The 115343-nt window shown below is 47.8% G+C and carries 93 protein-coding genes, 12 tRNA genes, 1 rRNA gene and 1 pseudogene (1 of these 107 running past the window's edge); 74 read left to right on the top strand and 33 right to left on the bottom strand.

Going from position 1 to position 115343, the window contains the following annotated elements:
* On the bottom strand, positions 1 to 20 hold the start of the coding sequence (locus AN477_RS09785; protein WP_054968972.1) for a hypothetical protein. The gene continues 226 nt to the left of window position 1, outside the view; only the first 20 of its 246 coding nucleotides appear in the window; its start codon is at positions 18 to 20; its stop codon lies off the left edge, out of view.
* A gap of 65 nt (positions 21 to 85) precedes the next feature.
* Here AN477_RS09785 and AN477_RS24420 point away from each other — a divergent pair, with 65 nt between their 5' ends.
* Entirely contained in the window at positions 86 to 295 is a 210-nt protein-coding gene (locus tag AN477_RS24420; RefSeq protein WP_169787873.1) for a hypothetical protein, read from the top strand.
* A gap of 306 nt (positions 296 to 601) precedes the next feature.
* Here the strand turns inward: AN477_RS24420 and AN477_RS09780 are convergent, their stop codons facing one another.
* A complete protein-coding gene (locus AN477_RS09780) occupies positions 602 to 1507 on the bottom strand; it encodes an LppP/LprE family lipoprotein (RefSeq protein ID WP_054968971.1) in 906 nt (301 codons plus the stop codon).
* A 327-nt stretch (positions 1508 to 1834) separates the two neighbouring features.
* Between AN477_RS09780 and AN477_RS09775 the strand changes: the two genes are divergently transcribed.
* The 3 genes from AN477_RS09775 to AN477_RS24415 all read left to right on the top strand — a co-directional run bounded on the left by AN477_RS09775 (position 1835) and on the right by AN477_RS24415 (position 5057).
* On the top strand, positions 1835 to 2128 hold the full coding sequence (locus AN477_RS09775) for a hypothetical protein (protein ID WP_054968970.1): 294 nt from the start codon (positions 1835 to 1837) through the stop codon (positions 2126 to 2128).
* Between the two features lie 347 nt (positions 2129 to 2475).
* Positions 2476 to 3303 (top strand): mechanosensitive ion channel family protein, encoded by an 828-nt coding sequence (locus AN477_RS09770; protein ID WP_054968969.1) that lies wholly within the window; start codon positions 2476 to 2478, stop codon positions 3301 to 3303.
* Between the two features lie 113 nt (positions 3304 to 3416).
* Complete coding sequence (locus AN477_RS24415; RefSeq protein ID WP_054968968.1) at positions 3417 to 5057, top strand: hypothetical protein; 1641 nt, start codon at positions 3417 to 3419, stop codon at positions 5055 to 5057.
* A 44-nt stretch (positions 5058 to 5101) separates the two neighbouring features.
* On the opposite strand, the gene AN477_RS09760 is transcribed toward AN477_RS24415, so the two are convergent.
* The 10 genes from AN477_RS09760 to AN477_RS09715 form a co-directional block, all read right to left on the bottom strand.
* Positions 5102 to 6115 carry a tyrosine-type recombinase/integrase gene (locus AN477_RS09760; RefSeq protein WP_157061892.1) on the bottom strand — a complete coding sequence of 338 codons (1014 nt, stop codon included), beginning with the start codon at positions 6113 to 6115 and terminating at the stop codon, positions 5102 to 5104.
* A 5-nt stretch (positions 6116 to 6120) separates the two neighbouring features.
* Positions 6121 to 7023, bottom strand: coding sequence for a hypothetical protein (locus AN477_RS09755; protein WP_054968966.1), 903 nt, complete (start codon positions 7021 to 7023; stop codon positions 6121 to 6123).
* A gap of 71 nt (positions 7024 to 7094) precedes the next feature.
* On the bottom strand, positions 7095 to 8402 hold the full coding sequence (gene tnpC, locus AN477_RS09750; RefSeq protein WP_245631779.1) for an IS66 family transposase: 1308 nt from the start codon (positions 8400 to 8402) through the stop codon (positions 7095 to 7097).
* A gap of 183 nt (positions 8403 to 8585) precedes the next feature.
* On the bottom strand, positions 8586 to 8945 hold the full coding sequence (gene tnpB / locus AN477_RS09745) for an IS66 family insertion sequence element accessory protein TnpB (RefSeq protein WP_054968964.1): 360 nt from the start codon (positions 8943 to 8945) through the stop codon (positions 8586 to 8588).
* Positions 8945 to 9268 (bottom strand): IS66 family insertion sequence element accessory protein TnpA, encoded by a 324-nt coding sequence (tnpA, locus tag AN477_RS24410; RefSeq protein ID WP_054968963.1) that lies wholly within the window; start codon positions 9266 to 9268, stop codon positions 8945 to 8947. The genes tnpB and tnpA overlap by 1 nt, the downstream gene beginning before the upstream one ends.
* 149 nt (positions 9269 to 9417) lie before the next feature.
* Entirely contained in the window at positions 9418 to 10026 is a 609-nt protein-coding gene (locus AN477_RS09735; protein ID WP_054968962.1) for a hypothetical protein, read from the bottom strand.
* The gene (locus AN477_RS09730; RefSeq protein ID WP_054968961.1) at positions 10019 to 11008 is read right to left on the bottom strand and encodes a tetratricopeptide repeat protein; all 990 of its coding nucleotides are present in this window, start codon (positions 11006 to 11008) and stop codon (positions 10019 to 10021) included. The genes AN477_RS09735 and AN477_RS09730 overlap by 8 nt, the downstream gene beginning before the upstream one ends.
* A gap of 1155 nt (positions 11009 to 12163) precedes the next feature.
* Positions 12164 to 12913, bottom strand: coding sequence for a YitT family protein (locus AN477_RS09725; RefSeq protein WP_054968960.1), 750 nt, complete (start codon positions 12911 to 12913; stop codon positions 12164 to 12166).
* Positions 12910 to 14040: an aminotransferase class V-fold PLP-dependent enzyme gene (locus AN477_RS09720; protein WP_054968959.1), complete on the bottom strand. Its 1131-nt coding sequence runs from the start codon at positions 14038 to 14040 to the stop codon at positions 12910 to 12912. The genes AN477_RS09725 and AN477_RS09720 overlap by 4 nt, the downstream gene beginning before the upstream one ends.
* Before the next feature lie 11 nt (positions 14041 to 14051).
* The gene (locus tag AN477_RS09715) at positions 14052 to 15455 is read right to left on the bottom strand and encodes an amino acid permease (RefSeq protein WP_169787872.1); all 1404 of its coding nucleotides are present in this window, start codon (positions 15453 to 15455) and stop codon (positions 14052 to 14054) included.
* 94 nt (positions 15456 to 15549) lie between these two features.
* On the opposite strand from AN477_RS09715, the gene AN477_RS09710 reads away from it, so the two are divergent.
* The 8 genes from AN477_RS09710 (at position 15550) to AN477_RS09675 (ending at position 22537) form a co-directional block, all read left to right on the top strand.
* Positions 15550 to 16359: a Crp/Fnr family transcriptional regulator gene (locus AN477_RS09710; RefSeq protein WP_054968958.1), complete on the top strand. Its 810-nt coding sequence runs from the start codon at positions 15550 to 15552 to the stop codon at positions 16357 to 16359.
* A 634-nt stretch (positions 16360 to 16993) separates the two neighbouring features.
* Positions 16994 to 18364, top strand: a complete 1371-nt coding sequence (locus AN477_RS09705) for an AAA family ATPase (RefSeq protein WP_245631778.1) — start codon at positions 16994 to 16996, stop codon at positions 18362 to 18364.
* On the top strand, positions 18358 to 19368 hold the full coding sequence (locus AN477_RS09700) for a hypothetical protein (protein WP_054968956.1): 1011 nt from the start codon (positions 18358 to 18360) through the stop codon (positions 19366 to 19368). The genes AN477_RS09705 and AN477_RS09700 overlap by 7 nt, the downstream gene beginning before the upstream one ends.
* 374 nt (positions 19369 to 19742) lie before the next feature.
* Positions 19743 to 20315, top strand: a complete 573-nt coding sequence (locus AN477_RS09695; protein ID WP_054968955.1) for a site-specific integrase — start codon at positions 19743 to 19745, stop codon at positions 20313 to 20315.
* 165 nt (positions 20316 to 20480) lie between these two features.
* Positions 20481 to 20738 (top strand): hypothetical protein, encoded by a 258-nt coding sequence (locus AN477_RS09690; RefSeq protein WP_054968954.1) that lies wholly within the window; start codon positions 20481 to 20483, stop codon positions 20736 to 20738.
* A complete protein-coding gene (locus AN477_RS09685) occupies positions 20735 to 21013 on the top strand; it encodes a hypothetical protein (RefSeq protein ID WP_054968953.1) in 279 nt (92 codons plus the stop codon). The genes AN477_RS09690 and AN477_RS09685 overlap by 4 nt, the downstream gene beginning before the upstream one ends.
* 166 nt (positions 21014 to 21179) lie before the next feature.
* Entirely contained in the window at positions 21180 to 21752 is a 573-nt protein-coding gene (locus AN477_RS09680; RefSeq protein ID WP_054968952.1) for a tyrosine-type recombinase/integrase, read from the top strand.
* A 206-nt stretch (positions 21753 to 21958) separates the two neighbouring features.
* Positions 21959 to 22537, top strand: a complete 579-nt coding sequence (locus AN477_RS09675) for a site-specific integrase (protein ID WP_054968995.1) — start codon at positions 21959 to 21961, stop codon at positions 22535 to 22537.
* Between the two features lie 809 nt (positions 22538 to 23346).
* Here the strand turns inward: AN477_RS09675 and AN477_RS09660 are convergent.
* The 3 genes from AN477_RS09660 to AN477_RS09650 form a co-directional block, all read right to left on the bottom strand.
* Positions 23347 to 24723 carry a hypothetical protein gene (locus AN477_RS09660; protein ID WP_054968949.1) on the bottom strand — a complete coding sequence of 459 codons (1377 nt, stop codon included), beginning with the start codon at positions 24721 to 24723 and terminating at the stop codon, positions 23347 to 23349.
* Positions 24724 to 25331: 608 nt separating this feature from the next.
* On the bottom strand, positions 25332 to 25604 hold the full coding sequence (locus tag AN477_RS09655) for a late competence development ComFB family protein (RefSeq protein WP_054968948.1): 273 nt from the start codon (positions 25602 to 25604) through the stop codon (positions 25332 to 25334).
* 361 nt (positions 25605 to 25965) lie between these two features.
* Complete coding sequence (locus AN477_RS09650; protein WP_054968947.1) at positions 25966 to 27177, bottom strand: mannosyltransferase family protein; 1212 nt, start codon at positions 27175 to 27177, stop codon at positions 25966 to 25968.
* A 349-nt stretch (positions 27178 to 27526) separates the two neighbouring features.
* Here AN477_RS09650 and AN477_RS09645 point away from each other — a divergent pair, with 349 nt between their 5' ends.
* The gene (locus AN477_RS09645; protein WP_054968946.1) at positions 27527 to 28831 is read left to right on the top strand and encodes a polysaccharide deacetylase family protein; all 1305 of its coding nucleotides are present in this window, start codon (positions 27527 to 27529) and stop codon (positions 28829 to 28831) included.
* A gap of 67 nt (positions 28832 to 28898) precedes the next feature.
* Here the strand turns inward: AN477_RS09645 and AN477_RS09640 are convergent, their stop codons facing one another.
* Positions 28899 to 30023 (bottom strand): GntR family transcriptional regulator, encoded by a 1125-nt coding sequence (locus AN477_RS09640; RefSeq protein WP_054968945.1) that lies wholly within the window; start codon positions 30021 to 30023, stop codon positions 28899 to 28901.
* Positions 30024 to 30398: 375 nt separating this feature from the next.
* On the opposite strand from AN477_RS09640, the gene AN477_RS09635 reads away from it, so the two are divergent.
* The 5 genes from AN477_RS09635 (at position 30399) to AN477_RS09615 (ending at position 37283) form a co-directional block, all read left to right on the top strand.
* The gene (locus AN477_RS09635) at positions 30399 to 31883 is read left to right on the top strand and encodes an ABC transporter substrate-binding protein (protein ID WP_054968944.1); all 1485 of its coding nucleotides are present in this window, start codon (positions 30399 to 30401) and stop codon (positions 31881 to 31883) included.
* 79 nt (positions 31884 to 31962) lie between these two features.
* A complete protein-coding gene (locus AN477_RS09630) occupies positions 31963 to 32883 on the top strand; it encodes a carbohydrate ABC transporter permease (protein ID WP_083486125.1) in 921 nt (306 codons plus the stop codon).
* On the top strand, positions 32883 to 33776 hold the full coding sequence (locus tag AN477_RS09625) for a carbohydrate ABC transporter permease (RefSeq protein ID WP_054968942.1): 894 nt from the start codon (positions 32883 to 32885) through the stop codon (positions 33774 to 33776). The genes AN477_RS09630 and AN477_RS09625 overlap by 1 nt, the downstream gene beginning before the upstream one ends.
* A gap of 38 nt (positions 33777 to 33814) precedes the next feature.
* The gene (locus tag AN477_RS09620) at positions 33815 to 35896 is read left to right on the top strand and encodes a beta-galactosidase (protein ID WP_054968941.1); all 2082 of its coding nucleotides are present in this window, start codon (positions 33815 to 33817) and stop codon (positions 35894 to 35896) included.
* Positions 35897 to 36197: 301 nt separating this feature from the next.
* Positions 36198 to 37283, top strand: coding sequence for a Gfo/Idh/MocA family protein (locus AN477_RS09615; protein WP_054968940.1), 1086 nt, complete (start codon positions 36198 to 36200; stop codon positions 37281 to 37283).
* A gap of 202 nt (positions 37284 to 37485) precedes the next feature.
* Here the strand turns inward: AN477_RS09615 and AN477_RS09610 are convergent, their stop codons facing one another.
* Complete coding sequence (locus AN477_RS09610; RefSeq protein ID WP_054968939.1) at positions 37486 to 38772, bottom strand: FAD-binding protein; 1287 nt, start codon at positions 38770 to 38772, stop codon at positions 37486 to 37488.
* Positions 38773 to 39299: 527 nt separating this feature from the next.
* Here AN477_RS09610 and AN477_RS09605 point away from each other — a divergent pair.
* The 10 genes from AN477_RS09605 to AN477_RS09555 all read left to right on the top strand — a co-directional run bounded on the left by AN477_RS09605 (position 39300) and on the right by AN477_RS09555 (position 51533).
* Complete coding sequence (locus AN477_RS09605; RefSeq protein WP_054968938.1) at positions 39300 to 40079, top strand: ParA family protein; 780 nt, start codon at positions 39300 to 39302, stop codon at positions 40077 to 40079.
* Positions 40054 to 40365, top strand: coding sequence for a hypothetical protein (locus AN477_RS09600; RefSeq protein ID WP_054968937.1), 312 nt, complete (start codon positions 40054 to 40056; stop codon positions 40363 to 40365). The genes AN477_RS09605 and AN477_RS09600 overlap by 26 nt, the downstream gene beginning before the upstream one ends.
* Positions 40366 to 41201: 836 nt before the next feature.
* Entirely contained in the window at positions 41202 to 42506 is a 1305-nt protein-coding gene (locus tag AN477_RS09590; RefSeq protein ID WP_054968935.1) for an extracellular solute-binding protein, read from the top strand.
* 66 nt (positions 42507 to 42572) lie between these two features.
* Positions 42573 to 43505, top strand: a complete 933-nt coding sequence (locus tag AN477_RS09585; RefSeq protein ID WP_054968934.1) for a carbohydrate ABC transporter permease — start codon at positions 42573 to 42575, stop codon at positions 43503 to 43505.
* A gap of 4 nt (positions 43506 to 43509) precedes the next feature.
* Complete coding sequence (locus AN477_RS09580) at positions 43510 to 44325, top strand: carbohydrate ABC transporter permease (RefSeq protein ID WP_054968933.1); 816 nt, start codon at positions 43510 to 43512, stop codon at positions 44323 to 44325.
* Positions 44326 to 44340: 15 nt separating this feature from the next.
* The gene (locus AN477_RS09575) at positions 44341 to 45288 is read left to right on the top strand and encodes an ArsR/SmtB family transcription factor (RefSeq protein ID WP_054968932.1); all 948 of its coding nucleotides are present in this window, start codon (positions 44341 to 44343) and stop codon (positions 45286 to 45288) included.
* A gap of 64 nt (positions 45289 to 45352) precedes the next feature.
* A complete protein-coding gene (locus tag AN477_RS09570; RefSeq protein WP_054968931.1) occupies positions 45353 to 47158 on the top strand; it encodes a glycoside hydrolase family 2 protein in 1806 nt (601 codons plus the stop codon).
* Between the two features lie 163 nt (positions 47159 to 47321).
* The gene (locus AN477_RS09565; RefSeq protein ID WP_245631775.1) at positions 47322 to 49202 is read left to right on the top strand and encodes a beta-L-arabinofuranosidase domain-containing protein; all 1881 of its coding nucleotides are present in this window, start codon (positions 47322 to 47324) and stop codon (positions 49200 to 49202) included.
* A gap of 10 nt (positions 49203 to 49212) precedes the next feature.
* Positions 49213 to 50322, top strand: a complete 1110-nt coding sequence (locus tag AN477_RS09560) for a family 43 glycosylhydrolase (RefSeq protein WP_054968929.1) — start codon at positions 49213 to 49215, stop codon at positions 50320 to 50322.
* 209 nt (positions 50323 to 50531) lie between these two features.
* Positions 50532 to 51533, top strand: coding sequence for an aldose 1-epimerase (locus tag AN477_RS09555; protein ID WP_157061890.1), 1002 nt, complete (start codon positions 50532 to 50534; stop codon positions 51531 to 51533).
* 3 nt (positions 51534 to 51536) lie between these two features.
* Here AN477_RS09555 and AN477_RS09550 read toward each other — a convergent pair whose 3' ends face one another.
* The gene (locus AN477_RS09550; protein ID WP_054968928.1) at positions 51537 to 52349 is read right to left on the bottom strand and encodes a carboxypeptidase-like regulatory domain-containing protein; all 813 of its coding nucleotides are present in this window, start codon (positions 52347 to 52349) and stop codon (positions 51537 to 51539) included.
* Positions 52350 to 52657: 308 nt separating this feature from the next.
* Between AN477_RS09550 and AN477_RS09545 the strand changes: the two genes are divergently transcribed.
* Positions 52658 to 56578 (top strand): glycoside hydrolase family 13 protein, encoded by a 3921-nt coding sequence (locus tag AN477_RS09545; protein ID WP_054968927.1) that lies wholly within the window; start codon positions 52658 to 52660, stop codon positions 56576 to 56578.
* Between the two features lie 112 nt (positions 56579 to 56690).
* Positions 56691 to 59570 carry a type I pullulanase gene (gene pulA, locus AN477_RS09540; RefSeq protein WP_083486123.1) on the top strand — a complete coding sequence of 960 codons (2880 nt, stop codon included), beginning with the start codon at positions 56691 to 56693 and terminating at the stop codon, positions 59568 to 59570.
* A 135-nt stretch (positions 59571 to 59705) separates the two neighbouring features.
* Here pulA and AN477_RS24400 read toward each other — a convergent pair whose 3' ends face one another.
* From AN477_RS24400 to AN477_RS09520, 4 genes are all read right to left on the bottom strand, one after another.
* Positions 59706 to 60530, bottom strand: coding sequence for an NEL-type E3 ubiquitin ligase domain-containing protein (locus AN477_RS24400; protein WP_169787871.1), 825 nt, complete (start codon positions 60528 to 60530; stop codon positions 59706 to 59708).
* Positions 60531 to 60585: 55 nt separating this feature from the next.
* The gene (locus tag AN477_RS09530) at positions 60586 to 61692 is read right to left on the bottom strand and encodes a GntR family transcriptional regulator (protein WP_054968925.1); all 1107 of its coding nucleotides are present in this window, start codon (positions 61690 to 61692) and stop codon (positions 60586 to 60588) included.
* Between the two features lie 121 nt (positions 61693 to 61813).
* Positions 61814 to 63412 (bottom strand): xylulokinase, encoded by a 1599-nt coding sequence (locus AN477_RS09525; protein WP_054968924.1) that lies wholly within the window; start codon positions 63410 to 63412, stop codon positions 61814 to 61816.
* A 5-nt stretch (positions 63413 to 63417) separates the two neighbouring features.
* Entirely contained in the window at positions 63418 to 64818 is a 1401-nt protein-coding gene (locus AN477_RS09520; RefSeq protein WP_054968923.1) for a sugar porter family MFS transporter, read from the bottom strand.
* 595 nt (positions 64819 to 65413) lie between these two features.
* Here AN477_RS09520 and AN477_RS09515 point away from each other — a divergent pair.
* The 3 genes from AN477_RS09515 (at position 65414) to AN477_RS09505 (ending at position 69026) form a co-directional block, all read left to right on the top strand.
* Positions 65414 to 66118, top strand: coding sequence for an L-ribulose-5-phosphate 4-epimerase (locus tag AN477_RS09515; protein WP_054968922.1), 705 nt, complete (start codon positions 65414 to 65416; stop codon positions 66116 to 66118).
* Between the two features lie 30 nt (positions 66119 to 66148).
* Positions 66149 to 67573: an L-arabinose isomerase gene (araA, locus tag AN477_RS09510; protein ID WP_054968921.1), complete on the top strand. Its 1425-nt coding sequence runs from the start codon at positions 66149 to 66151 to the stop codon at positions 67571 to 67573.
* Between the two features lie 262 nt (positions 67574 to 67835).
* Positions 67836 to 69026 (top strand): MFS transporter, encoded by a 1191-nt coding sequence (locus AN477_RS09505; protein WP_054968920.1) that lies wholly within the window; start codon positions 67836 to 67838, stop codon positions 69024 to 69026.
* Between the two features lie 101 nt (positions 69027 to 69127).
* Here the strand turns inward: AN477_RS09505 and AN477_RS09500 are convergent, their stop codons facing one another.
* Positions 69128 to 69925, bottom strand: coding sequence for an enoyl-CoA hydratase/isomerase family protein (locus tag AN477_RS09500; protein WP_054968919.1), 798 nt, complete (start codon positions 69923 to 69925; stop codon positions 69128 to 69130).
* Between the two features lie 298 nt (positions 69926 to 70223).
* On the opposite strand from AN477_RS09500, the gene AN477_RS09495 reads away from it, so the two are divergent.
* Together AN477_RS09495 and AN477_RS09490 are read left to right on the top strand one after the other, a co-directional pair.
* Positions 70224 to 70829 (top strand): DedA family protein, encoded by a 606-nt coding sequence (locus AN477_RS09495; RefSeq protein ID WP_054968918.1) that lies wholly within the window; start codon positions 70224 to 70226, stop codon positions 70827 to 70829.
* A 131-nt stretch (positions 70830 to 70960) separates the two neighbouring features.
* A complete protein-coding gene (locus AN477_RS09490) occupies positions 70961 to 71389 on the top strand; it encodes a GtrA family protein (RefSeq protein ID WP_083486121.1) in 429 nt (142 codons plus the stop codon).
* A 142-nt stretch (positions 71390 to 71531) separates the two neighbouring features.
* On the opposite strand, the gene AN477_RS09485 is transcribed toward AN477_RS09490, so the two are convergent.
* Both AN477_RS09485 and AN477_RS09480 read right to left on the bottom strand, forming a co-directional pair.
* Positions 71532 to 71843, bottom strand: coding sequence for a hypothetical protein (locus tag AN477_RS09485; protein WP_054968916.1), 312 nt, complete (start codon positions 71841 to 71843; stop codon positions 71532 to 71534).
* A gap of 51 nt (positions 71844 to 71894) precedes the next feature.
* Entirely contained in the window at positions 71895 to 72470 is a 576-nt protein-coding gene (locus tag AN477_RS09480; protein WP_054968915.1) for a helix-turn-helix domain-containing protein, read from the bottom strand.
* A gap of 372 nt (positions 72471 to 72842) precedes the next feature.
* Between AN477_RS09480 and AN477_RS09475 the strand changes: the two genes are divergently transcribed.
* Positions 72843 to 74264, top strand: a complete 1422-nt coding sequence (locus AN477_RS09475) for a PAS domain-containing sensor histidine kinase (protein WP_054968914.1) — start codon at positions 72843 to 72845, stop codon at positions 74262 to 74264.
* 87 nt (positions 74265 to 74351) lie between these two features.
* Entirely contained in the window at positions 74352 to 74690 is a 339-nt protein-coding gene (locus AN477_RS24995) for a nitrilase-related carbon-nitrogen hydrolase (RefSeq protein ID WP_054968913.1), read from the top strand.
* Here the strand turns inward: AN477_RS24995 and AN477_RS25435 are convergent.
* Positions 74654 to 74872 (bottom strand): hypothetical protein, encoded by a 219-nt coding sequence (locus AN477_RS25435; protein WP_245631774.1) that lies wholly within the window; start codon positions 74870 to 74872, stop codon positions 74654 to 74656. The two genes, AN477_RS24995 and AN477_RS25435, sit on opposite strands and share 37 nt — an antisense overlap.
* A 149-nt stretch (positions 74873 to 75021) precedes the next feature.
* Here AN477_RS25435 and AN477_RS09465 point away from each other — a divergent pair, with 149 nt between their 5' ends.
* From AN477_RS09465 to nagA, 21 genes are all read left to right on the top strand, one after another.
* A complete protein-coding gene (locus AN477_RS09465; protein ID WP_054968912.1) occupies positions 75022 to 76290 on the top strand; it encodes a LysM peptidoglycan-binding domain-containing protein in 1269 nt (422 codons plus the stop codon).
* A gap of 752 nt (positions 76291 to 77042) precedes the next feature.
* On the top strand, positions 77043 to 78422 hold the full coding sequence (locus AN477_RS09460; protein ID WP_054968911.1) for an ABC transporter substrate-binding protein: 1380 nt from the start codon (positions 77043 to 77045) through the stop codon (positions 78420 to 78422).
* Positions 78423 to 78481: 59 nt separating this feature from the next.
* Positions 78482 to 79447 carry a carbohydrate ABC transporter permease gene (locus AN477_RS09455; protein WP_054968910.1) on the top strand — a complete coding sequence of 322 codons (966 nt, stop codon included), beginning with the start codon at positions 78482 to 78484 and terminating at the stop codon, positions 79445 to 79447.
* Between the two features lie 9 nt (positions 79448 to 79456).
* Positions 79457 to 80362, top strand: a complete 906-nt coding sequence (locus AN477_RS09450; RefSeq protein WP_054968909.1) for a carbohydrate ABC transporter permease — start codon at positions 79457 to 79459, stop codon at positions 80360 to 80362.
* Positions 80363 to 80828: 466 nt separating this feature from the next.
* Complete coding sequence (locus AN477_RS09445) at positions 80829 to 82136, top strand: 6-phospho-beta-glucosidase (RefSeq protein WP_054968908.1); 1308 nt, start codon at positions 80829 to 80831, stop codon at positions 82134 to 82136.
* A 46-nt stretch (positions 82137 to 82182) separates the two neighbouring features.
* Positions 82183 to 83373 carry a GNAT family N-acetyltransferase gene (locus AN477_RS09440; protein WP_054968907.1) on the top strand — a complete coding sequence of 397 codons (1191 nt, stop codon included), beginning with the start codon at positions 82183 to 82185 and terminating at the stop codon, positions 83371 to 83373.
* Positions 83374 to 83496: 123 nt separating this feature from the next.
* Positions 83497 to 84501, top strand: coding sequence for an N-acetylglucosamine kinase (locus AN477_RS09435; protein ID WP_054968906.1), 1005 nt, complete (start codon positions 83497 to 83499; stop codon positions 84499 to 84501).
* 114 nt (positions 84502 to 84615) lie between these two features.
* Positions 84616 to 85596, top strand: coding sequence for an N-acetylglucosamine kinase (locus tag AN477_RS09430; RefSeq protein ID WP_054968905.1), 981 nt, complete (start codon positions 84616 to 84618; stop codon positions 85594 to 85596).
* Between the two features lie 142 nt (positions 85597 to 85738).
* Entirely contained in the window at positions 85739 to 87034 is a 1296-nt protein-coding gene (locus AN477_RS09425; protein ID WP_054968904.1) for a family 4 glycosyl hydrolase, read from the top strand.
* A gap of 32 nt (positions 87035 to 87066) precedes the next feature.
* On the top strand, positions 87067 to 87780 hold the full coding sequence (locus AN477_RS09420) for a glucosamine-6-phosphate deaminase (RefSeq protein ID WP_054968903.1): 714 nt from the start codon (positions 87067 to 87069) through the stop codon (positions 87778 to 87780).
* Between the two features lie 21 nt (positions 87781 to 87801).
* Positions 87802 to 89316 carry an argininosuccinate lyase gene (gene argH, locus AN477_RS09415; RefSeq protein WP_245631773.1) on the top strand — a complete coding sequence of 505 codons (1515 nt, stop codon included), beginning with the start codon at positions 87802 to 87804 and terminating at the stop codon, positions 89314 to 89316.
* Positions 89317 to 89671: 355 nt separating this feature from the next.
* On the top strand, positions 89672 to 90877 hold the full coding sequence (locus AN477_RS09410) for an MFS transporter (protein WP_083486115.1): 1206 nt from the start codon (positions 89672 to 89674) through the stop codon (positions 90875 to 90877).
* A 389-nt stretch (positions 90878 to 91266) separates the two neighbouring features.
* The gene (locus AN477_RS09405; RefSeq protein WP_054968900.1) at positions 91267 to 92088 is read left to right on the top strand and encodes a sugar phosphate isomerase/epimerase family protein; all 822 of its coding nucleotides are present in this window, start codon (positions 91267 to 91269) and stop codon (positions 92086 to 92088) included.
* 102 nt (positions 92089 to 92190) lie between these two features.
* Positions 92191 to 93387 (top strand): ROK family transcriptional regulator, encoded by a 1197-nt coding sequence (locus tag AN477_RS09400; RefSeq protein ID WP_083486114.1) that lies wholly within the window; start codon positions 92191 to 92193, stop codon positions 93385 to 93387.
* 40 nt (positions 93388 to 93427) lie between these two features.
* Positions 93428 to 94429, top strand: coding sequence for a Gfo/Idh/MocA family protein (locus tag AN477_RS09395; RefSeq protein ID WP_245631772.1), 1002 nt, complete (start codon positions 93428 to 93430; stop codon positions 94427 to 94429).
* A 3-nt stretch (positions 94430 to 94432) separates the two neighbouring features.
* Positions 94433 to 95419 (top strand): Gfo/Idh/MocA family protein, encoded by a 987-nt coding sequence (locus tag AN477_RS09390; RefSeq protein WP_054968898.1) that lies wholly within the window; start codon positions 94433 to 94435, stop codon positions 95417 to 95419.
* 26 nt (positions 95420 to 95445) lie between these two features.
* A complete protein-coding gene (locus tag AN477_RS09385) occupies positions 95446 to 96615 on the top strand; it encodes an MFS transporter (RefSeq protein ID WP_245631777.1) in 1170 nt (389 codons plus the stop codon).
* Positions 96616 to 96679: 64 nt separating this feature from the next.
* A complete protein-coding gene (locus tag AN477_RS09380) occupies positions 96680 to 97750 on the top strand; it encodes a Gfo/Idh/MocA family protein (protein WP_054968896.1) in 1071 nt (356 codons plus the stop codon).
* A 65-nt stretch (positions 97751 to 97815) separates the two neighbouring features.
* Positions 97816 to 98568 carry a glucosamine-6-phosphate deaminase gene (gene nagB / locus AN477_RS09375; RefSeq protein ID WP_054968895.1) on the top strand — a complete coding sequence of 251 codons (753 nt, stop codon included), beginning with the start codon at positions 97816 to 97818 and terminating at the stop codon, positions 98566 to 98568.
* A complete protein-coding gene (locus tag AN477_RS09370) occupies positions 98565 to 99428 on the top strand; it encodes a sugar phosphate isomerase/epimerase family protein (protein ID WP_054968894.1) in 864 nt (287 codons plus the stop codon). The genes nagB (AN477_RS09375) and AN477_RS09370 overlap by 4 nt, the downstream gene beginning before the upstream one ends.
* A 444-nt stretch (positions 99429 to 99872) precedes the next feature.
* Positions 99873 to 101000, top strand: coding sequence for an N-acetylglucosamine-6-phosphate deacetylase (gene nagA / locus AN477_RS09365; protein ID WP_054968893.1), 1128 nt, complete (start codon positions 99873 to 99875; stop codon positions 100998 to 101000).
* Here nagA and AN477_RS09360 read toward each other — a convergent pair.
* A complete protein-coding gene (locus tag AN477_RS09360) occupies positions 100988 to 102130 on the bottom strand; it encodes an MFS transporter (protein ID WP_054968892.1) in 1143 nt (380 codons plus the stop codon). The two genes, nagA and AN477_RS09360, sit on opposite strands and share 13 nt — an antisense overlap.
* 178 nt (positions 102131 to 102308) lie before the next feature.
* Between AN477_RS09360 and nagB (AN477_RS09355) the strand changes: the two genes are divergently transcribed.
* Entirely contained in the window at positions 102309 to 103046 is a 738-nt protein-coding gene (nagB, locus tag AN477_RS09355) for a glucosamine-6-phosphate deaminase (RefSeq protein WP_054968891.1), read from the top strand.
* A gap of 94 nt (positions 103047 to 103140) precedes the next feature.
* Here nagB (AN477_RS09355) and AN477_RS09350 read toward each other — a convergent pair whose 3' ends face one another.
* Positions 103141 to 103530: a DUF5684 domain-containing protein gene (locus AN477_RS09350; RefSeq protein ID WP_054968890.1), complete on the bottom strand. Its 390-nt coding sequence runs from the start codon at positions 103528 to 103530 to the stop codon at positions 103141 to 103143.
* Between the two features lie 716 nt (positions 103531 to 104246).
* On the opposite strand from AN477_RS09350, the gene AN477_RS09345 reads away from it, so the two are divergent.
* Positions 104247 to 104543, top strand: a complete 297-nt coding sequence (locus tag AN477_RS09345) for a class II aldolase/adducin family protein (protein WP_054968889.1) — start codon at positions 104247 to 104249, stop codon at positions 104541 to 104543.
* A 192-nt stretch (positions 104544 to 104735) separates the two neighbouring features.
* On the opposite strand, the gene AN477_RS09340 is transcribed toward AN477_RS09345, so the two are convergent.
* The 3 genes from AN477_RS09340 to AN477_RS09330 form a co-directional block, all read right to left on the bottom strand.
* Complete coding sequence (locus AN477_RS09340) at positions 104736 to 105986, bottom strand: glycosyltransferase family 2 protein (protein ID WP_054968888.1); 1251 nt, start codon at positions 105984 to 105986, stop codon at positions 104736 to 104738.
* 223 nt (positions 105987 to 106209) lie between these two features.
* Complete coding sequence (locus tag AN477_RS09335) at positions 106210 to 107997, bottom strand: O-antigen ligase family protein (RefSeq protein ID WP_054968887.1); 1788 nt, start codon at positions 107995 to 107997, stop codon at positions 106210 to 106212.
* Positions 107998 to 108025: 28 nt separating this feature from the next.
* Complete coding sequence (locus tag AN477_RS09330; protein WP_054968886.1) at positions 108026 to 108988, bottom strand: D-2-hydroxyacid dehydrogenase family protein; 963 nt, start codon at positions 108986 to 108988, stop codon at positions 108026 to 108028.
* A gap of 479 nt (positions 108989 to 109467) precedes the next feature.
* Here AN477_RS09330 and AN477_RS09325 point away from each other — a divergent pair.
* The 10 genes from AN477_RS09325 (at position 109468) to AN477_RS09275 (ending at position 112060) form a co-directional block, all read left to right on the top strand.
* Positions 109468 to 109543 (top strand) — tRNA-Ala (locus AN477_RS09325).
* A 33-nt stretch (positions 109544 to 109576) separates the two neighbouring features.
* Positions 109577 to 109651 (top strand) — tRNA-Glu (locus AN477_RS09320).
* A gap of 3 nt (positions 109652 to 109654) precedes the next feature.
* A tRNA-Val gene (locus AN477_RS09315) sits at positions 109655 to 109730 on the top strand.
* Between the two features lie 5 nt (positions 109731 to 109735).
* Positions 109736 to 109811 (top strand) — tRNA-Phe (locus AN477_RS09310).
* 105 nt (positions 109812 to 109916) lie between these two features.
* Positions 109917 to 109991: transfer RNA gene (locus tag AN477_RS09305), tRNA-Gly, on the top strand.
* 16 nt (positions 109992 to 110007) lie between these two features.
* Positions 110008 to 110082, top strand: a tRNA-Val gene (locus AN477_RS09300).
* 18 nt (positions 110083 to 110100) lie between these two features.
* A tRNA-Ser gene (locus AN477_RS09295) sits at positions 110101 to 110192 on the top strand.
* A gap of 3 nt (positions 110193 to 110195) precedes the next feature.
* A tRNA-Thr gene (locus tag AN477_RS09290) sits at positions 110196 to 110268 on the top strand.
* Positions 110269 to 110412: 144 nt separating this feature from the next.
* Positions 110413 to 110486, top strand: a tRNA-Gly gene (locus tag AN477_RS09280).
* A 347-nt stretch (positions 110487 to 110833) separates the two neighbouring features.
* A complete protein-coding gene (locus AN477_RS09275; RefSeq protein ID WP_054968885.1) occupies positions 110834 to 112060 on the top strand; it encodes a diguanylate cyclase in 1227 nt (408 codons plus the stop codon).
* A 576-nt stretch (positions 112061 to 112636) separates the two neighbouring features.
* Here the strand turns inward: AN477_RS09275 and AN477_RS25865 are convergent.
* Both AN477_RS25865 and AN477_RS25860 read right to left on the bottom strand, forming a co-directional pair.
* The gene (locus AN477_RS25865) at positions 112637 to 113020 is read right to left on the bottom strand and encodes a methyl-accepting chemotaxis protein (protein ID WP_425388153.1); all 384 of its coding nucleotides are present in this window, start codon (positions 113018 to 113020) and stop codon (positions 112637 to 112639) included.
* A gap of 111 nt (positions 113021 to 113131) precedes the next feature.
* A pseudogene (locus AN477_RS25860) lies at positions 113132 to 113536 on the bottom strand (PAS domain-containing protein); the annotation flags it as partial.
* Positions 113537 to 114243: 707 nt separating this feature from the next.
* On the opposite strand from AN477_RS25860, the gene AN477_RS09265 reads away from it, so the two are divergent.
* The 4 genes from AN477_RS09265 to AN477_RS09250 all read left to right on the top strand — a co-directional run.
* Positions 114244 to 114337, top strand: a tRNA-Ser gene (locus AN477_RS09265).
* Between the two features lie 17 nt (positions 114338 to 114354).
* Positions 114355 to 114441, top strand: a tRNA-Leu gene (locus AN477_RS09260).
* A gap of 8 nt (positions 114442 to 114449) precedes the next feature.
* Positions 114450 to 114526, top strand: a tRNA-Ile gene (locus AN477_RS09255).
* A 688-nt stretch (positions 114527 to 115214) separates the two neighbouring features.
* Positions 115215 to 115343, top strand: a 16S ribosomal RNA gene (locus AN477_RS09250); the annotation flags it as partial.

The following is a 115343-nucleotide window of genomic DNA, read 5'->3' as shown; positions in this document are numbered from 1 at the left end:
TCAATCTCGGTCCGAACCATAATCAACCTTCTCAGTACGCATTCCCCTATCTAAAACCGGGCGCAAGGTGCTGGTGCTGGACAACGTGAGAGAGGAACTGAGTTCCTCTAAAACCGGCGGCAAGCTGCTGGACAACGTGAGAGAGGAACTGAGTTCCTCTAAAACCGGGGACAAGCTGTTGGACAATGTGAGAGAGGAACTGAGTTCCTCTAAAGTCGGCTGCAAGCTGCTGGACAACGTGACAGAGGAACTGAGTTCCTCTAAAACCTGCGGACGATGGATCCGCAGGTTTTAATCGCTTCCTTCTGGCGTTCAGGACATGGGTTCGCGGACATGGAAGGGGACAGTACGCAAACTGCATTTAGAAAGTTTCGACAAGAACCCGAAAGTCGTCTGATCTCTTTGGTGTGTGTCGCATTGAGTCACATTCCCTCGGCATGTGTCGAAAGTTCATCGACAAAAACCTAAAAGCGATCAGACAAATTCTGATTTTTATGACGATTAGACAAGATGACAGATGTCAACTGAGTCAACTGAGTCAACTGAGTCAACTGAGTCAACTGAGTCAACTGAGTCAACTGAGTCAACTGAGTCAACTGAGTCAACTAAATTGTTGCGGATAAGGTTTGTTAGGAAACAGCTTCGATCCATTCCATGTGTACGTAATTGTTACAGGCGTGCCGGTTGGGTCCGCATAGGAATCGGATTTCTTGTAGACCGCATAGGTCACCGCAATGCTGTTTCCAACAGCCTTAGCACTTATAATATTTAGGCTGGGATTCGCGGTATCGGTCCCCAAATACTTTCCGTTGAGGAAGAAGAAAACGAACTGATTGTATCCATCCGATGACATCCTCACACCAATCCACGCTGACAACGTTTCCCCAGACGCGGTCTGAACTGATGCATTCGGTGCGGATCCGGTCACGTCATATCCTTTACCATTGACTACAGCGATCTCGTTCGAATAGTGATTGAGTTGAGATGTCATGTTCCAGTTGGTGCCTGTCCATGTTACGTTCATCTGAAGACGCTGTTTTAAGAACAGATTTGCGTAGTAGATCGGAACATACGACGTTGGAGCCTTTGATGCGGGATCATTTGCGACAAGCTTTGGTGACCTGATAAATTCATCTTGATTGCCGCCGATAGAAAACTGCATTTGACCCGCGGGCGGTGTCCCAGTTTGAGGTGCACTACTTACGTTGACATTCCAGCCGCTTGGCGTAGAGGTCACATTCAGTGTGTTACCGTTCCAGGTTGTTTGAACACCGATGGACTTTAATGCTTCTTGCAAATAGTAGACAGGAACCCAACTGGTTGATTTTCCAGACCAAGGGTCGTTCGATACAACGTGTTGTGGACGCAGAGTTTGTTGCCCAGTCACTTCCATCACAGTTGGGGCGTAGGTCACAGACGTGCTTGCATGAGCCACCACGGGAACCAACATCTGTGCAGCCATCGCACCTGTCGCAATAATTCCTATCAAACCTACTTTATTGTTCAATTCATCGTCTCCTTTTGTGGTTCTTCGGTGTCAAACCCAAAGTCACATCTAGCTGTTGCAAGGGGGTAGACGAAACTGAAGCATAAAAAGTTACACATGATGATCAGGAAGATCAATGTGTAGAGATGGAGGCAATTTCAATCCTCTTTTCATATTCTGATCTACAATAATTACATCTCTAGAATGATTACGCGTCTCGGATAATTTTTTCTGTAGAATGAGTCTGTCTGTAGAATGAGTCTGTCTCTTAAATGATTACGTCTTACAAGGCATTGGCTCCATCAGCAGACACGAAGTTCAACTGTGAAATTTGAGGAGGTTTACGTCATGGGATTCTTTGATTCACTACGTCGAGCGGCAGAAGGCCTCAGCCAGGATGGGCAGTACAATAATGATCACGTTTGCCCTCGATGCCAAGACATGATGCAGTACCATGGTGCACACGCCATTCGCACCGGAGGCTTGAGTCGGGGCGCCGGGTTCGTGACTGACCTGGTATTTGGCGGACGAGACGAGGAATTTCTGAATACGGCGATGGAGCGAAACGTTGCTGTTCACGTGTTTGTGTGCCCCCAATGTGGATCCATTGATTTCGTGAATGATCCCCGCCACGGATTCTGAACAAAGTGAAATGTCTCTTGACTGGCTGATGGCGCGCGTGGAGAATAGATTCGTCTGCGGGTGCCATCGGCACAGAGCCTGACTAGATGACAAAAGATGAAATGCTCCCTAAAGGAGTCTCCCTCGGATATTCCGGACGAACAGGAAGAACAACACAAAACTTGCAAGACACGCCCTGTGTGTACCCCGCTAGCACTTCTATCACTCCGACTGCCTCTACCGGACATTTTGCGCATCTCTGAAGCCCCGCTGCACTGTTCAACGCTGACTCCATTCACGTGCTAAGATACGCTTCGAGTCAATTTTGATATGATAGAGCCTATCAACACGACAAAGGAGACAGCATGATGATTGAGAGACTACAAGAATTGAATCCGTGGCGTCGTGTGGTTGTGGTGGCTGTTGTTCTCGTTCTTTTGGCCGTCATTTTTAATTTGGCTCACGATACACTGGTTATGACGTTCATACCAGTTGCGTATCATCGTCTTGTTGAGTGGGGATTTGTGATTGCATGGTGTTTAATAGGCATGTGGCTTGTGAAATACGTCAACCACATCCTTGTCACTAGGGTATTTGTAAAAGGCTTGGATCAGCAAACGCCAAGGATTTTGAGTCGATTGTTCACTGTGGTTGGGTTTGTATTCATCGTCCTTGTGGCCCTGAACATCTTACAAATTCGACTGAGCAGCTTACTCGTCGGCGGTGCTGTAACAGGCGTTATTGTAGGTATTGGAGCTCAGTCGACATTATCCAATTTGTTTGCGGGCCTTATCCTGCTTACACTTCGCCCATTTCACGTTGGGCAGTACGTAAGCATTCGGACGTCCTTGTTTAGCGGTATTGAGTACGGCGGCACAGTCTTTGATGTGAACTGGTACTACACGACCTTGATGGACGGAGATCAGAAGCGGGTCCTTCCGAATTCGTCAGTCATCGTGTCAGCGATAACCATCAACGCGAAGGAAAAGAAGGGAATTCAGGTTTTCATCGTGCCTATTCCGTACAGTGTGTCAGACCAAGAGCTAAGCAAGAATCTACACGAACGTACGAACGGAAGCGCAACGATGAAAATCAGGGAGTTTGCAAAGGACACCTATAGCGTTGAAATCCATCTTCCCCCGGGTTATGAGCCGAGTCTGCTCCGAGAAATTTTGTCTGAATATCAAACGGTCTAGCATAGCACGTCTGTGTCGGAAACTGTCCGCGGCATCAACCGCGGACAGGCTGTCCTGACAAACGTGGTCATGCTGTTCTATAGACCGAAATAGATATAGCAGGTGGGTTTGACATGATTCCTATCAGTGAGTTTCTGGGCGAACTAGAGTGTTCCGCTGAGCAACTCGCCGGTCAGAAGCAGATCGACAGTCTGGCGAGAGATGTAGTTCTCCTCAACCACCAAGACCAAATCTGGCTTACGCGCGAAAAGACGGATGAGTTTGATGGTGCATTGGTGTTTGTTCAGTCACGGATGTTTCCTGGATATCTGTCGACATTCGACCTGCTCCTGCGTTTTTTGAAGCAAGCTGGGGCAGTCGGTGTCCTGTTTCAAGGAGGGAAGCGGACGGATTTTTCCAAGGCGACGGTCATGCTCGCAGAAAACTTGGGACTGCCGCTGATTTGGATTCGCGATCCGGTGAAATACTCTACGATGGCCCGACAATTCTACGGGTTGTTACTCGCGCAACAACAGCAGAAGCAGGCTGACATCCACCGCGCGCGAAGGGGTCTTGAAGCAATCCTGTCTGATGCGCACACGCTTCATACCTGGTTGACACACGTGGCCGATGTGCTCGACTCGAAGGTGACGTTGCGCCCATCCGACTCGGCTGTGTTCCATCCGATATGGCGCAGCAAGCGAAAGTTTGCACCCAGTCATGGATATCTGAGTCCACCCGGCGAACGGACCTATCCCAGCTCCCGTGGGGATAGGGGTGACGATACCCTTGTTGTTCCGATGAAAATTCTTGAAAAGCGCTATGAACTGTGCATCATGCCTTCATCTACGTGCAGGTTTTACGAGCCAGATATCCGGCAAGTGTGGATTGACGAGTTAGCCGGCATCCTTGTCGCTCAAGCCTCCTATCTGTTCCTGCTTGAAACCCCGGGCATCGCCTTGGAACACCAGTGGGTAACGTCTTTTGAGAGTCTCGTTTACTATTCCATGGCAAACATGCCGATTTTCAAGGCGGCCAATGGCACGGGCGGAAACCAGTCACTAAGTGGTGATGTCTTTTTGCCTGACGTTGTAGGTTCCATCTCGCTGCGGCGACACCTCGATTTCATCTCACTATCGCAAGTCTCCTCCATTTCCGTCTTATGGCTTGCGTCAGCCCGATCGTCGGGGCGTCAGTCACCGTCCGGGCAAGCAGAACTGGGGATGGATATCTCTCTGACTCTAACGAGACCGTACACCTATCGCCTGTTTCGAGATGAAACGCTTGCCTTACGCCATCATGCTCTCGAACTCCTTCGCCATGCCCGGTTTTCGAGTGGGATGCAGTATGATTTGCTGTCCTGTGTACCTTGGAGAAACTGGAAGGCGAAAGAGGGTGTTGTTGTGGTATGGATTCCGTTTGCCAAGTCCGCATCCTATCTATCTGAACGTGTCGTTCACGATTTTGTTCGCCAGTTGTCAGCACGCCTTCCATTTCCGCTCCGCGCTTTCTTTCATCGAGGTGATGTGACGGAGAGTGTTTCTGGGGCAGAGGAACTGCTTCGGCATGTGACGAATGTCCTCGAAACGTCATATCCGGAGTTCTTGAGTCAACAAGATCTGTCGCAAGGCTTGCAGTTCTCCCAAACAGGCCGTGACATTCCTGGTCAGGCTTCCATCATCACATCCAGTTTCAGTACAGAATCGATCAAAGCGCTCCAACATATACGCTTCGAATTCGTAGCTATAGCCGTCAGTGCGTTTTTGCCGGATTAGACCTGAGATATACGGAGCCAATTGGCTGTGAAACTCCCGTTTTTTCATAGGTGAAATCCTCCAGCGTATTCAAGACCCCTGAGGTTAATGGCACATAAACGCATTTGTTCTTCATTGGTAGCAAGATACTCATCAACAGTCTCTACACCAGCATGCCCCAGCGCTGCAGCAATAGTCGTAACCGGGTTGCCAGTCGCGAGAAGCCTTGAAGCGAACGTTTTTCTGGTTACGTGAAAGCCATGAACCGCCTCACTCTCACCCTGGGCCGCTATCACTGCCTGCAATATTCTTCCGAAGGTACACCGTCCCAATCTGCAATATGGAGCCCGGTGATGAACAAAGACATGGTGAGATTCGCTTTGAGGTCTACCTTCACGTATATAACGATATAGGCTGTTACCCACATCAACTGGGAATGGAAGTTTTAAGTGCACACCTGTTTTCTGCTGAATAATGGAAATTGAACTCTCCCTCCATGAGACATCGGTCAATTTGAGGTTCGAAATATCGGATGCTCTGAGACCCATTCTGAGCCCCAACATAATAATCGCGGCATTTCTCAATTCAGTCGGGCGGTTAACGTTTTGTCGAAAGGTATAGATAGCGGCGATTTGGTTATCTGACAAGGTAGTCACGATAGAGGTGTGCGAGGCCATTTTGGTGGAGACCGCAAGTTCTAGTGTCTCAGGTACCAGCCCTTTTCTGGCAAGGAACCTGAGAAAACCTCGGATTTTAATCGCGTACGCATTCCTTCCCTTCACCGTTTTGTGGGCATCTTGGGCCTGAAAACTCTTAATTGATTCCGGTGTAATCTCTTTTTCGCTGGCAATGCCGTGCTTATCTAAGAAAACAATAAAACGGCCGCAAGAACGGCGTATCATGCCCAGGGTGGAACTGGCGCACCCTTCACGTTCCCGCTCTCGTAGATACTGAGCTAATAATCCTTCGCCCCATTCAGGAAGTGGATACCTCGGTTTATGGTGGACAAAGCAACTGGTTGTCAAAGTCCCGGTACACAAAATCTCGTTGATGCTGAAGAGAACCCTTCGATAAACCAAGTACTTTATCCGAATACTGCTTTTTTAAATTCAAGCCATTCGAGGGCCAAATCATGGGAGTATGCAAGCGAGCTCGCATCCATAAAAACTCTAAAATCCCGTGTGGCCTGTGCAACCGACTTGCGAATGAAAGCCGAGTATTTCTGGCTTTTATGCAGGTCAGCAAGCTGTTTTGCAGCCGTGTCATATTCCAGTTTCGATTGAGTGAGATTCCCTTCCGGCGAATCGAAAAACCTCACGAATCTATTGCGGTCCGGTGCCGCCAGTTCTGAAACAATAATCAAGTCGGGAATGACAAATTTGTTGAGCACAAGCCCTACAGTTTTTGGAATTAATCCCTGGTCAGCCATGTACGAAAGACAGTGGCCAATTACATTGTCGCACCGATCCTTGGCTTTCGATGAAATATGGGTGTCCTTTGTGAAAAACAATTTCACAATAGCATGGGTTATTTCAGAAGGTTGGCCTATGCCTCTAAGCTCCAGGAACAAAAAGAAACGTGAGCAGGCGTTTCTAATCTGGTTCACGTATGCCGTGTTATAGGCACAAGCTAGAGCAACAAGATAGTTGTCCAGGATTGTTTTGCTCCAATTTGGAAGTTGAGTGTAGGCGGGAGTACGTGCAGTTTTCGTTTGCAGGCTAGTGGTTACACGGCCATTCTCCATGATATCTGCTAGCACGCTCATCGCTTTACTTGAGTCTTTGAGCTTGTGGGTTTTCCAATGGTCCTTGTTGTCATTAAGCCAACATTGCGCAAGATTGCGGGAATACGGAAGACCTGCATCTTCTGTATATTGTTTGAACTCCTTATAGGCAATTCGGAAAGCTGAAAGGCAACTGTCTGAGTATTGAAGCGTGCGATATGCGGTGATTGCCGCTTGAAACGCTTCATCACAACTTAGATGCATGATAAAACCTCCTCGTGGTTTTATCACCAGTATCGTTTGCCGTTGACGGAGTATAACGTAATCCTCAGGATTCAGGCAGAAAGACCGCTCGTAGCAAAGGTTTTTTGTAGATCTTGAGGATTATATTTTCCTATGGATAAAGCTCGGTTGTTGTTTATTTCTAAATGCCCATCTTCTAAAAATGTCACGAGTGTAGGCCACTGATTTACGCAGTATTTGACCGCTTTACCCAGAGTGCCTTTCGGGAGGACCTCGTCTTTCATGGTATTAAGCCATACCGAAAAAGCGTCGAGGACCGGACGACTTTCCTCCAGTCGCCGCTTGTAACGTTCCTGTGGCGTCACATCTTTTAGAGCACGCTCAATTTTGAATAACTTGTTGCAGTAGTTCAGCCCCTCTCGAGCTGCAATCGGGGCATTTCGTTTATTGGCCGGAAGTGACTTGAGAGACTCGTCGAAGCCCCTTCGCACGTGGCTCCAGCAACCAACCCTTGTCACATTCGGTAGGTTGTTGTACCCAGCATATCCGTCTACGTGGAGGTAGCCCTCAAATCCCTTTAGAAATTCAATCGGATGTTGTTGGCTACGCGTTTGCTGGTACTCATACAGGACAATTGGTGGACCGTCTCGCCCGCTTCGATAGAGCCACATGTATGAATTGGTTTCTGCAGCTCTCCCTGGTTCGTGCAAGACCTGTACAGGAGTTTCATCTGCATGAAGGTACTTGCGGTTGAGCAGTTCTTGGTGCATCCGTTGATAGATTTTACTCAACCATACCTTGGCTCCAGTAACGACCCAGTTGGCCATGGTTTGCCGGGACAAAGGCACACTCTGTCGTTCGAATTGTTGCTCCAGCCGATAGAGTGGCATCCCTTGTTCGTACTTCTTCTCCATGATATATGCCACGGCCGAGGCAGAGGCTAAACTACCTGGAAAAGCTGGGCGGGGCATTGGGGCCTTTACAATGGGGGTCTCAATTTCATTCTTGTCGCAGGGACGACAACTGTAGATGAATTGTACGTGCTCCACCAGCACTCTTTTCTCTGGGATGATCTTAATCTCTCTGCGAATTTCTGAGCTCATTTCGTGCATGACCTCACCGCAGCAGGGGCATGCACGTTTATCTTCGTCAAGACGGTACTCGATGCGCTCTACTGGTAGATTCCTCAGCATCTCTTCCCGATGACCCGGTTGCTTCTTCCGACGCTCATACGTGATTTTTTCGAGGATGGATTCTTCCGACTCGGACTGTGCCTCAGTCTCTTCAGCTGTCTCTTCGACTTCGTTGAACAGCCTCAATTGGTCGGCGTCAGAGCGTTCGCTGGATGCCCCAAAACGTTTATGTTGAGCAAGGCGTAGCTGTTCCTCGTACCAAGTCAGTTGTCGAGTCAGATACTCTACCTTTTGCTCTAATTTTTCATTTTTCTCTTGAAGAGAATCATATGATTCCGTAGTTGGATCTGGTGTATGTCATGATACATGAATTCGACAAAAAACCTAAAACCCCTTGTCACAAAAGGGATTTTCGGATGTTTTTATTGGTGGTTATACGTTCTCGAGATGTCAGATCACAGTCCGTGCAGCCACCTTCGGATGCGCCTTACGTTGATTCAGTGATAACCCATCTAGAAGCCAGCGGAGCTCTCGATAGTGAATGGCAATCGGTCCGGAGTATGAAGCGTCAGGCCACTCAAACCGGCCTTTTTCTAAACGTCGGTAATGGAGCCAAAACCCGTTGTGCTCCCACTGTAAAATCTTTAGCTTGTCACGCCCTCGGTTGCAAAAGACGAACAAACAGGGCGAGAAAGGGTCAAGTTCAAAAACTTCCTTGACTAACACTGCAAGTCCGTCAATGGACTTTCGCAAATCCGTGCTGCCTGGTGCCAAGTACACTGGCTGTTCGAGGTTGATTGCACTCAGCATTATTCTGCCAAGGCATGAACGACTTGTTTCAACAGGGTGGGATTGAACCCGTCTTGCACCTCGATGGATGCTGAACCAACATGGATGGTAATTGCCGGACCGGTAGCAATTGTGGTCGTGGGGTCTTCCGTTGTCACGGACAGCCATCTGATTGTCGGCGAAGGTGATTCTGCAGTGCCCTGCTTAGGGAACTTATGAATCCAGCGACGAAACTGGTTTACATTAAGGCTGTGGACTCTACACCATTCCGCCGCTGTCTGGCCACTCTCTCGAAATTCGTCAACACGGGCTTTCCACTGAAGCTGCACTTCTTCTCTGGACATGAAAAAACACCCCTCGGGATTTGTTTGAGGTCATTATCTCCCCCAAAAAATCTCTGCGCGAGGTGTGCTGCATTTGACGCTTACCTCTATATCAACACAAGGAGGTAAACACTAGCAGCAGGCGCTCCGTTGGACTGAGATAATCATCACTATCTAAAAGGATTTGGAAAGCTCGTGTTAGTAATAATCTGGAATACTACATTAGACGGGATGTCCGCAATGTTTGTATCGAAGAACCCGTCATGACTGTTAGAACGGGATAAGCCAAGTTGATCCATATAGGATGACACGTCTGTTGGATTGTGGTGAATTGAGCTGACAGTTTGACCTAGGGAGTCCAAAACTGTATCGGTATTTCCGTGATGAACCACGGAACCTACAGTCATTCCCAAAGAGTCGGTATAGGTATCATGGGTCTGGCCGTGCTCCACTTGGCCAACATTCATGCCAAGATTATTTTCAATAATGTCATGATTACTGTTATGTAGGACAGAGCCAATTGACTGGTCGAGATTGCTTGTGACATCATCTTTATTAGAAATGTGATGGATGTCGGCGACGGTTTGACCTAGCGGGTCTTGAATCACGTCGTGCTCTCCAGTGTGCTGGACATCTCCCATCGCATGGCCTAGGGGATCGAGTATAGCGTCGTGTCCGAAGTCCATGTTTACACCATGATCAAAATCAACGTTTGTAGAATCTGATATGTCGTGATGGTCAAAATCCGGCAAACCTAAATCAAAACCCCAATCAAACATAAACGGAAACTCCTAACTTGTTTTTGATGTTAATGGCCTTTTCCCATTGTTCCCTGCCAACCATTTCGAGAGCATTGAAGCTGTTAACGGCTGGTCCGAGGTAAGCTTCTCTATCCTGTTGAGACACTTTTTTGCGAAATTGTTCCGTATCCTGTAACTTTTTTGTCCAACCTATATCGTCGAGGGACTCTGTAATCTCCGCAAGTATTTCGTAGCCATAACTGTGGCCTTTCTGTATAGCAAGCCATGCCGCCTTTTCCGCATATTCTGTTTGAGGCAACGCAAGATATGCGCGTGCTAAAGAAATGGCGGCTTGTGCGTACGAGGGGTCAATCAATAGTGCAATCTTGGCGCATTCGACTGCTTTAGCTGGGTTACTCATCGAGATGTAGAGGCGACACAATGCGTCGTACAGTAATGCGTTTTCTGGGTTGCGTTTTAATCCTCTCAAACAGAGGAGATAAGAATTTTTGAGCAGTTTTAATTCTGCGGGGTCGATTGGTTCCTGCCCGAGGCTTACTAAGGTTTGTACGCCTTTCCTAACAACCACGTATGATGGATCCATGACTGTTCTCATTCGGGTATATAGCTTTCTGTCACGTTGGACACGTCTCATGGCCTCTGCTAGCCATATGTGCCTGATTGGGTCTTCTGGTGATTCCAACAGGTGTTTGTAGAGCATATCTACACCGTTTCTCGCTTTGATAACGTCTGTCGTGAGAGAGAAGACTGGGAGTTTAGCAAGCCCTCCGGTGATGGTTCGAGCAGTTTGACCGAGTTGCTTACCGAAATCTGAATTTGAAAAATAATTCAGTTGCTCTTGCGCTATGCTTGAAGAGGTGTTGAATATGCCTTTTGTTTGCTTGTACCAATCTTCGTGACCGTACTCGCTCTCAATACCACTCACAACTTCTTCTGACACTTCTCTGGCGACTTTCAAAGCTTCCTTTGAAGCCAGTTTGACTTTATCCACCCATCCCAAAGAATCCAAGTCCCCTTTCAAATCCCAGGTTTCGACACATAGAATTTGAGTCGTTTGCTTTCTTTAAATTCCTATGGATACCCACATTACGTTGTCCACAACGTTGAATGACCGTATAGAACCCACGGGTATTTTAGATACCACATCAAAACTATCTAAATTGAGACAAGCAGTCTGATTGTCATATGACAGATATGGTGGGACATTTAATACTTTGTGCCTAACCCACTCAGCATTTATAGGTTTTAACTTGGTGATAGTAAAGAACATTTTCCTTCCCTCTGTAGTCGCTGGACGCAATTCTAAGCTAAATGGAAATGAGACAAGCTTTTTTGCAGTACCCCTGAGTAGAAGATTATCCTCGATAAACTCAACCTGTAAGTCTTTGACTCCTTCAAAGTCGGCGGTTTGAAGGAACTTCTGAGCATAGTGGGTTTGATTGGAACAGGAACACTTACTTGGTTCAATGTTTGTTTGGCAGTATCTTTGATCCGGTCAAGTAACGACAAGTATTTTGCCTCCTTAACAACTTCCGCTGATTGAACATAGAACACACATCCATGGAATATTTAATCATAGATTCTATTAAGAATGTGTACATCAAGAGGACAATTAAAGCTCATTCAAGAGAGCCCGCCTACAAATGTGAATTGTGGTTCCACCCAGATGTAGGCCGAGGTAAAATATTTCTAGGAAATGTGGCCTGACCATCTGAGTTCGTGGGAGGGCAGGGCCGTACGTAAAGCAAAGAGAATCGGCTTAAAGCTAGTTCTCCCGACAAGTAAGACTATATGGACACGGAGGTATATTGAATAGGGTGCAGCATGAGTTGTATAGTGCCTGGATTTAATAGCATCTGTGAGTCGAGAACATCAAGTCTCAGACGGGTGCTGGAGGACAGTAGCTTAGGCCATTGATTATGGTACCAGGAAGACCCCGGATACTAAATAAGCAGTTGCCGGACAAGCCTAATATCGAGTACAGGAGTAGAATGGCCACGATTGTAAGATAACACCCCTTTGCCAACTGATGTGACCGATGCACAGTCATACCACGGTGCGATGGGCATGTGCACCAACGGTCACCCTCTCCCGCATGTTTCCCGCTTGTTGAGAAGGATCCTTACTCTGGCTTGTGTTTGCGTTTGTATCATCATTATTGGTCTGGTCCGGGTGGGGTGGAGGAACGATGCGTTTCAATGTTGACTCGGGAACTTTTGCGTTTCTCCCATCCTCCTAGTTTCAATACACCATTAACCGCAAGTACGGTGATAAGGAGCGATTCGATAGTGAGAAGCGCATTCTCAATCCCAAAGAGGAAGGCACCACCGATAACGATGAGTGTGTTTATGACAAACATAATGTGGCCGACAGACCATCGCGATCTTCGGTTGACGATGACGGAGATAATATCTGTTCCGCCCGTTGTTCCTCCTGCGAGCAGCACGACTCCAATAGCAATCCCGCTAAGAAAACCTCCGAGGAAAGCAGCTTCAATCGGATGGTGAAAGGCCGGGAAACGGCCTGTGAAGACGAGAAACAGCGACAGCGACACTGTTCCCACAATGCTCCTCAGAAAGAATGGGAATCCTACGTACCGCCAGCCTCCAAGAAACAGAGGAATGTTAATCAGTAAGTAGATCGGGCCAAGTGAGAGTTTAAATAAATAAGAGATCAAAATCGCCACACCGCCGATGCCTGACACAAGCACGTGGTTCGGATTGAGAAACATATTGAATGCAACTGACACTAAAAAGGTACCTAATAGGATCATCAGGTATGAGAGGACAGTTAGGAAATACTTACTCGCTCGGTTTACGGGATGTTTCTGGACAAACCCAAGGCCGCGCTGTTGATCTTCCGCGCGGCTTGAGTTCGCATGCTGTGACAATGTTTTATGGTTCAATGCTTCGCCCACTCCAGAATAGCGTCCAAGGCCTGGTCGATCTCGGATTCGAGTGAGAAGAAATGTGGCGCCAAGCGGATGACATCTCCACGAGCCGACGCAATGATGTTTCTCGCCATCAGATAGACTTCGACTGCATGGGAGTCGCCAACTCGAATGGCAGTGTTCGCACCCTTTTGGGATACGTCCTCTGGACTGGCCAGATTGAGTCCGCGGGATTTCACACCTTCAACGGCGTATTCCGAGAGCTCGTTAATACGGGCCCCAATGGCATCTAGTCCGATTTCATTTAATAGATCCATACCACCCCGAGCGGCGAATGCAGCCAACACTGGCGGAGTGCCGGTATTGAATCGCCTTGCTCCACTCCCAAAGTCCAGGTGTGTACTGTCGAAATAAAATGGGTTTTGCCGACCAAACCACCCTGTCATTGCAGGGGACAGTTGCTCTGCTAACTCCTTTTTGACGTAGAGGAATGCGACGCCTGGGAGTCCAAGAAGGTACTTCAAGTTACCGGACGCTAGGAAGTCGATACCTTGTTCTTTGACGTTGAGGTTGCAGGTACCAAGTGATTGGTAGGCATCCACAAACAGGTATGCTCCGTTGCTGTGCGCAAATTCAGCCAACTGCTTTAAATTCTGTTTGGCTCCGTTGTAGTAACCGACATGGTGCACCGACAACAGTGCGGTAGTCGGACGCATCAGCGGTTCAAACACTGCGGGTGTGTACATCTTGTCATCTGCACTGGCAAAGTCGAGTTCAATGTGACCTCGGTGTTGGTGCGCGTGCCAGACATGACCCACCGTTGGAAATTCATCAACAGTTGTGATGACATGATTGCGTTCTCCAAACGGCAGTGTACTTGCTACCATGGAGGTCACATCGGATACGGACGAGAGCATTGCAATTTCATCCTCGTCTGCATGGATGAGACGGGCAAACGAAGCTTTTGCTCTTTCTACACCTGTCATCCAGAAGTCCCAGTCCATGCCGACTATTCTCCAATTCTCAAGATATTCGTTCATGGCCCGCATCACAGGTACTGACTGTGGTGACTGGGAGCAGTTCCCGAGATGGACTTTTTCGCTGAGTATTGGAAACATTTCTCGGTATTTCTGCAGTGACATGGTTCTCCCCCTCAGTTCATGTTGGTCGAAGCGGCTTCGGATACAGGCGTTTTCTTTCTTCCCCAGACAAAGTAGTACACAATGCCGCAGATGACAATGAAGGGCGCGCCGTAATACCAAGCGGATACCCAGTCCGGAGACGTTGCCATGGTAATGAGGATGGCTGCGAGCAATAAGGCTCCGACGATGGGCACAACAGGGAACAAGGGGGCCCGGAACGACAGTGACCAATTTTTCGACTGCGGCCTAAAGCGCATGAAGGTGATGAAAATCATGAGCCATACGAAGATACCGCCAAAAATTGCGATGCCAAACAGGTCGTTGAACGCGGTAGGCGTGAACACGTTCAAGATGATAGCAATCAGCAGTCCCGCACTCGACACGAGTAACGCTCGGACGGGGACACCTGTCTTGCTGATATATCCCAGTGATTTTGGGGCGTATCCCCCGCGTGAAAGTGAAAAAATCATTCGGGTACAGAGGTAAAGATTCGTGTTCATGCTGGAAAGTGCAGCAGTCAGCACAACGAAGTTCATGATACCGGCAGCAGCTGGGATACCAAGCTTTGCAAAGACCAGGACAAATGGACTTTCGCTGACCACCTTCGCACCGGTTTGCGTCCAGGGAATGACGCTGAGCATAATGAACAGAGAGAGCAGGTAGAACAGAATTAACCGAACAACCATGGCTCGCATGGAGCGGGGGATGGCCTTATTAGGATCCTTCGCCTCCCCAGATGTGACAGCAACTACCTCGACACCATAAAAGCTGAAAATTGCCATCAGTACGGCCATCCATACCCCGTGGAACCCATTTGGCATGAACCCGTGGTGGCTGGTCAGATTTGAAAAGCCACTTGCAGGAGCCCCTATGCCAAAAACTACTGCAAGGCCAAGGATGATGAAGAGGACGATAGCGACGACCTTAATCATTGCAAACCAGTATTCAAACCTGCCGAAGTTCCCAACACTTCTTGCATTGACGTAGACGAGGGCAATGGCAAACGCCGCAATCCAAATCCACTTTGGGATTCCGTGGAACCAGTAGTGCATGTAAATAGCAACTGCAGTGGCTTCACCCCCGATGGCAATCACTTGAGCTGCCCAGTAGGTGTAGCGAACGACAAACCCCGCCCAACTTCCTAAATATTTCTCAGCGTACACACCAAATGATCCAGCGGTTGGATGCGCCACGGCCATTTCTGACAGACTCAGCATCATCAAAAACGCTATCAGCGCTGCAATTGCAAAGCTAATCAGGACTGCGGGGCCGGCGTACCCGATGGCGATGCCGGATCCCATAAAAAGACCGGTGCCAATCGCGCCGCCAATCGCGATCATCGTTAACTGACCTGTCGAAAGTTGCCGTTGTAGGCCGCTTTCGCGTTCAAAGACAGCATCATCGTTCATGGCCATATTTTTGTCCCTCCCGTTTCGTGAATTTCTAGAAGGTTCGGTATAATAATGACGTAAAGCAGACGTTGGTGACACAACCAAAGAGGTGGGTTTGATGTCCGTTCAACCATTTTCGCGCGTGTCGACTTGGGTCGAATCTGTGACGTTTGACTGGGCTCCCTATCGGAAGTACGGAGTGCCTCTTCAGGTGAGAAAAGACCAACATATCCTGCATGAAGGCACTGAGCTTGAATCCATCTACGTGGTAGAAACAGGGCGTGTCCGTCTTTCTCAATTGAGCCCCACCGGAGAAGAAAAGACCGTACTAGTTGTTGGATCCAACAGTATCTTCGATGAGTTTGGTGCCCTACAGGCAGATCGGTGTTCTGTGACAAACGCGATTGCATCGAGTGACGCACGACTCATGCGTATTACTATGGATGTGTTTCATCACCTCTTTCGAACGGAGCCTTCGTTTACACAATTCGTCTGCCAAAGTATGAGTCATAAATACCAACTGCTGCTCTCCCAATTAACATCTCTGTCATATACCTCGGCTCAATACCGGATTGCGAACTATCTCCTGGAGCTCGCTGAAACCTATGGTGCGCCACATGCTGGACGCAGTCAGGATGACGTTGCCCCAGGTAACCGCTTTCACGAAACAGTGATACTTGATACCAGTCTTCAGGATGAGGCCTCTGGTAATAAATCAAACGCAGCAGATGGGGTCCGTATTTCGCTTTCGTTTACTCACCAAGAAATGGCTAACTTAGCTGGCACCACACGAGTCACTGTCGCTCAAGTGTTTCGCCGACTTGAGACGCTTGGCGTTCTGCGGAAAGAGGGAGCCTACTTTTACATTTCGTCTGTTTCAGAGTTTCGGCGCCTCTTGGAAGATCCAAAAGCCTCGCATACATCATAACCGGATGAGCGAACAGTCCGCAGTAAAGTACTTTACACGGGGACATCATTAGTTGCGATATCCAATGAATATAGGAACGAGGATCCGGGCGCGGGGGGCCACGACTAAGGGAACGCACAACTTTAATGTTACTATCCGTTCCATTACTGAGGTTTCGGACGAGAAGTGCGAAGCAAACTTAAAAACGGTTCGCGAAGGTGCTAGAAACCAAGTATGACAAGGAATCGGTGAAAATATGGACTTTCAAGAGATGTGGGAAGGGATTAGGGTCACCTTCACGGAACACTTATATTCGACGTTTACAAACAGCGAGATTTTATGTGAATCGTGTTGTCTTATTCCTCTTCCGGAATAAATGATTATCTTACCCAGAAGATCGTCCTTAAATTAGGGGGTCTTTTTGATTTGCATGGCATGTTGTTCCCTACGATTCGTAATCGAATAGCACAATCGATTTACTTGACATTGAACGTTATCTAGTGAACCACGGTCTGCTGTTAAATGATGCGACTAGCGCCCACTACAACCACATCCGTCTACTCGAGTGGCAGTTTATTGACTCCTAGTTTTAGATTATTATCATAATATGGTAATATCGATGAAAGCCAATGTAGGGGGTTCAGAAGTGATCTCTATGATGAGATTGAAAAACGTAAAAGGGTACCTTGATACCGACAACATAGAGCTTAAACCTATTACAATACTAATCGGGCAAAATAGTTCTGGTAAGAGCAGTGTCATGAGATTCCCTCTAGTACTTAAGCAAACCATCTTAGATGACTCTATGGCTCCGTTGTTGTTTTTTGGGAGATCCATCGACTATGGAAGCTATGACGATGTTGTTTTTGGTCACGACCCGAATCGTGAGATCGAATTTGAGATCAAGTTTGACCCCTCACTACTTAACCACCGTCGCCACTATTTCGGTGACAGTTTGTTATCTAGCAATAAGGAATCACTTGTACTCAATCTTATTGTAAAAAAGTATTCCACAACTATTAAGGTTGAAAGATTCATAATCCGTCAACAAAGTGGAAAAGAATTTTTACGAGCCGAGCGAACGCAAGATGGGACCTACGACATTTTTGGGCACATCGCTTCAGATGCTACTTTTCGTCATAGGAATTTGCCTTTAGGATTTGACAAATTTCTGCCGGACGTAAGGACAATCTTCGAAGCACTACAAGTTCAAAGGGAAAAGAGACGTGAAAAAGTTCGAACGCTTGATGATTTCGAGATAACTCTATTCGAATTATACAGATTTCTTGGGGATTACTGGTCGGAATTTGCTAATAAGATTAATTATATAGGGCCGTTCCGTCGGACGCCAGAACGTGCTTATCGCTACCGTGAAAATGCGGTACACCATTTGGGTGGGGACGGGGAGTTTGCTCCACTAATCCTGTCTCAGGACATGCGGACTAAGGGTCCAGTTGTGTCTAATGTGTCCCAATGGTTGGAGGAGAATTTAGGGTTTCGCCTGCACGTAGACGATTTGCGCGGGGACATGTTTAGCATAATGATTGAGGACGTCACGACCCGTGTGAAGAACAATATTATCGATGTGGGGCACGGACTTTCGCAACTTATTCCGGTTGTGCTCCAGACATTTTTAGCTACTGACTCCTCTTTAACTGTTATTGAGCAACCTGAGCTGCATTTACATCCTGCAGCCCAGGCAAGTTTAGCTGACCTATTTATTAATGCTATTAAGCCGAGGAATAAAACGGGACCTTCATTCCTTATTGAAACACACAGTGAGTATCTCTTGTTGCGTTTGCGAAGATATATAGCCGAAGGAAAACTAAGACCCAGCGACCTTGCTCTGTATTACTCGTCAAAGAATGGCGTTACGGGAAGTAACTCAATCAAGAAACTCGACATAGATCGAGATGGATTTATACCCGACTGGCCGGAAGGATTTTTTTCTCAGGATTATCAAGAAACCCTTCTGTTGCAAAAGGCAGTCATGAGGCAGCACGGGGAGGACAAGTACCAATGGTAATACAAATAGATGAAAGAGTCTTGAATGCGTCGACGGATGTAAACGTTCTATCCACACTGGATAGTTTGATTGCAAAGGTCATCCGAGGACATCACGAGTTGCATTTGTCGGATATTACACATTTCCGAGGTGAGCCCTTTAAACGTTACGCGCAGTTTTTTGAAAAGCATTTCAAGAAAACCTGGCAAGGTCCTCGTCTCTCGGTTCCCGCTAGATTAGTCAGGATTGTCTTGTCGGAAGACTTTGTGGATCATATAAAAAATTCGAGTAGCGAGACTGATGTGGTTAGGATACACGTAGAAAACCAGAGAGTATCGGTATCCAAGGCGGATCGACGTCTTGACATCATCACACTTGAACTCGTCCCTAGATATCTTATTGAACGACTAGTGATTGTTGTAGAAAATAATCGTTCCGATAAGACATTTTTGAATACTGTTTTTAGATTTTTTGAAGGAGACCCCATTTCGGATGATCGTGCTAAGTTTGATAATGGTGGTGGATCATCAATTTGTGCTTGCTTAGAAGAACTAGGGGGCCGCAACCGAGCGATTTGTATTATAGATGGGGACGTTGAGATTGATGGTACGGTATTGATATCAAAACAACGGGAACACGCGAAAGTGGCAGAGGTATGTGAGAAACTTGGATATGACCTACATATTCTAAGTAAGCGAGAGATCGAGAATTACCTACCCGACGAAGCACTGCAAAGATGGCTAGAAGCGTCTGGATTCCGGGGTCAACATCCATTTTTTCAGCTAGATGAACCGCATAAGGATCGTGTTGATATGAAGAAGAAAGCCTCATCTTTGGTCCCTCAAGGAGCAGTACCTATCTCATCTAGTTCATCAGTAGTAACAAGTACCCCAACTGCTACTTATGGATTCTGTAAGGATATCTGGGAAGCATTTATTCACGTGAGGTCGAAGGAGGAGTTAGAGCGGAGAGACGGATTGGAGGAACTACCAGAGCTAATCGAGTTAGTAAAATCATCACTATAGATTGAGTCCGGTGAGCTGCGTTTGAAGGAAAGTTCGTTAATTTCGTAGTGTGATGGCCCCCTCATCCATGTTACGGGTGTACGCTCGCCTCCAATCAGTGCAACATCTGCCGATCTGTCTCGATGTGATTATAGTTCTGGAACTCTGGTTCGGATTCTAAAATGAATGCAACACAAGTACATTTTCCCCAGCTTCGAAATTCTTCTGTGATCAACAAGGAGAAGGAGTCGGGGCTCGCGTTTGTGTAATCTGCAAGGAAAAAATCCCTCATATTTTACAATGCCGGCCGCATTGATACCATCGGAGTGGCTCATCTGCTGCGTGTGATCTATCATCGGATTGCCACGAAAAATTCCATGGTGGTGGCGATAAAGATGGAGCCAGTTCAACCAATTCGTGAGCGTGAGGACATTGAGGCCATTAAGCAGGTTTTGAAGCATAAGAGTCTGCGAAACTACTGCTTATTTGTGCTCGGAATAAATAGTGGCCTGAGAATCAGCGATCTTCTCTCCTTAACTGTTCGGGACGTCGCGGATGAATGCGGTATTGTGAGAGATCGTGTTCGATTGAGAGAGCGGAAGACCGGCAAGATGAAGGATTTCCCCTTGTGTGAAAACGCGAAGCTGGCCATAACGGAGTATCTAGCAGTGTATCCATATTTACGACCTACATCTATTTTGTTTCGCAGTCGGACAAGACAAAATGGTCCAATTACTGCATCTTACGCGGCAACTATTTTAAAGGAGGCTGCGAAGGAAGCAGGGGTCGAAATGCATATTGCAACTCACACACTTAGAAAGACATTCGGCTATCAAGCGTACAAATCAGGTGTCGATATTACGCGAATCCAAAAGTTGCTCAACCACTCCACGCCATATAACACACTTGCGTACATCGGAATTACCCAAGAGGAACTGGATAACATTTACCTGAATCTCGATCTGTGAACAACTCGCTTATCTATCGGGAAGAGTGTAGGACCGCCCAGGTGTCGAAAAACGTAGTTCCTTTCGTGACAACTTCCCTAAAGACAGCAGATCTCAGGTAGATCCATGACACCGCTACTCAAGTGCTGAGTCAGGTGCTACAATTGCGGAAAAGGAGGCTTCCCTATGCTGAAACGACTTGAGGGTGCGGATGCTGAGCAATTTCAGCGTTTCATCGGAGATGATAATACAATTGTTATTGTAGACGGAACTCCATATCTCGTGGCGAGGTTGCCGTTTATGAATGAGGTCGGACTGGAAATTGAAGTCGACGCTGAGTTGAAGGCATCCATTGCTCGAGCTAAGCAAGACATTAAGGCTGGGCGAGTATACTCGACCGAGGAAGCACTTGAAATGTTGGAACGTGGAGAAGCCGAGCCATGATCGAACAAGTTTTGTGGTCACTGGAATCGCTTCGTTTTTTGCAGAGTATAACGAGTTCACATTTTACCCCAGACGAAACTTCAATTTATCGCCGTAACCTTATGAATGAAATTGAACAGAAGATCATTGTGCTTGGAACAAGTATGCCTTCCAAAGAGGAACAATATCTGGGTACATATCGTGTAGTCGTTGACCGCCACAAGGTTTATTATTCTTTGGATCCCCTCGGAACAGTTGCCTACATAGAGTCAATTAAACACATGCGCATGCAATGATCACCCTCAGCCAGACCCGCTTATTGCAGATTTAACATTTTGAAACACTGGATCACATATCCGGGCTTGGCAATACCGGCCGCATTGATACCATCGGAGTAGCTTATCTGCTGCGTGGATCTATCATCGGATCGCCACAAAAATTCTAATAGTAGTGGCGGTAAAGATGGAACCAGTTCGACTGATTCGTGAACGTGAGGATATTGAGGCCATTAAACAGGTTCTAAAGCATAACAATCTTCGAGGTTACTGTTTATTCGTTCTTGGGATAAATAGTGGTCTGCGAATCAGCAATCTTCTGTCCTTAACTTTCCAGGACGTCGCGGACGAATGCGGCATTGTGTGGGATCGTGTTCAATTGAGAGAGCGGAAGACCGGCAAGACAAAGGATTTTCCTCTTTGTGAAAACGCAAAGTTGGCCGTAACCGAGTATCTTGCAGTGCATCCACACCTTCGACCTTCATCTATATTGTTTCACAGTCAAAGAAAGGGGAACCGGCCCATGACTTCGGGGTACATCGGAACTATCTTAAAGGGGGCTGCGAAGGAAGCAGGGGTCGACATGCATATTGCAACTCACACACTTAGAAAGACATTCGGCTATCAAGCGTACAAATCAGGTGTTGATATTACGAGAATCCAAAGATTGCTTAACCATACCACACCATATAACACAGTCTCCTACATCGGCATTACCCAGGAGGAACTGGATAACATTTACCTGAATCTCGAGCTGTGAACGACTCGCTTGTCTGTCGGGAAGAGTGTATGACCTCCTAGGTGTCGAAAAAAGTCGCTGCTTTCACGACAACCTCCCTAAAGTGATCAGACGAATTGTCCGTTGATATACATATGCGCAACACACTCATACGATAGCATTCGCGCCAATGTTGCTAGAGGGTTATGATTTCTTAGGAAGCAAGCACGGATATGGTGGCGATCCGCATGGAATCCGTTCAACCCATTCGCGAACGTGAAGACATTGAAGTCATGAAGCAATATCTGCGGGGGACAAACCTGAGAGATTATTGTCTCTTTATCCTCGGGTTGAACAGTGGCCTTCGGATCAGCGATCTGTTGCACCTGACCATCAAAGACGTCGTCGATGAGACTGGAGCCATTAAGGACCGTGTCTCACTGAAAGAGCAGAAGACCGGCAAAAGCAAACACTTCCCCCTTAGCAGGAAAACCAAAGATGCCATCTCGGAGTACCTATCTTATCGATCCGGTCGATCCGGTTGGAATCTCGACGACCCGCTGTTTAAGAGCCGCAAGGGCAACGGTGCCATCACCAGGCAGCAGGCTTGGAGAGCTCTCAACGCAGCTGCGCGGTACGCTGGAATTATGGAGCGGATCGGCACGCACACGCTGCGAAAGACGTTTGGATACCAGGCCTACAAGTCGGGTGTCGACATCACGCGTATTCAGAAGCTCCTCAATCACTCAACCCCATTTGTGACCCTCGCGTATATTGGCATCACCCAAGATGAACTGGACAAGGTGTATCTGGAGTTGAACCTGTGAACAGCGGTGTGCGTTAATAGATTTGATAGTTTCATTGAAGCTCATCTTTGACAGCCCCCTAGGCCCAGCAAGGGATTGTAGGGGGTATTTTGCCCTACAACGCAAAGAGCCCCAATCTAGTTGGGGCCTTCAAGTCTGAATTCGGACTAAACGAGGGTGCCGGATGAGGTCTGACGCAGGTGGATGGCCTTCGCAGGAAGCGGAACGTTCAGTGCCTTGAGTACCTGCACCAGGTTCTGTGGCGGAGGTGGTACGCTAAGGAACTCTTTCCCGAGAAACTCAGCCTTCATGACGCGCCAGCGTCGTCAACTGTCCAAACACTTTTTGACCTACATTTTCAGCATCAAAACAGCACTTATCAACAGAAAAACCGCGCAGCAGCGCGGTTTCGAGACCTAGATGACTGAGTTTTCAACAACTAAACTGTCAAAGATGTGCTACAGCGTTGAAATCCATCTTCCCCCGGGTCATGAGCCGAGTCTGCTCCGAGAAATTTTGTCTGAATATCAAACGGTCTATCATAGCACATCTGTGTCGGAAACTGTCCGCGCTTTCGAAATACACCGTACACTCAGTGTAGAGGAAATTGCGATTGAGAACACTCGTTGTTCCCGTGAACTTGCGGGATCCGGTTTTGTGCTCAGCAAGAGCAGAAAGCAGGCATAACCTGACCGAGGTTATCGGAATCGTGACACAGGATTTTGGAGGCTTGATACTCTGGGAGGCGGCGTTTTAGGCGCACGCCTCCGCGTAGAGATTGGCATGTTCACGTTTCAACCACGAGTGTCCGTTCGCGGATTCACTAAATGTCAGTTGGACGTAAATTGCGTCTTCCACTGATTATTCTTCAGCCATGCGTATAGTCCAGGGGAGTTTAAATACGTTGTCTGGTTACCCGAGACATAAGCGATAACATTCGGCTCATAATTCACTTGGTACGTACCTTGGTTACCACTTGCTGTAACGGTATATGCCGGGTAAATACTGATTGTCGACTGATCTGCTGTGGTGATAGTCAAGCGAGAGGGTCCAATGTTGCCTTGGAAGTGCAATCCTGGAGTTGAAGGCGGTAAATTCATTGTTGTTGTTGTGGCGCTCTTCAGCCATGAGAGAACCTCTTGGTTAACGGCTGATGTTTGAGACTTTTGTGGCGTGTACTGGATTGCCGCGGGACCGGTTTCATTTACGGCCAACGATTGAATAGAAGTGGGTGGTGTGTAGGTTTCCTCGGATGTGAATTCCGTCTTCCACTGGTTATTTTTAAGCCATGCGTATAGTCCAGGGGAGTTTAAATACGTCGTCTGGTTACCCGAGACATAAGCGATAACATTTGGCTCATAATTCACATGGTACGTACCTTGGTTACCACTTGCTGTAACGGTGTACGCCGGGTAGATACTGATTGTCGACTTATCTGCCGTGGTGATAGTCAAGCGAGAGGGTCCAATGTTGCCTTCGAAGTGCAATCCCGGAGTTGAAGGCGGTAAGTTCATTGTTGTTGTTGTGGCACTCTTCAGCCATGAGAGAACCTGTTGGTTAACGGCTGATGTTTGAGACTTTTGTGGCGTGTACTGAATTGCTGCGGGACCGGTTGCATTTACCGCCAAAGATTGAATGGAAGTGGGCGGTGTGTAGCTTGTTTGAGGGGATAACCTCCACGCGTCTGCTCCCCATATGGCTTTCATATTTAATCGATTCTTTAGAAATAAATCTACGTAATAGACAGGCACATACGTGGTGTATACACCACTTGCCGGATCTTTGGCAACGAGCTTCGGACAAGCCATAAACGTGTATTTATCGCCATTGATCGAAAACTGCATTTCATTTGCCTGTAAGGTTTTTACTACTGTGGCATCATTCGTATTTATGGTCCAGCTAGTGGGGGTCGACGAAATGTTTAACGTATCTCCACTGTTCCATTCAGAATGGACTCCGAAAGAGTGAAGAACTTCTTGCAAATAATACACCGGAACCCAATCTGTTGCCTTTTCTGACCATGGGTCATTCGCAACAATGTGTTCAGGATGCAAAGTAGGCTTCCCAGCAATGATGAATGTCGTTTTCGCGTACTGAACCTTGGAGCTGCTCATGTTGGAAGCTGCATGAGCGACAATAGGCATGAAAGTCTGTGTTGCCATCACGCCTGCTGCAATAGTGCCAAATACGACTGGTCGAAATTTCAATGTAGTATCACCTCTAAATGTTTTTTAACTCCATCAAGATAGACGAGTGGGACCCGGCGTTGGTTGCAGTCATATTTGACCGGAAGTGATGGAGCGCAGCGGGCCAACTTGATTACAAGAGATTAGCATTGCTGAGTGATCCTAGATGATTTTTTTGCTTACCATCAACCCGAGTCTTAGCCCCTTCCTCTGAGCTACATTCAACCGGCTACCATAGAGTCTACTAATGGGATGAAGTATCACATGCACCAAGCAAAAATCATTTTCGAGTTAGGTCGCATATTCTCCGGCATTGAGGTCTGTTAGGGTAACCAGACTTACCGATCTGTTTTGTGTGCGTGCTTGACATTGTGTCACGGGGTAGAGCGAACGCGTCTAGTATTGTGAGGTCCTATAGGATTCGCGCCAATGCGGCTAGGGCGTTATGACTTATGAGGAAGTAAGCGCGGACAGGTGACGACCCGAATGAAATCCGTTCAACCTTTTCGTGAACGCGACAAGGTTTTCCTGGAGCCGAATCTGTGGCGAGGCGTGAGTTCATTCGCTCAACGTTAACTAACTGAAAGTTGACTCAGGAAAACTTCGCTGGTATGCCGCGCGTGTGTCACTCAGTCATGGCGTGGATTGTTTTCAACCGTAACCACAGCCATCATCAGTTCCCTCACTACATCGAGTTTTAACTGTATGTCCATGACCATTGTCTCTACGAAGGCTTCGCCCACTGACGTAGATACGTATCTAGGGGGCAAATGATTCAGTGCAAGAGCAAAGACATCCGAGACACACTGATCGCAGTTGCACTTCATCTTGTGTAAACGGGTTATTTCCGATTCGTAAATATATTCAACAATTGATTCCATTGCGTTTCGAACGTGTCTCATGCGTCATGCCCCTCGCCATTTTTTGTGGACAAAGTTTGGAACTGTTTGCGTCATTATGGATAATCCGTTGTCTACTGATTTTACTTTAACAATATCAGAATAACGAATATTCCGTTGTCTATCTATTTTACTCTAACAATAGCCAAACAACGAAGCAGGCATTATGGGGCGTGGTAATGACCGGAGCCACGGATAGAGACATGCGGTGAGCCTGAGACACTCAGTTTGTGTCAGAGTGATTCGATACCAGCGCTTTGTCGCTGGTATCGATTTGGATATGAGGATTCGCATGAGATTAGACACGACATATGTCATTGGAATCAAGACTGTAGCACCTGGACAAACGCCTTTAGAGCGCGCATCAGGCAATCCACATCCCCGAATAAAACATCGCGTTTTCAAGAAAGAGGACACATGCAAAAACGGCAATCACCGCGCTGGTGCGGAATGACGACTGTGTGAACCGGGCAAGAAATATAAAGCACGGAAAAAGCATCAAGACAAAACGCGGGACACTCATCAGATAGTCCGGATTTCTGCCCAGAGCAGGTGCGGCCAAGAACACCCATACAACCGCAGCCGTGTACACCCACCATGCCCATTTGTGCAAGGAGCGCCGAACAACCAAGAGTCCCAAAGCAAGGGTCCCCAGTGCAAACAGGAGGGACGCAATCTCGAACAGGTGGTACCCTGGTGTACTCATGTGGGCATTGGGGGACAAGTCGAACTCAAAAGCCTTGGCTATCGTATCCCACGGCTGCATGTGTGTCCGGTTCCAAATCTTCTCAGCCTGAACGAAGGCCAAAAAGCTCCCGAACCGATACTTGAGCCATACGCAATACCCAACAAGCGTTGCCGGTGCAAAGGCCAGGGACCACGTTGAAGAGCCGGCTTTTTTCCACCATTCTAGTGTCCAGAACTTCCAGCCGGGTTGTCGCAATCTGATGATTTCAGCAGCGAGTATAATGCACACCAGGATACCCGTATTTCGTGTCAGTGTCGCCAGAGCGGACATGGCACCAGCAGTAAGCAAGTGACCTCGATGGGCAAAGTAGACAGAGCCAATAAGGAGCGCCATAAACAACGCTTCCGTGTACGTTGCGTCGAAATAATACGATGTCGGAAAGAATGCGTAGAGTACCATAGCGATGCCGGCGGTACGCATGTCAAAAGACGCGTAGACAAGCTGCCCGAGGAAAAAAAGAGCTACGGCAAAGCAAACCAAAGAGATGGAGACACCGACGTCCAAATACGAATATCCAGTCACCATGTGTACAATGCGCATGACGATGGGATAGAACGGCCAGAATGCGGATTCCTTAAAGTCGGTGTATCCGTGCATACTGATACTGATGTAATACCATGAATCCCACCGATTATATCCAGTGACCAGGAGTCGGTTGAGTGTTGGCGTTTGGTGATAATATGCAGACGCAGTCGAAGCAGACAGTATTAAGAACAAGCGTTGTACAACCACAATCAAGATTGCCAAAGCTCCAATTACAATCGGTGAGCTTGAAATCTGTTGTGATGGCTGACGCGGATGTGAGTGATTGATGGTGCCTATGGCCATGGGTTCGTCCTCCTTGTGGGAGTTTCATTTCAGTACCATTCGATAAAATATGACACCAAAATTGCTATGAGGAGCCCTTGGCGTCTGTAATCCCGCAAAACTAGCTGCGGGTCGGGGGAATGCACAATATGGTTCCCTGTCACTGACACTTTATAAAGATGGCTAAAGTACAGATAAAGTTCAGATGGGGGGCTTCTCATGCGCGGTGTCTTAACGAAATCTAATCGAAACCTATAGTGACGAAACACGAATTCAGATGCTACTCTTGCGTCAGGACAGGGGAACAAAAACATCCCTGAAACAGGCTGGAACTATGGGATGTTCCAGGATGCGGAGGAGCACGAAACGCATGAAGAGATTGAGTCGAGGTGTTATGCTCGCTCTTGTCGCCGGCTTAGCTGCTGCAATCATTCCTGGTTTCGTGGATATCAACCCGATGAAGGATAAATGGGTCGTACAAACAGGGAGTAACGATATTCGACCGTTGGCAAACCACCCCATCGGTTCTCAAAACACGTTTAATAAACAGAACAGAGGAAATGTTCGTTCTGTTCTGGTTCGGTCAATTAAGGTTCAACCCCTCGATCTGCACCACATGAACGTCGACACCAGCAATCGGATCTATTACACAAATAAAGTTGTCGTGGTAACCTTCCACGATATTTCACCCGATGTGTATTCAAAATTCGTGATTACTCCACAGGTCTTTTCAGCTGATCTCGATGCGTTCCACCAACATTTCAACGTGATCACCAATCAGCAGTTTATCTCCTTTTTAAATGGACAGGGCTCCGTACCTCCAAATGCGGTGCTGATTACCCTTGATGATGGATACAGAGATATGTACACGTACGCCTTGCCCATCCTCGTTCAACACGAAATGCAGGGCACGTTCTTCGACATTGTGGGAACTGCGGATCATCCGCTGCGAAACGAGTTTCTCACGTGGGGCCAGATCAAGACTATGGTTCATGACGGAATGTGTTTCGAAAGTCACACCTACCATGAGCACTACGAAGTCATCGGGCAAAATGGGATGTTAACGCCCGTGTTTAACACACTGATGACGGTTAATGGGATTACCGAAACCCCGCAACATTACTACAACCGTGTTTATGGGGACTTTACAAAGGCGCGGGTCGAACTCAGTCAGCAGATCGGCCAGCCAGTCAGGGAATTTGCCTGGCCATATGGGTATGGAGACTGGTTGTCTACATCGATTGCGCGGGCCGCTGGATATGACTATCTGTTTACGACAGCGCCTGGATACGTGACGGCGGGTTCGAATCCAATCTTCATCCATCGCATAGACACAGGCACCACTGGCATCACGCCCAGTCAGGCCGTACAGGATATCATCAATACTGCCCAGGCCTACGTGCCGCAGGTTATCCACTATGCGGGAGTGGGCAGTCATCCTGGGGTCAAGAGTCATCAGGGCTCGGTTGATAGTGGCCGTTCGGGAATTCCAGGATCGAAACTGAACCATGGAGTGACGGGGAAATCGGGATCGTCAGGAGTGGCCGGGTCGCAGAATGGGTCGGTGGGGTCTCAGCAGCAAGGGGGCGGAGCATCAGGGGCTAGCAAGAACAGCACAAATCAGAGCCCGTCGCCGGGACAGACCAACAACACGGCAACGGGAAACACGGCATGAGGATGGGATCACACTATTGTCCAACCCTCGTATTTCTTCGTACGTCAGCAAGGAGACCTAAAGATGATCAGAGCTGCAGGGATGATGTAGACTCGCCAGGTAACAGGTCTGACTTGAACACAAAGTCAGGTATGTCGATAATGCTGCCGCCTGACCGAAGGGATTTTAAGATGTCTATGATGAATTCTGCGGCTTTTTCACCCATACTGAATTTCGGGTGATTAATCGTTGTAAGGGAACCCCAGTCGGTTGCTTCGGATGCAGGTTGCATGTTATCAAAGCCAACGATAGATACATCCCTTGGAGTTAAAATATTGTATTTTTTTAAATGTCTAATTAGGGAATTAGCAATTTCGTCATTGTAACAGACAATTGCTGTGGGCCGACTAGACGTGGGCATGGTGGCGATCATGTCCGCGTAAGTCTGAGCAACCGACTGTTTTTCAGCCGTTTGGTACATATAAAGGAGACTAGCACTTGGGGCAATTCTATTTTTGATCAACGTTTTAAGAAAACCTCGAAGGCGATAGAGTCCCTGTTTATCATCACTCTTAAAAACTCCGCCGATGCGGCAGTGCCCCAGCTCAATCAGATGGTTAGCTGCCAAGCCACCGCTGATGGAGTCGTCCAAACGTAACGAAGGGACTGGAAGTTCGCTGTATGTTGAGTTTAGCGTTACTACAGGTACATTCCGGCTGAGAAGCGTAAAATAGTTTCCCAGATTAGGATTCGGCAGAGCACTACAGGTAGGTTCGACGATAACACCTTCAACTTGCAGTTCGAGCATTTTGCTGAGTGCGCGTTTCTCTTCAGAAAAACGATTTCCGGTACTGAAGAGTAGTATAGAATACCCATGCTGACTCAGAACCGATTCAATGCCGCGGATAATGGATGGGAATATATAATCCGATATGTAGGTTGTGATAACGCCAATTAATTTATTTCCCTCACCCATCATATGGTTTGCATCGTCTACCAACGATACGAACGTACCGCTCCCCTGAACACGGTATACCAGGCCCTCTCGAACAAGTTCAGTCACTGCGTGCCTGATGGTCTGCCGACTAACGCTGAGTTGTTCAGCTAACTGATGTTCCGTAGGCAATTGTTGATCAGGTTTAAAGTGACCCGATGTAATCCATTCACGAATCTCATCTTTTATTAGCGTGTATTTCGGTATGTTTCCTTTCATTCCAGATCACACCCTGTTATTAAGATCATTTCCAGTTGTACTGATTACTGCATTATGGACGCCATTGTCTGAGGTACAAATTACAGTAATAACATTATCAGCATGTATGATTTGTACGTACATATTATCATGGGGTCGGACAAATATCCATTCTTTTATTTTGCACTATTCGGCGTAAATGCATGATTTTCGATGTTTTGACCAATGTCTGTAACCAGAAACATGAAATTGTTTATTCTTGCTTGCGCTATTTGTTCTTCAATTAAGAATTGACAGCGCATACATTTATACATACAATTGTCGATGTGGAAATTGGATGGTAGTACAAATCAGTGTTTGCCAATAGTGTGTTTTGCTCAGAAAGGTGGGGGAAGTGTGAAATCATCTGCTCGTTTGGCGCTGGTGTCTGGATTGACCCTAGCCAGTATGTCATTTTCTCAAGTGGTAGCTCACGCAGCAACAATTCCGCAACCGCAATATCCTTCTTACAGCAAAAACGTAACAATTACGTGGTGGACGTGGACTGCAAATCCAAACAATGTTATCAAGGCATTCAACCAAGTTTATCCGAATATTCACGTGGTTCCCCAGGATATTGGCTCGGGTTCGAAAGAGTATACCAAACTCGCTACTGTTCTTAAATCTGGCAGTGGTGCACCTGATGTTGCTCAAATTGAATATCAGATGCTGCCTAAATTTATTAGCAGTGGCGGTCTCCAAGACATTTCGAAGTACGTCAACTTTACTCAGTCTTATTTCCCAAGTTGGACTTGGAACCAAGTGAGTCAAAATGGTAAAGTCTACGCCGTTCCGGAAGACATCGGACAAATGGCGCTATTTTACCGGACTGATGTGTTTAAGAAGTACGGCATTACGGTACCGACGACATGGCAACAGTTTGCGGATGATGCCAATAAACTGCATACCGCAAACCCGAATATGTACTTCTCCTATCTACCCATCAATGACCCGGGCGAAATCACGGGGCTCCTGTGGCAAGGTGGCGCTAAACTCTTCCAACAAACAGGACCAAATTCTTGGAATATCACCATTAATAGTCCCCAAGCGAAGAAAGTCATGAATTTCTGGGGTTCTCTGATTAAAAAAGGCGATGTGCAGGCGGTTAGTGACTATACGCCGGCATGGGAAACAGCTCTTGCTAAAGGAGAGTATGCAGCGACGCCAGGTGCTTCATGGTCTCCTGCATATGTTATCAGCCCCTATGTTAAACCAGGTACGAATAATTGGAATGCATCAGACATTCCTCAATGGCAACAAAACGGAACATTTGTTGACGGCGACTGGGGTGGAGCGACCAATGCCGTAACTACGCAGAGTAAACATCCACAAGCGGCCGCATTGTTCGCTGCGTTCATTAACACTGCATCGTCCACAGTCTCCTTGTCGGGTACTCCATACACAGCTGGAGGCCGCGGACTGTACCCTGCGGACAAATATGCCTCTCAATTACCGCAACTAAACTCGGCTCAATCTGATTTGGCAGGGCAGAACCCTCAGTCAGTATATTCAAAGGGAGCTGCGTCGGTTAACACGTCGTTTCAATGGAGTCCATGGACCGACTATGTATACAACCAAATGACAGTCGAGTTCGCAAACGCGGCTAGTGGCAAGGAAACGTGGGATCAAGCTTTAGACAATATTCAAAAGAACACAGTTGCCTTTGCTAAAACAGAAGGATACCAAGTAGTAGATGGATCAGCTGCATCTTCCTCTGCCTCTAGCGCAACTGGTCAGGCTGCCTCGAGTTCCTCACATGTCGGCGAAATTGTAGCGATTGTTGTTATCGTCCTAATCGTCGGCGGAGCGCTGGTGATTTGGCGTCGCAGAAGAACCTCCTAAGTAATCAATTCAAAGGGGTCTCGTGGGAACCGAGTACCCCTTTGAAGTGACTTGATTTAAAGAAAGTATGGTGATTTGAATGAGGACTGGTCGGGGGCAGGTGCCAATTCTACTTTTGGCTCCGTTTGTCGTGTTGTTTGCCGTGTTTTTCATCTTTCCAGTCTTGTATGCGCTTTATCTAAGCCTTTTCGTGAGTCATGGCGGCCAAAATATTTTTGTTGGTCTTCAGAACTACGTTCAGGTTTTCCAAGATACGGCCTACTGGTCCGGGCTGCTGAGGGTCATTCTTTACGGCGTAATTCAAGTCACCATCATGTTGATTGTTGCATTGGTGTTGGCGCTTCTGTTGGATAGTGATTATGTGAAGGGCAAGGCGATGTTTCGGTTGATATATTTCCTTCCGTATGCTGTCCCGGGAGTCATTGCCGCAATTATGTGGGGGTTTCTATACGCTCCGCAACTGGACCCGCTGATGAGCCTTTTTAGTGCGAAACACCCTCTTAATTTACTAGCCCAAGGTCATGTGCTGGCGGGGATTATTAATATGGCTACATGGGAATGGGCTGGTTACAACATGACGATTTATTTCGCCAGCCTCACATCGATACCCGTTGAACTGTATGAAGCTGCAAGACTTGATGGCTGTTCGGAGGTACAGACGGCGATCCATGTGAAAGTGCCGATGATTCGCCAAACGATTATTCTGACTGTCGTTTTATCTATCATTGGTTCGCTTCAACTATTCAATGAACCGTTTGTACTGGCTAGTCTGACAACTATTTCAGCTTCGTACACGCCGAATATGTATATATACAATACGGCATTTAGCTACGGAAACTTTAACTACTCGGCAGCCATGTCAGTGGTCCTTGCTGTCATCACTTTTGTTGCCTCCTTGTTTTTCCTGTACATGACATCTGAACCGGCTCCTTCAAATAAGAAGAAGGTTAACCGGGCGGAGCATCCGAATATGAATGGGGTTCCGGGGGAGGTGCGGTAATGATATCAACAACAAATCTGCAACGTGAGAATCATCGCCGTTCCGCTGACCCAGTTAAGAAAACGGCTACGACAATTTTGTTGACTCTGATAGCTGCCTATTTTCTGCTTCCTTTGTATTGGCTGCTTGTATCCACCACCAAAACAACGCAACAGTTGTTTAATACACCTATGTTGCTGTTTCCGTCCCATTGGAATCTGCTCTCCAACTGGCACTGGCTAAATTCCTATCAACATGGGGTATTTTGGAGATGGGCAATTAACTCGGTAACATACTCATTAGCTGCAGCTGTGTTAGGGACGCTGATATCAGCCATGGCTGGATACGTGCTCAGTATGTATAAGTTTAAAGGTAACAAGGCTATTTCTACCAGTATTCTTGGTGCGTTGATGGTGCCTGCTGCGGCGTTGGCCATACCTACGTTTCTTCTAGTGAAGTCGATAGGGCTAATTAATACCTATCCTGGGGTTATTCTACCCATGCTTTTAAATCCATTTGGCGTGTATTTCATGACTGTCTATATTCGTGAAGCTATGCCTGCTGAGTTACTCGACTCAGGTCGAGTTGATGGGGCCAACGACTACTGGATATTCTTTCGAATTGGATTACCGATAATAAATCCTGGCTTGGTCACTCTGTTCCTCATTAGCTTCATAGGCACCTGGAATAACTTCTTCTTGCCCTTGGTGCTATTGAGCAAGTCGCAACTATACCCACTCACGGTTGGGCTTTCTATATGGGTTGGGAATTTGAATACCGCTGGCACAGGTATGCCTTTGTATCCACTTATCATGATTGCTTCTTTCTTGTCTGTGATACCGATGCTGATTCTCTTTGGTGTCCTACGGAAGTATATTACGTCCGGTATCACCATGGGGAGTGTTAAGAGCTAAAGAAACAAAACAAATAACGATGCTAGGAGGAGTTTTCGTTGACAAAGACTCTTCACGCAAAGAGTTTAAAAGTTGGCGTCTGCTACTATCCCGAACATTGGTCTTCCGACATGTGGGATAGCGACTTGGAAATGATGCGTCATATGGGCATAACCATGGTACGCGTTGGTGAGTTTGCTTGGTCGATTTTCGAGCCGAAGGATGGGGAATTTTCATTTCAATTATTTGACGAATTTATTGAGCGAGCTGGACAGTTTGGAATTGGTGTGATTCTGGGTACGCCAACTGCAACGCCGCCCGCTTGGCTGACTTACAAATATCCGGAAGTGCTCAATGTTTCGCTGGATGGTATTCAATTTCAACACGGTTTGCGCAGACACTATAACTACAACTCCCCGGTCTATCAACAATACTGCCGAAGGATTGTTGAAAAGATGGCCAAACATTATGGCGAGAACACACATGTAATTGGCTGGCAAATCGATAACGAGTTGAATTGTGAGATTGATGTATTCTACTCCGAACGCGATCATGAGGCGTTCCGCCAATGGTTGACAGTAAAGTATGGAACGCTAGATAGGCTCAACCATGCCTGGGGTACCGTTGTATGGTCTCAGACGTACACGGCATGGGAACAGGTACATCTAACGCGTCCAAATCCGAGTCACTCCGTAAACCCCCATCAAGCACTAGATGAAAAACGCTTTATATCGAATAGCGTAATGCGATTCGTTGAAAATCAAACCGAGGTCATTCGACAGTACGCACCACATCAATTTATTACGACGAACGGCATCTTTGGACATTTAGACACGCATGAGTTAACTGAGCGTTATCTAGACTTTATTTCGTATGATTCTTATCCGAATTTTGGAATGCTCGCTGACGATGAGTCGCTGAGAGATCGTGAATGGAGTTTTAATCTGTCAGTGGCAAGAAGTGTCTCACCAAATTTCTGTGTGATGGAACAACAGGCAGGGCCGGGTGGCTGGGTTAACAGAATTGAGCAGCCGACTCCCCTTCCGGGACAGTTGCGGCTGTGGGCGTTCCAGTCACTAGCGCACGGGGCCGATGCGATTGTGTTCTTCCGCTGGAGAACAGCGCCATTCGGAACAGAAATTTATTGGCATGGAATTTTTGACTATGACAATCAACCTAATCGGCGAGTTGCGGAGATTGGACAAACGATTAACGAGGTAAGCCTTCTGGCCGACAAACTAGCAGGAAGTCTAGTGCAAGCAGACGTTGCTTTGCTGCGCGATTATAACAACGACTGGGACGGCGAAGTAGATACATGGCATGGTCCGTACACCAAGAAGAGTGTAAAAGAGTGGTTTCGTGGTCTTCAAACGAGTCACGTTCCGTGCGATGTCCTAAACCTCTCAGAGACAACGCAACTAGCTGACCTCAGGAGATATAAGGTTCTCGTTTATCCTCATCCTGTGGTGTTATCAGAGAGGGTAACCGAGCTGTTAGAACAGTTTGTGAGTGCCGGTGGGATCTTAATCACCGGGTGTCGGGCTGGCCTTAAAGACGTGAATGGTCATTGCCGTCAAGTTTCTATGCCTGGGCCATTAAAAAATTTATTTGGTGTTCAAGTCTCCGACTTTACCAGGATTCAAGGTGCCTATGAAGTTCCGAATTTAGTGTGGAATGGTGACGAGAGTTCTTCTGGCTGCATACATGCAGTAGATTTTAATGAAGTCTTACAACCGACGTCAGAAGACTGCACTGTATTAGCAACCTACGACCGTAATTATTACAGCGGAACGCCTGCTTTGGTTCAAAATAGTTTTGGCAAAGGAACGACGTATTACTACGGTTCCGTTTTTACGCGTGAACTTGCCAAGAAGTTGATTGAATTAACAGGCTTGGTTGATACAGAAAACAAATTGGTATCCACGACTGAGGAAGTTGAACTGGAGATTCGGCGCAACCCACTGACTGGAGACCGATATGTCTTTTTATTGAACTACAGCGGACAGCCACAAGCAGTGCACCTGCATCATGGCTGTAGGAATGCACTCAACGGGGAACTCATTGAGGGAGATCTTGTGCTAGATGGATACGACGTCTTGGTATGTGAAGTTCCTGATGGTGGAGCGACAGCACGAGGCTAAGTATTCCAGTGGTGTTCGTTAAGGTAGGCTTCAAGACGGGCAGTTCTCGTTTGTTTATGGAGGGATGGGGAATTCGCTCGTATGGAACTCACCCCATGACACCAGTCCAGACCTATATTGAGTGACACTATTTGCGGGGAGTAGGTTTGGCTCCAGACCCACTGTTGTCTGGTACTGGCCTACTCCCTATGCAACCATAGCACTACAACGTGGTCCTACATTGTTCTATCTGAAACCTTATAGGTCTTCACTGTTACAACACAATGAGCTGTTCACGTCTACTAACGGAGGTCGACGAACGATGATACCATTTGTTTTGGTGGGAGCAGGTTGGAGGGCTGAGTTTTTCATAAGGATAGCCCAGCAGCTCCCAGATCGGTTTACTATCCAGGGACTCGTTGCACGTAATCAAGAAAGAGCCAAGGTGATTAAGGAACGCTTTGGCGTACCCACATACTCTGACTTAGATGAAGCTTTAAAGCACAGCGATCCATCATTCGTCATTGTGTGTGTCCCACGTACACAAGCTCCAAAGATTGTCATTGATTGTGCTCGAAAAGGAATTCCTGTCCTTTGCGAAACCCCTCCAGCTCACGGTGTCGACGAAATGTTAGAACTGAACGACGCACTCGGATCAAAAAGTAAGGTTCAAATTGCTGAACAGTACATATTCCAACCTAATCATGCTGCGAGGCTGTCCATTGTTGCATCTGGGATCTTGGGAGATGTAACCCAGGCACAGATTTCAATAGCACATGACTACCACGGAGTAAGTTTGATTAGACATATGCTTAGCGTCGGTTTTGAAGATGCGGAAATTTGGGCGACGGAATTCAAGTCTCCAATCGTTGAAGGACCAGGGTTTGATGGCCCCCCTACACGTGAAGAAGTACGGCCTTCACAGCAGCTCATTGCAGTCCTTCGATTTGGTGACAAGTGCGGTGTGTTTGACTTTACCGATGACCAATATTTCTCGTGGATTCGATCACCTAGAATGTTGATTCGTGGGCAAAAAGGGGAAATTAATAACTTTGAAGTGAGATATCTAAAGGACTACGCAAGTCCTGTTGAAGTGGACTTGAAACGAACCTATGCAGGACATGACGGTAATTTGGAAGGCTTATATCTTAAAAGCATCTTCTTCGGTCGTGAGGCCGTGTATACTAACCAGTTTGTTCCCGGTAGGCTGACGGACGATGAAGTTGCCATTGCAACCTGTTTGGAGAAAATGCATGACTACGTGCAGGGGGGGCCGAGCTTCTATAGTGTCGCAGAAGCATCGCAAGACAATTATATAGCACTTATGATTCACCAGGCCGTGAAATCTCGAGAGTTAGTGAGGACTTCAAGACAATCATGGTCGCCATCCCGCAGTGATCATGTGTAGCGTGGTTTCACAATCGGACAAGCCGTGTGACTTCGAGATATTGACCTCCCCCTGATTCACCTTTGTTGGCATGGCTCTTAAGCCCCACAGGGTGAACGATATGTTCCAACTGAATTATGGGGCTTAAGGCTGCATATTCGAAGAGACAAGGATTATCTGCCTGGTGTCCTCTTAGGGAGAAGATGAACTTTGGCGATTGACTTCACCGATAAGGGATCATCACATACTCATTGAGAAACTCGTTCCGAAACTTCCCTTCCGGGTCGCACTGAAGAAGCAGATGTTGAAAGTCTGGCAGTTTGTCGTACAGAGATTGTACATGTGCGGGCGACATGGTAAACAGCTTCCCCCAATGCGGACGGGCATGGTATGGGGCAAGCTGTTCTTCAATAAGGGGCAATACATGTCTCACAGCCTCCCAGTCTGGGTGCCACGTAAAGTGGATGGCAACGGAATCCTGCTTGTAACAGGGACTCATCCACAGATCATCGGCTGCAATTGTGCGGATCTCTGAAACATAAAGAAGCGGCGATATGTGCTGACGAATCCGATGGATTGCACACAATGCCTGATAGGCATCTTCGCGTGGGACGAAATACTCGCTTTGTAATTCGTCTCCTGCGCTTGGCGTGAAGTCCATACGGAAATGGGGCATTCTCTCGTACCAAGGGCCTGGGATGCCCAACTGTTCCGTACAGTTCTCCGACGCCATGCCTGGTACAGGATGCCGTTGTGTTGTGGCCCGTATTGCGCCGAAAAACGCGGGTTCCATCTCAGCTGAATCATGATCGGAGAGTTTGCGTTTCAGCCAGACTTGATTGAATACTCCTTCCCTCCAATCCGTGAAGAGACTGACACTATAGGCGCTGGAGAAAATGTCCTCCAAGTTGTCCTCAAGAGCCGCGAGAGGCAAGCTCTCATAGACGGACTGACTCATTTGAAAGCTTGGAATTACGTCCAGTGTGAGTCTCGTAACAACGCCGAATCCACCGAGTCCAACAGCTGCCCCTGCAATATCCATATCCTCGGTAGCGCGGTCGCTGGGAGCGCGGGAGAATGAAACCTTCTCCCCATCGCCTTTGACGATTTCCATCGAATGAACGGCTGCTGCGAGGTTTTGGTTCCTGTCCCCAGAGCCATGTGTCGCGGTCGCGCAGGCGCCTACCACTGTAATGTGCGGAAGCGAGGCCAAATTGTGCAGCGCATAGCCGTTCGCACCGAGATATCGGCACAGGTCTCCGTACCGGATGCCACCCTCTACCGTTACCGTATTGTTTGTAGAGTCGAGGTTGACCACACGGTTCAGTTTCTCAAGAGAGAGGAAGCTTTCGGTACTATCGGCGATCCGGTTAAACGAGTGCCGCGTACCGAGTACCTTGATTCGCCTGCTGCGAGCGACTAGGTCTTGTACGTCCTCGACACTCTCTGGAACGTAGAGTTCGGAGGCGCTGTACGTGAGGTTGCCTGCCCAGTTGCGATTGTTTTCCACAGATGATGCACTCCTTCGACGATTGGGTTGAATAAGACCAGTGTACACTTTATTCTCGTGGAAACTTGTAGTGAGTTGGTAGAATACCTATCTGTTTTTCGACACTCGAAAATTTTTACAACCAGAAGTGTTGATAGCAATACAGGAACACAGGAATACAGGTATACACCAATGCGGAGATACAGGAACGCAGAAGGGCAAAAATAGTTGTAAGTGGGGCCTACAACCTGACACTCACGCTGGGTCACGGAAAGCAGGATTCAATTGAGGCGCTGGTACAGGAACACAGATATACAGGAATAATGCTGGGCGGGATGAAGTTAGGATTGCGTTCGCTCATCATACGAATAAATGTAAGGATGTAACGATACAGGACTACGGAAATACAGGTATACAGGAATGCATCAATGCTCAATACATCAATACCTGAAAGTTGCATTGACTGATGTGGAAGGACAAATGGCTGCGTTGTCGAAGTCATGGGTACAGAAATACAGGAACACAGAATCCAGCAGGAGGATACTGAAGTGGGTATCACCATTAGTTTCGGAATTCAGAAGGGCGGAGTTGGCAAGACCACGACGACTGCAATATGCGCGTATTTGCTGGCTCGAAAATCAAAGGTACTTGCGGTCGACTTTGACTCTCAGGGTAACCTGACCGCATTTTTGACCCAACGTAACATTTACGACTTTGAGGGACATACAGTGCTCCAGGCGATGATGGAGCGGAACCCGACACCGTACATACAGACGGTAGCCGACAACCTCGACGTGTTGCCTGCCGAAGACTTGCTCGCCACATTTGCCAGGTACACCTACACGCAGCAGAAGGGTGATCCAAACGTGATCTTGTGTGACACCCTGAGGGTGGTAAAGGATGACTATGACTATATCCTGATTGACCTGCCGCCGAATTTGGGTGAGCAAACCATCAATGGACTCACAGCTTCCGACTATGCAGTGGTCATGTTGCAGACAGAACCGTTCTGTTTCGACGCACTCGATCGTTACATTGAACTTCTGCAGCACATCCAAGAGCGCACGAATCCAAACCTCAGGCTGAGCGGTATTCTGGCGACCATGATGGACTCGAGAACCACGTTGGACTCAGCAATTATTGAGCAGGCGATCAAAGATTACGAAGATGTTGTATTCAAATCGGTGATTCGTCGTCGGGCTCGAATCAAGGAATTTTCGATTCAAGGGCTGCAGAGTAAAACGAGGGCGGACAACAGTGCGCTCAGACCGTATCAGGATTTCGTGAAGGAGTTGAAGGAGCGTGTCAAAGAAAGCGCAACTCGGTAACTTAATCGGACAGCGCAGTGCCCAGACAGTGGTGAATCACGACGCTCACGCGGAAATTGTAAGAGTTCCTCCGGATACAGGAATGCAGGAAACTGTAAACACAGAAACCAAATCACATATAAATACAGGTTTACAGGACCCTGTAGAACAAACACCACAAAAGAAAAAAAAGGCCACATTCGACATGGACCCAGACTTACATACTAAGTTGAAGATATATGCAGCATCTCGGGGAACGACAATGGTAGAGGTCATTGAGGAGCTGTTGCGGAAGCATATTCTGTAAATACAGGTGTACAGAAATTGAGGGTTGGCCTAATACTTTCGGGTAATTCATCGTTAATTATGACGGGACAAAAGTGCACGAGGCCCCAATCGCTCGAGGTCCTGATAGGGAACGATTCACCAGTCGTATTAACAATACAAAAATCAAAACAGGTTGCTACAGCACTACATTCTGGTGAAAAACTCGCAATCTATGATTTCACATACGAGCAATATTTCTCGTGGGTGCACTCACCTCGAATACTCATCCGCAAAGAGCGAGGAAAGATCAACAATTTTGACGTGAGTCACCTTACGGATACCGGATCTCGAGCAGCGGATAGGATTCAAAAGCAGGACGCTGCGCGCAGTGGGAAGACGGTTCTGTTAAGCAAGCAACCATGGGCTCTGAATTGAAGATATATCTTGACCATTTGAGTTTTGATACGAGGTAAGTCCCGTCTAAAATGATTTAAATGTGAGTTGTAATGCTCCCAATCTGTCATCCCCCCGGTGACTACCCAAGCGGTACATCTATTGTTGTGGTCAACGCAGTAAATGATTAATATAAATTGTTTTTAAACAATATAACGCATGTTAAAATATACTGCTACTGCCATGCACGGGATGGAGTAGTCTTATGCGCAGGCCATACGTCAGGGGCTGATTCCTAAACAAACATACCGTGAATGCGCCGAACTAAGGCGCTCAAACGATAAAAGGCACTGATCTAAAGGAAGTTCCTTTCTTAAATTAAATTAAATTAACTGAATCCTATTGAAAATGTGAACTGTGTGTATTATCATCATTTCAACAACAATATTTGATTTATAACAATATATATTGGGGGAATGAAATGTGAGGATCGGGAGGAAAGCGTTTTACTTAGGTTTGTCTGCTGCAACCCTAGCTGCCATAACAGGTTGCGGGACTTCTTCTGGTAATGGAAACGCTTCGGGATCTCAGGGCGGAACAAACGGTTCAGGTGCTATCGTTATTAATTTCTGGAGTTCCGGTCCCGCAGGAAAGGGCTTTCAATCCGTGATTAGTAACTTTAATAAAAAATACAAAGGCAAATATGATGTTGTTTTTAAAGCGATTCCTTACGCAAATGAAACTGAATTAGTCAACTCTGCACTGTCAGCTCACAAACAACCAGATATCTTAGAGGAGTCTTTGACACCTTCAGCACCGTACGCCTATGAGGGGATAGAGGAACCTATTGAGCCGCTTTTAAAATCTGTCGGTATTAATCCATCAAAAGATTTTCCTGCATCTATGTGGAATGGTACGACGGTTAATGGGGTACACTACGTGGCACCTCTCGATGCCCTTCCCACGTTACTCTATTACAACAAAGCATTGTTTAAACAAGCAGGCTTGAATCCGAACGATCCTCCGACAACGGAGGCACAGTTTGTTTCCGATGCCGAAAAGTTAACGAACCAGTCCAAGAAACAATGGGGTTTTGTTGAACAGCCCGAATTTAATACTTGGACTTTTCCATCTCTACTTTCGCAGTTTGGCGGACAGGAAGCCAATGCATCCACTCGTAAAATTGAGTTCAACAGCCCAGCTGGTCTAAATGCACTTAATTTCCTCTACAATACGATATTTAAATGGCATGTATCTCCTGAAGGTGCGTCCCCCAACGAGTACAGCACTCTGTTTGTAAAAGGTCAGAACGCGATGTCAATGAGTGGTTCATTCAACGTAGAAGCGTTTAAGAGCGCATTAGGTAATAATCTTGGGATCGCGTTGCTGCCAAAAGTCGGTTCACAAAATGCCGATTTCCTTGGACAGAATTACTGGTGGGTATTTAAGAGCCCTTCCTTAAATGCTCAGAAAAAACAGGGTATCGCGTTATTTATGAAATATATGTATGACAACAGTATGACCTTGGCAACAGAGGATGGACTTTTCCCTACCTGGGAACCGGCAATGAAGAATCCACAGTTTAAGAATGAATACAGTATGAATGTTCAAGAAGAGGCAGTTAAATACGGAGTCCTTAACCCGCTGATTCCAAACTGGGGAACGACGTCGACTCAAAATCTCTATCAAACGATGGATGAGTCCTTATTGGGAAAATTAGCCCCCCAAGCTGCATTATCTCAAGCCGCTAGCTCGATGCAACAAGAAGTTAATCAGTTGGTGAAATAACTAAGATGCGGTGGCCGGAATGCATGCATTATGCATTCCGGCTGCACACAGCATTGGGGTGACAATATGGCGGAGTATAATTCTGGTTTAGCTACACTACATCAACCAATTCCAACTCGTAAAAGGTCATTCAAGGTCGCAGTTCTAGATAACTTGGGGTCCTTCAGCTTTACTGTCCCTTACCTTGTTGCATTTATATTGTTTGCTGCCATACCCGTTATTTTTGGGTTGTACGTTAGCCTTCACGACTGGAACCCAGTGACGGGAGCTGGGCAATTTACTGGTCTGTCCAATTACCTGCAACTTTTTAATTCCAGCACGCTTGCCGGGCACGACTTTCTAATTGGCCTGCGCAATGTTGTTCTTTTCACTGTGATCAGTGTCCCTTTTTTGGTCGGGATCCCAACCGTGGTATCGTACTTGATTTATTGTGGACCATGGAAGGGGCTGTTCCGAGCTATATTCTTTTTCCCGTCTGTACTCTCTGTTACGGCGATTACGACAGTTTGGTCGTGGATCCTTGCAACCCAAGGGGGATTGTTGAGTAGTTTGTTTGGTATCCAGTTACCCTGGCTAACTCAGCAACCTTTTGCGTGGATTTCCATTGATGCGACTACGGAATGGTGGAGCATGGGGTTTAATATTGTAATTCTCTATGCTGGGCTGACACAAATTCCGACCTCGTTATTTGAGGCTTCTAGAATTGACGGTGCTTCACCGTTGAGAATATATTTCTCCATTGTTATCCCGCAACTAAGGAACATCATATCTGTAGTGACAGTCTTGGGAACAATAGCTTCATTCAATCTTTTTGCCCAATCTTACTTGATGACGAGTGGAGGGCCTGGGAGTTCCACGGAACCTCTAACGATGTTTATCTACAATCAGGCCTTCAATGAGATGAAAATGGGTTCGGCGACCGCGATGGCCTTTTTAATGGGGATCATTATCATGATCATCTCATTTATTCAGTATCGAGTTGCCAGGGATAGGGGATGATATAGTGTCTATCAAAAAATTACCCGTCGTAATCGTGCTCGTGATTGGCAGCATTATCATGATATTCCCTATATTATCTTTGCTAGGTGCTTCATTTAAAACGCACACTTTAGTATTCACTGGCGGGATCATACCGCAACACCCAACGTTGAAAAATTACGCGACCATCTTCTCGTCTAATATACCGCTCCTGAGATGGATTTTGAATTCCATATCTGTGTCAATCATAGCGTCGCTGATTGTTGTGGTCATCGATTCATTGGCAGCGTACTCGCTTGCGAAATTGAAGTTTGCGGGAAGGAACGTGATTTTTTACGTCATTGTCAGTTCCTTGATGATCCCTCCAATTGCAACACTGATCCCGATGTACCTGGAATTTTCTTCGGCAAATTTGTTGAATACGTATTGGGTTCTGGTTCTCCCGTATTCAGCAAACGCATTTGGGATTTTTCTGCTGTATCAGTTTTATCTAGGGATTCCAGATGAGCTGGTTGACGCTGCCAAAGTCGATGGAAGCAGTAAATTCCGTACGTGGATATCCATTTTCGTGCCATTAAGTACTGCCTCCTTAGCTACATTAGGTTTGTTGACGTTTATGAATGTTTACAATGACTTCTTTTGGCCCTTGGTTTCTACGAATTCCAATGGGATGAGGACAGTCACGGTAGGTGTTGCATTAACTGCAATTGGCCAATATACCACCAATTATGCTGAATTGATGGCCTTGACCTTTTGTTCAATCATCCCGATGCTCCTGGCATTTATCTTTGCTCAAAGGAAACTGACACAAGGGATTTCGACAACAGGATTCAATCTGTGATAAGGGGATTAAGATGTGACGGAATTTTTAAGTCATCTAACCGTTCAGTTACACGATTCTGTAGAACTTGCAAAAGCGCTCTCTACCGAGTTGAGGGTTGCCATTCTTGAAGAAATCATGAAGCAACCAATTAATGTGAATGAAATTGCGATTAAATTTGATTTACCCCCTTCGACGGCTGCAATCAACATCAGAAAATTAGAAGAGGTTGGATTGATCAAAACAGAACTCGTACCAGGCACACGTGGTGCTCAAAAAATTTGTAGAGCAGTTTACGGGCGCATCATCGTTGATATCGAGCCGCCGAAGCCTGAGCCGAAGAACCAAATCCTGTTGAGTATGCCGATTGGACATTTCTCGGACTGTTTAGTGACGCCAACCTGCGGATTGATAAGTGAACACTCTATCATTGGGGAGTTTGATTTACCCACCTCATTTTATGAACCCGACCGAGTGAATGCACAATTAATCTGGTTTAAACAAGGCTATCTCGAGTATCGGTTCCCAAATAAAATTCCATACGGAGCGGATCCCGCAACCCTGACTTTGTCGATGGAAATCTGTTCTGAGGCGCCTATGTACAATCCTTCATGGCCGTCCGATATTACATTGTGGGTTAACGGAGTCGAAGTGGGAACGTGGACGAGTCCAGGCGACTTCGGCGGAGAACGGGGGGTGTTAACACCTGAGTGGTGGGGGATAGAGAACACTCAATTTGGTATATGGAAAACATGGAAAATTTCTCATGAGGGTTCCTTCATTGATGGGAATCAAATTTCAAACATAACACTTAATGAAGTCGCATTGAACGGGTCGAGCAGTATCAGCGCAAAGATCGGTGTTAAATCGGACGCAGTTAACGTTGGTGGATTAAACATTTTTGGCAAGAAGATGGGAAACTACAATTCTGACATTGTGATGCGTATTGATTATTCAAATGGGATTACAAGGGGGAAGAACTAGGCCAATCAATTCAGTTTGAACTCGCCGTAAGAGTCGACAAGGTTAACCTAAGGAGTGAAGTACGATGACAACAACACAGAAAAATGAGCCTCGTCCAGAGTATCCACGTCCACAAATGACTCGCGACGAGTGGATGAATCTAAATGGCGATTGGGAGTTCGAAATCGATAACGGCCGTACGGGTCGTGAGAGAAATATACTTAATAAGGAACGATTTAATCAGACAATCGTTGTGCCATTTTGCCCGGAAAGTAAGCTCTCTGGTGTTGAAAACAAAGACTTTATGAGTGCGGTTTGGTACCGCCGCACATTTACTGTGCCTAAGGAATGGGAAGCCAAGAAGCTTGTTATTCACTTTGGGGCTGTGGATTATGACACAGAGGTCTGGGTAAATGGTGTTAGCGTGGGTACCCATCGCGGAGGATATTCCTCTTTTGCGTTCGATATTACCGACCAGGTTCAGCCTGGTGAAAATGTTGTGACAGTCTGTGCGGAGGATGATAACCGCACCCGGCTACAGCCCCGGGGGAAGCAAAGTTCACTGTATTACTCACATGCCTGCGACTATACAAGAACCACAGGAATTTGGCAGACGGTATGGCTGGAATGTGTGAACGAAACGTATGTATCCTCATTAAAATACTATCCAGATCCGGATAACGCGTGTGTACATGTTGACATGAAACTCACCGGCCATCTAACAGATGCTACAGAAGTACAGATTCAAGTAGTGTACAAGGGAAACCCGGTTGGCGAAGTTACCGCAACAGTAGGGACACACAGTGTTCGAATTCCCGTTCCGTTATCTGAAGTCCACTTGTGGGAAGTGGGAAAGCCGAAACTATATGATGTACAACTGACGGTTTTTCAATCAGGTTCAGTGGTAGATGAAGTAAAAAGTTACTTTGGACTCCGTACGGTCACTCTGAGTGGCAAAGCGATTCTCATCAACGGCAAGCCTGTCTTTCAGCGGCTGGTTCTGGATCAGGGATTTTACCCGGACGGCATATATACCGCACCGACCGATGATGCTCTCCGCCGAGACATTGAGCTCTCACTGGAACTGGGATTTAATGGTGCACGATTACATGAGAAGATGTTCGAAGAGAGATATCTTTATTGGGCAGATAAGCTCGGGTACATCGTGTGGGGCGAGCACGCAAATTGGGGGCTCGACATCTCTACTGCGACGGGCTTGGAGCGGTTTTTACCAGAATGGATGGAGGGTGTAGAGCGCGATTTTAACCATCCTGCCATTATCGGGTGGTGCCCATTCAATGAGACATGGGACAACATGTCAGCCAACAATGCTCAACAGAATAACGAGGTGTTACGGATTGTCTACGAGGTAACCAAGCAATTAGATTCCACGAGGCCCGTTATCGATACGAGTGGCAACTTTCATGTTGTTACGGATATATTTGATATTCATGACTATGAACAAGACCCAGATGTATTTGCCGCAAAGTTTGAACCCATGAAACATGGTGGTGAAGCGTATAACACTTTCCCTCTCCGACAGAAGTACCAAGGTCAGCCGTATTTTGTGAGTGAGTACGGCGGAATTTGGTGGAATCCGAATCAAGTGGATGGAAGTGGTTGGGGTTATGGAAACCGGCCGAAGTCGGAGCATGAATTCATACGGCGCTATGAAGGGTTAACGACAGCCTTATTAGACAATCCAAACATATGCGCGTTTTGTTACACACAATTGTATGACGTGGAACAAGAGGTGAATGGTTTGTACACCTATGATCGCAAACCAAAATTTGACACTGAAACGATCCGGAAGATTAACACGAAAGAGGCAGCTATTGAAGGCAAATATTCGGTGGCAGCAATTGCGAGCACTGACTTGACTCACCAGTGACTCTACATTAAGGGCCTTCAGCGAGGGCGCTCCATGCCTTGTAGTACGGGTGTGTGGGCGCCCTAGCCATAACCATTGATCATCACGGCACTATAGTGCCATCTGTTCTTCAAATGGTCCAGAAGTTGCAATTTAGACTTGTATACTGTGGGAGTGAATGGATTTGGATGACACTTTAAAGGAAGAGGACAACCTTACGTTGAGAAGTGCCTTTGCATTCCTGCCACTCGGCCGAATTCGACCAGAAGGCTGGTTAAGGAATCAACTACAGATTCAAAGAGATGGATTCACTGGACATCTTGAAGAACACTGGCATGACGTAGGACCGAATAGCGGGTGGCTCGGCGGATCTGGTGAGGGATGGGAAAGAGGCCCCTACTATGTTGACGGACTGCTGCCACTAGCATACCTGTTGGAAGATGAAGAGTTGATATTGAAAGCGCGCAAATGGGTAGAGTGGACCCTTTTAAGTCAAAGAGTTGATGGGTCATTTGGCCCACATGAGTTGAACACGATGAATCGTGAAATTCAAAACCAAGACTGGTGGCAGGACTTCATTATGTTGAAGGTTCTGACCCAGTACGCGGAAGTGACGAACGATGACCGTGTCGAACCGTTTTTGACTCGCTATTTCTACTACCTGAAAGATGCCTTACAGAGTAATCCGCTAAGGGAATGGGCAGAGGCGAGAGGTGCAGAGTTGCTGCTCTCCATTCAATGGTTGTATGAACGGACGGGAGATGCCGCTCTCCTCGAGCTGAGTGAAATTGTCTCTCAACAAATGATCGACTGGGGAGCAATATTTGAGAAGTTCCCATATACGCGCAAACAAAGAGAATGGGATCATCGCGTCCATGTTGTTAATTTGGCTATGGGTGTAAAGGCGCCTGCTGTCCTTTATCGACAAACAGCTGATGAGTCGCAGCGTCAGGCCGTTGACAGTGGTATTAAGAGTTTGATGATGCACCACGGTCAAGCTCACGGTATGTTTTCTGGTGACGAATGGCTGTCAGGTACACATCCTAGCCAAGGCGTTGAGCTGTGTGCCGTCGTAGAGTACATGTTTAGCATGGAACACCTCGTCCGTATCTTTGGAGATGGCGCTTTTGGAGATACTCTCGAAAAAGTCAGTTTCAACGCACTCCCTGCAGCAATATCGCCCGAGTGGGATTCCCATCAATATGACCAACAAGTCAATCAGGTGATGTGTAATGCAGCTAAAAGGCCATGGGTAAACAAGCCTGATTCCAATCAGTTTGGTTTGGAACCTAATTTCGGCTGCTGTACGGCGAATATGCATCAGGGATGGCCCAAATATTGCAGCAGTCTCTGGATGAGTACTTATGACAATGGATTAGCTGCTGTCTCCTATGCGCCATGTCATGTGAACACGACTTTGCCTGGCAATAATGAAATAGAATTGGATGTCCAAACGGAGTATCCATTTCGTGAACACGTTTTAATCACTTTAACATTGAAGCATGAAACACGCTTTCCCATGTGGTTGCGAATTCCAGGTTGGTGTCAGCACCCACAAGTGAAAGTGAATGGTAACTTGCAAAAAATCAATATAGAGAATGGCTTCACTTGTATTGAACGATCCTGGCATGATCAGGACTGTGTCGAAATTTTCCTGCCGATGCAAGTCGAAGTCAGCGAAAGAGGCAATAGAGCAATCAGCGTGCAACGCGGCCCACTTGTTTATGTGCTTCCGATTGCTGAACAGTGGGTTCAGGTTTGCAAGCGCGAACGGTTTCATGATTGGGAGGTGTATCCGATGTCTGCTTGGCGTTATGGACTTGAGGTTGATGGAGGATTTCAGGTTGAAACTCAAAATATTAGTTATCAGCCGTACCGAGCCGAAAGTGCCCCCGTTAAGTTGATTACTAAAGGCCGCCTTGTATCGAACTGGTTCATGGAAGACAACTCAGCGGGTGAGCCCCCAGCGAACCCAATACCGTATTCAAATGTTGTTGAAACGTTAGAACTCATCCCTTATGGCTGTGCTCGATTACGAATCGGAGAGTTTCCGGTACTCCGCTAGTATAAAGAGGATGAAAATTAGTCCCAGTGCGAACGCGGGTACACAGTCGATGCCTCCTACACAGTCAGAGGCCGGTACCTTCAAAAATCCGATCATGAATTCTGGCGCTGACCCGTGGGCTATCTATAGCGGTGGAAAGTATTACCTGACAATGACCACGGGTTCGGATGTCACGCTATGGGAATCCAAAGACCTGACGAATATCTCGCAGGGTACATCCAAGGTGCTTTGGCACTCGCCAGCTGGATATCAGGATATCTGGGCTCCGGAACTGCATCACATCGGTAACAAATGGTACGTTTATGTGGCAGCAGACCAAAACGGACCCCAGAATCTGTATATTGCAAAGATGTCGTCGCCGACCAAGATCAGCAGCCAGCGTGTTGAGATTTCTTCGCCCACCTATTCATGGGAGACCAGTGTTGCCCCCATCAACGAGGGACCAGAAGTGCTGAAACACGATGGCAAGGTGTTTGTCGTGTATTCGGCAAACGCCAGCTGGACCAACGACTACTGCTTGGGGATGCTGACATTGAACGGAACGGATCCAATGAACCCATCCGACTGGGTGAAGTCGCCCAAACCCGTATTTCAGTCCGGAAACGGGGTGTTTGGACCTGGGCACGCGTCGTTTACAGTCTCTCCAGATGGAAAGCAACACTGGATTGTTTACCACGCAGCCCGATTTTCAAAGGCTGGCTGGGATCGAGATGTGCGCACGCAACCGTTCACTTGGAGCAAGTCGGGTGCACCAGACTTTGGAAGTCCAGACCCGACATCGCAGATGTTGAACATTCCGTCAGGGGAGACACCCTACAGTGTATTGGTTAACGGTAAGACTACAAGACAGTCGTACACGTTCCAGTATTCCGTTCAGAAGGCCGGTCAGTATACCATCTATGTCCACTACGCCAATTCAGGACAAAGCGCCCTCGCGAACATGACTGTCAATGGTCAAGACGCATATGGGCCGTTTCTTTCGAATACGGGCGCCAATAACTCGTTTCAGATGGCTGTGACCACGGCGAATCTGAAACAAGGGAGCAACACGGTAAGCATCAGCCTGTTACCTTCTGCTGCCATAGATTCCGTGTGGGTCAGCATCAGACGAGCGTCATAAACTGCTCTGTGATGCAAAAGTAGAGATGGCATAAGGTGCAGTGTCGCGATCCGATGGGATCTCGATACTGCACCCATTTTGTGAAAGCATCGCTGATGGGATGACGTAGACAAACCCTCGATGCTCAGGTTGGGACTGTGGAACTGTGGGAATGGATAGCACGCGATGAACGGGGATTCAACCAAGATGCTGTAAAGGAGATGTGCGGAATGAAAAGGAGTGTCGAACATGAATCATTCCACGGCGAGGAGGCCGTTACACTCCGCTTTGGAAGGTACCTTGCAACGGTTCTTCCCGAGTGCGGGGGAAACCTCATCCGATTTGACGACGTTGAGCGGGGGCTCCATTTCTTACACACTCCCGAAGAATCCCAGATGGATCACTTCAAGACGGGCAACCCGTTTGTGTATGGTATACCGGTACTATTTCCGCCGAACCGGTACGAAGATGGCAAGTTTACCCTCAATAACAGGAAGTACGAGTTCCCTGTGAACGAGGAAAGCACGCACAATCATCTGCACGGCTTTCTATACAACGTTCCATGGAGCGTAGAGGACACAGGGTGCACAGATGAACGGGCGTACGTATCACTCAGCTTGAAAGTAAACAAACATCATTCTGTTTATCGCTATTTCCCGCACGAATTTAAAATCACCATCTGTTACGCGCTGTCAGAAAACGGGTTAGCGCAGGATGTTCGCGTTGAAAACACGGGTGTCGATCCGATGCCTTGCATGCTCGCCTTTCACACGACTGTGCGCGTGCCGTTTGCTGATGACAGTAACCTGAATGACTATCAGTTCACGGCAACGATTGGCGACAGGTGGGAGTTAACAGACAGGATGCTTCCGACGGGCCGGCATCAACTCCTCACTCCGGAAGAGCGACAGATGCAAAGTAGTGGTGTATCTCCGTTTTTTGAGATGATGGACAATCATTATTCAGCTCTACCGCAGAACGGAAAAAACTTTATGTCTTTGACAGACACTCGATTAGGTATTCGGTTTATCTACGACGTCGGCATGAAATACAAGTATTGGATGATCTTCAACAACTTTGGCAAAGGCGAGTTCTTTTGTCAGGAACCTCAGACCTCCCTCGTGAACGCACCGAACACTGGACTGTCAGTGGAAGAAACCGGGATCGTCATGCTCACGTCTGGGGCTGCTTGGTCAGAAACCAGTCGTTTTTATGTGGAAGACCTTAAATAGCCTTTACCTCACGGTCACATCAATCTGCCAACTTGCTGCGGAATTGCTCACGGTGATTGGGTATGTTCCTGGCTGCGTAAACACGGTTGAAAATGAGAACTGACCTTCTGCATTGGTTGAGAGGGTCTTATTGTTTGTGTTTGGAAGTCCTGAAACATTGAGCTTGGCATACGGGGCACCGACACCACCTGCGAGTACCAATTCACCTGAAATGGTTACGCTCTGACCGACATTCGCTGTGCTTGGTATCGCACTGACTTGGATGCGATTCACGTCGTCGGAGGGTGACATGATCCACTTTGTATTTGTCCACGCTGCACCCATATACAATCGTTGTTGCAGAAAGAGGTTGGCGTAATAGATGGGAACGTACGTGGTCGGGGCATTTGTCGCGGGATCGTCAGCGACTAGTTTCGGCGCCCTGACCAAGGCGTCTTGGTTGCCATAGATGGCGAACTGCATTTGACCGGCAGGCGGCAACCCTGCTTGTGGGCGCCGGCTTAGATTGACATTCCACCCGGATGGAACCGACGTGATGTCTAAGGTGTTCCCGTTCCACGTTGTGTAAACGCCGACCATTCTTAAGGCCTGCTGCAAGTAGTATATAGGGACCCAACTTGTTGGCTTTCCTGACCACGGATCATTCGCTACGACATGCTGCGGCAAAAATGCCGGGTTGCCTGCCATCTCTATTGTCGTTGGAGCATATTCAATCGACGTACTTGCATGTGCGACAACAGGAATCAGCAGTTGTACTGCAACTGCACCGGCTGCCATCATCCCGATTATCCCCGTCACACCCGCTTTGAATGTCATTCTGATAAGTCCTTTCCTCATCCATCAATGTTGAGGCTCATTTGATTTGTCGTGGTAACAATTAGACGGTGCTGTGCAGTCGGTGGTTACATCACGATTGGTGTTATTTTATGGCGATTTACGGCGAACGGGGTCGGAATATTTAAATTGAATCCAGTTTCTCTTCCTGCTAGCATAAAAATTAGAGTTATGAAATCGTTTGCACAGTGTGCACTGTTGTGTGCAAGGTGTGCACGGAGGATACCTATAAAGTACTTCCGGTGCAGCGAAGGGTAGGGTGAAATATAAATCTCTGGGGGGAGAGTCAGTTGAGTTGGAAACGTAATATGCGTGTAGCTGCGGCTGTGGTAATGACGGCAACGTGGCCGCTGGTGGCGGTCTCTTCCGTTGCGTGGGCAGGTACAGCGAGCGGGGGACAGACGGCAAACACGAGTACAAACACGAGTACAAACACGAGTACAAACACGAGTACAAACACGAACAGCAGCCAGAGTGCCTCGGTACAGATTGCGTCTGGCAACGACTTTACGGCGGGCAGCTCGGCAACCGTCGATCTCACCGTCTCCGGGATGAGCCTCAGCTCGTCCAATTTGACGGTCACCTTGTCGAATTCCGTAAACGGTTCTATCGACGTCTCAAAATATGCATCCGTAACGGGCACGGATACGCTGAGCCTAAGTTTGCCGGGCGGGGATTCCGGCGTGGGGGCGGGTACATACACGCTGACGGTCACGAGTGCGGGTATCAGCGGATCGACACAGTTGGCTGTTGCCCCCTACTCGACAGCGGGCACTATCCAATGGGACGCCATCTATACGGATGACAGTTCGACCTACGTATCGAACCCGAATCCTGCACCAGGGCAAAACGTCACCATCAGTGTACGAGCCTACAGTGGAAACCTGACCAGCGCCGTACTCAAATGTTATGACACAGCGCAGAGTAAGAGTTTCGACGTACAAATGACACCAGGCAAAACCTTTGGACCGTATCAACTGTGGACAGCGACTGTACCGGCGTCAAGCGGGGGAACCATTTACTACCGGTTTGACCTTTATGACGGATCGAACTTTGCTTGTCTCTCGGGGGATGGGCTCCATACCTACGATGACAGCAATCAAAACTTTCCGTTGCCTGTGGGTTCGGTGTCTCTTTCGCAAACAGACGCCAACCCTGGTGACGTGATTACTGCGAATGACCCTGTTGGAGACTTCTCCGGAAGCGGGTCGAGTGAGACCATTGTCACGTTCCGAAATGCATCAGGGCAGGTAGTTGGATCCTCTGTGCAGGGAACGAATGCTGGTTGGAGCAGCGTGCAGTTCCAAGTGCCGTCGTCCCTGCCGGACGGGCTCTATACGGTGGACCTGAACACAGAAGCGAAAGACGGCGACGGTGCGGTGAACGTCTCTTTGGATCGTCAGGCGACGCTTCTCGTCGGCCCATTGCCCGCGTGGATGAAGGCCTACTACCATGACTCGTTTAGTACGTTCTATCGTTCACCGTTTGGAGCAGATCCTGTCGGTACGCCGATCACGCTCCGGCTGCGCGGACCTCTCGATCTCAAGAGTGCGACGCTTCGACTGTGGGGTGCGGCGGGTCAGTCGGGAGAAACCGACTTGCCGATGCAGCCGCTTCAGATGTCGGCGAGTGAAATTCAGCACCAAGCGGGTGTTCCCGACGCATCTCAGTACAGCTGGTGGACGGTCACAATCCCCGCATCTGATGTGAGTCAGCCGGGGACGATGTGGTACCAATTCGAGACACAAACTGCGGGCGGTCAAACCATCTATTACGACGACAATGGGTCACAGTTGGAAGGGCCGGGGGCAGTTGGGTTTACGCCAAATGGACCGAGCTATCAAGTCAGCGTGTATCAAAAGGGTTTCCAGACGCCGAACTGGTTGAAGCACGCGGTGATTTATGAAATTATGCCGGACAGGTTCTACAACGGGAACATCGCGAACGACGAAAATCCGAATACGCAAAAGGGCATCTATGTAAACAGCAGCGGTCAGGAGTCTCTTGGGCCAATCGAGTTTCATCAAAACTGGAACAGCCCGCCGTATGACCCCAATGTCCCGAGTTCGTCCAACCCGGCTATACAGCAACTGCGCGGCAACGGTCAGTGGAATATCGACTTCTTCGGCGGTGATCTCCAGGGCATCCAGGACAAACTAGATTATTTGAAGAGCCTTGGCGTCAACACGCTCTATCTGATGCCGGTCTTTCAGGCGGAGTCGAACCACAAGTACGATACCGCCAACTATATGAAGATCGACCCAGGCTTTGGGACCCAGCAGGACTGGCTGAACCTTGTCAAAGCGGCTCATGCCAAGGGATTCCACATCATTCTGGACGGGGTCTTTGAGGATACGGGGAGCGACAGTGTCTATTTCAACAAGTTCGGGAACTTCCAGACCCAGGGCGCATGGCAGGCGTATCAGTCTGGCACCCCAACCTCATCACCGTACTATTCTTGGTATGAGTGGACGGGGAATCCGCAAACCCCGTATAACGGCTGGTTTAACATTGACACGTTGCCGCAGACCAACACGTCCAACCCGAGCTATCAGAATTTCATCTATGCAGGTAAAAATTCGGTCGCGAAACACTGGATTGAGCTTGGGGCGAGCGGCTGGCGTCTCGACTCAGCGGACAACGGAAACTACAACACCGCTTGGTGGAGCGGGTTCCGAAACGCTGTGAAGTCGATTGACCCGAATGCGGCGATCATCGGCGAGATCTGGAACAACGCCACCAATGACAACGGGACAGACTGGCTCACCGGATCGACCTTTGACAGCGTAATGAACTATCAATTCCGCAATGCTGTGATTGACTTTTTCCGCGGCACATACAACGACGGAAGCGTTCAGCACAACGGAGTCGACGCCGCCGGGTTCAACCAGCACCTCATGCGGCTGTACAGCGAGTATCCAAAACAGTCGTTCTACGCCATGATGAACCTGGTCGACTCGCAGGATACAATGCGGATTTTAACGATTCTCGAGAATGCACCACAGCCGAGTACCATGTCTGCATTGCAGCAGGATCAGTATCAGCCTTCCGCGGCGAACCAGAAGATAGGCATTGAACGGATGAAACTCGTGTCTGACTTGCAATTTGGCTTCCCGGGCGATCCGACAATCTGGTACGGCGACGAAGCTGGCCTGACGGGCTACAGCGATCCGCTCAGTCGACACACGTACCCTTGGGACAACCAAAACACGGATTTGCTCAATCATTACCGCAAGTTGGGTGCTATCCGAAATGCGAACCCTGTGCTTCAGACCGGGGACTTCGTACCGTTGTACACAAAGGGTATGGTCTACGCCTTCGCCCGAACCATCACAAACGGCCATGACGTCTTTGGCAGCAAGGCAGCCGATGCATCAGCCATTGTCGCGCTCAACAACCAAAACCAGGCGACCACGGTCAGCATCCCGATGAAGGGAACGATTGCAAACGGCACAAAATTGCTCGATGAACTGAACAACCAGTGGTACACCGTTCAAGATGGACAAGTGACGTTGAATCTTGCTGCCTATCAGGGGGCCATTCTCGTTACACCGTCGAAATCGCCTGTGGCGTATTTGCAAGAGACGAGCACAGTCGCCGGAACCATCAACGACATTGCCTGGACACCCGTTTCCGGGGCGACCGGTTACAGGGTGCTTCGTCAGGACCAACAAGGGCGGTGGCAGCCCGCCAGTAAGCCTTTGTCAGCAACCACATTGGAGCTGCAGGTGTCTCGTTCGGACCAGGCGCAGACATTTCGTGTGGAGGCACTGTTTGGGCCAAGTTCCACACCGGTCCAACACGGCTCATCTGCAGGCCAGTCAGGTGTGGAGCCGGCAAGTGCAATGAACGCGGTGTCTCCGTCGGTCGATGTGCCCGCCATGCCACTGAGTGCACCCACGGTTGAAGGCAAATTCGCCGCTGGCAAGGCTGAGCTTGCCATTACATCTGTGCGTGGGGCCACGCAGTACGTTGTGTACCAGGAGCAGACCAACGGATCGTACAAAGCGGTGGCAACCATCCCAGCGAAGGGCCAACCTGCATCAACATCTGGAAGGGCCGGGGCGGGCGCCAAACAGCGCATCATCCACGCGAGCATCCCAGTACCTTCCGGCGTGAGTGCGGTGACCTACCGCGTGGCAGCTCAGAATGCAGACGGTCAGGCAGTTACGGGCGCCATCACGGTGACGGACAGCAGCGTGCAGCACTGAGTTGTGAGGGCATGAGACAAAATGTGCGGAGTTGTGCAAACGTTTGCTTTTGGTGTCATTTTGGTGCCATCTTGTTGTCGTTTTGGTGCCATAACGAAAAGGGGGTTGCGCCTTGAAGGAGAAGACTCATGGAACGATGCGGCGAAGTTGGGTGTTGATGATCCGTTTGTTCGCCGCGGTTCTCGCTGTGTTCGCGTTCTCATTGCCGATGTCAACGGCGTTTGCCGGATCGGCTGAAACCACTGTAACCGTTCACTATCACCGGTTCGACAACAACTACAACGGATGGAACCTCTGGATGTGGCCGTACCAGCCTCAGAGCCTTGGGGGCGCTGCCTATAATTTCAGCGGCAGTGATGCTTTTGGTGAAGTGGCAACAGCGCAGATTCCGGGGAACAACACCCAAGTTGGAGTCATCGTCAGGCAGGGAGACTGGGCGGCCGAGGACATTTCCTCCAACCGATACATTAACGTGACCAACGGGCAGGCGCAGGTCTGGCTGATCCAGGGCGATCCGACGATCTACTATTCAGCCCAAGCCGCGGATGCCGCCATCAAACCTCGGTTTACGAGTGCGTTTTTGGATGGCTCCAAGACGATCAACGCCAGCCTCATTGAGCCGATTACGCTCACTGGGCCAAACCAGTTCACCTTGACGGATGAGACGACCCACACGACGATTCCAATCACCTCTGTCTCCAACGGTGTAACCCTGCAGGCCGTCGTCGCAGGGGATTTTCAGACCCAGGTTGGGGCGAAGAGCAATTGGAACCCTGCATCGAAAACGACGGCGATGAAAGAGATCAACTCGAATCTCTATCAGTTCTCGGCAGTTTTAAACCAGGGAACGTACCAGTACAAGATTGTCCTGGGCGGGTCTTGGAATACTGCGTATCCGAGCAATAACGTGACGATTCAGGTTCCGACATCCGGCACAAAGGTGACCTTTTCGTATGTGCCTTCGACAAATGCCGTGTACGATACCATCAACAATCCGAATCAGTCGCTCCCCACCTCATCCGCAGGTGTGACGACCAACCTGGTGAAATTGACACTCGGAAGTGCTCCGAACGTGACCCACACACTTAGCCTGAGTGCGACAGGGTTTACACCGGAGACGGTGGTGCCGCGGGATGTCCTGAATCTCCCGCAGTATTACTATGGCGGGACGCTTGGCAACGTCTGGACGCAAAAGTCATCTTCGTTTCGTGTCTGGGCTCCAACGGCAAGCCAGATGAACCTGCAGCTGTTTTCTTCGGCCACGGGCCAGGTGACGCGCCAAGTTCCGATGCAACGAGGTGCCGGAGGCACTTGGAAAGCGGTTGTGCCAGGGAACCTGAACGGGTGGTATTACTTGTACAGCGTAACCATTGATGGAAAGACGAACACTGCGGTCGATCCATACGCAACCGCAATCGCCCCCACCGGCACACGAGGAATGATTGTTGACCTTGCTGCCACGAACCCGAAAGGATGGAATGGAGACCACTTTCAAGGTGTGCCAAACCCTGTGGATGCCACGATTTATGAGGTCAGCGTCCGGGACTTCTCCATCGATCCGAACGGCGGCTTCAAGTACCCAGGCAAATATCTCGCCTTCACGGAGCACGGCACGCTCGGCCCCGACCACGTGAAGACGGGCGTTGCGAGCTTAAAACAACTCGGTGTGAATTACGTGCAGATTATGCCCATGCAGGAGTTTCCGGATCCCGGGTACACGTACAATTGGGGATACGACACGATGAACTTCAATGTCCCGGAAGGTATGTACGCCACAACTCCGCTGGGAACGGCGAGGATTACGCAAGCGAAGGAAATGATTCAGAGCCTTCATCGACAACACATCGGGGTTATCATGGACGTCGTGTACAACCATACCTTTGCAGTGCAAGGTTCGGCACTGAATACACTGGTCCCTGGGTACTTCTGGCGAACAGACGCTGAGGGGAATCTGTACAACGGATCGGGCGTCGGAAACGAAGTCGCGAGCGAACGGCCGATGGTGCAGAAGTTCATCTTGGATTCGCTGGCGTACTGGGTGAAGGAATACCACGTGAATGGATTCCGCTTCGACCTGATGGCGTTGCTTGGCGTCAACACGATGAAGAAGGTATCTCAGGAACTTCACGCGATGGACCCGAACATCGTCCTTTACGGCGAGCCGTGGACTGGTGGTACGTCCGGGCTTCCGGCGAGTCAACTGCTGACCAAGGGTCAACAACAGGGTCTTGGCATTGGCGTATTCAACGACAACCTGCGTAACGCCATCGAGGGAAATGTCTTTCAACCAAGCGCTCTTGGATACGCCATGGGCGGTCAAGGTTACGTGTCAGCCATCGAGAACGGTGTCGTTGGAAGCATCGACTACAACAGCTCCATTCATGATTTTGCGGCAGCTCCTTCCGAGACCATCAACTATGTGACGTCTCACGACAACTACACCCTCTGGGATAAGCTGAAGCTGAGCAACCCAACGGCCTCGAAGGCTCTTCGAATCAAGATGGATGAACTCGCACAGGCCATCGTGATGACGTCTCAAGGAGTGGCGTTCATGCAGGGCGGTGAGGAGATGCTGCGGACGAAGGGCGGAAATGGGAACAGCTACAATGCGGAGGATAAGGTGAACGAGTTCAACTGGGCAAGAAAGGCGGAGTACATGAACGTCTTCAACTACTACGCAGGTCTGATTCATCTACGTGCCGATCATCCGGCATTTCGGATGACCACAGCCCAGCAAATCCGAGATAACCTGAGCTTCCTAAGCAGTCCGAGCAACACTGTGGAGTTTGAGCTGAAAAACCATGCGAACGGAGATAGGTGGAAGAACATCATCGTCATCTACAATCCGGGGGGACAGACCACGTTCAACCTTCCCGCAGGAAATTGGCACATTGCTGGCACCGCAAATGTAATCGGAAACCATGATATCGGACACGCGAGTGGAACAGTAAGCGTTCCGGCCATCACGTGCGAGGTATTGTATCAATCGTAACGAAGATGAGCGTTGAACACGGTTGAACATGGTTGAACATGGTTGAACACGGTTGAACACGGTTGAACACGGTTGGTGGTTAACAAGAAAGAAGACAGGAGTCCCTGCAAATCTGCAGGGACTTTTTTATAAAGTTCAACAGTCAGGGCGGGGCGCGGACGGCCGACGGAGAGCGGAGAGCGGAGAGCGGAGAGCGGAGAGCGGAGAGCGGAGAGCGGAGAGCGGAGAGCGGAGAGCGGAGAGCGGAGAGCGGGGGGCGTGAGCCTCACAGAGGAACTGAGTTCCTCTAAAATCGGGGGGCAAGCTGCGGCACCACGTCAGAGAGGAACTGAGTTCCTCTAAAATCGGCGGCAAGCTGCGGCACCACGTCAGAGAGGAACTGAGTTCCTCTAAAATCGGCGGCAAGCTGCGGAGCCACGTCAGAGAGGAACTGAGTTCCTCTAAAATCGGCGGCAAGCTGCGGAGCCACGTGAGAGAGGAACTCAGTTCCTCTAAAATCGGCGGCAAGCTGCGGAGCCACGTCAGAGAGGAACTGAGTTCCTCTAAAATCGGCGGCAAGCTACGACGCCACGTGAGAGAGGAACTCAGTTCCTCTAAAATCGGCGGCAAGCTGCGACGCCACGTCAGAGAGGAACTGAGTTCCTCTAAAGTCGGTGGCAATCTACGGCGCAGCGTGAGAGAGGAACTGAGTTCCTCTAAAATCGGCGGCAAACTACGGCGCCACGTCAGAGAGGAACTGAGTTCCTCTAAAGTCCACCGCAATCTACTGCGCCACGTCAGAGAGGAACTGAGTTCCTCTAAAATCGGGGGCAAGCTGAGGCGCCACGTCAGAGAGGAACTGAGTTCCTCTAAAATCGGGGGCAAGCTGAGGCGCCACGTCAGAGAGGAACTGAGTTCCTCTAAAGTCCACCGCAATCTACTGCGCCACGTCAGAGAGGAACTGAGTTCCTTTTTGTGCACTCACATGAGCACAAGTCTGTGTGGTGTCGGTTGGACTCCTTTGTAAGGCTCCTGTTTAGGTGCCTTCATACGCGTCGTTCGCATGTTCAATCGCTCTTACAGAATCTCTTTGAATGATTTCCGGCTCGTATATCTTTGATGTAACAGGCTGCTTATTGATCATATTGATGATCATTTCACCGGCATCGAGGCCCATTCTTTCTTGTGGATGGCGAATGGTTGTTAATGCCGGACTGATAAATTGAGAAAACTGATAATCATCCACACCGATAACGGAGAGATCCTCCGGCACTTTCAAGCCGATTTCTTTAACGAAGTTGATGACCTGAATCGCTAACTGGTCGTTATAACAAACAATCGCGGTCGGAACAAATTTGGGCCTTGTCAGGATCGTATAGAGCCTCTTTAACAAGTTGACTTTATTTTCCTCGGTCTGATACATCATAATTTCGCTGAGGTTGGAGATCTCAGGATGGCCCTGATAGGCTTTGATATAGCCATTCATTCGATGAATGCCTTGTTTATCATCGACCTTGAAGATACCCACAATTTGTTTATGCCCAAGGGCTATCAAACGATTTGTGGCCATTTCCCCGATCTTCACATCATCCATAATCAAATATGGGATATCCAAACCGTCATAGACAGCGTTGATGAAGAGCATCGGGATACCCATGGATTTGATGTTCTCATAAATATTTTTGTTCACGTTGCTCAGGGCACTTCTGGTTGGTTCAATGATTAACCCGGACAACTGATTCGATAACAGGTTGGTTAAGCTTTTCCGTTCTTTATCGGGATTGTTTTGAGTACCTGCAATCAGAACAGAATAACCGTAATTCGAGATGTAGTTATCAATGCCTGTAATAATATTAGGGAAAATATAATCCGCAATATGGGTCGTAATCAGGCCAATTGTCTTATTGTCAGCGATCGCTCTAGGTTTGCTTTTCCAGTCGTTTACAAACATTCCTCCGCCTTGAATGCGGTAAACAAAGTTCTCCTTCTCAAGCTCACCAATTGCATGTCTGACTGTGAACCGACTCACTTGATAGATCTCCATGAGCTCTGATTCGGTTGGCAGCTTCTCATTGACTTTGTATACTTCGGACAGAATTTTTTCGCTGATATCCTGCTTCACGAGCTCATATTTTTTCGTCATGTGATTTTCCCTTAACAAAGTGATAGTGACACTTTAGAGCCCCAACGAATTGAGGCTCTGTGTGTCGCACGTGAAAACTCGTTATAACTTCTTGTTGGACCATTGGCACTTTCAAAGTTGGTTAGATGCACTGCACTGCCGTGGACTCAATCGGTAGACCAGCTTGATATCGCTTCATAAATGCTTCATATCCAGCAACCCCGCTTGGCTCTGGATTCAACGTAACGCTGTCAGGATTCGTAAAGACCTCCTGGTCTAAGAAGTCTTCCAGACTTACGCGCCCGACGCCGTGTTTGGCATAGACCGCTAACACTGCCATACCCCAAGCACCGCCTTCACCTGCTGTACTCATGACGGTTACAGGTGTATTGAGCGCATTCGATAGAATTTGCTGACCGATGCCTTGGGTTTTCAGCAGGCCGCCTTGAGCGACGAAAACATCTGCGTTGATTTGTTCTTCATTTTTCAAGATGTCCATTCCCATTTTAAGTGGCGCAAAAGCAGCGTACAACTGAGTTTGAATAAAGTTTGCCAATGTCAATGAACTATTGGGATTGCGGACAAACAGCGGACGTCCGGCGGGCATTTTCGTGATATTCTCACCCGATAAGTAGCTGTAATTGAGTAGGCCGCCGGCGTCAAGGTCAGCCTTGGTCGTCGCTAGAAATAACGTTTCGTATAGTCGATCCGGTTTTAAATCCACACCGAGACGCTCCGCAAACTCTTTAAATATGTTGGCCCACGCGTTAATGTCAGAAGAACAATTATTAATATGGACCATCGCAACAGGTGCCCCATTTGGCGTCGTGACGATGTCGACATCCCGATAAACGTTCCGAAGTGGCTTATCCAGCACAATCATGGAAAAAGCAGACGTGCCTACGGAGATATTCCCGGTTCGCTTACGAACACTATTAGTACTGACCATACCCGTTCCCGCATCACCCTCCGGTGGCGCCATCAAACTGCCCTCCTGGAGATGGCCGCTGACATCTAGTAACTGCGCCCCTTGTCTGGTTAATGTTCCTGCCGGATCGCCCGCTCTTAAGACTTTCGGCAGGATTTCTTGGATATTCCACGGATATCGCTTTACATCGTGAAGAGAGTCGAACTGACCGAGAAAGGCGGTAGAATACGTCCCGCTGTCTTCGTCAATCGGGAACACACCAGAAGCATCTCCGATCCCTAAGACCTTCTCTCCGGACAATTTCCAGTGTACATAACCAGCCAGAGTGGTTAGAAAACCAATCTCGTTGACATGCGGCTCTTGATTTAAAATGGCTTGATAGAGATGTGCAATGCTCCACCGCTGCGGAATATTAAACTGAAACAGCTGTGTCAGGTCATCCGCAGCTTGTTCGGTGATATTGTTGCGCCAAGTCCGAAATGGAGTCAGCAACGCACCATTCTTGGCAAAGGCGAGATACCCATGCATCATAGCGCTTACACCAATAGAGCTGATTTTTGTCAAGGTCATGTGATACTTGCCTTGAACATCTGCAGCAATCTGAGCATAACTCCTTTGAATGCCAGACCAAACCTCATCTAAAGCGTAGGTCCAGATTCCATCTTGGAGCTGATTCTCCCAAACGTAGCTTCCCGATGCAATGATATTAAAGTCATCTGTAATCAAGACTGCCTTAATCCGCGTCGAACCCAATTCGATACCGAGTGAAACATTTCCCTGTTGAATCGCTCTAGACGTTTCGACTAAATTCATTCACCTTACCTCCCAACTCCAACCGACAGGACAGACTTTTTTTCTCCGACCTTCTCAATCTCCTCGAGGGTATGACCGCGAGTTTCAGGGACGAAGGTGCGGACAAAAAAGACGCCGAGCAAACAAACGACACCGAAGATAGCGAAGACAGCTTCTTGTGACATGGAAGCAGTCATGATGGGGAACAAAAGTCCAACTAGGAAGGAACCAATCCAGTTAAACGAAGAAGCGAGTCCTGATGCACGTCCGCGAATCACAAGCGGGAAGATTTCGCCCACGATGACCCAGGTTAAAGGCGCCCACGTGAAGGAATAGAGTGCCACATAGATACTTAAGAACACAACAATCATCATCGGATTTGTATGAGGAATGATTAAGTTCAATACAGCTGGCAAGATAAAGGACAATGCCATAATCGTGCCGCCCACTGTTAACAGGGTGCGACGATTGAATTTGTCCGCGATTAACAGGAATACTAGGGAGCCGACAACAAGAATCACGCCTTGAATAATCGGCCACATTAACGCAGAACTCGCTGCATGTCCTGTTGCCTTTTGAACAATCAAGGGAATGTAATAAAAGATGGCGTTTGCGCCCTGGAATTGTTGGAAAGCAGCGACACCCACGCCGGCAATGACTAAGTACCGGTATTTACCACTAAACATGGTGCCTAAGGATATTCTTTGGCTACCCTGGATTTCCTGCTTTGCAGTTTCTTGTATCTGGCGAATTTCGGAGTCGATTTCTTCTTGGTTTGACCGAATAAAGCTCAGGACTTTACGTGCCTCAGCAAGCTTGTTGTTCTTTACCAAGAAACGTGGTGATTCCGGTAAACGAAGCACGCCGGCAAACAAAATCAAAGCTGGTATAGCTGCCAAACTTAGCATAAGCCGCCAAGCCAATGTGCCTGGTATCCCTTTCAACAGAAAATCGACAACATACGAAAGGAGCATGCCGGAAACAATCATGGTTTGGTTGATACCGGACAAACGTCCGCGTAAACGGGCAGGTGCCATTTCCGACATGTAGGCGGGAACCAGCGCCGAGGCAGCACCAACAGCCAGCCCTAACAGGATCCGGACAACAATCAAATAGTATTGTCCGTTATGCGGTGCGATACCAGACAGAATAGACCCGATAACAAAAATTAAAGCAGAGATTAGAATGGTTTTACGCCGGCCCAGGCGATCCGATAGTTGGCCCGCCAATGCGCCACCGAAGATGGCTCCAAACATCACTGCGGATGTAATCCATCCAATCGCGCCAGCGCTGTTTTGTAAATGCCAGTCATTTTCTAGAAAAGGCAAAGCACCTGTCATAACGCCAATATCATAACCAAAGAGAATGCCGCCGAAAGCTCCGAAAAAGTAAATGAATCCGCTTGGCACTTTCCTGTCATCAACCACTAGAGTTCCCCTCCTGAAGTAAAATCGTGAATGCTGGGGCCAGATCGCTTTTGCCGACTCACCGATGGCCGTGTTTATCTCACGCGATGGTACAAGCGTTTTCAAAATGCAGGCTAACACGGTTGTCCGAATAAATCAATATGATAATAGTCATCCGTATAACGTTGAACAATGAACGTTTCAAACTTGACACAACTACAAACTTGACGAAGTTTTTACGTACAGAACGTACGCTTCCTTGATGGCTCATGAATCAATCCTCGGAACGTTCCTGATAGATTGGAACAGTGTCGTTATATTCCGAATGGGCAATGACTTCAAAGTCATTGCTCGGATCATACCCGTTTCCTGGCATGACAGAAAATATGATTTATACGTATAAATTATGATGGTATTGACTTGTTAGGATGAACGCTATAGCATTACGCTGTGTAAGCGGTTTATCGACGCAGAAGTGACTCCGATGAACAGGTCACTTAGATGTAGAAGTCACTCCGATGTAGAAGTTACTCGTGAAACGCAATCAACCATGTTTTGAAACGCAATCAACCATGTTTATTGAACGGTGAATAAAAAGCAAAGGACTGATCGGGTGATGTTGGAAGAGTTAAAGAAGGAAGTCTATGAAGCCAACATGCTGCTGCCGAAATACAATCTGGTCACCTTTACGTGGGGAAATGTAAGCGGAATTGACCGAGACAAGAACCTACTTGTCATCAAGCCAAGTGGTGTCGAATATGACCAACTGTCCCCAGATAAAATGGTGGTCGTCGACCTTGACGGAAACGTCGTGGAAGGCGATTTGAATCCATCAAGTGATACCGCCACGCACTGTGTGCTCTATAAACAATTCCCGACCATTAAAGGGATCGTTCATACACATTCACCTTGGGCCGTTTCGTTTGCGCAGGCCGGGCTGGATATTCCCGCCGCAGGAACCACGCATGCTGATACTTTTTACGGGCCGATTCCAGTCTCACGAGCGATGGAGAAAGGCGAAGTTGTTACGGACTATGAAAAGCAGACCGGAGACGTGATCGTCGAGACCTTTCAGAAACGTCACATTGACCCAGAACAGGTGCCGGCGGTCCTCGTCAACGACCATGGTCCTTTTACGTGGGGAAAATCAGCTTCGGATGCGGTGCACAATGCGGTGGTTCTGGAGGAAGTCGCGAAGATGGCCTACCACACGCTGCAACTGAACCCGCATCGGATCGATATGGACCAGTATCTCCTCGATAAGCATTACCTGAGGAAACACGGCAAAAACGCGTATTACGGCCAAACAAACGATAAATAATCGAGAATTGTGATTGGGGAGGGCATTCATTTGTTGAAGACAAGGGACTATGAATTCTGGTTTGTGGTTGGCAGTCAACACTTGTACGGCAAAGAGGCACTAGAGGCTGTAAAAGACAACACCGTGAAAATCATTGATGAATTGAATCAGAGCGGCAATTTACCCTACCCAATCGTGTTCAAAACCGTGGCTACGACCGCGGACAGCATTACTCAGGTTATGAAAGAAGTGAACTACAACGATAACGTTGCGGGTGTCATTACCTGGATGCACACATTTTCACCTGCGAAGAACTGGATTAGAGGCACCAAACTGCTGCAAAAACCGCTTCTTCATCTAGCCACACAGTTTCTTGACCATATTCCCTGGCAAACCATCGACATGGACTATATGAATCTGCATCAAAGTGCCCATGGGGATCGGGAGTACGGCTTTATCAATGCAAGATTAAGGAAAAACAACAAAGTTGTTGTCGGCCACTGGAAAGATAACCGCGTTCAAGGTCAAATCGAAAAATGGATGGATGTCGCGGTTGCTTACAATGAAAGCTTCAACATCAAAGTCGCGCGATTCGGGGATAACATGCGAAATGTTGCCGTCACAGACGGCGACAAAATTGAAGCCCAAATTCAGTTTGGCTGGACGGTTGATTACTACGGCATTGGCGATCTCGTTGCCGAAATGAAAGATGTTACACATGCAGAAATTGAAGACACCTTTGCGCAGTGCAAGCATCAATACGAATTTGTTATCGGAGATAACGACCCCGAGTATTTTGAGGAACATGTGAAAGAACAGATTCGAATCGAAATTGCGTTGCGCAAATTCCTCGAGCGGGGTGGATATTCCGCATTTACGACGAACTTTGAAGACCTGTGGGGCATGAAGCAGCTTCCAGGCATGGCGGTTCAAAGGCTGAACGCAGAAGGATATGGTTTCGCCGGAGAAGGGGACTGGAAAACTGCTGCGCTCGACCGTTTACTGAAAATCATGGCCCGGAATCGAAAGACTGGGTTTATGGAAGATTACACGTACCATTTGGTGCAGAACCAAGAGGAGATTCTGGGGGCACATATGCTTGAGGTCGATCCGACTTTGGCAAGCACGAAGGTCCGGGTAGAAGTTCATCCTCTCGGCATCGGCGATCGCGAAGATCCAGCACGGCTCGTTTTCGACGGATCGGACGGAGATGCCATCAACGTAACCATGTCTGACTTTGGTGATGGCTTCCAACTGATTATGTATGAAGTGGAAGGGAAGAAGCCTGCACAGGCGGCTCCAAAACTGCCTGTTGCGCGTCAGATTTGGACACCAAAGGCCGGGTTCTATGAAGGCGTGCGCAAATGGATTGAAAACGGCGGCGGTCACCACACTGTTTTCTCCTTCGCGGTAACGGCGGAACAAATAGAAGACTTTGCAAAGCTGACAGGCGTCCGTTTGGTAAACATTAAGTAGCATCGAGTAGGTAGCATTCTTCTAGTGATCTGTTGCTGGTTGGTTTGTGGGTAGTTTTAAGTGCTATTTGAATCAATTAAAATGCAGACGCAACGTATGGAAAACCGCGCCCCATGCGCGGTTTTCTGTCCAGATGGCAAAGTCATCAGCGTTGCAATAGACATTTTTAGGGTCTATACACGGAACCTGTCCCTCAGCAATAATTGTGGTGTCCATGTTGTGGTAAACAGTGAGACGACGAGAAGAGGAAAGGCGGCATTTTATGTCCCCGCAACTCAAGAGACTGCTTACATTCAACATGGGATACGCCATCATTTATAACTACATCAATATATTTGTGAATTTTTATATCTGGCAGCAAACGAAAAGTTTCTCAGATATCTGCTTGTTTAATTTCGTCCTGTTCTTAGTGGTCGGTGCAAATGCCATCATTGGATACGCGGTCTTGCTCCGTACGTCAACACGGTTTAATTCTCTGTTATCCGTTGTGTTTGCAGTCATTGGCTTTGTGGTCCTCATGCTGTACCACCCAGCAAACCATGTCTGGCTCATCCTCTCTGTCGGAGTACCAATGGGGTTATTTGTTTCCTATTTTTGGACTGCAGGGAATATTTCCATATCGAAACAAGGCCAATCGGAGGATTTCGCAATCTACTGGTCCTATTCGAATACGTTTACGCAGGTTATCAGTGTTGTGAATCCGCTCCTATCAGCCCTGTTTATCTTCCTGTTCGGATTTGTGGGTTCTTTTGTCATCATGACGATCTTTATTGGTTTTATGATTTACGTCTCTTTTTTGGTGCCAAAGATTGTGCTTCACAAGGAATTTCAAGTACAAGGTTTTCTTCGCCGGGCAACGTACAAGAGTGTGTTCACCTCTAAAAAGGCACATTGGTTGTACGCGAGCATGTCAGTCGGTGTCATCTATGCCCAATTACAAAACATTTTCGCGCTACTTTTTACATTTCAAGTCACAAATAAGACACTCGTCGTAGCTTCCCTGAGTGCCGGCTATGCCCTCGTCACCATCGGTTCCTTTCTCGCCTATCTCAAATTACACTTCAGTCCAAGTACCTGGCTCAAGTTTGCAATCGTATTAAACGCGATCGGAATTTTCCTCGACCTGTTCCATCTTCCGGTTTTCTATATCCTGTCAAACTTCCTGACAACCATCGGGATTTTTTATTTCAATACCATCTGGACAGCGCAGCAGTTTGCCGTCACGGCTGATATTTCGTTGGAAGAACGCATTCGGTATTTCCTCTGGAGAGAAGTCAATTTAGATATGACCCGCTCGCTGTTTTTATTGCTGCTCATCTTTGTGCCTGTGTTGCACCGGCACTTTATTGACATGTTTATCCTGGTCCTCATTCTGTCAGGGTGTTTCATTTTCATGGACAGGAAGATGAACGCAAAAGATAGCGTCAGCAGTGATGTGGCACACTCGATATAAAGTGGCACACTCGGTATAAACTTGGTGATCGACATCGAATACGACTACCGGGCGCGCTAAAGCCCCGGTAGCGTGCGTCGGGGAGGCGAACGAATGCCCCCCTACAATCGTGGGAAATTCGGCCTCCGTTTCTCGATGAAGGCCCGCACACCCTCTTTGTACTGGGGGCTGTCCAACGCATCGTGAACAATTTGCTTCAGCCCCGGGTCGTCAGGACTCATGCCGGACATCAGGCTGTCGACGATGGCTTTCGCCCCACGAACCGAGTTCGGTGCATTTTGCAACAACAGCTCGATATATTTGAAGGTCTCGTGCTCCAACTCGTCTTCTCCGTACAGTCGGTCTACCAGCCCAATCCGGAAAGACTCCTCTGCATGCATCAGACGGGCTGACAAGAGAATGTCCTTCGTACAGCTTGGGCCAACGAGATCTACTAACATTTTGGTTTCTTCCACATCATAGACAAAGCCCAACTTGGCGGGCGTAATGCCCATCTTCACTGTCACGGACGCAAACCGGAAGTCACAGGCCACGGCAATCTCCGTGCCGCCGCCAACGCAGTATCCGCTGATCATGGCGATGGTCGGTTTCGACAGCTTCTTCAGCCCCGTCACAACAGCCTTAACGGCAGCACTGTAGGCCCTGTTGCTAGCGGAGTCGCTCCGTACCGTCTGAAATTCGCTGATATCCGCCCCAGCGCAAAACACGGTCCTATCGGCTCCACGCACAAGTACAACAGACACGTCTGAGTTCACGGCGCAAGTCTCAATGGCTTCCCCAAGCATGTGCCACATCTCCAGGTTCAGCGCATTTCGTTTCTCAGGACGGTTCAGGACGATTTCCCCGACCCCGTCGTGAACTTCCACATAGACAAGATCCTGCCTCGATTTTTTCGCCAAGTTGCTTAACCCCCAAATTTACAATCCGACCCTCTGTACCATCTCAAACCGGTCCGATGTGTCAATTCGCTCTTCAGTCGTGATTTCAGTTGTATCTTATCAGTATGTTCGCCCAACAAGGCGGCTCTGGTCAACGGCCTGCTCCTTGTGGATGTGCGGGATGTCGAATGAAGAAGTAGATATTCGACAAAGAAACTAATATGATCAGATCACTGTGAGTGGTTTAGCAGACGAAACGCTTCAACGTACCGTCGAAAGATGTTGAAGAAGGCTAAGTAGAGTCGAAGAAGGTGTTGGAGTGCATTTCCATGATCTTTACCATGCGTTAGCCCACTTCGGTCTGGTTGGCATTTTCATTGGTGTTTTTGGAGAAGCGTTGATGCTGCCGTTTCCCTCCGAAACACTTGTGACGCTGGGAAGTGTGGCCGCGTCGAAGGGGATGTATCCGTATTGGCTCCTGCTCGTGGTTGCGTTTGCGGGGTCATACTTCGGATCGCTGGTTGGTTACGGGATCGGGCGTTTGATTGGTAAGGCTGCGCTCCATCAACTCTATGCGAAACTGAAAATCCCAAAGAGCTATATTTTAAATGCCGAGACGCGCATGGTACGGTATTCGGCACCGCTTTTCGTTATCTACCGTTTCCTTCCTATCGTGCGCGGAATCATCCCGTACATCGCTGGGGCAAACCTGTTTCCGTTCCGCTCCTTTGCACTGTTGAGTGCCATTGGCTCGATACTTTGGGTGATCACGTTCACTCTATTTGGAAGGATCCTAGTCAAGTACGTCCGTATTATGATGCACTTGAATCTGCAAGTGATTATCATCGTAATTTTTGTGGCCCTGATATCGGGTTACACTGGGTACCGTCTAGGGCTGGCGAAAAGGCATACGCAAGATGAATGATGTTTATCACATACGGTTTCCACGTATCCTCCACATCTGGAGGATATAATTGTGTACTGTGGTCCTGTGGGGCACCCGGCACGAAAATATCGTGCTGATGGGGAGCTAATCTGTCAATATGGTGATGTCGCTTGAAGTTCGTACATCGTTACACGAGGTTCCTAGTGATTGGCTTCCTCAATGCATTCATCGATCTGCTGATTTTGAACGTACTTCTTTTGTTGTCTCCAAAAGATGCTTTCCATATTTTCGTGGATAACACCATTGCAGTCATTTGCGCCATTACAAACAGCTACTTTTTAAACCGTCGCTTCACGTTTCGAGATGTAGCATCGAAAGATGCAGGCGAAACAGCTCGGTTTTTTGTGCAGGCGTTTCTCAATCTGGTTCTTAATGATGTGATCGCGGTGTTTTTATCCACCTACCTCATCTTCTCGAAGTCCATCCCTGTATTTGTCAGCAGTAACATATCCAAAGGATTGGCTATGTTCATTTCTTCATCGATGAGTTACTTCCTGATGAGGTACATGGTATTTCGTGCACCGACAAACAAGAAGTAGGCAGGGCATGCTGTGCAAGACACATGTATGACATACGGAATTACGGAACGCGGGCATCCATGTAACGCAAGTGTTGGCTATAAGGTTATAAGGACCACACAGGCTGCACAGCAAAGGCCGAGGTATGACCTCGGCCGTAAAATCATCCTTGTTGTGATGGCTCTATCATGATGGCCCTGCCTCGTTTGTCAACTTCCGGATGACCCATGAATCGAACGGCTTCCTCTGGCAGCCTAACGACTTGCGGCTCTGACTCTTCCCGCCAGAAGTGTGTCTGGATAATCACGGTTTGATCATCTTCCCACGGAATGATGAAAGTACGCGTATGTATGGGGTTTTCTAAGTAGCCACCCATATGGTCGAATACATAAACCTCTGTAGGTTCCTCTATAGCCCCACGGACTTCGTTGTATGCCTTTTGAAATCGACTATCTAACAAATCAATGTGTTCCACGTGCGATGTTTCCTCCTCAAATCTTCGTTTGACTCATACTGATTTTAACTTTTAACGCCGCCCACAGCCAACAACGGCCAACAATCCTTTGACACCTGCGAGAGTTCGCTCCAACCCGCCTTCCAAGATTAAGTTTCCAAGGAGTTCTCTCAGCGGCTCATCATCGTTTTGGGCTAGTCTGTCGATAACATAATGAAGGGATTCTTTGATGTCTGCAGGGGTATCAGGGGGGACATTGGACAGAACATGGACCCCGCCTGAAGGTGGCTCGAAACTTGCATCTTCAGTCGAGTCGTCCTCCTGGTCCTTAACAGACATCGTCTCGAGTAAAGAGACGTTTGATGTGATTTGTTGAAACGCCTGCTCAAATTCAGACGGGTTCATGAACAACTGCAAGCCTTTACTCGTCAATCGAATCCATGAATAGGGAGTTCCGAACGATCTTCCACATTTGATGTAGCCTAACTCCTCCAGAAAATTCACGATATCGATGGTATCATCAAGGCCCACGTGAAGTATCGCGGATACCTGTTCGGGGAAGAGGAAGTGTTCATCGAGCCGACTTCTTTGAGACAAATGGTATAACTGCTCAAGCAGTATTCGACAACGGTGAGCGGCGTCGGTCATGGTATTCACCTTTTCCTTTTTGATGTAAAACGGGTTAGGCAGAAAACCACCAACTATAAAGGTTCGAAACGCGGGCCACATTCAAGAGGGTCGGATGAAGGTAATTCTGATGAACGTAATGAACAAAGCAGTCGTTCTGCAACGGTGGAACCAAAATTTCACGGGGATTATCTCGATTCCATGAAACGGTCTATCCTGGTCCATGAAACGGTCTGTCCTGGTCAATGAAACGGTCCTTTCTGGTGGAAAAAATGTAATATTATACAAGATTGAGAATGAGGTTGTCATTGCAGGGACATCGCTTTCATTGTCGAATTTAGTCAACATATTTTAAATCACTCACCACATAGCAAGATGAGGTGTTGCAACAGAATGAGCGGTGTGGTTGTCGACTTTCAGAAGTATAAATGTCTGATTGAGAATAACCCCGATGGTGTGTGTGAGATAGATTTGCAGGGCCGGATTCTCGATGTGAACGGCGTGTTCGCGCAACTGACGGGGCGTACGAAGAGTGAGCTTGTTCAGTTAAGTTTAATGGACTTACTATTTGCGGACGACGCTTCTGCCAAGCAGGAACTCGATCTGCTGGTTCAAGGCGCTCATCGAAATCACAACAGACTCCGAGTCAGGCATAAAGAGGGACATCCTATTCAGATCCTTTGCACCACGGTCCCTATCATTGTGAATGATGATGTCATTGGATTGTACATGATTGTAAAGGATATCAGCCAACAAAAGACGGTCGACGAGTTACTTGGGATAAGCCAAAGTATGCTCGCTTATTCACAGAGAATTGCTCACGTCGGCAGTTGGGAGTTCGATCCGGTTCGACAGAGGTCTCTTTGGTCCGCCGAATTGTTTAACATCTACGGACTTCCGAATACAGAATACATATCGCTCACTGAAGCATACAGATATATTCACCCCGAAGATAAAGAGCGGTTCATGGAGTCTGCGCAGGCGCTTGCGGAGGGACAGCCCTACGACATTGAGTTTCGGATTGTTCGACCTGATGGAAACGTACGGTATGTCCATTCTAGACGGGAGATGTGCGTTTCTAACGGAGAAGTGCATCTTATTGGCACGGCCCAGGACATCACGGACCAGAAGCAGACTCAGGAGTTGCTGTTACAATCGGAAAAACTGTCCGTAGTCGGGCAGATGGCTGCTGGCGTGGCTCATGAGATTCGCAACCCTTTAACAGCATTAAAGGGTTTTGTTCAGCTGCTGCATCCGCAATCGGCGGATACCCATCGACAATACTTTGAGATCATGCAAATGGAGCTCAATCGAATCCAGCAGATTTTGGACGAGCTGCTCATGCTGGCAAAACCCCAGTCTGTGAAATATACCTGTGAGGATGTTTGCCGCTTGCTGCAAGAGGTCATTGCCCTCATGGATGCGCAGGCTATCATGCAACAGGTGAATATTAAATGCCGATACAGCATGAACCTTCCCCGTGTGAACTGTGTACCGAATCAGTTGAAGCAGGTCTTTGTCAACGTGATGAAAAACGCAATTGAAGCCATGCCCGCAGGTGGTACGCTATCCATCCGATTGAAATACAAAAAGACGTGGGTGGAAATAGAGTTTAGCGATGAGGGTGTCGGCATTCCTGCCGAGAAGCTTTCCAAGCTCGGTGAACCGTTTTACACCACGAAGGAAAAGGGTACTGGGCTCGGACTGATGGTCAGTCATCGGATCATCCATACACATGGCGGAAATCTACAGATTGTGAGTGGGATGGGGAAGGGAACGACTGTCCGAATTCTGCTGCCGGCAGTCAGTCAATAAAAGTTAGAATCATCGGAAAGTTATATAATATAGACGGTGCGATTTCCGCCGCGATGTAAGAGAACGACTTTAGGAGGGACTACTTCGATGAGAAGCAAGGATTCCGTAAAGGTCGCTGTCATTCAAGCCGCTTCCGAGATGATGGAGTTGGAGGCAAGCGTAGAAAAGGCCTGCCGGCTGATTACAGAAGCTGGGAAGCAAGGGGCGGAGTTGATTGTCTTTCCAGAGGCTTTTCTGTCGGGTTATCCGCGGGGGTTATCCTTTGGTGCGGTCGTTGGCAGCCGTGCACTTGCCGGTCGTCAGGACTTTGGCCGCTACTGGCGAAGTGCTGTGACCGTGCCGAGTCCGGCAACGGATCGTCTGGCGAAGGCTATTGCAGAAGCGCACGCCTACGTGGTGATGGGCATACCTGGCAGAGTACCTTGAAACACATTGCCTGTGAGTCGCGGTGCTTCGTCATCGGATGCAATCAGTATCAGACCAAAGATATGTATCCTGTCGATCTCGCTTGCTACAATGACCTGCGCGACCTTCCTGACGAGTTGTGCCGAGGCGGCAGTGCGATTGTCGATCCGCTCGGCGACTACGTGGCGGGCCCGCTCTATCACAAAGAAGGGATCCTGAGGTACCCGAGTGGCCAATATCAGGCCCCATGGGAACGATGGGTGTCTCTGCACAGACTATTTTCAGAATCATGCGATTTATTTTGCCGAACTGCACTGTTCCTGACATATGTTGTATGGAGGGGGGAGCCGCCGTGCAGATTCATGTCGTTCGGCAAGGTGAGTCGGTGTGGTCCATTTCACAACAGTATGGTGTTTCAAGTCAATTGATTGAGCAAATCAATCAACTGCCGTCTTCGTCGATTGTGCCAGAGCAGACGCTCATCATCCCCGTTGGCACGCGGACGTATGTTGTGATGCCGGGTGATGAACTCTACCAGATTGCCCGTCGTTATAACCTTACTGTCAGCGAACTGCAGGGTTGGAACCCAAATGTGCAACCGACAAATCTCTCGGCGGGTCAGATTTTGCGGTTGCCTATGGTGTCGCGGCCGAAGAAGATTGTGCTCGGGTTCCTCGAGCTGACAACACCGACGATGGATCGGGCGAATGTCCTTTCTTACGGGCCGTACAGTACATATCTGGCGCTCTTCACTTATGGCATGACGGAATCAGGTGTCATCGTCGGGGTCCTCGATGAGACAGCTCTTCAGGCAACCACACAAACGCGCGCCGTGCCCGCAGCGGTGTTTTCGAATTGGACACAGGGAGGTTTTAGCCCGGATGCTGTGCATGTGATGCTGTCATCACCATCCGAACGCCAACAATACATCTCTACCATGCTTAGTATCGTATCCCAGAAGGGGTATAAAGCCGTCGTCATCGACTTTGAAAGCCTGCACCCGTACGACGGGGCTGCGTTTATTCAGTTTTTGCGGGAACTGTCTGCCCGCCTAAAACCGCTCGGACTGCCAAGCATCGTATGTGTCATGCCGATTACAGGGTTGTCACCGCTCGAAAAGACGACAATTGAAGCATATGACTATGCGGCCATCGCTGAGAACACGAATCTGGTGATGCTCATGTCGTACAACTGGTCTTGGCCTGGGGGACCTCCGGGGCCTATTGCTCCGTTTCAGAAGGTCGAGGAAAACATCCGCTACGCGCTTGCACGTATGCCAAGAACCAAGATTCTCGTCGGTTTGATCCGGTACGGCTATGACTGGGCGCTCCCATATCAACCAGGGGAGAGGACAGGGACCATCGAGGTACAGGCAGTGGTTGAAATGGCTATGGAACGGGGACTGTCGATTCAATTTGACGCAGGGAGTTTGACTCCTTCGTTGACGTACTGGGATCAGGCGGGAAGAGAACACGTTATCTGGTTTGAAGATGCACGGAGCCTGCAACTGAAGCTCCAATTGGTGCAGAAGTACCAAGTGGCCGGCATCGCGGCATGGGAATACCATCAACGGTTTACGCAATTCATGCACCTGCTTCTCGATAACTTCAGTCCGGTCTAGATCTGAGTCTTTATCCACATCTGCCTTAGATGAGATAAGAATCTGACTTCAGTATTAGCCACCGGAAACCAGATCCGGCCTGCTTTGTGGCGATGCCTTTTACACGTACCTGCGGTCCGGGCAGCAGCTGTCGAGGGCAAGCCGGATCGCTACTGTGGAGTAACGGGTACTCGCATGTTCCTCTATCAGAGCGGGCCGTATTAAGTATGGAAGAATTGCCTGGGTCTGTCCGCGCTAAACTACCCAACGTATAGTATCTCGTACATCGATCGTAAGGCTTCTAGCTTCCCAAAAGACAGCAACTACGTGCAAGGAGAAGTAATTGATTTTCAGATCATGAGCTAATTCGCTTGAGAAGCGCCCACTGCTATGCGTGGAGATATGTAAATCAGTACTCAGATTGCGCTAGCAAGCACAGAAATGCAAACACAACATGATGAAGGGCCTGTACGTTACTTGTTTGCAATTCGATTTAAAAATCACCCTTTTCAGAATAACTAATTATTCGAATACACACACTTTACAAAAGATTATAAGGGTATTACAATCATTTTATCGAAGAACGAAGTAAGTGAATTGTAAGCGGTTCCGAATCTTGTCCGAACAGCAACAGGAAAGTGTGGAGTAAAGCTTGGTTAGTGGATGTAAGTTCTTGGTGTTTCTCTTGTAGTCGTTGGTCAACGATAGGATGGCAATGTGCAAAACGCTTAATCATGTTTGTTTTATACACAAAATGGTTGGGGGAAGATTTCATGAAAAGACAGGTCTTTGTTGCCTTAAGTGCAACGGGTTTGGCTGTTACGCTTGCAGGGTGTGGAATTACAAGCAATGTTTCGGGTAATGCTGCAAGTAACAGCAGTGGACCAGCTACAAACAGTAACTCAACACTCACCTGGAACAACTTTCCTTATACGGACCCAAAGTTAAAAGGACAAACTATTACAATACTCTGGACGGACGCTACACCAACCCAGGAGAAATTAACAAAGCAATTAGAGGCCGAATTTACGAAGCAAACTGGAATCAAGGTAACTAACATTGGGGTGGATTATAATAGCGTTTACAACAAAGTGATGACAGAAGTTATGTCAAATTCACACAGCATCGATCTTGCAGAAATGGATACTATTTGGGCTGGCCAATACTATGCAGGAAATGTAGCAGTTGATTTAACTAATATTATCCCCAAAAGTGTGCAAAAAACGTTTACTCCATCATCATTAACATCCGTGACTTATAACGGTCACATTATGGGTGTTCCTTGGTTTTCATCGACAAAACACTTTTATTGGAACAAGAAAATGTTTACAGAAGCCGGTTTGAATCCGAACCATCCTCCTGCTACCTACGATCAGTTTTTGAAAGATTCCAAAATTATTCAAGCAAAACTAGGGAGCAAGGGCGTGTATGCATCTGGGTGGTCGTGGATGCAAGCGGAAAGTCTCACGTGTGATTACGTAGGTTTCTTAGGCGCATATGGTGGAACCTTCTTCAGCCCAAGCGGACAACCGGAGTTTAATAGTTCTGGTGGGGTAAAAGCACTTCAAATGATGCAAACTTTGTATCAGAGTGGGACGGTCGATCCGGCGAGCATGCAATGGAATGAAACGCAAGTACAAAACGCGTTTGCCGCAGGTAAAATTGCAATGATGTCCAATTGGGAAGGAATGTACCCGATGCTAAATGACCCCACACAATCGCAGGTGGTTGGACAAACGGCTGTTGGACTACTTCCAGGTGAAGGAAATGTGAAATCTTCTACGGTTACCGGGTCTGAGGGAGTCGCTCTCTTGAAAAGTAGTCAACACAAACAAGCAGCATTAGAGTTTTTGGAATTCATAGCGTCTAATGGATATCAACTCCCAGAATTCCAATATAATGGGCAGTATCCTACATTGCAAGCGGCGTACACTAATCCGAAATATAAGGCAGCAGATACTACGAACACAATGGGAGCTATTGAACAACAATTCAACTACGCATTTAACCGTCCAAACGCGCCAGGTTATGTGAGTTGGTCTGATATTCTTTCTGGGGATCTCCACAAAGCCATTATGGGACAAATGACACCGCAAGCGGCTCTAAATGACGCTAACACCCAAATTAATCAGGCAATCAAACAGGCTGAATAATTCGAAAACCTGTGTGCGCTGTCGATTGGTGCGCTCATGGCTTTTGGGGGACAATTATAGTGGATAGAGAATTATCGGAAGGTCTATCACAAGAAATCGCATTCTCCGCAAAAGGAACTGGGCTATCAGGTAGGGCGGTTAAACACGAAAGAAAAAGATGGGCGTTCGCCTATCTTCTGTTGATACCAACAGTTATCTATTTGTTGGCGATTTTCATCTATCCGATTGTTCAATCTCTTGTTTGGAGCTTTATGCACTATGATCTTTTGGATGGTTCACCTGTTAGATTCGATGGCATTCAAAATTACATTCAAATTCTAACAGACGGTCAGTTTTGGTACTCGTTATGGAATGCAATTTGGTTCACTCTTTTCACATGTACGGTTGAAACTGTTCTTGGATTTTTTTGCGCACTGCTATTAAATCAGACTTTTCGTGGAAGGACTTTTTTTCGAGCTTCCATTATTATCCCGTGGGCAATTCTGACAATGGTCAACGGCTTGCTGTGGGATACCATGCTTCAGCCTGGGACAAATGGCGGAGCAATTCAAATTGTTCTTCATGCTTTACATATACTGCCAAGTAGCAGTAATCCCGTATGGTTAGCTACGGTAACAGGAACGGTTTTTTGGGCTGGAATAGCAGACATTTGGAAGATGACACCTTTTATGACCTTGCTTATGCTTGCTGGACTTCAGTCTTTATCAGGCGACTTGTATGAAGCTGCGATGTTAGATGGTGCAGGCTTTTGGAAAAAAATTTGGTATGTAACTCTTCCTCAGCTTACTCCAACAATTATAATTGCGGTTGTTCTTCGTGTGATGGGCGCCTTTCGAGTGTATGATATTCTAACCGAATTCACCGGTAACGATACAACTTCTGTAACATACCTTACGTTCGACAATGCTTTTCGATACTTTTATCTGGGCAAAGCCTCCGCGATGGCTTGGGTTAGCACGCTGTTTATCATCGCTCTAATTGTCTACTATATCCGTGCTCTAAAACGGAATATGGAATACGCGTGAGGTGATTGAATGAAGAAGTTACAGAAGACCAGTACGGATATCATCCCAACTGGTTACCTGTGGGGCGGTCTTGTTTTGTTGTTGCTCTTTTCGGTATTGCCCTTTCTCTATTTAATAAGTACTTCATTTTCAAACCAGGTAGAAATTAATGCTGGACATTTGATTCCACATCACCCCACATTGTTTAATTATCGGCAGTTATTCAGTGGAAATGGGCCCTACGTGGCACACTTGGTTTCTGCTATGAGGAATAGCCTTGAGGTATCAATTTTGACAACGATTTTGGCTCTGGTATTCGGCTCTCTGGCTGCCTATGCTTTTGCAAGAATTCGTTTTCCATTTCGTATGAGTGGGCTGTTTGCGATTTTGTCAATGCAGGTGTTACCGTCAGTTAGCATCGTGGTTCCTTTGTATATACTTTTTCGCAACGGACTTTCCATTCCTATTCCTTTTACGCATTTAGCTTTCCAACTTACTGGGCCACTTCTGAATACGCCCTGGGCCTTAATTATTGCGTATGCATCTGGGACGATTCCTTATGTGGTATGGATGGTGACCGGGTATTTTTCAACTGTTCCAAAAGAACTTGAAGAGTCTGCATATATAGATGGCTGCGGTATGTGGGGAGCCATGCTCCGAATTATCGTTCCGCTGTCCATCCCTGGTTTAGCAGCCACCTTCATATTTAGTGTCTTAAACAATTTTGACGAGTTTATGTTTGCAAATGCGTTCACCTCTACTTATCGCTCGCAAACAATTCCGATTTTTATTTCTCAACTTGTAGGGAAACATAGTTTGCCTTGGGGACTTATGTGTGCCGCAGGGGTAGTTGCGACCATTCCTTTTGTTATTCTTTCGATGGTCTTTTATCGCTGGATTGTAACAGGAGTTACGGCGGGTGCTGTTAAAGGTTGATTTAGTCGTCATTTAACAAATCATGAGGGTACAGGTAAGGGGATTTAAAGCTTGTCAAAAACTTAAATTTAGTATAAATAGCAGCCCATGCTTGTAATGAATTAATTTGGGGTTTAAACAAAAAACGTGTTGTCTGTATGCTGGGTTCCGAATGGTCGACATTCGTTCCCTGATTAAGGAGGACGCCCAGCGTGAGATATAAGATGCATTCAAGGCCTGAGAAGGCAAGGCATCTCTCGTCAGACTATGTCAGTGCCCTTTTCCCCAGGAGCTAGTCTCACTCGACGCCAGCGGGATTATGAATCGGTGGAAACGTGGTGGTGTAAAACGAGCAGTTGGTATAAAACGGCTTGGTGTTCTACACAAATTGGGGGCAAGCTTCAAACACGAAGATAAAAGCACGGAGTCATGAGAATGAGAGTTCAAATAGAAGAAAATGTTAATTCTTGGTGGGAGGGTATTAGGAATGAAAGAAAAACTCAAAATTGCGGTCATTGGCGGGGGGTCTTCATATACACCCGAGTTGGTTGAGGGGATTATTCGCCGCTATCCTGAGATGCCAGTACAAGACTTGTATCTAGTGGACATCGAACCTGGGCGACACAAACTTGAAATCACAAGTGCGCTGGCTGAGAGAATGGTGAAGGAAGCTGGTTTGCCCATTAACATTCATGCGACTCTCAACAGACGGGAGGCAATTGATGGTGCTGATTTCGTGACGACTCAACTGCGCGTGGGTCTTTTAGATGCAAGAGCGAAGGATGAACGTATCCCTCTTAACTATAATTGTATTGGCCAAGAAACCACTGGGGCAGGAGGCTTTGCAAAGGCTCTAAGAACAATTCCGGTTTTACTTGGCATTGCAAAGGATATTGAGGAGCTATCACCAAATGCTTGGATGTTTAATTTTACCAATCCTGCTGGTATTAATACTGAAGCTATTCTTAATCATACAAAAGTCCAGTCTATTGGATTGTGTAATTTGCCAATTGGGACGCAGATGCAGATTGCGCATCTTTTTGGCTGTAGCTTGAATGAAGTGAGTCTGGAATGGGTCGGACTAAACCACCTAAACTGGGCTTCGAAGATTCTTGTAAATGGTGTTGATGTCTTACCTGAGATCCTGGCAAAGGTCCCATCTGCAAAAGGATTTACGATGAAAAATATACCAGATTTCGGCTGGGATGAAGAATTTTTAACCTCTTTAGGAATGCTGCCGTGTAGTTATCTAAGATACTTTTACATGACCGATGACATGTTGGTCGAAGAATTAGAGGCTGCATCCACAGTGGGTACTCGAGCAGAGGTAGTGAAACGTGTCGAGGCTGAGCTTTTTGAACTTTATAAAGATCCACACCTCGCTGAAAAACCCAAACAGCTTGAACAGCGGGGTGGCGCGTACTATTCCGAGGCAGCTATGAACTTGATCCATTCAATTTACACAAATAAAAACGACCAGCAAGTCGTAAATGTAAGAAATAATGGACTACTAGACTTTCTTCCTGACTCAGTTTCTATTGAAGCCAATTGTGTAATTAACGCACAAGGAGCAACGCCGCTTCAAATTCAAACTAAAGTTCCGGTGCACATAAAAGGTTTGATCCAAATTGTGAAAGCGTACGAATCTTTAACCGTAGAAGCAGCGATAAGTGGCGATTATGGTACAGCACTTCATGCTCTTACAATACATCCGTTAGTAACTTCTTCGAAGGTGGCAAAACAAATCCTTGACGATATTCTAAATCAGCATAGAGAGTATTTACCACAATTTTGACAATTAAATCCAATGACAAGTTGGAGAAAGTGTGGGTGTAACGAGCATGGAATGTGTTGAGATTCGTCAAGTGCAGAATCGTAGTGAACTCGAGGCTTGCTATGATTTATGGAGTCTAGTATTCCCAACGGAGACGCGACACTTCTTTCAGGAAAGATTAGACCTTGATTCTTCATATTCATTTGAAACAACATGGATTGCTAAGGTAGATAATGTTATTGCTTCTGCAATTCAGATTTTCCCATATAGTTGCTGGCTTGACCAAGTGATTGTTCGTGCCGGAGGAATTGGCAACGTTGCAACCCACCCCAAATATCGTGGAAAAGGGTTAGCTCAAGAAATACTGCACGCGGCATCTGAGTGGATGATTACGAACGGATATTCCATTTCTCTTTTATTAACTGGCATCCACTCGTTTTATGAGCAAGTTGGTTGGCGGAAGGTCGTCGAGTCTATTTACAAATTTAATACAGGTGCAATACAAACCTTAGCGTTCAAAGATATACATCATTACCGTTTTGCGAAAATGCACGAAGATTTGAAATCAATCCAAGAGATTTACGATTCATTCAACAAGGTACGAACCAATAGTTCCATCAGAACTAGAGACTATTGGATGGATCAAATCAAATGGAGGCGTGAGTCTGGTGAGAATTTCTTCGTAGCCGTAGTGGATGATACCCCAACTGCTTATCTTCGTCTTCATGAGGCAAATGGAAAAATTGTTGTTACAGAAGCTTGTTATACACATGATAGAAATCAAATGCGCCAGCTGTTTGAACAGTTTTGCTTATTGGTTCCCCATCGTAACATTGAAATTCGTATCCCGAATGACCACGTTTTAAATATGTTATTTCGCGACCACAAAATCAAAGCTGACGAATACGACAACTGCATGTGGCGTGTTTTGGACTGGCCAAAACTAATGAAACGTATGGAAAATACATTTTCCCGTCGCATTGCACAACTCGAATATGTTCAACCCCGGGATGTTCTATTACACTCGAAAAACGGCACCGTTCTTGTGAACATAAGTACGAACAAACAAGTAAACGTGTATTCTGCATCGGGAGAACGGAGCTACAACGAACGCTTCGTTGTAACAGAGGGAGAACTCCTAACGCTGCTGTTTCAAGGGAGTGATTATGTTTCCAATAGACAACTTAGAGATAGTGATACCATTCGTATGTTATTCCCAAAACAAGGTTCCATAATGTGGAGTACGGACTTTTTTTAAACAGTGTCACCAGGATAGTTTATTGTAACTATCTTTTGACTTAAGAAGTTTGTGGCCAAAGTTGGAGTTTGCATTGTAGTCAGATTAGTTATTTAACAGTACATTGAGGAAGCGTGGGGTTCAATGAGTTACTTCCTAGGAGTAGACGGTGGAGGGAGTAAGACTCTTGCTGTAATAACGGATGAGAAAGGTCATGTTTTAGGGATTGGAAGGTCCGAAGGCAGTAATTATCAGTCTATTGGTATTGATAAAGCAACTCAACATATCGGTAATGCTATAGATTGTGCACTTTACGATGCTAATTTAATTGCGGATGACATTACTCATGCAGTATATGGACTTGCGGGTGCAGATAGGCCTAAAGATCTTGCCATTGTTCTGCCAGCATGTAGGAAATTACCGATTCAATCTTGGCGTGTAGTTTGTGACACTATGATAGGGCTCCGAAGTGGAAGTCCTTCGTTTACAGGTATTGTACTTGTATGCGGCTCCGGAACGAACGCGGCAGGTCGAAATAAGTATGGAGATGAGGTACAGACCGGTGGTTTCGGTTATTTGTATGGTGATTGGGCTGGGGGAGGAGATCTCGCACGTGCAGCCTTTCGAACGGCAATTAGGTCGTTTGAAGGAAGAGAGGAGTATTCACTATTAGTCAAGCTTGTGCCGGAGTTTCTTGGCTACACTGATGTCGAGCATATGCTTAACGATTATCTGGATAAGGAATACACTAATGTACCGAGGGAACTAGCCATTGTGGTTCATCAAGCAGCTAATAGAGGCGACACCTTGTCATGTAAGATTTTGGCCAGAATGGGATATGAGCTAGGCTTATCTGCAAAGTCTGTTGCCATGCGTCTGTGTGATTTGGATGAACCGCTTGATGTGGTGTTGGTAGGAAGCGTTATTCAGCGAGGGAGGCACCCTTTGCTTATTGGAGGAATTGAACAAGTTCTCAATGATTCAGGGTTTGAATTTCGACTATGTATACCAGACATCCCTCCGGTCTGTGGTGCTGTGTTACTTGCTTTCGACGATCACGGGATAGCAATTCAGACCTCCACATATGATCATTGGGCTGCGGAGTTCGGTGCCTCAAATCATTCTTTTCTGGAAGAAAAGAATGTATAAACTAAGCCGGAGGGAGCAACTAAGACGGCTGTAATCCGCGTTCCGACGTAATTGAAACAAGAATGAAATGAAATTGCTAAAAAGCCTGCTACAAAAGGAAGTAGGGATGCTAACGTGGAGATTTTTGCCGGTGTGGATGGAGGAGGAACCAAAACTAGACTGTTGTTGTATGACTTATATAAGGACAGAGCGGTTATGTTGGACGGAGGCCCCAGTCGTTTGACTCTTTTGGGACCAGACGCATGTACTGAACTTCTTGTGAACCTTCTTGAACGCGGTGTACAGCGGCTGGGTGGCAAACTGGATAATTTGCTATCCGTATCTTTTTGCTTGTCGGGTATTGACACTGTAACACAGAGCAGACTGATGCATGAACGATTATCCGTTGTGATAGACAATGCAGTCATCGAGGTGGTTAACGATGCCTTCTCTGTGCTCTCTGCGGGAACATTGGATGCTTCTGGGTTGGCAGTTATTGGGGGGACAGGATCCATTGCAGTTGGACAACGCCACGATGGTGTAACATCTCGTGCGGGTGGACTGGGAAGTATTATTGGCGATGAGGGGAGTGGGTTCGATATTGGCAGGCGAGGACTCTCTGCAGCTGTCAGGGGGTTTGAAGGACGAGGGCCTGCAACTAAATTGTGGGGTGAAGTAGCTGAACGCTACGGAATCTACGATGCACTTGGATTAGTAGATCATATTTATGAAGGTGAAAATCAAGTTACGAAAGTCGCAGGTTTCGCACCTGTGGTATTAGAACTAGCAGAACATGACGAAGTGGCAGCGAAAATTGTTGCAAGTGCTGCTGAAAGCTATGTTCAACTCATTAAAGCCGTACGACGCCAATTGCGTGATGATTTAGGGCGAAGAGTCATACTTTCTGGAGGATTATTTCAAAATTATGATGTGATCCCGAAAAAACTGCATTCGCTTTTGCCTGAAGATGAATTTCTTATAACAAGTCGACCGCCTGTGTTAGGAGCTCTGATGCGAGCAATAGGGCTGTATAGATTAACTTGTCCAGGTAATGTATCCAAAGTAAGTTTCATGGATTTCCGTTGGGCAGATCAATTAACGATACAAAATGTATAAGTCGACACTATTTGCCTGGAAATCATTATTCTATGACTGTGTCATTCAGTCGTAATCAACATCGTAAGTATTCTTAGGACGCATCCAACCCTAGGTGCCCCAAAAGTTGGAATAATAAAACATTTTGAATAGAGGTTATAGAGTGAAAAACATTAAAGTTGTGCTAATTGGAGCTGCAAGTGCTTCTTTCGGAATTGGCGCTTTAAGAGATGCGGTGCAATGTAAGGAGTTGCATGGGAGTACTCTAGTTCTTGTTGATCTTGACCAACAACGCCTTGCGGAGATAGTCCAACTGGCCAATCGCATGAATGAGGAATCCGGTGCAGGATTGCGAATTGAATCCACTAACGACAGGAGGTTGGCTTTACCTGAGGCAGATTTTGTGATTACTTCTGTAGCTGTTCGGAGAGATGAGCTTTGGCGGATTGACTGGGAGATTCCTAGACGATACGGAATTCGTCAGGTGCTTGGTGAAAATGGGGGACCAGGAGGCTTGTCTCACGCCCTTCGTAATATACCAATTATTTTGGATATCTGTCGTGACATGGAGCGGCTATGCCCGAATGCATACCTGATCAACTTCACAAATCCAGAGAGTCGGATCATCATGGCTATCAACCGCTACACCAATATTAAAGCCGTGGGGCTGTGCCATGGAGTATTTATGGGGCGAGAGCGTCTTGCGCAGATGATCGGGATGGATTCCAAGGATGTTGATGTTAAAGCAGCTGGTGTTAACCACCTTTTGTGGATACTTGATATTCGAGATAAGCGTACGGGCGATAATTTGTACCCGGCCGTTCGTGCCGCAGAGAAGAAACTGCCGGAAGGCGACAAGGGTCCTTGGGGTGCAGATCCGCTCAGTAGACGATTGTTCAATCATTTTGGATATTGGCCGTCACCTACAGATGACCATATAGGGGAATATCTTCAGTATGCATGGGAACTAACTGGATTACATGGATATGATTTCAATGCAGCGGATGCGTTTCGTAGGACACGGGATCAGCAGATTACAAGCTGGATTCATGAGGGGGCACCTCTAGGTGATTTGCTTACTAAGCCTTCAGGAGAAATTGCGTTTGATATCATTCGTGCAATTTCTGAGAATCGGAACGAGTATGTACTGGCTGTAAACATTCCAAATCGTGGCTCAATCTCAAATCTACCACATGACGCTGTGGTTGAAGTGCCCGCACTGGTGAGTGGATATGGCATCCAGGGCTTGACGATGGGGGATTTACCAAAGGGGATTGCTGCACTTTGTCAATCTCAAGTGGCGGTTCAAGAGTTGGTTGTGAAGGCTGCAGTTGAAGGTGATAGGCAAGCTGCAATGCAAGCACTGTTGATCGATCCCGTTGTGGATAGCATTTCGGCAGCAGAACAGCTACTTGACGAGTTACTCATAGTGCATCAATCACATCTACGGCAATTTTAATCCTGCTCAGATGCTTGTGAGGGAGGTAACGTATGCGAATTCAAGTTGTGTCTAAGGATAATTTTGCTAGTGCTGCTGCAGATGTAATAACGCAATACTTGTCCGTGAAACGAGATATACAAGTCTGCTTTACTGCGGGTAAAACACCTATCGAGCCCTATCGAGAAATGGTAAGAAGGTTTAAGAACGGGCAATTCCATCCTCAGAAGGTAACGGCTTTTACGCTTGATGAGTACGCTGGGATTCGCAAAACGGATCCCCACGCTTGTTTCCAAACTTTAAGTAAACATTTGTATCAGGGGATGGACTGGCCGCAAGATCAGTTGATTACTTATAACGAAGGATTATCAGTTGAAGCGGCTGCAGAGAATTATGAGGAATCAGTCGTGCGTGGCGGAGGATTTGAGCTAAGCATCCTTGGCATCGGGGTCAATGGTCACGTCGGGTTTAACGAGCCAGGAACGTCCTTCGATTCCAGAACGCACGTTGCGGAACTCGCTGCGGCTACCATACGTCAGGCTCATGATGAAGGGTGGGGAAATGCACCAAAATTTGGTCTGACACTTGGAATCGGCACCCTTAGGGAGTCGAAGCACGTCCTTTTGATTGCCAACGGCCGTAACAAAGCCGATATCGTAGCGCGAATTGTGGATGGAGATATATCAGAAACTGTTCCCGCTACCGCGTTTCGCGAGCACCCGGACAGTCTACTGCTTATTGATGAGCAAGCTGCAAGCCAACTATGAGGAACTATGGGGGTGGCCCATTTGGGCATAAGAGAAGCCGTGCTTGCTATGGAAGGCACGCAGTTTCCTGGCAAATCGTATGCAGAGACGGTCTTGATTCCAGCCTATGATAATGCAAAAACAACGCTGATTGAGCCAATGCTAGCCATCCACAAGGCCCATCTAATTATGCTCGTCGAGCAATCCATTATACCGAAAGACGACGCGTTGAAAATCCTTTCTGCTATTCATCATATCGATATTGAGAACTATCAACGTTCCTCCTATACGGGTAAATACGAAGATTTGTTCTTTGCGATTGAAGATCAGATTCTCCGCGAAGCGGGTGATTTGGCCGGAAATCTGCACATCGGTCGTAGCCGAAACGACATGGGTGTTGCCATGTACAGGATAGTTCTGAGGGATCTCCTGGTTTCTGTACTGAATGCGGTCTCTGAATTGCAAGCGACGCTCCTCACGATGTCTGAATTACATGCCGAGACTATCATGCTTGGATATACGCATACTCAGCCGGCCCAACCAACAACACTTGGGCATTACTTTCTGGCCGTCTATGACACGCTCTCACGGGATTATCAAAGACTTCATTCTGCTTTGCACACTTGTAATCATAGTCCACTGGGGGCTGCTGCGATCACGACTTCCGGATTCCCTATCAACCGCGAACGGGTTTCCGAGTTGCTGGGATTCGAGGGTCTCGTGGAAAACTCTTATGATGCCATCGGCGGTGCCGACTACATTGCTGAAATTGCATCTGCACTTCAAGTAGCCCTTTTGGGCCTTGGCCGGTACACCCAAGATTTGCTCCTGTGGAGCACCAAAGAGTTTGGCGCTATTGTCGTGGCTGAGCCATATGTCCAGGTTAGCTCAATCATGCCGCAGAAACGAAATCCAGTGTCCTGTGAACACATTCGCGCACTAGCATCTAGAGGTGTCGGTGAATGCCAAGCTATCCTCCAAATGCTCCACAACACACCTTTCGGTGACATCGTTGACACGGAAGATGATTTGCAACCGCATCTTTGGTCTGCCTTAAGGTTAGCATCTAAACTGTTTCATCTCTTCGGCTGTGTTGTTGCCACGATGTCTGTAGATAAGGAGAGGCTCCGCGAACGAGCCGTTGAGAGTTATGCTGTCATCACAGAGCTCGCGGATACTCTCGTTCGTTCTAGTAATATGGGGTTCAGAACCGCACATTCAATTTCCGGACACGTGGCCCGGTTAGCCACTATAGAAGGACTCAAGGCAAACGAGGTAGGAGCGGAGATTGTGGCACAGGCTGCACAAGATGTGATTGGTCGTCCACTTTGCATTACCGACGAGGTCGTAAAACAAGCATTGGATGCTGTGCATTTTGTCCACATCCGCGCGTTGCCAGGAGGACCTGCTCCAAGGGAGGTCCTTCGTATGATGGAATATCGTCAGACGAAACTTCAGCAGACCTGTCATGCAATGGAGCAATTTCAGCAGAGTATTGAGTTAAAGATGAGTCAGCTTAATCTGACACCACAGACGTGGAACGAGACACTTGGGTAACAATGCGAACAGAAGCCTTAGAGTAGACGAAAGAGCAGTTTCTCAATTAGGATCGCTTAAACTTTCAATTGTAGTGATTTATAAATGGATTCACGGTATTGTCATCTATTAGACGCTTGGTAACTATAGACGTGCACAGTTTGCAACCGCATGCCCTGCATCAATGGTCCATTTCGTCATTCATAAAAGTCTACGATGGTGTTGCTACAATGATCGATTGTATCGCCTGATTGCCCCTGTCCCTGGGGCATTTCATTTTGTGAATAACCGCCACCGTGGGAAGAGATGAACAAGCAAGATAAAGCAGGAATGCACGTGAATTGTATGCGTCTCCCCCGTTACTGGAGGAATTACGTTGACTCGTTTTCTTTGGGCTTCTTACGGGATGTATTTCGTAGGTGGTTGTACTAGTGTGCTTCTTGGGGCAATTATGCCCGAATTACTATCCCATTATCGCACCACGTACACATCAGGCGGATTTCTGGCACTTCTTGGGTCAATTGGGTTTGTCGTCGGCGTTCCAATTACAACACGACTTATGAGGCGGTTGCATTACAAGTTTATCTTATCCGGTGCAGCACTTGCAGTGGCGATCGCACAAACAGGAGTCTTGTTTGTACCTCCATTCTTTCTGTTGGGAATATTTTTCGTTTTGAATGGAATGGGCGCCGCATCTGAGGAAACGGCTGTGGCCTCATATATCATGGAACAATTCGTAGGTAGGCGAGCAATATCCATGAGTCGATTGGAGGTAGCCTTTGGTATCGGAGCACTATCTCTCCCTGCCCTTGCCGGTGTCTTCATCGCGATGCATGCGTGGCGGTTTACATCCTTGTTTATCGCCATAATCGCTTTGATACTCACTGTGGTTTGGCAAGTTATTGGGTATTCCTTGCCATCGCATCGTTCGTCAGAGGACAGTGAACGAAGGGATGCAGGGACCTCTGCCCCCCCTGTATTCAATGGTATGCTTTCGAAGTATAGTGTCCTCATGCTTTTTCTTCTAATGATCTTTATTTACGTCGGTGTCGAGGGGAGTATTAATAGTTTCCTTCCCAGTATATTTACTGTCTACCTTAAGACTCAACCATATCTAGCGTCGATGAGTTCTGCTGCATTTTGGGGTTCTATGGTGTTAGGGCGTTTTGCCATTGGATGGATAGTCCGACGAGTCAGCTACGAACGTTACTTATTCAGCAGTATCTTGATGGCAAGCGTATTTTTCCTAGGACTTATCACGGCGAAACAGTTGTGGGTATCTTATCTATCTATTTTGGGAGTTGGTTTGTCGCTTTCCGCTGTGTATTCAATCACAATGGTCTATGCGAACCACACGTTTTCCGGGATGGAACGCACGGTCACGAGTTCTGTGACGGCGTGTGCTGGAGTTGGAGGGGCTATATTTCCTGCAGTCATTGGTTTTTCAATGGACCACTTACCAGCAAAACAAGTTCTGTGGATGATACAGGGATCCATTATCGTGCTGTTGATTTCATTCTTAGTCATATATTTTAGTTTACATATCATCAGACAACATCATTTTGCGAAAGACGGAACTTGAACTTATCGAACCCACAGACTTTACAAAATATTTTGTTTGTACTATTCTTTTATCGACGAACGAAATAAGTTAGCTTTGATTTAGTTCGGCGTCTACGACGTAACTGTTTGTATTCCAGGTAATAGGCGTAAAAATCTGTTTGTTCTGCGGATTTTGAGCACTTTGTCAACAGAAATATTAAACTGAATCTGCTGAGACCGACCATGGAACGCTACCGAGGTTGCCCTTCGTGAAGAGTGGAGTCGTTATAGAATTCTTATGTCTATGGAGACTTACTTCTGCCACAGCTGGCGCAAGATTTAACTCATTTTCACTGGCAAGTTATTTGAGTGTTTCAGTAGCGAACTTTCAGGGTGTAGTAATTTAAAAGTGAGGTGAGAGAGTAGCCAATGAAGAAGGCTATTAATCAGTGGTGCTTTGCCGAGGGAACGCCCCTTCCTGAAGTCTTAGATGTTGCTGCTAAAGCAGGTTTTTCTGCGGTCGAACTGAACTTAAATGATGAGCAGGGGATTGGACTGACTCCATCCACGAGTACTAGTGAAGCTCGTCTGATTGCACGGAACGCATCAGATAGGAACTTGCAGTTATTGAGCGTGTCCACCGGTTTGCTTTGGACTTACCCGCTGAGCTCTGATGACCCCGAAATCCGGGGGCGTGGAATGGCTATTGTTCGCAAACAACTCGAACTGGCTGCTGTGCTAGGAGCGAATACTGTACTGGTTGTGCCGGGAGTTGTCACACCCGAAGTAAATTACGACGAATGTTATAAGCGGAGCCAAGATGCACTGTGGGCACTTTCGAATATTGCCGCAGAACTTGGGGTTTGCATTGGCGTCGAAAATGTATGGAATAAGTTTTTGTTGTCCCCACGGGAAATGAAGCAATATGTTGATGACATGGGGACTCCGTCAGTCGGTATCTATTTCGATATTGGGAACGTGCTTCAGTTCGGATACCCTCAACATTGGATTTCTATCCTAGGAGAACGGATCAAGAAAGTACACATCAAAGATTTCTCCATAAAGGTAGGGAATATTAATGGCTTTGTCCCCTTGCTCGCTGGAGATGTCAATTGGCCAATCGTTGTTAAAGAACTGCGTGAGATAGGATATGACGACGTCCTAACAGCAGAGATCCCTCCATATGCAAACAACGTGTATCAGTCAGCTTTTGATATTTCCCGCCAGATGGATGTTATCTTAGAAATGTAGGAGAGAGTATGCGGTGCATATCGGCTAGATTTGATAGGGTACTAATGCGGGATTGAATATGACTTACATGTTGATTACTGATACGTAGAGAAGGGGTAAGGCATGGATGTAAAGAATCACTCGCAACTTAGAGATTTTAACCTTGGGTTGATTTTTAGATTGATTCGAGAAAGTGGGCCTATCTCTCGTACTAGCATATGTGAAATTACGGGATTGGCTGGCAGCACAGTTTCCGTGATTACATCAACGCTAGAGGAACGCGGCTTGATTCGCGAATGTGGGCGTGCAGTGTCAACCGGAGGGCGCCGCCCGGTGTTACTGGAGGTGAATCCGGTAGGCGGATACTTTCTCGCAGCAGATTTAACAGGACCTTCTCTCTGCTTCGGAATTGTAGACCTGTCACTACAGGTCGTAACTATGCAAACCTCTAAAGAACTGTGTTCACAAGGAGATAAGTTATATACCCAATTACGAGATGGATTATTACGTTTGCAAGATGACTGTAAAATTAAAAGTCGGAATGTTTTGGGTGTTGGCGTAGCTACGCCCGGGTTGATCGGCTCTGATGGAACAGTGTTAGAAGCAGATAACTTGGGCTGGCACCATTTCAATTTAAGAGAACATCTTGAAAAGGATTTGTCGTCACTTGTGATTGTACAAAACGACTCTAACGCGGCTGCATATGGAGAATTTCAGTACAATTCATTGCACGAAATGCGAATCGACAACATGCTGTATGTATCGGTTGACACAGGTGTTGGTTCAGGGTTGGTGTTTAATGGACAGTTATATAGAGGAGCACGGGGGCTTGCCGGGGAAGTTGGGCATATCAAAGTTTCCTCAGATGGGTTGCAGTGTACATGTGGTCGTCGCGGCTGTCTGGAGACTGTTTCTTCGGCGCCGGGAATGATAAGGGACTACCAACAGAAAAGTGGGCGTTTAATAGAGTCCTTTTACGAACTGGCATTTCGAGCAAATTCAGGAGACGTCTTAGCCGCATCGGTCATCAGGGAGGCAGCTGAAGTCACTGGGGTTGTCATTGCGAATCACATCAACATGTTGAATCTTGACGCAGTGGTGCTGGGGGGAGGAGTGTGTATGACGAGTGATTTGTTTATTCAGGTGATCCGTGAATACGCCAAGGATACACTTCCGGAACTTAGAGAGGGTCTTGTCGTACGTCGTTCGAGTTTAGGTAGTCAGGCTGGGCTTATAGGTGTGGCCTCGTTGAGTATTAACTATCTGTTTCCTATATCGTCTGATGTTTTGTTTCCGAGATATGCTGCAACGAATTCTTGATTTTATTAGGCAGTGACACGTGAAAGGGGATGTAATCAACGTGAAAGTAGTTGTCATTGGTGCAGGTACCATGGGGAGCGTGCATGCGGAAGCTTATGCGTCGATGCCTGGGGTGGAACTGAGAGGTATTGTAGACCCTAGATTAGACGTGGCTCAGTCACTAGCTGAAAAACTGGGTAGTTTTTCCTATTCAACGCTGGACAGCTTGCTGATGGCAGAAGATCCAGATGTCGTCGACGTATGTGTCCCTACTCCTTTTCATAAGGAGTATATTGTCCGTGCTGCAAAGGCAGGAAAACATATTATCAGTGAGAAGCCACTCGACAGGAACCTGTCAGACGCTGAGGACAGTATTCGCGTTTGTAAGGAGCATAATGTACGTCTGTTTGTTGGTCAGGTAGTTAGATTTTTTCCTGAATATCGGAGCATTCGTCAGCAGATTGTTCAAGGAAAATTGGGCCAAGTTGGAACCGCTCGCACATTCCGCGGTGGGTCATTTCCGTCGGGTTCCAATGACTGGTATGCCAATAGTAAGTTAAGTGGGACCATCATTGTTGACTTGCTGATTCATGATATTGATTTCCTTCGCTGGTGTTTCGGAGATGTAGAACGGGTATATGCAAAGAATCTAGTAGCGGAGAGAAACCGGCTTGACCACGCCTATGTGAGTTTAAAGTTTCAAAATGGTGTCATAGCACATCTGGAGGGAACATGGTCCGCACCATCAGGGTTCAGTACAGCCATCGAGGTTGCTGGAGATAAGGGGCTGATTACTCATAACAGTGATGGTAGTGTGCCCATCCATAGCGCAATTCGGCAACAGCGGAGCGGTGTAGCTGCAGTTGAAGTACCAAGTAGCCCCATGATTCACAACCCATATTTTATTGAGTTAGAACACTTTATTCACTGTATTAGAACTGGAGACGTCGCAGATGTTGAACCAGAAGATGCGTTAGCTGCTTTGAAGATTAGCCTCGCTGCAGTTAGATCAGCACAATCTGGGGAAGTTGTCACTCTATCACAAGCCAGGGGGGAGAAGTGAGCGATGAAATTCGCAATTTTTAGTTTCGCACATATGCATGCATACAGTTATGCTCAGGCACTGCAACACATCCATGACGCGCAGTTAACCGTTGTGGCTGACAGCCACGAAGAACGTGGTGAGGCTGCGGCTAGAAAATTTGGTGCGACGTACTACAAAGACTATCAGGATGCGTTACAATATGGGGATTTTGACGCCGTTATTGTATGCAGTGAGAATGTTCACCATGCAGAAATGGTCGTTGCTGCAGCAGAAGCTCACAAACACATACTTTGTGAAAAACCCCTGGCAACCACGATCGCTGACGCAAATGCAATGATTACCGCTTGTGAGAAAAATGACGTCAAACTACAAACAGCCTTCCCCATTAGGTTTAGCACGCCCCTGCAGTATGTGAAAAAACAGATTGATAGTGGATCATTAGGGAGAATTTTAGCGCTGACGGGAACTAACCGCGGTCAAAATCCTGGCGGTTGGTTTAATGACATGCAGTTATCTGGTGGTGGAGCGGTTCTCGACCATACAGTACACGTCATCGATATAATGCGGTGGTACATCGGAAGTGAAATTGCAGAAGTCTATGCCGAGGTCGACAGACGTTTCTCAGACAGCCCAGTCGATGACTGCGGGTTACTGGTGATGGAATTCTGCAATGGGGTGATTGCTAGTCATGATCCAAGTTGGTCGCGTCCTAAAACGTTTCCCACATGGGGCGATGTTACATTACGTGTAACGGGTACTGATGGCATAACATTGGTCAATGCGTTTGGGCAGCACTACACTCAGTATGATGACGAACTCAATATGGTCCGCCAGGTACCATGGGGTGATAATCCCGATTTGGAGATGATTAATGGGTTTATTGCGTGCATTACAAACAATAGCAGTCCGTTAGCGAGTGGTACAGATGGAATGAGGGCCATGGAGGTCGCATTGGCGGCATATGAATCCGCGCGCATTCGGAGGCCTGTATCGCTGCCGTTATCGTGAAAACTCATTTTTCTGTTTTGGGCCGAATGGGGTTGTTTTACTTTCTCTTCTTTCTCCCCGTGTCGGCCTTTGGCCCTTATGCAAGTCTATATCTGATAGCACATGGTCTCTCAAGTGTGCAAATCGGCCTTATTTTAGCTGTTCTCCCCACGGTAGGGCTCGTTACCCAACCATTATGGGGAACCCTTGTTGATCGTGTAGGGAGCGTTCGATGGTGGATTACGCTCTGTTTAGTGGTTCCTTCAATTGCCCTTTTATTTTCCAGACACGTACGACACGTTGTGATGTGGGTACCCATCATGGCACTTTACGCCGGAACGCAGGCAGCTGTAGGGCCAATTGTGGACAGCGTGACAGTGCGGCAAATAGGTATCCGAAAATTCGGGAGGGCAAGATTGTTCGGCTCGATCGGGTGGTCCGTGTCTGTTCTATTAACTGGGCTTATCTATGAGCGTGCGGGTATCAAGGTATTACCTATTGTTTATATGATGGCGGTTCTCCTAGCAGTAACCGGATGGATGTTTTATCCTCTGAAGACTAGTGACACTGAACTCAGAATGGGTACTATTCATACGAAGACGCATTTTCTTTTTGAGATTGGCAGGCTTTTAAAGAACAAATTGTTTCGTTTGGTATTGGCGTTTACCTTTCTTGTATCAGTTAGTGTATCGATTAACAATAATTTCTATGCGTTGTATTACCATAGTCTAGGGCGGCCGATGGCTTGGCTAGGTGTCGTTTATTCCCTGGGTGCGTTGTGTGAACTTCCATTTTTATTTTCCGTCGGTCGACTATTCACAAAGTGGAATCCAATCCTCATTTATATTATTGGTGCTTCAGTGTTTTTGTTTCGATGGGTCCTAATGAGTTTTGAACCGCCGACCTCGGTTTTGCTGTTGCTCCAAATGTTACACGGTGTTTCATTCAGCTTTACTTATGCAGCAGGTGTTGCTTTAGCCAATCAAGCAAGTGATGAAAGAAATCGCGCATCCGCGCAGACGTTGTACAGTGCTGTTAATGTAGGTTTGGCGGTGGTTGTTGGTAGTGTCGTTGGTGGAGAGGTTTTTAATAGACTCGGACCTGCTGTATTGTACCGTGTATCGTCCTTGTTTGCCGGTTCAGGGATTGTGCTGATGATATGGTTGTATTACCGTATGCAGATTGAATCCCATAAAACCTCTGTGGATTCTTTATAGTCTGATTGCGATATTCATTATTGCTAAATATGTACACAAAGGATTTGTATGGAGGTGTTTTTCTGTGAGGAAAGTGAGAGTCGGTATTGTTGGATTAGGAGCGATAGCCACAATCGCTCATCTAAAGTCATATGCCAAGCGTGATGATGTAGAGATTGTTGCATTTGTTGACACGGAGACTGACCGCGTACAAGAAGCTTCGGTGCAGTTCGGCCGCGAAACAGGCAGGCCGGTTCCAAAGGTATATGGATCATTTGAAGACATGGTACAGTCACACACAATAAATGCTGTGAGTATTTGTACTCCGAATACAGCGCATGCGGGCTATGTGTTACAGGCACTGCAGTACGGTGTGGATGTACTCGTAGAAAAACCCTTATGCACCACCCTTTCTGAGGCAGATGAAATATATGACATGACCGCAGCAACGGATCGAGTCGTGATGGTCGGAATGTCGCACCGATACCGGACGGATGTACAGGTCATGAAGAGGTTTATTGATAACGGAGATCTCGGAGATGTCTATTATGGCAAGGTAAGGATTTTGCGGCGCAGAGGCGTTCCTAAGGGGTGGTTTACAAACGAGGCTGTTTCCGGCGGGGGACCCCTGATGGATCTAGGTGTACACGCTTTAGATTTGGCTTGGTGGCTTACAGGAATGCACAAGATACAGTCTGTTAGCGGAATGATGACCAAAGCTATCGGTGCCGATAGGGTGGACTACCTGCACACTTGGGAGGCTTTATCAAAGCAAAATGCGAACAACGAGATTTTCACTACCGAGGACTTTGCAGCTGCTTTTCTGAGATTTGATAACGGGAGTGTCTTACAAATGGAGGTTGCCTGGGCCGTCAATAGTCCTGAGGATGGCGGGTTAAAGCTAGAGCTTTTTGGAACTCGTGGGGGCATATCGACCGATCCGGCTCAAGTCGTTACTGTGGACCAAGGAGCTCTTGCCACAACGCCGATTAATGTGGGCATGGGTTCCCTTTATGACCAGGAAATCGACCATTTTCTCACGTGTGTAAAAACTCGGTGCAAGCCAGTAAGTGATGTTTCCCAAGGGCGTGAAATTGTTCGGATGTTAAATATGATAGCCACATCGGCCAAAGAGTGGAGGGAAGTTAGGGTGTAATGTTTTTCAGGACATGGAATAAATGAAACGAAAAACTTGAATATGTTCGCTAAGGGGATAGGATATTGAATATTCGAGTTTTTGACACAGCTATTGAAGCAGGACTTTATGCAGCATCATTAACCGAACGCGTGGTAGAAGAGAACCCACGAGCTGTGCTGGGCTTAGCAACAGGGAGCACGGCTGTCCCATTTTATCGCGCACTTGTAGGTCTGGGACAATGCGGATTAGATCTGTCGAGTGTAGTGACGATAAATCTCGACGAATATATCGGTTTACCACCATCACATGTACAGAGCTATCACTGTTTTATGAATGACCACTTATTTTCCCACATTCACATATCACCAGAAAACATTTATATTCCGAACGGAACTGTTGAAGATCTAGAAAGAGAATGTAACCGTTACGACGAAATTATTCGAGAAAACCCAATTGATTTTCAAATTCTGGGTATTGGTGTCAATGGTCATATTGGTTTCAATGAACCTGACGACTTACTCGTGTCTCGTACCCATGTCGTTGACTTAAGTCCTGAGACCATCTGCAGCAATTCACGCTTTTTTAATACGATTGATGAGGTTCCTCGGCGAGCCATAACTATGGGTGTGCAAGCCATTTTGCAGGCGAAGAAAATTGTTTTAATGGCTTTTGGCAAGGAAAAAGAAGACATCATTGGGAAAGCGGTTCATGGTGTTGTACGAACAGATATGCCGGCGAGCATTTTACAGCTGCACCGCGATGTGACCTTTGTCCTAGACAGGGAAAGTGCCGCAGGATTAAATTATGACTCGTATGTGATGGAGGTAGTCAGATGAAACTTGGTGTCAGCACTTATAGTCTGTACCGGGCTATCCAACACGGGGAAATGACTGTTCTGGATGTATTTGCTTGGACTTCCGAGAATGGTGGAGAACATGTTGAAATTGTCCCGATGGGTTTCTCTTTGCACGACGACCTCAGTTTGGTAGAACAAATTCTCCAAAAGTCACTAGACACCGGCTTGGATATCTCTAATTACGCAATTTCCGCAAATTTTTCTCAACCAACTGAGAAAGAATTTTACGAGGAGGTGGAACGTGTACAAAATGAAGTTGAAATTGCACATCGATTAGGCGTAAAGCGAATGAGACATGATGTGTCTTGGCGTCCTATCGAAGAAACATCTACCGAGACGTTTGAATATGAATTTCCAATGTTTGTGGAGGCCTGTCAGGAGATTGCCGATTATGCTTCCCAGTACGGTATAGTAACGAGCATCGAAAACCATGGGTATTACGTACAGTCGGCAGATAGGGTTCAAAGGATTGTGAAGGCCGTAAATCGCTGGAATTTTAGAACAACACTAGATGTCGGTAACTTCTTATGCGTAGATGAAAGCCCCTATATATCTGTAAAAAAGAACCTTTCTCTAGCATCCATGGTTCATCTTAAGGATTTCCATGTCCGCTCTGAACAACAAGATCCTAATGAAGGATGGTTCCGGTCGGTGTCGGGTACGTTTTTACGAGGAGCGATTTTGGGTCAGGGTGACCTCCATTTGCGAGAAATTATGACACTTATTAAAGCATCAGATTATGATGGATATCTTTCCATTGAGTTTGAGGGATTAGAAGAGTGTAAGTTCGGTACTTATGTTAGTTTAGCAAATGCAATTCGCATGTGGTCTGAGTGCTAGTAGGTGGGCTCCAGAAAGTGTTGTAGATTCCTTCAGTCCATCGCGACGAGTAGGGGGTACGCTGATATTTATGTTCACGGTGGTATCGGACGGAGGTGATGGGGATTATTCCATATTTTGAATAAGATCTACGCTTTCAACGAAATTTCCGCCGCAGCTTCCTATAAAGTAGTGTTCAAACCGTATTAAAAGAAATCACCACAGTAGCAAGGATATGGAACGTCTTGGCTGATTTATTTTGATTGGCATTTTATGGTTGTTTTTTTTATTTTCACTGACCAGAAAATCGAGTCAAAGGAAAACGTCCGAAAAGTAGTACAACCGCTGTAAGAAATGGCTGGGCAGAAACCGAGATTGTGCTACCGCCCGCGGACGGAGGGTGAGTGGTGACACACAGACCGCGGGGGTTGTATGCATAGATACTCAATTTGCCGGAGGTGCACGATGAGCACAGTGATTATGAGCGGTAAGATTGACGGACACGTAAAGCAAATCAAGATTGAAGATGGCATTATCACGGCCATCGGAGATCTTACGGCCACCGACTTTACGGGAGCAACGCACATCCAGACAGACGGTAACCTGCTCCCTGGTTACATCGATGTGCATGTCCACGGCGGCGGCGGTGCGGAAGTGATGGATGGAACGGAAGAGGCGTTTGAACATGTCGCCCTGACTCACGCCAAACACGGGACGACGGGACTCCTCTTGACGACAGTCACCGCGTCTCCTGAAGCACTGGACAAGGTATTCAGCGCTTACGAGTCGAATCGGACCAGAAACGGCGCAGAGGTCCTTGGCTTCCATCTTGAAGGACCCTTTATCAACCCAAGTAAGCCCGGTGCACAGCCGAAACAGTACATCATTCCACCAAGCACGGAGCTTTTCGAACGGTGGCAACAACTTTCCGGCGGTGCGATTCGATACGTCACGATGGCCCCTGAAGTCGCGGGTGCAGAACCGCTCGTCAAGCTTGCGGCAAAGCAGGGGGTCATCGTCGCGATGGGCCACTGTAACGCCACGGCCGTGCAGGTCTCACAAGGGATTGAGTGGGGAGCACGCAGTGTGACGCACCTGTTCAACGCCATGAGCCCTGCTGGTCATCGCGAGCCGGGACTGGCTGGTTCTGCGCTCGGTGACGACCGTGTGATGGTGGAGTTGATTGCTGACCTCATTCACGTTCATCCGTTGATGCTTCGGGCAGCGATTCGAGCCAAAGGTCCCGAACACGTGATGCTCATTACCGATGCTGTCAAGGCTGCAGATATGCCAGAGGGAGAGTACGGCTCAGCAGGACACACGCTGTTTGTAAAGAACGGTGCAGTCCGGTTGGCAGACGGTACCTTGGCTGGCAGTACGGTCACCGTAGATAGGGCGGTCCGAAACCTGCTCGGGATTCAAGCGCTGCAACCGGATGATGTGCATCAGGTGACTTCTTTGAACCAATCGAAGCTCCTGAACCTGCCGCACGGTCGCATTGCGGTCGGTGCTCCTGCCAACCTCATCGCGGTGGATGAGTCGTGGCAAGTGACCCACACGGTTGTGCGAGGCCGACTGGTCTACCAGGCCTGACGCATTCCGAAGCGCGCAAAAGCGATGAATCCGACAAAGGCGACGAGCACGGAACTCGTAATGACAACGTACGTCACAAGCGGGCCAAACTGCGCGAATACAAAGCCTCCTGCGCTCGTACCGACGATCCCGCTAAGGCTGCCGGCAATCGCTGCATACAAGGTTTGAGCAGTACCAGAGCGTTCGCTTGGAGCGAGATCGTTCACAACCTGAACGGCAGCACTCCAGTATAGAGCGTAGCCTACGCCGTCCAAGACTTGAATTGAGAGTATCACAGCGGTCGGGGGATTCATCGCCATCACGGCGTATTTCACAGCCAAGGTCGCGGTCGCAAGAATCAGGATGGGCATCTTGCCAAATCGGGCCATCCATTTTCCCGACAGGTAGAACAGCGGTACTTCGGTAAGTGCGGCAACGGTGAAGTTCAGTCCAACCAGCGCCATGGGATGATGAAGGGCCTGGAAATAGAGCGGCAGATATGTGGTATTCATCGTGAGCGCACTGGCTACAAAAAAGCAGATGACAATAAACACAAGCAGACGCGCATTTTTGGTGACGTTCCAGATGCCTTTCCAGAATGCCTCAGAAGCGTGGCTTGCGGCTCGGGACTTGGGCAGTTTCCACGTGATTGTCGCCAGCAGGATAGAAAAGACCGCGTAGAGACCAAATGCCAAGCTGATGCCGGTAAGGTGATAGACGTACCCGGCAATCATGGTTGTTAATGCGAAGCTGAGAGCTCCCCAAAGCCTGATCTGGCCGTAGGTGAAGCCGGAGCGCTCGGCTTCGTGCACCGTCATTGCATCTGCGAGCGGTCCAGATGATTGCGCTACGGCAAACAGAGCTGCTACAGAGAGCAGGATGAAAATATTTCTGGATATCGCATAGCCAGCGAAGATAATTGGAGAAACAATTGCAGACAAGAGAAGCAATCGCCGACTGTCTGGAATCACATCGTTTAAGTGTCCGAGGAGCGGCTGAACTAAAATGCCCGCGCCGTTCCCGCAGGCGAGAATAAAGCCAATGTGCTCACTCGAAATACCCCGATTATGAAGGTATAGACTTAGAAACGGTTGGGTGGCTGCCATAGCGACAAAGAATACGAAGTAATACGAGCTGAACACGCGTTTCATTGGCAGACTCCTTGCTCTGTGCATAGCAGCATGGACTTAATTAATGGACTTGATTATAGGTTCGGCAGCAGACTCTTCGAACTCCACTCGTTCAGTATGAAAGTGGTGCGACATTTATGTCAATTCACTTTTTGGATTGCGAAAATAGTGTCTGGGAGGACCGATGGAGGAATGCAGGTTGAAAATTCGTGTGTTTGAGTCAGAACATGATGCAGGATTGTATGCAGCAGCACTCGCTGAGCGGATCGTTCAGGACACAGAGCATCCCGTTCTCGGCCTGGCGACCGGACGCACTGTGCTGCCTTTCTATGAGGCGCTGGTACGTCTGGAGCACTGCGGGCTGGATTTGTCCCGATGCATCACGATTAATTTGGATGAGTATATCGGCCTTGAGGCGGATCATCCGCAAAGTTATCACCGATTCATGCATGAGCACTTATTTCATCATGTTCATATCCCTGAGTCACAAATTCACATTCCGAATGGCACTGCGCTTAATCTCGATGTCGAGTGTGCCAGATACGATGAGGTTCTCAACCGTCATCCGATTGACTTTCAACTGCTTGGCATTGGGGTCAACGGACACGTCGGATTCAACGAGCCGAATGACCTGCTGCAATCGAAAACACACGTTGTTAACCTGACTCCCGAGACGATTACGCATAACGCCAAGTTCTTCCCCGATATGGACCAAGTTCCAAAGTCAGCCATCACGATGGGCGTTCAGGCGATTTTGCAAGCAAAGCAAATTGTTCTGATGGCATTTGGGGAGGAAAAGGCGGATATTGTCGCCCGGGCGATTCACGGAGAGGTGCGAACTGACATACCGGCAAGTATTCTTCAGTTACATCGGGATGTCACGATTGTCCTTGACGAGGCCAGTGCGCGTAAGTTGCCGGGGAGGAAGTATCTTTAACCGGTAACAGGGGAAGAGGCTTTAACAGGCAACAGCAGTGAATAAAAAGCGATCCTCCTTCGGGGGAACCGGGGGAGGATCGTCGTCGCGCGGATTATGCCTTGAAGTCATAGGTGGCGTATCCACTTATGGGCAACGTGTATCTTGTTTGAGTGGAAAAGCCCCAAACTATCCAGAGGACTTCGTAGATCATATTGACGTATGGAATGATTGCAAGAATCACGATTGCGCCGTGTTTGCCAAAAGCTTGGAGCAGTCTCACTTGCCAGATGATGTAGAACACAATGTTCGCGATTGGTACCAAGAGCCAGAAGATGTTCCAACCGCTCTTTTTGATGAGCAGAAGCTGCTGAATAATGTTGGCAATCGGAACCCAAGCCATCCAGCCGAGATCGACTCTGCCGGCCAGCTTCGACAGCCGCATGAATGCCAGACCATTCAAAACATACATTGCAATGATTAACAACAGTATCAATGCTGCCACCCATGTGCCCCCTAACTATTTCTGTATCGCCTCCCATTCTACAGCTTTTAGGAATTTGTGTGCCGAATTCTTTTTTCCAATTGTATTCGGGTTGGTTTTGCCTTGTGGTTTTAAAGGTTGAGTCATTACTTGCTACGTCGCTGGTCATTCAAGGGTAGGTCACCTGAGTTAAAATCCGAACCATCACGGTTTATTGATTAAAACGCCTCCATTTGATAGATGAGGTCTGGAACTTCTATGAGTTCCGTATTGAGGGGAAGCAGTCATTGACGACTTCGATGTCGAGTTCGACTTCTGGTTCACCGAATCGGGCCAATCTGTTTCTAAGCATCGGTTTCGGAGAAGCATCCTTGTAGTTGTTGAAGCATCCTTGTAGTTGTTGCTGATGGTAGGCCTTTTCAATCTGTCGGACCGATCACTGACGGCTTTTGCACAGTTGGCCAGTGCATATCTTGTAGAGTGGAGGCATCGGACCGAGTAGAAGTATCGGATCGACCAAGCACCGGAATTGCGTTAAAGAGAATGTGGAAGGCAGGCCTGCTGCTGCGTCTGTCAGTCAAGTGGCGTGATGAGTGCCTGCCAGACCGAGGCACAAGGGAAAATATGTCCGTTGATAGCTCATTCAGGCAGGGTGGTAGTGAAACAACGAACAGGAATTCCCTTGTCGGCGTCGAGGAAGCTACGAACGGGCAGTGAGAGAGGGCATAAGGGAACTTATGTACCTTAAAGTCTGGACGCAACTCAAATTCGGAGCAACAGAGGAAGTTTTGTTCGTTGCCATTGTGGCGTTTGGAGTTTACCTGGGAGAATACGCAGTTTTGCTCGGCAACCATGGCCTCCTGGCAGCAGGACCGGATATCGGTTACGCCTTCAACACCGCTGAAGAGATTGAGTTTTGTGCAGAGGTGTACTACAAGGCGAAGCTTGCAGGGAATCCGGTTTTGTTATCAGACAGCGACATGGACACGGTAATTAAAAAGTTCAAGACGTATGGGCAAAAACCATCTCTATAAGCGCCTTCTCAAAGTATGGCCGCCACAACCGTCGTGTCACCAAGCAATCTGTCCTTAAACCATAAGCGATAAAAAGACCCAAGCGACGTGAAGGCAACTTGTTGCCTCGTGCTTGGGTCTTCGTGTGTGACTCGCGTTTGTTGCGTACTTCTCCTTGTGGCGTGGCACTCAGAGCGCCGCCCGACCATATCATCACGGATCCTGAACCTGTTCCAGCCGCAGTGCGCGCTTGTGCACCGTGTGATGCCACTTTCTGTTCTTTCGGGTGAAGAATGCCTGTAAGGTCACAGGTCCCCATGTCCAAAGGAAAATGGGGGTCAGAATCAGTCCGACGTAGGCTTTCCAGTTCATCCGCTCTAAGATGAGTGCGAGCGGCATCTCCATAAACAGAATCGCGGAGATCCACATCCAGATGGAGGCCGGGATGATTTGCTGCACGTGCAGTGACAGGGTTTGATCGAAGAACGGTTGGTTAAACAAGAACAACATGATGGACATGGCGAACACGATGAGGGCTCTCATCGGTTGAAACAGATACACGGCCATGTCAAACTTCATGAATCGTCGTTCTCTGATGCTGTCCCGAATGAGTTTCGGGATGTACTGCTTGGCACAGTTGAAATGGCCTTGTTGCCAGCGCAGACGCTGATGAAATGACGCCACAAAGGTGACCGGCTTTTCATCGTACACCTTTGCGTCGTGAGCCCAGATGGGGACGATACCGTGATCGACACAGCGTACCCCAAACTCCAAATCCTCCGTGAGCCCGGTTGCTTCCCAACCCATTTCTTGCAGCAGGGTGCGATCAATACATAATCCTGTACCGCCGAGTGCACAAGGGAGTCCAAGGCGAGCACGGGCATGTTGCCACATGCGGTTGTCGTACCAGTACGAATTGGCGAGAGAAACACTGACCCAACTGTCAAACGGGTTCTTCACACCGAGATAACCTTGGATAACCGGGTGTCCAGAACATAGTTTATCGTTCATGATGCGGAGAAAGTCAGGGTGCACCAGGTTGTCCGCATCGAACATCACAAGGGCGTCATACTCTGTGCCCGAGTTGTCGAGTTCTTGAATCATCCACTCAATCGCGTAGCCTTTACCGACTTTGTCGTGGTTGACTCGCTCATGGATCATGGCGCCATGCTTACGGGCCACATCTGCAGTGTGGTCGGTGCAGTTGTCCGCAATCAGATGGATCTCGAACAACTCTTTAGGATAGTTTTGTCCCTGTATGCTATCAATCAGCGGGCCGACAACCCGTTCTTCATTATGCGCTGGAATGATCACGGCAAACCGTTTTTGCGGCCCGTGCGTGACAGCCTCTTTTTTGTGGCGCAGCCCAAAAATAGAAATAGCAAACTGATATAAGCCTATCAGCAATGTGAGAATCTGGACGACGGAATAAACGACGTCAAAAGCACCGTTTACAAGAAACATGCACGACCTTCTTTCCATGGTCCGTATCACTATTGAAGTTATGCCTGTCCGGTTGCATGCTTGCAATTTTTTTTGTGTAACCAAGTGTCTGTTTACCTTGCCGACCGCTACCGACCGCTGCGAGTCGTCCAAACGACGAGGCCCACTGCAGCGAGTAGACAAAGCAAAATTGAACCTACAGAATTCAGCAGGCTGTTGACATCTCCCATCGTACCCACCGTCCTCAAGCACTAGTCCAACTTCTCTGTGCCAGGTACCGTACAACCAATCCTCCGATAATCCATATAGAGAGTAGCACGGATGCTGGAATTACAAAAGCATTCGGACCCAAATGTTGATAAAAAGATAGAAAGAAAATCACGCCAACAGCGGCCAATGTTGACATCAGCAGGACGTGAAACTGCAATTTTGTCACGAGCCAAGCCAGCACAAACAGCAGAAGAATGCCGAGCAAGCTTTGAAACGTCACACGCCAGTGATTCAACAAGAAGCGGCTGATAACCTGCCCGAGGAGCAAGTCAAACAACGTAATTTGCACCCATCTTTTGCGATCCGATGGGATGACACTCACGAGCCAGACCGCCCCAATTAGGATGACCAAAAACACGCCAAATAGATCATAACGGAGAACAAGCGGTGTGACGATGTGTAAGTTTGCCAAGGTTACAAAAAGGCTCCAAGCTGTCATGGCGATCCACGTTTTAGCCGTCACTTTTTCCCGCGTCCACAGGACACTCAGCGTGACTGGGGACGGAGATGACGGTAAAACCTCGACTCCGCCGCTGATCTCAGTTTGTCCCCAAACGAGAAAGATCGCCATCAGGAAAAAATAGCAGAGCGACATTTCCGGATACTCAAAGACGTTTTCGAACATGTTGTGGATGAGCACGGACAGAAGTCCTGTCAGTCCTCCGAGGAAGACTAGTCGCTTGCGACCCGCTGTCCGCTGCACCCTGCTCCATAAGTCACGCAACAATGAGATGTGCATCGCGAGGAACAATATCAGCCCCACGAGCCCAGCTTCACCAAGGATTTTTGCGTAGTAATTGTCAGAATACAGGCTGAAGTCGTTGTAGGCCGCCAATGACCCGCCGTAATGGCCAGGGCCAGCCCCAAATAACGGATCGCCTCGCATTGCCTGAAACGCTTGATGCCATCGCTGTACACGTCCACCGTGTGCTGACTTTATCCAATAAATCGGGGATAACAAATCTGTAATTCGATGGCGGACCGATGACACGAGAAAGCTCGATGCAAATAATACTGCGAGTACAATCAAGAGACGTCGCTCGAACACGATGGCCACAATTACAACAGCCAGACCCAGGGAGAACCATGCAGCGCGTGAGAATGTAAACACGAGAGTTAAGGCGCATGGAATCATTCCGAGCCCAAGCAGCCATTTGCGTGTTCGGTTGGTGTCGTAAAGAACAAAACCCCCGATAACCGGCAGCATCAGTGCCATGTAAGCACCGAGTTCGTTACAACTGAGAAAGACGGAGAAGACACGTGTCCGCAGATGCTCCCCCACATCCATCCACGCTGACGGAACGGGGGTCTTGACGACGTATTGATAGACCCCGTGAAGACCGATTAAGACCGCCACGGAGCACATCAGGTAAAGCAACTTCGTAATATCTTTCGATCCGATGGCAAACGGTATGAGGATCGCCACAAGAATATACAGCACATCGATCCGATAACCTGCTATCGTTAACAATGGATGCCAAAAAACCGCAAATGTGAGCCCTGCCCCGAGAAGCAGATAGTACCCCGCGAACCGAGTCCATGTGACCGTCAGAGGACGGAAGCCCTGCCGGTATCGCACGGCTGCCACAACGAACAGACAGAGCAGAACCCCGTAGTTCCAGATGGAGTGCAAAGCGGGTGACCAGTGTTGCAACCCGAAATTGATCAACGGAAATGCAGCGAGCGGATACACCACCCACCGCAGGAATGACGAGTTTTCTGTTTGCAGCATTGGGAGTTTGATAGACATTTTCATAACCATCATTGTAACCCATTCAGACCAGAAAGGATCAGAATGTCAGCTGTCGAATCGGAGATCCAGCGAGAAACCCCTGGATGTTCTCAATAATTTGAGCAAACCAGGTACGATAGGTGTCTTCTGTTACATATCCAATATGAGGCGTCGCTAGCACGTTGGGTAACGAGCGAAGCGGGTGATGCAGAGGCAGGGGTTCTTCATCGAAGACGTCTAGTCCAGCTCCCTGAATCCACTTTTGTTGCAGGGCGTGAACGAGCGCCTCTTGATTGACAATGGCACTCCGCGAGGTATTAATGAGAAATGCGTTCGGCTGCATCATCTGCAGTTCGCGTTCTCCAATCAGTCCGCGTGTCCGCTCACTCTGGACAAGGTGGATCGAAACAAAATCACTCTTTGTTAGTAATTCCTCTTTTGACGCTGCCATGCGAACGCCGACTTTAGCAGCGAGGTCGGCAGTCAAATTCTGACTCCACGCGAGAACATCCATTCCGAAAGCGAGGCCCACGCGTGCCACCTGGCTGCCAAGGCGTCCAAGCCCGATAATCCCGAGCGTATGTCCGTAGAGGTCCGCACCAACAGTACTTTGCCATGGCCCGCTTTTTTGGAAGGCTTCATGTTCTACGGCAATGCCCTTTGCCAGTCCGAGAATCAGCGCCCATGTCAATTCACTTGCAGCTTGTGAGTTGCCTTCGGTACCGCAGACGATAATGCCTTGGGTCACCGCGGCAGCTGCATCAAGTGATGCGTTTCGCATACCGGTGGTAATGAGCAACTTCAGATTGGGCAACCGCCGCAGCAAAGGTGCCTGAATCGGAGTGCGTTCACGCATCATGACGATGATATCGGCCTGCTCGATGGCTTGCACCAGACTATCTTCGTCGCTGATGTGCTCTCGGAGGACTTCGACATCCACTTGGTCCTCGACCTTCGACCAGTCGGCCATAGACAGAGCAACGCCTTGATAATCATCAAGCACAATGCACTGAAGTTTCATATGTATCAACACCTCTTTGTCTGTATCAAGACCTGTTTGTTGTTTGAATCACGGACTCTTTGTTCGTCATGAAGAAGTCTAAAACTCGGTCAACCTCGTTCCGTCGCTCCGACTCCTGTTATGTTACTGAGTATGTTATCAGATAATGATGGCAAACTTCTAAGCTCAGCCGTTTCAGATGCCTTGTTGAGCAACCAGTGTTATAAAAAGGTGGCAGTGTGGCGAGGGATGGCCACGGAGGCTTGGTCACCCAGACCAATGAGGTCAAGACCGCTAACACTGAGTTAAGTTTCATAGTTGTCAGGGATAGTGTGTCAGAAAAAAGTTCGGGGAAAAAGTTTGGAGAAAAGCTTCAGAGAGTACATGTAATTCGGAAAGTTAATTTGCTTGTAGACCTGACGTTTTCGTGCATGTTATACTTCTCCTCGCCGCTTCTGAAGCAGTCTGGAATCCTGAACTGTATTCCAGACGGCCAACGTGGGGGTATAGCTCAGCTGGGAGAGCACCTGCCTTGCACGCAGGGGGTCATCGGTTCGAATCCGTTTACCTCCACCACACGACTGTGCAGCGTACGTGCGCCGCACAGATGGCCCCATGGTCAAGCGGTTAAGATACCGCCCTTTCACGGCGGTAACAGGGGTTCGAATCCCCTTGGGGTCACCATAAGGGCGTTTAGCTCAGTTGGGAGAGCATCTGCCTTACAAGCAGAGGGTCGGCGGTTCGAGCCCGTCAACGCCCACCAGATTTGGCTCGGTAGCTCAGTCGGTAGAGCAGAGGACTGAAAATCCTCGTGTCGGCGGTTCGATTCCGTCCCGAGCCACCAAGAGGTCATTCGTAAGATGGTGGCTTGTGCCGCCAGATGGTGAATGTCCCGAGTATGATCACACCACTGGGATCATCGTTGGATACAGCGTCATCGGTCTAAAATGCGGAAGTGGCTCAGGGGTAGAGCATCGCCTTGCCAAGGCGAGGGTCGCGGGTTCGAATCCCGTCTTCCGCTCCAGGGTTTTAAACCTCGAGCGGCTATAGCTCAGAGGGAGAGCACCACCTTGACACGGTGGGGGCCATAGGCTCGATTCCTATTAGCCGCACCATTTAGTCGCACCATATATGGAGAGATGTCCGAGTTGGTCGAAGGAGCACGATTGGAAATCGTGTAGGCGTTAACCGCGTCTCAAGGGTTCGAATCCCTTTCTCTCCGCCACGTGCCAGCGTAGCTCAGTAGGTAGAGCAACTGACTTGTAATCAGTAGGTCGCGGGTTCGATTCCTGTCGCTGGCTTTACGATAGACCCTGAATGTGTTGCGGGAAGGTTCGAAGTACAAGTTGATGTGCAGAACAATATGCCCGTAGCTCAGTCGGATAGAGGGCTTGAGTACCAATCAAGAGGTCGGGAGTTTGAATCTCTCCGAGCAATCCAAACATGCGGGTGTAGTTCAATGGTAGAACTCCAGCCTTCCAAGCTGGTAGCGTGGGTTCGATTCCCATCACCCGCTCCAAAACAAGAAACGGCCGTCACCCTGCAATATAGGGTGGCGGTCTTTTTGCTTGCCTGGCCACTCGTTCGCATGTTAGATAAGTTCCAACATTAAGCCTAGATTCTTCCGATTTGCCAAACTGTGGTCGAATATTCCCCACCAAACAATGTCCTTCTCGCACGGAGTGGTACTTTCTCGGGCAGTCTGTGGGCTTCGTCTCCTTGAGATAGCTAGGCCTCCCCGAGCCCGCTGTTTGGCCCAAGTGTCCATTTTATGACTATGCTGCGATCTGTCACTGGATCTTACTTTCCACTTTTAAATCGACTATTATAATATTCCATATGATCATTAATATGGGGGGAAAATGGTTGGATGTACCAAGGGATAGATATTTAGATATTTATGGGGCAATATTCGGCCTGGTTTTTCTCTTTCTTTTTTTTACCAGTCATACAAATGTCCCGACCATGGAAGAGATAGTTGCGATCGTCATTATGGGTGGTATTTTATCTTTATTTCAATCTCATATTTTCCTGATACCTTTTACAACTGGGGCGTTCACTCTAGCCTCCTCTATTATCTATGCATGTTATGTGAATTATGGCGCGAAACCAACTTTGGTACTTCTGATTTTAAGCGTACCTGCCATGTTTATGGTCTGGAAGCTGTCTGGTTGGAGAGTTGTTGTTTTTAATACAGGGCAAATTGGTCTATGCGCTGTAGTGGGTGCGAAAGTTTTTGAACGCGCTGGAGGTGTAACCGGTCAGTTCAATGGACGAGTCATCGTCCCATTAGTATTATCTGCATTAGCATATATCGTGACAAATTTGATAGTTACGTTTGTGGCTCTGTTCATTAGACATAGAGCTAGTTTTACTAAAACAATTTTCGAGTTACTGACAAGCCAAAATTTAGATTATCTAATTCTCTTTTTTGTGGAAATGTTGATTGGTGGAATTATGGCCTTTACACTTCAATTGTGGGGAATAGTTAGCGTTGTAGCCTTATGTGCAGTAACGTGGCTGCTAGGAATTACGTATCGTAAATACAATGAGATGGCTCTTCTTGCCTTCAAAGATGGATTAACAGGACTATATAACCGTAGATATTTTCAGGAGAATATAGAACGGATGATATCTGAGTTCCGAGAAGTTTCCCTTGTTATGATCGACATTGACTATTTTAAAAAATATAATGACTGTTTGGGGCACCCAGAAGGGGACATACTTCTGCAGAAAATTGGGCGGCTTCTCGAACATTCTATAAAATTACCATCAATAGCTTGTAGGTACGGTGGCGAAGAATTTGCAGTTGTTCTGCCGAGTATGGAATCCAAGCAAGCATTTGAGATTGCTGAGCGCGTCAGGAAGCACGTGGAAGTTGAATTCCAAGGAAACGAGTGCATGCCAGAAGGAACGATCACAGTTTCCATTGGGATTTCAACTTATCCTGTATCGGCGAATAACCACCTAGCATTACTTAAAAACGCTGATTCGGCGCTTTATAAGGCCAAATCCCTAGGACGAAATCAAGTTGTCACATATACAGACTCGAATGAATGGGGTCTTGAACTTGGGTGCACATTCGAAGACTAGACTTATCTCGAGGATGCACCGCTACTGTCCCGAATATAACACTTGTTCCTCGCCTCATGAGCCCTGATAAACAGTATAGGAAGAAATAGAGCGGCAAAATCGGATCGGTCCAGATACCCCCCCTAAGTTAATTCCAGATAAATCCATGGGGCGTATAACTGGTTAAGTTCTGAACATGTTTACGAATAATATTCATGAGATCCGATGGGCTGTAATCATCAAATGCCAATCGAAACGGGATAACGAGATGCCATACTAGAATTGGCGCACACAAATGACTCCATTTTGTTTGCGTACCCAGCACAAATCACACATAAGTCATCCCGTCTTAGTCCCATCTCTTTCATTAGAACCTGGATATCTGGATGATCCCTTGGACAATCTCTCATCCATTTCATCTAGGAGACCATCACCGGCTTGGAACGGGATGATGCGGCGTACACGACGTGGTGAATACCATGTTGCGCAAGTTTCAACTTGAGCAGAGAACTCATCAGGCTCTCTTCACCTTGCCAGCACCCTGCAAACATTGTACACGGCTCAAACCATTGTACATGATTTGAAATGTCATGCGGTTTAGAGGCTGGAGGAAAGGTTTTCGGTGGTTATGGCAATGTGATCGTGGGCCTTTTTCAATTCACCTACTGCCTCGAGGTTTTCATTGATTTGATTCGTCACTTCCAGCATTCGATTGACCATGGACGTTATCGATCCCAATATGGTAGCCAGCCGAGTCGAAATGTCCTTTGCCGAAATTTTGCTGCTGTCGGCCATTTTCCGGACCTCATCGGCCACAACAGCGAAGCCCCGACCGTGCTCTCCCGCGCGTGCTGCTTCAATTGCCGCGTTCAAGCCGAGAAGGTTAGATTGCGATGCAATGTTTTGTACAAATGAAACAATCGATTGGATGTCCTCGACCGTACCACGCACAACCTCAGATTGTTCATTCAGGGCTTTCATATTGGACGCAATCATGCTGGATGCAGACAGGACTTGATCTGTACTCGCCGTCATCTCCTCAACCATGGCCATCAGTTCAGCCGTGCTGCCGCGCAACACCGTCTCGCGACGCGTGATGTCCGTGGCCACCTTCACGATACCTTGAACAGCGGCCTCGCCGTTATAGATAGGCATGTACGTTGCTTCTAAAACAATTACCTTTCCGTTCTTCGTCACTCGATTAATTTTATCTTGAAACTCTTTTCCACCGCGTAAATCCTGCCAAAACTGCTGGTACTGAGCACTTGCAACAAACCCTGGGAAACAAAATGTACGGTGGTGTAAGCCAATCATTTCTTCCGCTTCATATTCCATTGCTTTTGCAAAATTCTCGTTCACCCATATAACACGGCCTTGAGTATTAAACACAATCATGGCTAGGGATTTAGAAATGGTCGAAAAGAGTACCTTCTCGTCGAACGTGGTGTCCGCGTTCGACGCTGTGTCTGTAGTGTGTGCTGTGTCTGCGATATGCATTGTCCTGCCTCCAAATGGGATAAAGTCCTGAATAGAGTCAAATTCCCATGTCTTGCATCTTATTGGCAGGAAAACTATAATCAACTGTACATCGTTTGTCAAATGTTTGTATAAAGAAATCGGAGAAAACGGGGAGAAGGGTGAAATAGCAAGTCAATTGTGCGACTCGTCGGATCCGGGGTTGAGGGCCTTGTTATCTTGAAAAGACGCAGAGGGGCATTGAGCAAACCGTGTCGAAGGTTTTTAGGCCGCTCTGACGTGGGAGCGAAGAGAGAAAGCTGTTTATCGATCAGATTATTCAAGTTGGTCTAGATTTCAGGTAACACTCAGTCCCTTACAAGGATGGGTGTGTAAGTTGTCGGGCCGCAGTCACCAAATCCATACTGCTATTTACGAGGTGTTGTTGGGGAACCTCCTAAGTACTCCGTCCACGCTTTACCGCCTTTCGCATTTGATGGCGAATAAGCATGGCACCCTCTGAAAGGTGCGGGTCGCCTCCTGGATCTCCAGTGCTCCGGTGGCGCGAAGCCCAAAATTCAGCATCAATGCGATGACTCCATAGTCACGACGTTCAACCCAGTTGTTGACTCAGGTCTTTTGCTAAAGGCCTAGTTGTGCTCTTATCTGATAACTGGTAGAATCGGACGAGTGAGTTTGGGTCCTATGTCGCTTTCAGGGCGTATGATTCTCTTATCAACACCATCTGTGGAGTGATGGCCGAGTAGGTCGAAGGCGCTCGCCTGCTAAGCGAGTATACGGGCAAAACCCGTATCGAGGGTTCGAATCCCTCTCACTCCGCCAGTATTACTTTATGCCACGCGGTCGTGGCGGAATTGGCAGACGCGCAAGATTCAGGTTCTTGTGGGCGCAAGCTCGTGGAGGTTCAAGTCCTCTCGACCGCACCAGGTTTTTTGGGCCTATAGCTCAGCTGGCTAGAGCGCACGACTGATAATCGTGAGGTCAGAGGTTCAAGTCCTCTTAGGCCCACCAAAATCGTTATCGACTGCCGTCTCCTTTTGGAGGCGGCAGTTTTTTCTTTGGTTCGGTGGCTTCCTCAAGGGTACAGGGCACTGTGGAGTCCTTGATGCAGCACCCTGTGTGTGATTGGCCTTCCGTGTTTCGCCAACCTTTGCTGGTTGCTAGATGTGTGCTCAGGGGGGGTGCCAAGAAGGCTTTTAGGGGCGTTTCAAGGGACGTTTGAAGGGACGTTTCAAGGCGGGGCTTAAGGGATATTGGAAGAGGTGTTTAAGGGTGTTTCAAGGGCGGTTTAATCGGCGTTTCAACGAAATACAAAATAAGACTTGACCTTCGTGATTGATTCGTGATACATTACTCCTCGCCCCTTCGAAGGGCGCGCGAGAATGAGTGATTGAATATGGTATTCACATACCATTACTCTGTTGGCCATGTTGATGTTTGAAAGAGCTTGAAACGCTCTCGACAAAAACTTCCACGTGACAACGCACTCGCGACTGTGATATACTAGTCGATGTCGCTGCGAGGCGGCTACGATGAAAACCTGATAACAACGCTGATATTGAGGCAAGCTGTCAGGCATCAAGAGGCAAGCTATCAGGCATCAAAATGAAGTTGGTTCCTTGAAAACTAAACACACGCAGAGAGTGAAACGTACAGATTCGAAGTGAGCATCTTCGGTAACGAAGAGAGCAAACTTCTCAGCTTTGAGAGTTTGATCCTGGCTCAGGACGAACGCTGGCGGCGTGCCTAATACATGCAAGTCGCGCGGACTTCTTCGGAAGTCAGCGGCGGACGGGTGAGTAACACGTGGGCAATCTGCCTCTTAGAC

The sequence above is a fragment of the Paenalicyclobacillus ferrooxydans genome, assembly GCF_001399675.1.
GTDB classification, from domain to species: Bacteria; Bacillota; Bacilli; order Alicyclobacillales; family Alicyclobacillaceae; genus Alicyclobacillus_B; species Alicyclobacillus_B ferrooxydans.
The sequence above is the reverse complement of the archived record's forward strand: the minus strand, read 5'-3'. Positions and strand labels throughout refer to the sequence as shown.

Excerpts from the sequence above, each read along its gene's own strand:
- AN477_RS09550 (WP_054968928.1), bottom strand. The coding sequence starts at position 52,349 with ATGACATTCAAAGCGGGTGTGACGGGGATAATCGGGATGATGGCAGCC.
- AN477_RS09360 (WP_054968892.1), bottom strand. The coding sequence starts at position 102,130 with ATGAAACGCGTGTTCAGCTCGTATTACTTCGTATTCTTTGTCGCTATG.
- AN477_RS09475 (WP_054968914.1), top strand. The coding sequence starts at position 72,843 with ATGAGCGGTGTGGTTGTCGACTTTCAGAAGTATAAATGTCTGATTGAG.
- AN477_RS09405 (WP_054968900.1), top strand. The coding sequence starts at position 91,267 with ATGAAGAAGGCTATTAATCAGTGGTGCTTTGCCGAGGGAACGCCCCTT.
- tnpA (WP_054968963.1), bottom strand. The coding sequence starts at position 9,268 with ATGTCCAGAGAAGAAGTGCAGCTTCAGTGGAAAGCCCGTGTTGACGAA.
- AN477_RS09585 (WP_054968934.1), top strand. The coding sequence starts at position 42,573 with ATGGCGGAGTATAATTCTGGTTTAGCTACACTACATCAACCAATTCCA.
- AN477_RS09555 (WP_157061890.1), top strand. The coding sequence starts at position 50,532 with ATGAAAAGGAGTGTCGAACATGAATCATTCCACGGCGAGGAGGCCGTT.
- AN477_RS09720 (WP_054968959.1), bottom strand. The coding sequence starts at position 14,040 with ATGTCACTGCAGAAATACCGAGAAATGTTTCCAATACTCAGCGAAAAA.
- AN477_RS09530 (WP_054968925.1), bottom strand. The coding sequence starts at position 61,692 with ATGACGAAAAAATATGAGCTCGTGAAGCAGGATATCAGCGAAAAAATT.
- AN477_RS09570 (WP_054968931.1), top strand. The coding sequence starts at position 45,353 with ATGACAACAACACAGAAAAATGAGCCTCGTCCAGAGTATCCACGTCCA.
- AN477_RS09715 (WP_169787872.1), bottom strand. The coding sequence starts at position 15,455 with ATGGCCATGAACGATGATGCTGTCTTTGAACGCGAAAGCGGCCTACAA.
- AN477_RS09645 (WP_054968946.1), top strand. The coding sequence starts at position 27,527 with ATGAAGAGATTGAGTCGAGGTGTTATGCTCGCTCTTGTCGCCGGCTTA.
- AN477_RS09515 (WP_054968922.1), top strand. The coding sequence starts at position 65,414 with ATGTTGGAAGAGTTAAAGAAGGAAGTCTATGAAGCCAACATGCTGCTG.
- AN477_RS09460 (WP_054968911.1), top strand. The coding sequence starts at position 77,043 with ATGAAAAGACAGGTCTTTGTTGCCTTAAGTGCAACGGGTTTGGCTGTT.
- AN477_RS09390 (WP_054968898.1), top strand. The coding sequence starts at position 94,433 with ATGAAATTCGCAATTTTTAGTTTCGCACATATGCATGCATACAGTTAT.
- AN477_RS09330 (WP_054968886.1), bottom strand. The coding sequence starts at position 108,988 with ATGAAACTTCAGTGCATTGTGCTTGATGATTATCAAGGCGTTGCTCTG.
- AN477_RS09705 (WP_245631778.1), top strand. The coding sequence starts at position 16,994 with ATGATGAGATTGAAAAACGTAAAAGGGTACCTTGATACCGACAACATA.
- AN477_RS09775 (WP_054968970.1), top strand. The coding sequence starts at position 1,835 with ATGGGATTCTTTGATTCACTACGTCGAGCGGCAGAAGGCCTCAGCCAG.
- AN477_RS09770 (WP_054968969.1), top strand. The coding sequence starts at position 2,476 with ATGATTGAGAGACTACAAGAATTGAATCCGTGGCGTCGTGTGGTTGTG.
- AN477_RS09755 (WP_054968966.1), bottom strand. The coding sequence starts at position 7,023 with ATGCATCTAAGTTGTGATGAAGCGTTTCAAGCGGCAATCACCGCATAT.
- AN477_RS09400 (WP_083486114.1), top strand. The coding sequence starts at position 92,191 with ATGGATGTAAAGAATCACTCGCAACTTAGAGATTTTAACCTTGGGTTG.
- tnpB (WP_054968964.1), bottom strand. The coding sequence starts at position 8,945 with ATGCTGAGTGCAATCAACCTCGAACAGCCAGTGTACTTGGCACCAGGC.
- AN477_RS09480 (WP_054968915.1), bottom strand. The coding sequence starts at position 72,470 with ATGACCGACGCCGCTCACCGTTGTCGAATACTGCTTGAGCAGTTATAC.
- AN477_RS24415 (WP_054968968.1), top strand. The coding sequence starts at position 3,417 with ATGATTCCTATCAGTGAGTTTCTGGGCGAACTAGAGTGTTCCGCTGAG.
- AN477_RS09435 (WP_054968906.1), top strand. The coding sequence starts at position 83,497 with ATGAGTTACTTCCTAGGAGTAGACGGTGGAGGGAGTAAGACTCTTGCT.
- AN477_RS09695 (WP_054968955.1), top strand. The coding sequence starts at position 19,743 with ATGGAGCCAGTTCAACCAATTCGTGAGCGTGAGGACATTGAGGCCATT.
- AN477_RS09700 (WP_054968956.1), top strand. The coding sequence starts at position 18,358 with ATGGTAATACAAATAGATGAAAGAGTCTTGAATGCGTCGACGGATGTA.
- AN477_RS09685 (WP_054968953.1), top strand. The coding sequence starts at position 20,735 with ATGATCGAACAAGTTTTGTGGTCACTGGAATCGCTTCGTTTTTTGCAG.
- AN477_RS09385 (WP_245631777.1), top strand. The coding sequence starts at position 95,446 with ATGGGGTTGTTTTACTTTCTCTTCTTTCTCCCCGTGTCGGCCTTTGGC.
- AN477_RS09525 (WP_054968924.1), bottom strand. The coding sequence starts at position 63,412 with ATGAATTTAGTCGAAACGTCTAGAGCGATTCAACAGGGAAATGTTTCA.
- AN477_RS24995 (WP_054968913.1), top strand. The coding sequence starts at position 74,352 with ATGAGAAGCAAGGATTCCGTAAAGGTCGCTGTCATTCAAGCCGCTTCC.
- AN477_RS09345 (WP_054968889.1), top strand. The coding sequence starts at position 104,247 with ATGTACCTTAAAGTCTGGACGCAACTCAAATTCGGAGCAACAGAGGAA.
- AN477_RS25865 (WP_425388153.1), bottom strand. The coding sequence starts at position 113,020 with ATGAAAGCCCTGAATGAACAATCTGAGGTTGTGCGTGGTACGGTCGAG.
- AN477_RS09690 (WP_054968954.1), top strand. The coding sequence starts at position 20,481 with ATGCTGAAACGACTTGAGGGTGCGGATGCTGAGCAATTTCAGCGTTTC.
- AN477_RS09655 (WP_054968948.1), bottom strand. The coding sequence starts at position 25,604 with ATGAGACACGTTCGAAACGCAATGGAATCAATTGTTGAATATATTTAC.
- AN477_RS09680 (WP_054968952.1), top strand. The coding sequence starts at position 21,180 with ATGGAACCAGTTCGACTGATTCGTGAACGTGAGGATATTGAGGCCATT.
- AN477_RS09650 (WP_054968947.1), bottom strand. The coding sequence starts at position 27,177 with ATGGCCATAGGCACCATCAATCACTCACATCCGCGTCAGCCATCACAA.
- AN477_RS09445 (WP_054968908.1), top strand. The coding sequence starts at position 80,829 with ATGAAAGAAAAACTCAAAATTGCGGTCATTGGCGGGGGGTCTTCATAT.
- AN477_RS09340 (WP_054968888.1), bottom strand. The coding sequence starts at position 105,986 with ATGTTTCTTGTAAACGGTGCTTTTGACGTCGTTTATTCCGTCGTCCAG.
- AN477_RS09440 (WP_054968907.1), top strand. The coding sequence starts at position 82,183 with ATGGAATGTGTTGAGATTCGTCAAGTGCAGAATCGTAGTGAACTCGAG.
- AN477_RS09630 (WP_083486125.1), top strand. The coding sequence starts at position 31,963 with ATGAGGACTGGTCGGGGGCAGGTGCCAATTCTACTTTTGGCTCCGTTT.
- AN477_RS09615 (WP_054968940.1), top strand. The coding sequence starts at position 36,198 with ATGATACCATTTGTTTTGGTGGGAGCAGGTTGGAGGGCTGAGTTTTTC.
- AN477_RS09640 (WP_054968945.1), bottom strand. The coding sequence starts at position 30,023 with ATGAAAGGAAACATACCGAAATACACGCTAATAAAAGATGAGATTCGT.
- AN477_RS09505 (WP_054968920.1), top strand. The coding sequence starts at position 67,836 with ATGTCCCCGCAACTCAAGAGACTGCTTACATTCAACATGGGATACGCC.
- AN477_RS09450 (WP_054968909.1), top strand. The coding sequence starts at position 79,457 with ATGAAGAAGTTACAGAAGACCAGTACGGATATCATCCCAACTGGTTAC.
- AN477_RS09560 (WP_054968929.1), top strand. The coding sequence starts at position 49,213 with ATGAAAATTAGTCCCAGTGCGAACGCGGGTACACAGTCGATGCCTCCT.
- AN477_RS09335 (WP_054968887.1), bottom strand. The coding sequence starts at position 107,997 with ATGGTTATGAAAATGTCTATCAAACTCCCAATGCTGCAAACAGAAAAC.
- AN477_RS09370 (WP_054968894.1), top strand. The coding sequence starts at position 98,565 with ATGAAACTTGGTGTCAGCACTTATAGTCTGTACCGGGCTATCCAACAC.
- nagA (WP_054968893.1), top strand. The coding sequence starts at position 99,873 with ATGAGCACAGTGATTATGAGCGGTAAGATTGACGGACACGTAAAGCAA.
- AN477_RS09675 (WP_054968995.1), top strand. The coding sequence starts at position 21,959 with ATGGAATCCGTTCAACCCATTCGCGAACGTGAAGACATTGAAGTCATG.
- AN477_RS09735 (WP_054968962.1), bottom strand. The coding sequence starts at position 10,026 with ATGTTTGATTGGGGTTTTGATTTAGGTTTGCCGGATTTTGACCATCAC.
- AN477_RS09625 (WP_054968942.1), top strand. The coding sequence starts at position 32,883 with ATGATATCAACAACAAATCTGCAACGTGAGAATCATCGCCGTTCCGCT.
- AN477_RS09420 (WP_054968903.1), top strand. The coding sequence starts at position 87,067 with ATGCGAATTCAAGTTGTGTCTAAGGATAATTTTGCTAGTGCTGCTGCA.
- AN477_RS09710 (WP_054968958.1), top strand. The coding sequence starts at position 15,550 with ATGTCCGTTCAACCATTTTCGCGCGTGTCGACTTGGGTCGAATCTGTG.